Source organism: Stutzerimonas sp. KH-1, from assembly GCF_054483855.1.
Window position 1 is genome coordinate 4337293 of record NZ_CM137011.1, and the last position, 108487, is coordinate 4445779.

Consider the following 108487-nt stretch of genomic DNA (forward strand, 5'->3'; position numbering starts at 1 on the left):
CGATGGCGACCAACAGGTCCATGTTGCCGGCACCAGCGCGCACCGCCTTCCAGCCGGCGACATAGAAGCGCGCGCCGAGAATGAATTGCACCGGCGTGGCGAGCAGGAACTGAATCCATGCCGGCAGCATCCAGTGCTGCCCGAACAGTTCGCCGAACATCGGCAGCACCAGCGGTGCGGCCAGCAGCAGGCCGGCGATCACCGCCCAGCGTTCGCGCTGCAGGCGTCGTTCGGCATCCTGTGCGGGTTGCTGCTGGTCGCCGGCGCTTGCCTGGTAGCCGGCAGCCTCGACTGCCTGGATCAGCACGGCGGGGGCGGGCGTGCCGATCACTTCGACATGCGCGCGTTCGCTGGCCAGGTTCACCGCGGCGCTGCGTACACCGGGCACCTTGAGCAGGGCGCGTTCGACCCGGCCGACGCAGCTGGCGCAGGTCATGCCTTCGATGTTCAGCTCGATGTTCTGCACAGGCACGCCGTAGCCGGCCTTTTCCACGGCCTCGATCAGCGTTGCCACACCAAGGTCATCGCCTTCGATACGCACCTGTTCGTTGGCCAGGTTGACGTTGGCCGCGGCGACGCCCGGCACCTTGAGCAGGGCGCGTTCGACGCGGCCGGCGCAGCTGGCGCAGGTCATACCGCTGACCGGCAGCGTATGGGTGGCGCTGGACATGGCAGTGACTCCTCGGATTGCGATGGCTGCAGGATCGACCTTAACCCTATGGCAAGGTCAACACCATGATCTGCGACAGCTGGGACCTTGACCTTGCCCGGGTGGCAAGCCCGAGAATCGGCGCCTCCACCAGACGAGGAGAACGACGATGCAAGAATTCAAGGTGAGCGGAATGACCTGCAGCCACTGCGAGCGTGCGGTAACCCAGGCCATCCAGACGCTGGACCCGCAGGCACAGGTGCAGGTGGACCTGGCGGCCGGAACGGTGCAGGTCCAGAGCAGCGCCAGCAAGCAGGCGATTCGCCAGGCGATCAGCGAAGAGGGTTATCAGGTGAGCTGATCGCTCAACCGGCAGGCTGGTCGGGATCGTCCGGCCAGTCGCGGACCAGGCCGCGGAACAGCGGGTCGATCAGCGCCCTGGTATCGACCTCGGGGGCGAACAGTTCGGTGTCCCGCGTCCAGTCGGTGAACAGCCCGACCACCAGGGCGTGCAGGGACAGCGCGGCGAGCCGCGGCGTGACGCCGGGACGCAGGCAGGCCGAGGCGTTGCGCAGCAGGTTTTCGCACAGATCGATGAACTGGTTGATGAAGGCGTGGTGACGCTCCTCCGCCTCACGCAATTCATCGGTGAATTCGCATTTGTGCAGCAGGATGGTGAAGATCCGGCGCTTCTGCTCGTTGCTGGCCAGGGTGCTGATGGCCTCGACCGTCAGGTTGCGCAGGGCGATCAGTGCCTGCAGCGGCTGCTGCTGATTGCAGCTGCACAGGCGTTCGGTCATCTGCTCCGGTGGCAGTCGAATCTGGTTGAGCATTTCATGGAACAGGTGCGCCTTGTTCTGGAAGTGCCAGTACACCGCGCCGCGCGTCACACCGGCGTCACGGGCGATCTGGTCGAGGCTGGTGTGGGCCACGCCCTTGTCCAGAAACAGCCGCTCGGCGGAGGCGAGGATGGCGATGCGGGTCTTCTCGGCTTCTTCTTTGGTTCGGCGCATGGGGCAGGTTCGGCAGATAGCGGCTGCTTCGGGCGTCCAGCAGCGTTGGAGGCGGCCAGTGTAACGGCGCATCTCGTCGCGATGCATGTTTACAATCGGCGGTGTATGTAACAGCATCTTGCACGCCGGTGCAAACCCTCGAACGAGGTAACGGTCCACCGAGTGGCCCTCGCGCCTCCTTCTCTTTCCTGCTTGCGAGCTTCTGATGTCTCTGCGGATTCTCCTCATCCTGGGCGCGCTCAGTGCGTTCGGCCCCCTGGCCATCGACATGTACCTTCCGGCCTTTCCCTTGCTGGCGGAGTCCTTCGATACCAGCGTCGACCATGTCCAACTGTCGCTGGCTGCCTATTTCATCGGTCTGGCCATCGGTCAGCTGGTCTATGGCCCGCTGGCCGATCGCTACGGCCGGCGTGGGCCGCTGCTGGTCGGCGTGACCCTGTTTACCCTGGCCTCGCTGGCGAGCGCCTTCGCACCGTCCATGGACTGGCTGATCGGCGTGCGCTTCGTCCAGGCGCTCGGCGGCTGTGCCGGCATGGTGGTGGCGCGTGCCGTGGTGCGCGACCTGTGCGATCCGATGACCAGCGCCAAGGTGTTCTCGCAGCTGATGCTGGTGATGGGCTTGGCGCCGATCCTTGCGCCAGTGGCGGGCGGCGCGTTGCTGGCTACCTTCGGTTGGCCATCGATCTTCATCCTGCTGACGCTGTTCAGCGCAATCTGCCTGGTGGCGGTCACGCTCTGGCTACCGGAAACCTATCCGGCCGGGCTGCCGCGCCAGCCGATGTCCGGTGCGCTGGGACAGTACCTGCGGCTGTTCCGCGATCGCTTCTTCATGGGCCACGTGCTGACCGGCGCGCTGTGCATGGCGGGGATGTTCGCCTACATCACCGGTTCGCCGTTCGTCTTCATCGAGCTGTATGGCGTCAAGCCCGAGCATTTCGGCTGGCTGTTCGGCATCAATGCCGCGGGCTTCATTCTGATGGCGCAGGTGAACGTGCGGCTGGTGCGCTGGCGCGGGCCGGAATTCTGGGTACGGCGCTGGGTGTGGTTCTTCTTCGGCAGTGCGCTGGCGCTGCTGGCGGTAGCGGCGGCGCAGCCCGAATCGCTCTGGCCGTTGCTGATCCCGCTGTTCTGCTGCGTGTCCTGCCTGGGCTGTCTGTTGCCGAACGCCACGGCCTGCGCCATGGCTGACCAGCGTGCCAATGCCGGCAGTGCTTCGGCTCTGCTTGGCAGCCTGCAGTTTGCCATCGCAGCGATTGCCGCTTCGGCGATAGGCGCTTTGCACAACGGCACAGCGGTGCCGCTGGCGGCAATCATGAGCCTGTGCGGGCTGCTGGCGACGCTCGTCGCCTATGGCACGGCGCGCGCCAGCACGGAGTGAAGTATCAGGCGCTCAGTGGCAGGCGATGCGGCGCCTGCAGGCGTCGCTGCAGGGTTTCGACGAAGGCGCGTGCCTCGGCCTCGCTGCGGAAGGTGACGCGCTGGCGGTCCAGGCAGACCTGCCAGGCGCTGTCGGGATAGGGCGTCAGGCGGCGGACGAGAATGTTCATGGCGATCTCCTCGCAAGTTGGCGCCGCTCAGTCTAGGCGCAGCCACGGCCCGCGTGGCGAGCCATGGTGTCGCAGGTCGGCCTTGCGCCGACGAATGGCTCAGTAGGCCAGGCGTGCGTCCAGGCTGTTCTGCGCCAGGCGGCGAGCCTGCGCTTCGGTCATCCCCAGGCTCTCGTGCAGCGCGACGAAATTCTCCGTCACGTAGCCGCCGAAGTAGGCCGGGTCGTCGGAGTTCACCGTGACTTTCACGCCCTGCTCCAGCAGGTCGAGGATGTTGTGCTGGCGCATGTCGGCGAACACCTTGAGCTTGGTGTTGGACAGCGGGCAGACCGTGAGCGGGATCTGCTCCTCGATCAGCCGGGCGATCAGCTTCGGATCTTCCGCGGCGCGCACGCCATGGTCGATGCGGCTGACCTTGAGCAGATCGAGCGCCTGCCAGATGTATTCCGGCGGGCCTTCCTCGCCGGCATGGGCAACGGTGAGCAAGCCTTCGCCACGCGCCTTGTCGAACACGCGCTGAAACTTGCTCGGCGGATGGCCGACCTCGGAGCTGTCGAGGCCGACGGCGAAGAAGGCATTGCGATAGGGCAGCGCCTGTTCCAGGGTCTTGAAGGCTTCTTCTTCCGGCAGATGGCGCAGGAAGCTGAGAATCAGCCCGCTGCTGATGCCCAGCAGCTCACGGCCGTCGGCCAGCGCCGCGCTGATGCCGTTGAGCGCCGCCTCGAACGGCACGCCACGGTCGGTGTGGGTCTGCGGGTCGAAGAAGGGCTCGGTATGTACCACGTTCTGCTCTTCGCACTTCTGCAGGTAGGCCCAGGTCAGGTCGTAGAAGTCCTGCTCGGTGCGCAGCACGTCGGCGCCGGCATAGTAGAGGTCGAGGAATTCCTGCAGGTTGCCGAAGTTGTAGGCGCTGCGCAGCGCCTCGACGTCGTTCCAGGGCAGGGCGATCTTGTTGCGCTCGGCCAGGCGGAACATCAGTTCCGGCTCCAGCGAGCCCTCCAGGTGCAAGTGGAGTTCGGCCTTGGGCAGATTGTTGAGCCAGTCGTGCATCGCGAAATTCTCGTCTTGCGGGTGTGGGGGCATTCTAGCGACGGGTTGTCGCATCCGGATATGGCCATCGGCTGTTTGCCGCGCCTAGCAGGCGTCGATGACAGTGCGATGGAGCCTTCGTTTCATTTGGCGAATATTTGACCAGCGGTCTGCGAGCCAAGCACGGCGCGGCCTGGCAAGGTTGTTCCCAATGTTATCCACACACTTCTCCACGCGAATCGGGCATAACTGGCAGCTGGCAGAACGCGATTGATGGCATTGCGTCATCGCGCGACCGCTCAGTCAAAAAACACTGCAATTCAAGCGTTTAACGTGATAGTGGCGGGTCTGCAAGGCGCTCTGATTAAAAAATGTACAGATTTCTGCAGCCCCCGTGGCAGGCGCTTCGCAGCACGCCATACAAATGTTATCCACAGTTGCTTCCACAGTATTTGTGGGCAACGCAGGCTCTAGTCCGACGTTTCCAGCTGGCTACGACCGCGGGTGATATCAGCAAGCAATCTGCCCAGTGGCTGCAGCTGAGCGGCGGGAAGGGCAATCTCCAGCGTCGCGCCTTCGGCATCGAAATGCTCGGCTTCCAGCAGCGCTTCGAAATCCCCTAGGCGCGCCTTGAGCAGCGCCAGTTCGGCGAAGCGGCAATGACAGCGGCAGCGCGAGCGCGAGACCAGCTCGCTGCGCTCGCCGGCCTGCAGACATTTGGCGGTGGTGCCGCCGTAGGCACGGGCGAGGCCGCCGGTGCCTAGCTTGATGCCACCGAACCAGCGGATCACCACCACCGCAACCCGATCGAAATCCTGCCCTTCTATGGCCGTGAGCATTGGTCTTCCCGCCGTACCGCCGGGCTCGCCGTCATCGCTGAAGCGGTATTGATTGCCGATCTTCCACGCCCAGCAGTTATGCGTAGCGGTCGGATCGCTGACCGCCTGGATGAATGCCTGCGCTTCTTCCGGACTTTGCACAGGTGCGGCCTTGGCCAGGAAACGGCTCTTGCTGATGACTTCCAGCAGTTCGCACGGCGCGGACAGGGTGAAGGGCATGAGAAATGTAGCTTCCGGATAGCGCAACGGGGCGAGCATTGTAGCCGCGTCGGAGTCGTCGCAAAGGCCGGGCGACCATGACCATCCGGCCAACGGGCTGAACTTATGTTGCCGCCTCGGACCCCTAGTTAGTAAGGCGTGGCTCGCGCCTGACGCCAGTGGCACCTACCAGAGCCACTTCCTACCGGCTAGAGAAAAGGAGGAAACACCATGCTCAACTCCAGTTACCAGTCATGCATCCAGGCCTGTTCCAATTGCGCCCTGGTCTGCGAGACCTGCGCGGCCTCCTGCCTGCGCGAGGACGACGTGAAAATGATGGCGCGCTGCATCGAACTCGATCGTGACTGCGCCGACATGTGTGCGATCGCGGCAGTGCTGATGACCCGCGACAGCGCCTATGCCAAAGCGTTCTGCAAGCTCTGTGCGCAGGTCTGCCGCGACTGTGCCGAGGAGTGCGGCAAGCACCAGCATGACCATTGCCAGGCCTGCGCCGAAGCCTGTCGCAAGTGCGCTGAAGAGTGCGAAAAGATGGCGGCCTGATCGGCCGTCGATCTGGAGGGCCGCAGCTGCGGCTGTCGGCCCTTCTGCTTCAGGCCAGCCAGTCCAGCGTCAGGATCAGGCGGCGCTCGGTGCTGGTTGCCTGCGGCGAGCGGTGAATGATCCCGGCGCCTTCGTTACCCAGCCATTTCTCCCCCTTGAACAACGCCACGTCGCCAGCCCCGAGCTGCTCGATGGCGGCCGGGTCTGTCGGTTCGGCTGCCGGATCACCGAGACGCCAACGTGGCATGCCGTCCTCGCGAAGCCATTCGCTACCCGCGCCGGCATAGGTGGTGATCAGCCGCAGCGGTACATGATCGACGTGAAAGCGCGGGCACATGGGCTTGTCCAGCAGCCGCAGGCGCAGGCCGATGCGCCGCGCATCGACCAGACAGCTGAACGCCCGCACCAGCCAGGCCACGTCAGCAACGAAACCGGCATGCCCGGGAACGTCCCGATGGGCTGCCGCCAGGGTTGGCAGCTGCAGCTCGCCGTCGCCGCTCGGTTCGAGGGTCAGCGACTCCGCCAGCGGCTCGCTCAGCGCCAGAAGTGTCTCGGCGAACTCGGCAATATGCAGCGGCAGCTGGCGCTGCCATACGCTGAGGTTGACGCCGTCGTTCAGCGCTTCGCCGAGTATCGCCGGAGAATCGCCCAGCAGCTGGCGTGGCTGTGGACGGATGATCCGCTGCGCCAGCATCAGGCGACCTGCTCGTGCCAGGGGCCGAACGGGTCCGGCAGGCGCAGCCAGCCGTCGACGCCCACGGCCCATTCGCTGTCGTTCAGCAGGCAGGCGTCCAGCTCGCGGCGCAGCCGGTTGAAGTCGATGTTCTGCCCGATGAAGACCAGTTCCTGGCGGCAGTCGCCGAACTCGCCGCGGGACTTGCCGAGGATCGCCGTGCGGCTTTCGCGGTCGCTCGGCCAGGCCGACTCCGGGGTGAAGTGCCACCAGCGCCCGGCGTAGTCGTAGCGCATCAACCCACCGGCCTGCGACCAGCTGCCGGCTTCTTCGGGGCGGGTAGCGAGCCAGAAGAAGCCCTTGGAGCGTAGCAGGCGGCCGTTGCTCCACTCGCGGTTGAGGAAGTTGTAGAAACGCTGCGGATGGAACGGCCGGCGCGCCAGGTAGGCGGTGGAGGCGATGCCGTACTCCTCGGTTTCCGGCACATGCTCACCGCGCATTTCCTTGAGCCAGCCGGGCGCCTGGGCGGCGCGTTCGAAATCGAAACGGCCGGTGTCGAGGATTCGGTCGAGCGGCACCTGCCCCATGCTCATCGGCAGGATCTCGGCGTGGGTATTGAGCCGGCCGAGGATGGCGCTCAGCTCCTCGCGTTCGGCGGCGGAAATCAGGTCGATCTTGCTGATCAGGATGACGTCGGCGAACTCCACCTGTTCGATCAGCAGCTCGGTGACCGAGCGTTCGTCGTCCTCGCCAAGGGTTTCGCCGTGACTGGCCAGGCTCTCGGCCTCGTGGAAGTCGCGCACGAAGTTCACCCCGTCGACCACCGTGACCATGGTGTCCAGCCGTGCCAGATCGGCCAGACTCTGGCCCTGCTCGTCACGGAAGGTGAAGGTTTCGGCCACTGGCAGCGGTTCGGAGATCCCGGTGGACTCGATCAGCAGGTAGTCGAAGCGGCCCTCGCGGGCGAGCTTGCCGACTTCCTCGAGCAGGTCTTCGCGCAACGTGCAGCAGATGCAGCCATTGCTCAGCTCCACCAGCTTCTCTTCGGCGCGATTGAGGCTGACGCCGCGCTGCACCTCGTTGCCGTCGATGTTGATCTCGCTCATGTCGTTGACGATCACAGCCACGCGGCGGCCGTCGCGGTTCTTCAGGATGTGGTTGAGTAGGGTGCTCTTGCCGGCGCCGAGGAAGCCGGACAGGACGGTTACAGGGAGGCGGTTCATGGCGGTCTCTCAGGCGGATCGTTGGTGTTTTTCGCGCTGTTCCTGGCGTTGCTTCGCCTCGATGGACAGCGTGGTGGTGGGGCGCAGCAGCAGGCGCTGCAGGCCGATGGGTTCGCCGGTTTCGGCGCACCAGCCGTACTCGCCGCGGGCGATGGCATCCAGCGCGGCGTCGATCTTGTCGAGCAGCTTTTTCTCCCGCTCCAGCACGCGCAGCTGCCAGTGGCGCTGTTCTTCGGCGCTGCCGACGTCGGCGGGATCGCTGCTCGGCTCCTGTTCGCGCAGCGCCTGGAATTCCTCCTCGATGCGCGCCTGCAAGTCGGCACGCTGGCGTAGCAGCAGGTCGCGGAAGAAGGCCTGTTGGTCGGCGTTCATGTATGCCTCGGCGGGCTGGGCGAGTAGTTCGGCTTCGGTCATGGGCGGGTGTCCGGCAACATCGTACGCATAGTTATAACATAACATTTAGTGTTGCGAGAGCTTATCCAATGAGGTTGAGCGACAGTCGAAGGAGGTGCTGCGAGCGCCGGCGCTGATGTGCGCGAGGGCACTTGCATGCATGGCTGATCACGTCTGTACTGGCTCGCTACCGGCGCCGGCCCGGTTTGTCGGCGTGCCAGTGGAGCGACCCATGAACCCGACTTTCCAGCCTGGTCGAAACATGGCGATGAAGGTGCCCGCCCATGAGTACGCGAGCACCGTTGCCTTCTACCGCGAGACCCTAAGGCTCAAGGAGCTGACGCCTAGCGATGCCGACGGCGAACAGACACCGCGCTTCGCGTTCGGCGACAAGGTGCTCTGGCTCGATCGCGTGGCGGGCATCAGCCAGGCGGAGATCTGGCTGGAGGTGGTGACGGACGATCTGGATGCCGCTGCGGACTTCCTACAGCACCGGCACTGCGCCCGTCGCGATGAAATCGAACCCCTGCCTGACGGATTCCGCGCGTTCTGGATATCCAGCCCGGCCAATATCATTCATCTGATTTCCGAGCAGAAGCTGTCCTGAACGCGCCTCCGACTGCGCAGCGTCACGCCGCCTGCCTGTGCCGATAGCCCTGCGCAACCTGCACCAGCACCACCAGCGTCACGATGGGCAGCAGCCCGATGTTCACCGCCGCCCAGCCCGCCTGCGCGATCAGCGCGCCCGAGGCGAAGGACATGGCTGCAGCGACGCTGCCGTTGCTCAGCTCCATCAGGCCCTGTGCCCGGGCACGTTCGCTCGCGGCGTGGCCCTGGCCCAGCTGGGTGGTGCCGGCGACCAGCATGAGGTTCCAGCCGATGCCGAGCAGGCAGCTGCTGAGCAGGAAGTGCCAGTGGCTGACCCCGAGCAGGGCGACCACTGCGCTGAGGATCAGCAGTCCTCCGCCAAGGCAGGCGACCAGCCGGCAGCCGAAACGATCCACCAGCGGCCCGGCGACGAACGCCGGGAGGAACATGCCGAGCATGTGCCACTGGATGACCTGGCCGCTGGCGTGCAGATCCAGACCTTCGCCATGCATCGCCAGGGGCGTGGCGTTCATCACTAGGATCATCAGGCCGTGTCCGGCGGCGGTGGTCAGCACCGCGGCGCGAATGGTCGGCCGTGCAAGCAGCGCTTGCCAGCTGACCGTCGCCGCATCGGCCCGGGTCGCCGGCATTCCCGAGGTCGCCGGCAGCCCGGCCAAGACCATGAACCCCAGTGCCGCCAGGCTGGCGATCAACAGATAGGTGCCGGCGAAAGGCACGCCAGCGAGATCACGCGCCATATGGCCGAGCGTGGGCGCGATCAGTGCCGCCAGCACGCCACCGCCGATCACGCAGGCCGTGGCGCGACCCTTGAAGGCATCGCTCACCGCTTCCAGTGCGGCGAAGCGGTAATACATCGCCGAGGCCTGATAGGCGCCGATGGGCAGAGCGCCGAGACAGAGCAGGGTGAAGCTGTCGAGCCAGAGCGACAGCGCGCTGATCAGCCCGCCCAGCACGCCGGCCAACGCACCGATGAGAAAGCCGGCGCGGCGACCGCGGCGTTGCATCAGGCCCGCCAGTGGTTGCAGGGCGAGCAGGCCGCCGAGCATCAGCAGGGCCAGCGGCAGGGTGGTGAGACCGGCCGCTGGTGCCAGGCGCAGGCCGACGATGGCGGTGAAGATGATCCCGGTCATTGAGCAGGACCAGAACAGCGCCTGGGCGATGAACAGGCGCAGGACCTGGGGATTGCTGAGCAACAGGTGCATATGGGCGGCTCCTTTAGGGTGGCGAGCGGGCACAGCGCTGCCTGGCCAGATGCCGAGCGGGCTGGGAACGGTGATTGAGGTCGGTTGCGTCAGCCGAAACGCTGGTAGAAGTCCCGCGGGCTGACCGACAGGTGTTTCTGGAAGCTGCGCCGGAGGTTTTCCGGATGGCCGAAACCGGTCAGCCGCGCCACCGTCGCGATCGAGGCCTGGGCGTCGAGCAGCAGATTGCGCGCGGCTTCCAGGCGCACCCGTTCGATGTACTGGCCCGGCCCCATGCCGGTTTCCTGGCTGAACAGGCGGCACAGGGTGCGTGGCGTCATATGCGCCTGGGCGGCTAGCGCCTCGATGGACAGGTCGTCGCCCAGATGCCCGGGAATCCATTCCAGCAGCGCGGCGAGGCGCGCCACGTTGCCGCTCGGCGCCGCCAGCATCGGGCTGAACTGGGTCTGCCCGCCGGGACGGCGCAGGAACATCACCAGCCGCTGGGCGACTGCCAGCGCCAGTGCGCGGCCGAGGTCGGCTTCCACCAGGGCCAACGCCAGGTCGATGCCGGCGGTGACGCCCGCGGAGCTGAACAGGTGCGACGCCTCTGGATCGGTCGGGTCGTAGGTGTGCAACCGATCTCCCTGAACCTCGATGGTCGGGTACTCGCCCAGCGCAGCGAGGTCCGCCCAGTGCGTGGTCGCCTTGCGCCCGTCGAACAGTCCGGCCTCGGCCAGGATCAGCGCGCCGGAACAGACCGAGCCCAGGCGCCGCACCCTGGGTTCGGCGGCCCGCAGCCAGTCGAGCAGCGCTTGGTCGCGCCTTTGCGCATCCACGCCGACGCCACCGGGGATCAGCAGGGTATCCAGCGTGACGGGAGCGCATTCGGCCCAGCTGGCATCCGCCACCAGCTTCAGCCCCGCCGAGGTGGCGACCGGACCGGCCGTGGTGCCCAGCAGCACCAGCCCGTAATGACGGGGCAGACCCTGGCGCTGTCGCTCGACGTTGGCCGAGGCGAACACCTGCATCGGGCCGGTGACGTCCAGGCTCATCACATCCGGGTAGATCAGGCAGGCGACGGTGCGGGTGGCGTCCATGGTGCAGCTCTCAGGGAAGATGCCTGCAGTCTGCTGCCGATGCGTCACTGTCGCAATGACAAGGTTCCCACGGATCTTGCCAATGCATGCCACGGCTTGGTCATCCGCGACCCGCATCGCTGCTGCAGATGGCCTCCGAATGGCTACCTGGGCTTCAGGCGTTGCTCTTGACCCGCGACCGATACTGCCCCGGCGTCATGCCGACGACCGTCTTGAAGTCATGAATGAGGTGCGCCTGGTCGCTGTAACCACAGCTCAATGCGGTATCCAGTAGCGGCTGACCGGTGCGCAGTTGGTTGCGCACCAGCGCCACCCGCTGGATGCGACTGAACTGCTTGGGCGTCATTCCTACCTGGTGGCGGAACAGGCGCTCCAGCTGGCGCTGGCCGAGCGGCACGCTCTGCAGCAGATCGGCCAGGCGGCCCCGGCCTTCGCTGGCGGCGATTCGGTTGAGCAGCTGCTGTACCGGGTTGCGGCGTGCCTGGGTTTCCTCGAGACGGCGGAGCAGTTCGCGTTCGATCAATGCCTGCTGCGCGCCGCGTTCCAGCTCGGCCAGCTGATCGACCAGGTGCGCGAGTCCGAGCCTGGGCCAGTCCGCGTCGTGGAATCCCGTCAGCTCGTCGAGGCCGATCCCGAACATGGCGGCGCCCATGCCGGGCCGAAAACGGACGCCCATCATCCTGACCCGGCCGACCAGCTGCAGGCGCGTGCTGGCCAGCTGCGGCCCGGCGATCAGGGCCCGCCGGCGGCGCTGGGTGCCATCGAAGTTCAGCGGATCGGCGAAGTTAAAGATCACGCCGCTGCCGCCGTCCGGGTGCAGCAGCTGCTCGTCGTAGGCTTGCGAGCCGTCGCCTTCCATCCACCAGAAACGCTGCACGTACGCGGCCAGCGCCGGGCTCGGCGGGTGGGTGACGAAACCCTGAAGACAGGGCAGGCGGGCGTGGAGGGACTCGGTCATGACGGGCCGCTTGCAAGATGTCGAAAATCTACAATAGCGCAGCATGGCGGCTGCGTAGCCTTGGTTGCACATTCAAACCGAGGAGTGACCCCCATGCGCATGAACTACCAGGCCGCCGCCCCCGATGTGATGACCGCGATGATCGGGCTGGAAACCTACCTGGCGCGGCAGAGCCGCCGCGAGGATGGCGTCGACAAACCGCTGATGGAGCTGGTCAAGATCCGTGTTTCGCAGATCAACCAGTGCGCCTACTGCCTCGACATGCACACCAAGGACGCCCGCGCCCTGGGCGAAACCGAGCAGCGCATCTATGCCCTGAGTGCCTGGCGCGAAACCCCGTTCTTTACCGACCGCGAACGCGCCGCGCTGGCTTGGGCCGAGGCCAATACCCTGTTGCCCCAGGGCGTTTCGCAACAGCTGTTCGAGGAGGTGCGCGAGTATTTTTCCGAAGCCCAGCTCGCCAACCTGACCCTGGCCATCGCCACCATCAACGCCTGGAACCGCTTTGGCGTGTCTTTCGCGCCGGTGCCGGGCAGCTATCAGCCCGGTTGAGCCAAGCGTAACCGCCTGGCCTGTTGGCCGGGTGGTTCCGCTTCAGGGTTGCAGTTCCTGATTACCCATGGCGCAGAAGCTCTGCGCCCGCCGTGCCATCGGCAGCGCGCGCAGCTGGGACATGCATTGCGCCTGGCTGGGCGTGCGCACCACACGGAGCTTGGCGTCGTCGTTCACCTGGATCAGGTACGGCTTGTTGTAGCGTGGGCCGTCGTGCCAGCTGCTGAAGCGCTGCTCGCTGTAGGTGCAGTGATAGCGCATATGCCCGGAGAAGCCCTTGATCCGGTCGCGGCGGAAGATGTGATGGTATTGCTGCCAGTCACGCTTGCTCTGGCCGTCGCGCACCGCGTCGAGGCAGCCCTGCAACTCAGTGATATCCGGTTCGTGGAGAAAGATGCTCTGTGCCAGGCTGGAGCCGTCCAGTTGCATCGTCGCCACCAGGTAGACCTGCCGCTCGGCCGCCTGAGCCGGAAGCGCCAGCGACAATCCCAGCGCCAACATCCCTGTTCTGATCACTCGCAGTACTCCTGAGGTCCGCTTATTCGAGCGCCGCACCCTAGCCGAGGTCAAACTGCGGAACAAGCCGATGGGCGAAAGTCACCCCGGGCGCGACCTGAACTCCGGCGGTAGCAGCAGTCAAATCAATGTATTGGGCAGATCATCGCGCGGGGAAATGAAATGTTGCATGCGCCATCGTACTGGTCGGGCGGCTTTGCGGTAAATTGGCCTGCCTTTGGCAACGTAACCACCCTTACATGACCCTCCTGATAGCGTTCGCTGTCTTATCCATCCTCGTTTCATTCATCTGTTCGATCCTTGAAGCTGCCCTGCTTTCGCTGACACCCAGCTTCATCGCGCACCAGAAGACGACCCGTCCGAAGCTGTACGAGCGCCTGAAAGAACTGAAAGACAAGGTCGACCAGCCGCTTGCGGCGATCCTCACGCTGAACACCGTCGCCCACACTGTCGGCGCCACCGGAGTCGGCGCCCAGGTCACCGTGGTCTTTGGCAACGGCTACGTTGGTATCGCCTCGGCTGTCATGACGGTGCTGATCCTGGTGCTCTCGGAAATCCTGCCCAAGACCATCGGAGCCCGTTACTGGCGCACGCTCGCGCCGTACCTGCCGCCGTTGCTGAACGGCATGATCCTGATGCTCAAACCGTTCATCTACCTGTCCGACCTGATCATGCGGGCGGTCGGCGGCAAGGAGCCGGAGCACGACATCCGTCAGGAGATCAAGGCGCTGACGGTACTCGGCCGCGAGAACAAGAGCCTCGACGAGGACGAATTGCGCGTCATCAGGAATATCCTCGACTTGCACGAGATCAAGGTGCGCGACGTGATGACACCGCGCACCGTCTGCGACTACACCGCGCCGGAGACCAGCATCGGTGCGTTCAAGGAACAGGTCGCTAACAGCCAGTTCTCGCGCTACCCGGTGATTGGCGACAACGAGAGCCCGCTGGGTGTGGTGTTCCGCTATGACGCCCTGTCGGCGGCCGACGACGAAGCGCCGGTGTCGACGATCATGAAATCGATGAAAGTCGCACCGGAAATGACCAGCGTGGAAAATCTCATGACCCAGCTGCTGCACGAGCGCCAGCACATGTGCCTGGTCTACGACGAATTCGGCAGCTGGCGCGGCCTGGTGACGCTGGAAGACATCATGGAAACCATCATCGGCCAGCCGATCATGGACGAAACGGACGACATCCCGAACATGCGCCGCTTCGCCAAGCGCCGCTGGGATCATCGCATCAAGCGCGCCCGCGAGAGCTGAGCGGCAATGCGGGGCGGGCCTGCCGCTCCGCAGGTGTCCTCTCGGTGACCGCAGGGCCTGATCGTTCCGAGGCGCACGAAGCGCATCGCATCAACCGTCGGAAGGGGCGGCCTCGTACAGTTCCAGCGGCAAGCCGTCCGGGTCCGCGAAGAAGGTGAACCGGCGGCCGGTGTATTCGTCTGTCCGAATCGGCTCCACCGCAACGCCCTGACGCTCCAACCACGTCTTGCACTGCGCGACGTCATCCACCGCAAAGGCCAGATGCCGCAATCCTTGCGCTTCCGGGCGCGAGGGGCGAGGCGGGGCGTCGGGAAACGAGAACAGCTCGATCTGCCCACCGTCCGGCAAGGCCAGGTCGAGCTTGTAGGACTGTCGCGACTCCCGGTAGTGCTCGGCGACCACCGCAAGGCCCAGCGTCTCGGTATAGAAGCGCTTCGAGACGGCATAGTCGGAGCAGATGATCGCGGCGTGGTGGATGGACAGCAGCATGGGCATTCCAGTGAGCAGAATACGGGTGGACAGCTGGCGTCCGGCTCCGTTTGCTACGCATCAGTGCGGCATCAGTGCGAAGACGCCCCAGCCGAGGTACTCGCGCGTATAAGTGGCGTAGCGCTCCGGCTCCGAGCTGAGCTGGGCGCGGACTTCCTGCGCCAGCTCATCGTCAGGGTTGGCCTCCAGCCAGCGGCGCATGGTGAGCCATTTCGCCGCCTCGTATCGGTCCCAGCCATCCTGGTCCGCCAGGACCATTTCGACCACGTCATAGCCCAGCTGGCGAAAAGACGCGAGAAGTTCGGGGAGCACGAGAAAGTCTGCGACCGCATTGGCCAGGCAGCCCCGGGCGACCTCCTCGGTCGGCGGCAACTGGCGCCAGTAGGGCTCGCCGATCAGGATGATCCCGCCGCTGCGCAGGCTGCGCGCCAGCAGCTCGAGCGTGCCGGCGACACCGCCAGCGATCCAGCTTGCGCCGATACAGGCGGCTACGCTGACCTTCTCGTCCGAGACATGGCCGGCCGCATCGCCATGGATGAACGCGACTCGGTCGGCAACACCCAGCTCCACTGCGCGGAGTGTCGCCTGCTCACTGAACAGCTGGCTCATATCGATGCCTATGCCGACGATGCCGTGATCGCGCGCCCAGGTGCAGAGCATTTCTCCCGAACCGCTGCCTAGATCGAGCACGCGATCCCCCGGCTCTAGCCGCAGGGCCGCACCGAGCGTGGCGAGCTTGTCTGGCGTGATCGGGTTATGGATGCGGTGGGCGCTCTCGGTGATGTTGAAGATCCGTGGGATATCCATGAGTGCAGCCTCCTCGGCGGCAGGGACGACGGCTTACCCATCCAGTGTATCCGTAGCGCTCAGCGGCGCACCCAGCCGAGCACTTACGGGTCCGCTCGCCCGGTGGGGACGGCACTCGATGTAGGCGGATACCGCTCGGCATCCGGGCATTCTGCGTGACTGACCGGCATCTGAACTTGAAGCAGCTCAGCGGATTCTTCGCCTGGCCTTCGCCATTCCATCATTTCGGGACTCGCGGGCAGGGTGCGTGTCGAGTAAAAACGAACGACACGAAACGATCGAAGGCCTGATCCATGCACCGCCACGTCCGCCATATCAGCATCTTCATCGCCCGTGATCCGGGACAGGTATATGCGTTCGCCGCCGACCCGCGCAATCTTCCGCAGTGGGCGGCGGGGCTGGCGCGTTCCGAGGTCACGCAGCAGGGCGATGCATGGGTGGCTGACGCGCCTTTTGGAAAAGTGAGGATTCGCTTCGCACCGCCGAATGCGTTCGGGGTGATGGACCACGAAGTCGAACTGGAGTCGGGTTCGATAGTTCGCAACCCAATGCGGGTCATGCCATGTAGCGGCGGGTGTGAGTTCGTTTTCACGCTGTTCCGCCAGCCGGACATGAGCGATGAGCAATTTGCGATGGACGCTCAGGCGGTGGCGGCGGACCTGCAGCGGCTCAAGAATCTGCTTGAGCAAGCGCGATAAGTTAATTCGGATTTCTCGAATGAACGCCCAGCGCCGTGACCGTCAGCAGAATCAGCGCCATGCCCAGGACCTGCATGGCGGCCAGGCTTTCATCTAGCACCACGACGCTGAAGAGCGAGGCGGTCACCGGTTCGACCATGGCCAGGATGGACGCTGCCGCGGGCGCGGTATGCTTGAGCCCGACGATGTACAAGACGAACGACAGCCCGCCACCGAGTACGCCTAGTGTGACGAACAGCGGCCAGCTCGAGGTGCCCAGCACGGCCAAAGTCTGCTCCGCATCGCTCAGCCCGAGCAATATCGCCACCAGCACCGCGAAGGCGATCACCAGAATCGCCTGAGGGCTGCCATGGGGGGCCGCATACTTGAAGGCGAAGATGAAAACGGCGTACGACACGCCGGAAAGCAGTCCTGCACCCACCGCCAGCAGTGTGATGTCGCCCGCTCCGACGTCGTAGATGCCGGTCAGCAGAATGACGCCAAGCGTCACCAGCGCGATAGCCGTCCACTTGAATGCGCTGGGCCGCTCCAGCCGAAACGCGAACGAGACGAGATAGACGAACACCGGCGCGGAGTACATGAGTGTCGCCGCCACGGCCACGCTGCCCTCGGCGATGCTGAGAAAATAGAACGAGAAATTGCCTGCCACGGCCGCCCCGGCGACTGCCGACCAGAGCCACAGTCGCCCGTTCATTAGACCGCTGCCAGCCGGGCGCAAGGCAAGCCAGAGAAGCACGACTAGCAGCCCGATCGCGCCGCGGGAGAGCGAGACCACGATCGGGCTCCAGCCCTCGGCGGTCAGAACACCGCCGATTCCGCCCGACAGCCCCCAGCACAATGCCGCGAGTACGACGAATAGCCCCCCGACGCTTTGCGTCTTGCCTGATGGGTGTTTCACGTTGGGTCGCGGCGGCTGCTGCGCCATTTGCCCCGCCCGTTATGCCTGCGACGTCGCTGGCCTTTCTTCATGAAGTCACCGCCGCCCGCCTGTTCCGCGCCTCTAGGGGCTGTCGAGCGAAGAACGGCCCACAGCCCTCCCAGCGGCTGTAGTCAAGCTGTCGGGAGGGTTGGGGCGCTGCTGGTCATTGGATGCGTGTCACGCGCCAGACGATGTTGGCCAGATCATCCGCGACGATCAGCGCACCGCTGGGGTCGACGGTCACACCGACCGGGCGGCCGCGGGTCTTGCCGTCCTCGCGGAAGCCGGTCACGAAGTCGATGGGTTCGCCTGCCGGGCGGCCATCGCGGAACGGCACGAAGATCACCTTGTAGCCGGACGGATCTTCACGGTTCCAGCTGCCGTGCTCGCCGACGAACGCGCCTTCGGCGAATTGCTCACCCATGACTTCCGAGGAGAAATCCAGGCCCAGCGCGGCGACGTGGGCGCCCAGTGCGTAGTCCGGCGTGATCGCCTGCTTGACCTTGTCCGGGTCCTGCGGACGCACGCGGTCGTCGACGTTCTGCCCCCAGTAGCTGTAGGGCCAGCCATAGAAGCCGCCTTCCTGCACCGAGGTCAGGTAGTCCGGCACCAGGTTTTCACCCAGTTCGTCGCGCTCGTTGACCACCGACCACAGCTGGTTGGTGCCGGGCAGTATCGCCAGTGCCGTGGGGTTGCGCAGGCCGGTTGCGTAGGGCTTGTAGGCGCCGGTTTCGGTGTTGATCTGCCAGACCATGGCGCGGTCGACCTCGGCTTCCATCCCGCGCTCGGTGATGTTGCTGTTCGAGCCGATGCCGACGTAGAGATACTGGCCATCGGGGCTGATGGTCATCGCCTTGGTCCAGTGGTGGTTGATCTCCGAGGGCAGGTCGATGATCTTCGTCGGTGGGCCGCTGGCTTCGGTCTGGCCGTCCTGGTAGTCGAAGCGCACCAGTGCGTCCTGGTTGGCGACGTACAGCGTGCCGTCGTGGAACGCCAGTCCGTAGGGCGCGTTGAGGTCCTCGGCGAACACCTTTTGCAGCTCGTAGGTGCCGTCGCGGTCGGCGTCGCGCAGGAGCGTCAGGCGATTGCCGCTTTTCACCGAGGTGACGCCTTTGGCCTTGATATAGCCGGCAATCACGTCCTTGGGCTTGAGCTTGGGCGCATTGCCGCCTCGGCCTTCCGCCACGATGATGTCACCGTTGGGTAGCACCAGCGTCTGCCGTGGAATCTGCAGGTCAGTGGCAATGGCGCTGACGCTGTAGCCGTCCGGTACCGTTGGCATCGCATCGTCCCAGGGGGCCGGGTCGGCGATTGTCATGCTCGGCAGCAGCCCGCGCTCGGGCTCCGGCAGTTTGGGGTTGGCGCCGTAGCGGCTGGCAGCGTCCTGTTCGTTGCCACCGCAGGCGCTCAGCAACACGGCGATGGTCAGTACGGAGAGGGCATGGGTGTGCTTCATGCTTCACCTCCGTCGCGCAGATTGGAAAGGCCAACCCATGCGGCGGCGCAGGCCAGCAGGGTGACGATCACCGATAGCACCAGGCCGGTCGGCATGACCGCCCAGGCATCCTTGGCGTGCTGCAGTGCGTTGATGAAACCAAGCACCCAGGCCACGGCGAGCAACAACAGATAAATCAAAGGTCGGCCTGTTCTATGCCTGGCCTTGACCAGATTGGCGATGGCGAACAGCACCGACAGCCCGCAGAACACCAGCGCGCCGGCGATCAGCCACGAGGCGAAGTTGGCCCACTGGATCTCATAGCTGCGGAAGTAGGCGATGTCGCTCAGCAGCGCGCCAAGAAACAGCGGGACGGTCCCGGCCAGCAGCGTCGCATGCAGCGGGCCGGGCACATGGCGGGAAACGCTGTGGGTGGTTTCGGTGGTGCGGTGGGTAATAACGGTCACGAGGCTCTCCTCATCGCTTCGGATCGGACCCGCCCAGCACGATGGTCTGGCTGCCCGGGTCGCTCTGACGGTGCTTAAGAGGGGATCGCATCATTGGCCTGTTAGTTCACCACCAATGGCCGAGCGGGCAACCCGGCGTTCTGGCAGGACGGCGCGAGCAACCGCGCCAAGTGCTGCGGGATGCTTTCGTGGCGTGCTGATCGACGGCGAGCGGTGGCCGGTCAGATCGACGCTTCTTCCTTCCTCGCGCCTGCAAGGGCAACGCCGTTGCGGCCTTCTCGCTTGACGCGATACATGGCCTGATCCGCCGCGCTTAGCAACGCGTCGAAGGTGTTGCCGTGGTCCGGACAAAGCGCAACGCCGATGCTGCAGCCCATCTGCAGTTCGCCGGCATTGGTGGGAATAGGCGCGCTGGTGGCCAGGAGGATGCTCTGCGCGACCGCCGCGGCATCCGCGGAGCCGGCAACGTCCCGAATCAGTAGGATGAACTCATCGCCGCCGTAGCGTGCAGCGGTGTCATACGCGCGCACGGCGTTGCGCAGCCGTTCGGCTATTGCTTGCAGAACCTGGTCGCCGATCTCGTGGCCCAGTCGGTCATTGATCGCCTTGAAGCGGTCCAGATCGAGCACCATCAGCGCGAAAGGCACGCCGTGCCTTCGCCAGTACGCATGCGCCTCGCCGAAGCGGTCAGCCAGCAGGTGGCGATTTGGCAGGCGCGTCAGTATGTCGTGGGTGGCAAGAAAGGTGGAGTGTTCGTATTCGCGCTCGGCCGCTGCGACCGCGCGGAAGTGCCGTATCAGCACTGCTGGCAGGACCACCAGTGCTGCAACGATGATCAGCAGAACGGTCAGCGTTTCGACCGCCAGTACGTCGCTCAGACGCAGCTGCCGCTCGAAAAGCAATGTCGTTGGCTGCGAGCCGCTGTCGATGTGCACGCGCTCTGTCAGACGAGGCAGCAGCAACCGATCAAGCGTACTGGCAGGCTCGGGCTCCGCCGAGAAGAGCCGGCTCGGGGTTTCTGCGCCAGCGTCGAGAAAGGCCTCTATGGCCAGCAGCGGGTCCAGGTTCGCCGAGGGCAAGGCCGGTCGCATGGCATCGGTTCTGACCAGGATCAGCGCAACCATGGTGCTGCCGAAGAAGTTCGGGCCTTCGCTCCGCCGTGGCGGCACGGGGCGGCTGACCGGTTGCAGCAAGATGTAGGCATCGCCGCCTTCGTACATGGTGAATACCGGCGACGCGACCGGCTTCCTGGTTCGCTGACCGCGCGCCAGTGCATGGGATAGATAACCGACTGTTTCCAGGCGAACACCATAGAGGGCACTGGCCTCTAGAAGCTGTGGGTACATGAACAGGACTGGCCACGTTTCTTCCAGCTGCAATGGGTTCGTAGGGGGCTGGTGGGTGAGGCTGGAGAAGTCCTTAAGCTGGAAGTCGGCCCGCCAGCCAAGGCGCAACAGCTCCTCGAACGCATGCTGTTCGTGGCGCGGAACGGCACGGGCCACTTCCAGCATGTAGATCTGCGGATAGGCTGCAACGATGGCTGCCGCGTAGCGGGCAGCGGCAGTTTCGTCTCCCTGGTCGACTGCCTGAAGAAACGCCGAGAACCCCGCCAGTACGGCCTCATTCGTATCTAGCTGGTTGCGTACCGCACCCGTGACGATCTGCACGTGCTGCCTGAAACGGGCGTCCCAGCGCTGGATTTCGGACTGGATAAGGAGCTGCGCAGAGAAACCGACCAGCAACAAGGACAGGAAGATGAATCCCGCAAAGGAGCGCTTGCGTTTGGTCAGCATCGTGCTGTTCTCCCGACGACAGCAGACGGGACAAGTACCAGCGCTGTGTCAGCCTTCCTGGCTTGGCCCCAGCCCTTGCGGCCGGTCAACCGGTCATTGTAGTTCGAAGTCGTGCGTGCCAGTCGGACCGGCCGCACCGCCTGTCAAGCTAGCAAAATGCCATTCTCCGGTCTAGCGCGGCGCCGTCATGCAGGGCATCGCTGAGCTGGTTGGCGTCACTGTGTCGGGGCGAGTTCGCTTGAGCGGCAGGTGATTTCCGCATAGGGCTCGTCCGGTGAGTATTCGCCTGGAACCCGCTCGGTGCGCTGGGTATTTGGCGCGACGGTGAAAACCGGCGACGCCGAGGTATCCGAGCGCGCGTCATTCGGTACATGGAACTCGCAGGTAATCTGCCCGCCGGTACGGTTCATCACCTTCACTGCCCGCACTCCAAGCAGTTCACCTTCAACGCCTTCGGATTTGGCCGGCACGCCCATCGGACTGATCTCCACATCGAGACCGTTGAGGTGGCTGACCACTTCCGGTGGCGGCGTTTGGGCGAAGACCAGCGGGGCGAGGAGTGCCAGGCCGCCGGCGAGGAATGAATGCTTGCTCATGAGAACCTCCACTATCTGCAGCCCTTTAGAAGGGCGTGCCACGGGTCGGTTCGATCGCTGCGTCAGTCAATGGTTGCAAATGATTAAAGGCGTCAAAAAATTGGTTGGCACGATTTATGATGGCTTAAAGCCATGATGTCTATTGCCGCGCCGGTTGTGCCGTGTTGAACTCCAGCCGTGCCAAGGTTGCGTGCGGTCCTTGCGAGGGTGGCTCAAGTGACAAGGTTTCTGTGCATCGCGTTGTTCGCCCTGTCAGGCACGGTATCGGCTTCGGTCGATGTGACGCTCGACCTGAGCGCTGTCGAGCGCGACTGGCTGGCCGACAACCGCTCGGTCAGCATCTGTGTCGATCCGGACTGGCTGCCGTTTGAGATGCTCAACGCCCGTGGTGAGCACGAAGGAATCGCTGCCGACCTGCTGCGTCTCGTGGCGCAACGGGCGGGCCTGCAACTTGATATCGTGGCGACCAGCGACTGGGGCCAATCAGTGGCGTTTTCCCAGGCCGGCCGCTGTCAGCTGCTCAGCTTTCTCAACCAGACGCCTGCGCGTGATGCCTGGCTGATCTTCACCCAGCCGTTGTTCACCGACGCCAATGTGGTGATCGCACGGGAAGACCATCCCTATGTAGCTGACCTGTCCGCCCTTGAAGATGGGACGGTCGCTTTGCCGGTGGGCACGTTCGTCGAGGAAAGCATTCGGCGGGACTTCCCCCAGCTACGCGTCATCGTCACCGACACGGACGCCGAGGCGCTGGCACTGGTGAACGAGCGCAAAGCCGATCTGACCATACGGTCGCTGACCGTGGCTGCCTACACCATGCGCCGCGAGGGCTGGTTCAACCTGAAAATCGCCGGACAGCTGGCGAGTCTCGATAACCAGTTTCGCATCGGTGTGCTGAAGAGCGAACCTGTGCTGCGCGGCATTCTGGACAAGGCGATCGCGACCATTACGCCGTGGGAGCTGAACCAGATCGCCAACCGGCATGCGCCGATTCGCATCGAGTCGGGTACCGACTACCGGCTGGTCGTGCAGATCGTGGTGGTTTTCTCGGTGATGCTGCTGACCAGCCTGTACTGGATCGGGCGGCTACGGAGGCTGAACGAGCAGCTGCAGATCAAATCGCAGACCGATGCTCTCACCGGCTTGGCCAATCGTGCCGAACTCGACCGGCGCTTCGCCAGGGCGCTGGAGCAGGCGCGGCGTTACAACCGGCCGCTGTCGATCGTCATGCTGGATATCGATCACTTCAAGAGCATCAACGACGAGTTCGGTCATCAGACTGGGGACCGCGTTCTCAAGGAATTCGCCGACCTGCTGGTATCTGGTCTGCGCGGCAGTGACGCCGTCGGCCGCTGGGGTGGCGAGGAGTTTCTGCTGCTGTGTCCGGAAACCAATGGTCAGCAGGCGCTGGCGTTCGCCGAGCGCCTCTGTGAACAGTCGCGGACATCCATGTTCAGCACTGGCCGCGGTCAGACCCTCAGCGCCGGGGTTGCCGAGCTAGGGCCGGTGGACACTGCCGATAGCCTGCTACGGCGTGCGGACGCTGCGCTCTACCGCGCCAAGCACGACGGTCGTGATCGCGTCTGCTGGCTGGCGTCGGACGAGTAGCCGGGCCGCTTCGCCGTTCAGTGCTTGCCGGCCTTGCGCAAGCGGACGTAGAGATCCTTGCCGCCGGTGGCGCTGCTGCCGCGTGACTCCAGGTCGAAGCGTTTGGGCTGGCCGGCGATCAGGTCGCTGAGCTTCTTGCAGCCATACAGGCGCGGATCGAAGGCCGGGCGCAGCTTGCTGATGTTCTGCCCGAGCGTGCCGAGCTGAATCCAGTCGTCCTCCTCGGTCAGGTCGTCGAGAATCTTGGCGATGAAGTCCACCGGCACCGCCTGGCATTTGATGGTGTCGCCCTTGTCGCCTGTTTTCGGCGGCTTGCTGCTTTCTTCTACCTGTGCGGCGGCCGCGGCGAGCTTTTCCGTCGACGGCTCGGCAGCGACCTTGGTGGCGTCGGCGCGCAGGATCTCGGTATAGATGAACTTGTCGCACGCCGAGACGAACGGCGAGGGCGTCTTCTGTTCGCCGAAGCCATACACCGTCAGGCCTTCCTCGCGGATGCGTGCGGCCAGGCGGGTGAAGTCGCTGTCGCTGGATACCAGGCAGAAGCCGTCGAAGCGACGGGTGTAGAGCAGGTCCATGGCGTCGATGATCAGCGAACTGTCGGTGGCGTTCTTGCCGGAGGTGTAGGCGAACTGCTGGATCGGCTGGATCGAGTGGTCGAGCAGCACCTTCTTCCAGCTGCCGAGGTTGGGCTTGGTCCAGTCGCCATAGATGCGCTTGACGCTGGCGACGCCGTACTTGGCGATCTCCTCGAACAGGCCTTCGACGATGGCCGCCGGCGCGTTGTCGGCGTCGATCAGGACCGCGAGGTGTTTCTGCTTGTTCGCACTGCTGGGCTTGCTGGCCATGGTTCATCCCTGGGCTGTCGATCGTCCGACCATAACGCCGACCGCCATGCCGTGGCCATAGCGAGGTGCAGCCAACGCTTACCCGCCTCGGTTAGCATGCGCGGCTTTGATCCCATGGATTGCGGTGCATGGAACAGCGAGGCACGCTGAAAAGCTGGAACGACCAGAAGGGCTTCGGCTTCATTCGCCCGGAGCAGGGCGGTGAGGATGTCTTCGCGCATATCTCGGCCGTGCATGGTGAGCGCCGGCCACTGCTCGGCGACCGCGTGCTCTACGTGGCCGGGCGCGACCCTCAGGGCCGCTTGCGCGCCGAGCATCTGCGGCTGGATGCGCCACTGACGCTGGATCAGCCGGCGATTCGGCAGCGCCCGGCCAGTCAGCGGCAGAAGAGCGAGCGACAGGACCGCCCGCGCGCGACGGCGCGTGCCGCCGGCAAGCCTGCGCGGCAGTTGGTCGCCGGCAATATCCAGCAGCTTCCGCTCAAGCTGGTGCTGTTCGCGCTGCTGTGCCTGCTGCCGCTGGCGGGCAGCCTTCTGCGCCTCGGTGCGGTGTTGCCGTTGGCGATCTATGCCCTCGCCAGCCTGCTGACCTTCTTCCTCTACTGGCGCGACAAGCACAGCGCGCTGAAGGATCGCTGGCGCACGCCGGAAACCACGCTGCACTTCTTCGAGCTGGCCGGCGGCTGGCCGGGTGCGCTCGTCGCGCAGCAGGTGTTTCGCCACAAGACACGCAAATTGAGCTATCAGCTGACCTTCTGGCTGATCGTCGTGCTGCACCAGGCGTTCTGGATCGATCTGCTGTTCATCGGCAGCGGTTTCACCCGCGAGCGGCTGGACTGGTTGTTGCGGCTGCTGTGAAACGCGAAAGCCCGGCGAATGCCGGGCTTTCGGGCGAGCATCGCGGCTCAGACTTTTCTGACGAACTCGGACTTCAGCTTCATCGCGCCGATGCCATCGATCTTGCAGTCGATGTCGTGGTCGCCATCGACCAGGCGGATGTTCTTCACCTTGGTGCCGACCTTGACCACCAGCGACGAGCCCTTGACCTTGAGGTCCTTGATCACCGTGACGGTGTCGCCGTCCTGCAGCGTGTTGCCTACCGAGTCCTTGATCACCTTGTCGCTTTCGTTCGCGGCAGCCGCGCTATCGGTCGCAGACCACTCATGGGCGCACTCGGGGCAGACCAGCATCTGGCCGTCTTCGTAGGTGTATTCGGAATTGCATTTGGGGCAGGGTGGCAGCGAGCGCACGGCAGATCCTCAGGGGGCGGGATGCGGAAAGCCGTGCATTGTATAAGGTTTTGTTACAAAGCGGGCGACGTGGCCACCAGGCCGGCCAGGACCACGTCGATTCCGGGATGCAGCTTACTGCACGGCGGCGAGGCGCTCGTTGCCGGCACGCAGCTCACTGTAGCGGTGTTCCAGCTCACGACGGATCTCGCGGCGCTGGTAGGCCTGGGCGAAGCGGCGCTGCTGCTCGGGGGTCTTCGGATTCAGCGGCGGCACCGGCACCGGCTTGCCGTCCTCGCCGAGGGCGACCATGGTGAAGAAGCAGCTGTTGGTGTGACGCACGGTTTTCTCACGGATGTCTTCGGTGATGACCTTGATGCCGATCTCCATCGAGGTGGTGCCGGTGTAGTTGACCGAGGCGAGGAAGGTGACCAGTTCACCGACATGCACTGGCTGGCGGAATACCACCTGATCCACCGAGAGGGTGACGACGTACTGCCCGGCGTAGCGGCTGGCGCAGGCGTAGGCGACCTCGTCGAGGTACTTGAGCAGCGTGCCGCCATGTACGTTGCCGGAAAAATTGGCTTTATCCGGCGTCATCAGCACGGTCATGGTCAGCTCTGCATGTCCATCTAGCATGGGGGTTACGGCTCCTCGGTGGTGAAGGGTTGCTACTTTAGTCGAATGCCTCCTTCCTGTCTGGCGTTTCCAGCAAAACGCTTCATCGATTTTTTCTATCGTCAATGCGGCAAAGGCGCGCACTGCTGTCATTTGGCGGAAAAAGCGCCAGCTACGGCATGAGTGTCCTTTTCTCTGGGCCGGGCCGAAGCGATCTGTGACGTGACGCACGGATGGTGCCGGCGCCTCGCTCAACAGCACTTTTGTTGACCTGTGCCGGGGTCCACTGGCCTGGCGCTTCTTATAGTCGGATGCCCAACGATTCCCTGACTATCTTCAGCAACGGATGCCTCCTCATGCGTACGCTCGCTCTTGCCCTGCTCGCCTGCTTCGTTCCGCTGTCCCATGCCAGCGAGGCGGTCGTCGAGCGCTTCAACTACGTCATGGCCGATGAGCAACGGCGCGAGCAGGCCAGCCTGGCCGGCCAGGAGCGTGCGGTGTTCTGTTCCTACTGCCACGGTGAAACCGGCAACAGCAAGCGCAAGCACATCCCCAATCTGGCTGGGCAGAATCCGCTGTACCTGTTCCATGCCTTCGAGAAGTTCGCCAGCGGCGAGCGCGTCGATTTCGTCATGTCCAAGCTGGCGCAGAACCTCAGCATGGAGGAGCGGGTGAACATCGCGGTGTACTTCAGCCAGCAGAAGGTCAATCCGCCGGAGGGTCCGGTGAATGCTGCGTTGCGCGGAAGCGGTGAGAAGATCTTCCAGACCACCTGCACCGGTTGCCACGGGGCTCATGCCGAAGGCATGGAGACCATGCCGCGGCTGGCGGGGCAGCCTGACGAATACATCCGCAAGGCATTGACGCGCTTCCGCGAGAACGACCCGAGCCGCGCAGGTTCGGTAATGATCGGTGTCGCTGCGCAGCTTTCCGCAGCGGACGTGGAGGCGCTGGCGGCCTACCTGTCGCAGCTGAAGCTGACGCCGGCCGAGGAGATGGCCAACATCAACCGTCTGCGCAAGACCACCGCCGCCGCTCAGTAACGCTGGATCTGCGCCGGCGTGCGGCGCATCAGCACCTCACCGTTGCGCACCGAGAGCAGGGCATGGCCCTGGGTGCGCAGCATCTCGTAATCGTCCGGCGCCGACAGCACCAGCAGGTTCGCCGGACGCCCCACTTCCAGTCCGTAGCGCTCGCCCAGATTCAGAGTGCGCGCGCTGTTGTCGGTGATCAGGTCCAGGCCGCGCTGCAGATCCTCGTAGCCGAGCATGTGGCAGATGTGCAGCCCGGCTTCGAGTATGCGCAGGATGTTGCCGTTGCCCAGCGGGTACCAGGGGTCGACGATGGAATCCTGGCCGAAGCATACGTTCATCCCGGCGCGGTCGATCTCGGCCACGCGGGTCAGGCCGCGGCGCTTGGGGTAGGTGTCGAAGCGGCCCTGCAGGTGGATGCTCTCGGTCGGGCAGGAGACGAAGTTGATCTGCGACAGCTTCAGCAGGCGGAACAGCTTGGAGCAGTAGGCGTTGTCGTAGGAGCCCATTGCCGTGGTGTGGCTGGCGGTGACCCGCTCGCCCATCTCGCGTACCCGCGCCTCTTCGGCGAGCACTTCGAGAAAGCGCGACTGCGGGTCGTCGGTTTCGTCGCAGTGCACGTCCACCAGACAGCCGGTGCGCTCGGCCAGGTCCATGAGGAACTTGATCGAGCTGACGCCCTGGTCGCGGGTGTTCTCGAAGTGCGGAATGCCGCCGACCACATCGGCGCCCATGGCGATCGCCTCGGTCATCAGCTCGCGACCGCCCTTGAACGACTCGATGCCCTCCTGCGGAAAGGCGACGATCTGCAGGTCGATCAGGTGGCGGGTTTCCTCGCGCACTTCGAGCATGGATTTGAGCGCCGACAGCGTCGGATCGGTGACGTCGACATGGGTGCGCACATGCTGGATGCCGTGGTCGACCAGCATGTCGATGGTTTTCTTCGCCCGCGCCTTGGTGTCTTCGTGGGTCACCAGCGCCTTGCGCTCGCCCCAGCGTTCGATGCCTTCGAACAGCGTGCCGCTCATGTTCCAGGCTGGCTCGCCGGCGGTAAGGGTGGCGTCCAGGTGGATGTGCGGTTCGATGAAGGGCGGCACCACCAGATTGCTGGCGGCGTCGATGTCGCCCTCGCTGGCTTCGGCCGGCGCCTGCTGCGCGCTGATGGCGGCGATGCGCGCGCCGTCCAGTTCGATGCGGTACAGGCCGCTGCGGCCGCGCAGCCGGGCGTTGAGGATGTTCATGGTGGCTCCTTGATCAGCGTGCGTCGGTTCGCGTCAGCACCGTGCGCGACAGGGCCAGGCGCTGGCCCTCGTACAGCACAATATAGGCTGCGGCGGCCACCAGTATGCCGACGATGGGCGCCACCCAGGGCGAGAAGTAGGCGCAGGCGGCACCCAGCACATAGGCCGCCAGGCCCAGGCTGTTGTACCTGGGCAGGTGCGCTTCGGCCAGCTTCGGGTACTGTCCGCGATGGCGGTAGAAGTAGTCGGCCATGATCACGCCGCCGATGGGCGGGATGATCGAGCCGAGCAGGATCAGAAAGGGGATCAGCAACTCGTACATGCCGCCGAGCGCCAGCAGCGTGCCGACGAAGGCGCCGCCCAGGGTCACCAGGCGGCGGCGCTCGGTGCGCAGCAGGTTGCAGCCGGCCGCGGCGAAGTTGTAGATGGTGTTGTCCTGGGTGGTCCAGAGGTTGAGAAAGAGCATCACCACCGCGGCCATCGACAGGCCCTGCAGCACCAGCACTTCGACGATGTCCGGCTGCTGGTAGACGATGGCCCCGTAGGCGCCGGCGACGATCATCAGGCCGTTGCCGATGAAGAAGCCGATCAGACTGGCCCATACCGCGACCTTGCTGCTGCGGGCGAAGCGCGTCCAGTTGGTGGCCTGGGTCGCGCCGCTGACGAAGGTGCCGAAGATCATGGTGATGGCCATGCCGAGGGTCAGGCTGTCGCCCGGCTGCACCGCCAGCAGGCCGTCCAGCCCGCCAATGTCACGGGTCGCGGTCCACAGCGAAGCGATCAACAGGATCAGCATCGCCGGCACCGCGATGCGCGAGAGCAGGTCGAGGCCCTTGTAGCCGACGAAGGCGGTCAGGCAGAAGCCGAAGCCGAACAGCACCATCAACGGCATCGTCCAGCTTTCCGGCAACGCCAGCAGGCGCACCAGGACGATGGCCATGGTCGCCGTGCCCCAGGCGTACCAGCCGATCTGGGTGAAGCCGAGCAGGAAGTCGGACAGCCGGCTGCCGACCTCGCCGAAGCAGAAGCGCCCCATCAGCACCGAGTTCAACCCGCTGCGGCAGGCGATCAGCCCGAGCGCGGCGGCATAGAGGCCGAGCAGCAGGTTGCCGATCACCGCGGCCCAGAGCATGGTCTTGAAGTCGAAGGCCAGGCCGATCTTGCCGCCGGCGAACATGGTGGCGGTGAAGAAGGTGAAGCCGAACAGCAGGATGGAGGTGGACCACAGCCCTTTGCGCGCGCCGGCGGGCACTTCGCTCAGGGGGTAGTCGGTATCGACGGGCTGTTTCATGGTGGTTGCTCCGCAAGCGCCGGTTGAATGCGCTGGGAGTGCAGATGCCATGCCATAGCTGACCGATCGGCCAAGCGGGGCTGTCGCGTCGGATGGTGGCGGCGAATGTCTCATCGCGGTGCAGCGGGCTGTCGCCTTGCACCGCCATGGCGCTGGCGCGAAGTTCCTCCATGCCGAGCGACATTTTCTCTATCGCGCTGTTCGGCTTATTCAATTGGGGCATCGTCGGCCCCCCTCTTAGGCTTTCCGACGCGCCATAAGCGCATCAGAAAATCGAAGAGGAATCACCCATGTCCCGTATGACCTTTGGCTCCACGCCAGCGCGCCTTGCGCTGGGCGTCCTTTCCGCGAGCCTCCTTGCGCTGCCTGCCCACGCTGCTCCGCTGACCCGCGACAATGGCGCGCCGGTCGGCAACAACCAGAATTCCCAGACCGCCGGACCCAACGGCCCGACCCTGCTGCAGGACGTGCAGCTGCTGCAGAAGCTGCAGCGTTTCGGTCGCGAGCGCGTCCCCGAGCGCGTCGTGCACGCCCGTGGTACCGGTGCCCATGGCGAGTTCACCGCCACTGAAGACATCTCCGACCTGACCCTGGCCAAGGTCTTCGAGAAGGGCAGCACCACACCGGTGTTCGTGCGCTTCTCCACCGTGGTGCATGGCCTGCACTCGCCGGAAACCCTGCGCGATCCGCGCGGCTTCGCCACCAAGTTCTACACCGCCGATGGCAACTGGGACCTGGTCGGCAACAACTTCCCGACCTTCTTCATCCGCGACGCGGTCAAGTTCCCGGACATGGTCCACTCCTTCAAGCCGGACCCGCGCACCAACCTGGATGACGACAGTCGCCGCTTCGACTTCCTCTCGCACCACCCGGAAGCCACCCGCACCCTGACCCTGCTGTACTCCAACCAGGGCACCCCGGCCAGCTACCGGATGATGGATGGCAACGGTGTGCATGCCTACAAGTTCGTCAACGAGCAGGGTGAAACCCACTATGTGAAGTTCCGCTGGAAGAGCCTGCAGGGCCTGAAGAACCTCGACCCGAAAGAGAACGAGGCGATGCAGGGCAAGGACTACAGCCACCTGTCCCGTGACCTGATCACCGCCATCGACAACGGCGACTATCCCAAGTGGGACCTGATGATCCAGGTGCTCAAGCCGGAGGATTTGGCCAGGTTCGACTTCGATCCGCTGGACGCCACCAAGATCTGGCCTGACGTGCCCGAGCGCAAGATCGGCCAGATGGTGCTGAACAAGAACCCGGACAACATCTTCCAGGAAACCGAGCAGGTCGCCATGGCGCCGGCCAACCTGGTGCCGGGCATCGAGCCGTCCGAGGACCGCCTGCTGCAGGGCCGTCTGTTCTCCTACGCCGACACCCAGATGTATCGCGTCGGTGCCAACGGCATGAGCCTGCCGATCAACCGCCCGAAGGTGCCGGTCAACAACGGCAACCAGGACGGCCAGCTGAACGCCGGCCACACCACCAGCAGCGTCAACTACCAGCCGAGCCGCCGCGAGAACCGTGAGGAAACGCCACGCGCCGTGCTCAGCAAACTGGAGTTGAGCGGCACCACCCAGCAGGCGCCGATCCAGCGTCAGCAGAACTTCAAGCAGGCCGGCGATCTGTATCGCTCGTTCAGCAAGAAGGAGCAGACCGACCTGATCAACACCCTGGGCGGCGAGCTGGCCAAGGCGGACGACGAGGCCAGGCACATCCTGCTGTCGTTCTTCTACAAGGCCGATTCCAACTACGGCGAGGGCCTGACCAAGGTCGCCAAGGCCGACCTCAAGCGGGTCAAGACGCTGGCCGCCGAACTCAAGGACTAAGGTCCCCGGACCGGCGCCCGGCATGCAGTGAGGCTCCTTTGCGCTGCATGGGCGTCGGTTGTTTCGACCCGGGTCGGGCGATGGCCCGGGTCTTTTTTTGTGGAGGCTATATGCAAGGTCTTTTGCTGATGGCAGCGCTGCTGTTGGGCAGCGGGGCCGCCCTGGCCGCCGATGGCCCGCTGACGGATGCTGTGGACACGCCCGAGGCGGTCCGGCAGCAGTTGCGTGACTACTTCTTCAACGCCGCGCGCTTCGGCGATAACGAGGTTCTCGACGAATTCATCCGGGCCGGGTACGACCTGAACAGCGCCGACGACAAGGGCTATACCGCCCTGATTCTGGCGGCCTACAACGGCCATGGCCAGACCGTGGAGCGCCTGCTCGCCGCCGGGGCCGATGCCTGCGCCGAGGACAAGCGCGGCAACACCGCCCTGCTCGGGGCCATCTTCAAGGGTGAGCTCGGCATCGCCAAGCGCCTGCTGGCCACCGAGTGCGATCCCAACCAGCGCAACAACGCCGGGCAGACGCCGGCGATGTACGCCGCGCTGTTCCAGCGCGAGGCATTGCTCCAGGCGCTGCGCGAGCGTGGTGCGGACCTGAATGCGGCGGACCCGTTGGGCAACAGCGTGGAAAGCCTGGCGCGCGGGGAGATCCGCACCCGCTGATCCCTCAGTAGCTCTTGTAGGGCAGGAACTTGCCGGACAGCACCACGTTGACGCGATCGCCCTTGGGGTCGCTCTGGCGCTGGATATCCATGGAGAAGTCGATGGCGCTCATGATGCCGTCACCGAACTCCTCGTGGATCAGTTCCTTGATGGTGGTGCCGTAGACGTTGACCAGCTCGTACCAGCGGTAGATCAGCGGATCGGTCGGCACCGCGGTGGGCAGGGAGCCCTTGTAAGGGACGATCTGCAGCCAGGCGACGGCTTCGTCGGAGAGTTCGAAGAGCTGCCCCAGGGTTTCCGCCTGGGCCTTGTCGAAGGCCATCTGGCCGAGGCAACCGGCGGTGGTCCACTCCTTGGACATACCGATGCTTTCGGCGACATGCGCCCACTTCAGGCCCTTGCGCACCTTGGCGGCGACGATCATCTGGGTGACCTGTTCACGACTGCTGATCATGGCGAATCCTCATCTGGCGAATGCGAGTCAATGGCCGCGCGGGCGCGGCGGGCCTCGGTCGATGCAGGTTCGGTGCCAGGGGGTTCAGTCGTATTCGGCCGCCTCGTGCTCACCGAGCAGGCGGCGCTGGCGCGGTGTGGCGGCGGCCAGCACCTCGGGATTGAAACGAAAGTGCAGGTAGGGCGAGAACTTCTGCGCCACCATGCGCCGGCCATAGTGGATCTGCAGCAGGTAGCGGCTGCGCTCGGCGCTGCGGTTGCGGCTGCCGGCGTGCCAGAGGTCGCTGCGAAACAGCAGCATGTCGCCGGCCTTGCACAGCACGGGCTCGGCCGAGCGGCCGTGCCACTGGGTTTCGCCCGGCTGCGGTTTGCGCCCGGCGCGGTGGCTGCCGGGGATCACCAGCGTCGGGCAGAGGTCGGCGTCGATGTCATCCAGATACAGGTGTGCGGTGCAGATCTGCATCGGCAGTTCGAAGGCGGGATCGGCCAGCAGGCTTTCCGGCAGCTCCATGGCCAGGTAGTCGGCATGCAGCTCGCCGCCAATAAAGCCCGGGCGGCTGCGCCAGGCGGTCTGGCCGATGATATGGCAGTCCGTCCCGAGTGCCGCCTCGGCCAGTTCGATCACCCCTGGCAGATCAAGAAAGCGCAGCCAGAACGGCGAGCGATTGAAGACGCACTTGTAGTGGTCGTCGACCAGGCCCTGGTAATCCCAGTGGATGGGTTCGAGGCCATCGATGGCTTCGCGCAGCGCCGCGATGCCCGCGGGATCGAGTACGGCAGGCAGCAGCACGAAGCCCTGCTGATGCAGGGCGGCGAGCTGTTGCCGAATGGTGACGGAGTCGGTCATGGCGTCGGCCGGATAGAGCGCCAGACTCCAGCATAGGCAGCTCGGCCGCCCGTTGAAAGCCGGTTGAAAGCTTGCGGCGCTACTGTGCCGGCGCTGCTGCGGCAGCCAGTCGCGTGGTCACGAGCCGCGCCTCTGCTCTCTCGCTCCGGCGCACCCGGCGGCGTCGCCAGAAGCGGCGTCACCGGCGCGCACCTTCACATCGTTCAGGCCTGCACCACCCGTGCAATGGCCCTGGCCAGATCGTCCAGGCGCTCGGCATCCAGCCCGGCGACGTTGGCGCGACCGCTTTCCACCAGATACACCGAATCTTCGGCGCGCAGCCGGCGTACCTGCTCGGCGGTCAGGCCGGTATAGGAGAACATCCCCCGCTGCCGGGCGATGTGGGCGAAGCGCTCGGCCAGTCCATAGGGCGTCAGCGCCTCGACCAGCCCCTGACGCAGGCTGGCGATGCGCCGGCGCATGCGCTCCACCTCGTCCTGCCAGATCTGCCGCAGCGGCTCGTCGGCCAGGATCGTCGCCACCACCGCGGCGCCGTGGGCCGGTGGCGTCGACCAGAGGTTGCGGGCCAGCGACGCGAGCTGGCTGCGCACGTCGAGCAGGCGCTCGGCATCGCTGGTGACGGCGATCAGCGCGCCGGTGCGTTCGCGGTAGAGGCCGAAGTTCTTCGAGCAGGAGCTGGTGATGAGCATCTCCGGCAGCGTTTCGGCGAACAGCCGTACCGCCCAGGCGTCCTCTTCCAGTCCGTCGCCGAAGCCCTGGTAGGCGAAGTCGAACAGCGGCAGCAATTCGCGTGCGCGCACCACGTCCAGTACCCGCAGCCAATCGTCGTGACTCAGGTCGAAGCCGGTGGGGTTGTGGCAGCAGGCGTGCAGCAGCACCACGTCGCCAGGCGGCACCTGTTGCAGCGTGGCGAGCATGCCGTCGACATCGAGGCGGTTGTCGGCGCCGACGTAGGGGTAGTGCTGCACGCGCAGGCCGGCGGCGGCGAAAAGGGTTTCGTGGATCGGCCAGGTGGGATCGCTCAGCCAGATGCTGCGCCCGGGCAGGCATTTGGCGATGAACTCGCCGGCCAGGCGCAGCGCGCCGGTGCCGCCCGGCGCCTGGGTGCAGCCGGCACGCTGCTCGCCGAGGGCAATGGCGCGGCTGCCGAGCACCTGACGCTGCAAGAGGGCACCGAACTGGGCGTCGCCGTGGCCGCCGATGTAGCTCTTGGTCTGCTCACTGTCCACCAGGCGCTGCTCGGCCAGCTTCACCGCGCGCGGGATCGGCGTCAGGCCCTGGGCGTCCTTATAGACGCCGACGCCCAGGTCGAGCTTGGCCGGGTTGGTGTCGGCGCGATACAGGTCCATCAGGCCGAGGATCGGGTCGCCGGGCACGCGGGGAATCTGGCCGAAGTGCATTACTTGCGGCCCTCCGCGCTGGCGGCGAGCTGGTCGGTGCGGGCGGCCATGATGAAGTCGTTGCGGTGCAGGCCGCGCATCTCGTGGCTCCACCAAGTGACGGTGACCTTGCCCCACTCGGTGAGCAGGGCGGGATGGTGGCCGACTTCCTCGGCAATGGCGCCGACTGCGTTGGTAAAGGCCAGGGCGTGGCGGAAGTTGCGGAACAGGAAGACACGTTCCAGCTCCATGTGGTCGCCGCGCACTTCGATGTTCCAGTCGGGGATTTCGCGGATCAGCTCGGCCAGTTCTTCATCGGACACCTTGGGTGCATCGGCGCGGCAGGCTTCGCATTGGGCTTGGGCGAGGGCGGTCATGGTGTAGGTCCCTTTCTTGATGATCGAAGTCGTTTTTGAAGGTTGAAGCTTAGGCAAGATGGCGGGCTGACGCCCACCCTGTCGAACGGATGACGGCCGTGGTGAGCCTTAGCCCACCACGAGCGCCGCACAGGGCCGAATCATGCCGCCTTCGGCGGAAACTTCGGCTGGTGCAGGCCCATGCGCATGGCCTCGCGCACCATCGCCATGATGTCCTGCTGGGCGAGGTCGAACAGCTGCTTGAGGTCCGGCAGGACGAAGTACAGCGGCTGCAGGATGTCGATGCGATAGGGCGTGCGCATCGCCTCCAGCGGGTCGAACGGCTGGTGCTCGGGTTCGGCGGACAGGCTGTAGAGCGTTTCCTTCGGCGAGGAAAGGATGCCGCCGCCATAGATGCGCCGGCCGGCGGGCGTATCCACCAGGCCGAACTCGACGGTCATCCAGTACAGGCGGGCGAGGAACACCCGCTCCTCCTTGCTGGCCTCGAGGCCGAGCTGGCCGTAAGTGTGGGTGAATTCGGCGAACCAGGGGTTGGTCAGCAGCGGGCAGTGACCGAAGATCTCGTGAAAGATGTCCGGCTCCTGCAGGTAGTCCAGCTCTTCCGGGGTGCGGATAAAGGTCGCGACGGGAAAACGCTTGCTCGCCAGCAGTTCGAAAAAGCGTTGGAAGGGGATCAGCGCCGGTACGCGCTCCACTTGCCATCCCGTGGTGGCGGCCAGCACGCGGTTGATCTCGCCGAGCTGCGGGATGCGCTCGTGGGGCAGGGCGAGCTGGTCGAGGCCGTCGAGGTATTCCTGGCAGGCGCGCCCGTCGAGCAGTTTCAGCTGACGCTCGACCAGCGTCTGCCACACCGCGTGCTCGGCGTCGGGGTAATGAATATGCCCCTGCGCGTCCGGTTCGCGGGCTACGTAGTGGGTGGTCTTCATCGCTTCTCCTGGGCCGCTTGGGCATCTTGTTGTTGCCCTCATTCGAACGCGAAGGCGTGCCGCAGGGGAGAGGCGCTGTGGCGCAATGTCGCATGTGCGCGGTATTGCGCTGTAAGAAATACATGACAGAGAGGTCGGCAGCCGGATCGGCGGCGTTGCCAATCGAGCAAACTGTCAAATAATCTTGACGATAATTTGCGCTGCACTGCAGCGCCCGGCCCCACAACAAGACAACAGGGCTCCGCCATGCGTATCAAGATTCTCTGCCAGAACCGTGTCGGCATTCTGCGCGACATGCTCAACCTGCTGGTGGACTACGGCATCAACGTGGCCCGCGGCGAAGTGGGCGGCGAGCAGGCCAATGCCGTCTACCTGCACTGCCCCAACCTGATGAACCTGCAGTTGCAGGCGCTACGGCCGAAGATCGAGGCGCTGCCCGGCGTGTTCGAGCTGCGCAAGGTCAGCCTGATGCCCAGCGAGCGGCATTCCCTAGAGCTCAATGCACTACTCGGCGCGCTGGAATTCCCCGTCCTCTCCATCGACATGAGCGGTGCCATCGTTGCCGCCAACCGTGCCGCTGCGCAGCTGCTCGGCGTGCGCGTCGACGAGGTCCCGGGCATGAGCCTGTCGCGCTACGCCGAGGACTTCGACCTGCCGGAACTGGTGCGCGCCAACAAGGCGCGGATCAACGGGCTGCGGGTGAAAATCAAGGGCGATGTGTTTCTCGCCGACATCGCCCCGCTGCAATCCGAACACGACGACAGCGAGGCGCTGGCCGGCGCGGTGCTGACCCTGCATCGCGCCGACCGGGTCGGTGAACGCATCTACCAGGTGCGCAAGCAGGAGCTGCGCGGCTTCGACAGCATCTTCCAGAGCTCGAAAGTGATGGCCGCGGTGGTGCGCGAGGCGCGGCGCATGGCACCGCTGGATGCGCCGCTGCTGATCGAGGGCGAGACCGGCACCGGCAAGGAACTGCTGGCGCGCGCCTGTCACCTGTCGAGCCCGCGTGGGCAGTCACCCTTCATGGCGCTCAACTGCGCCGGCCTGCCGGAGTCGATGGCCGAGACCGAGCTGTTCGGCTACGGCCCCGGCGCCTTCGAAGGCGCGCGGCCGGAAGGCAAGCTCGGCCTGCTGGAGCTGACCGCCGGCGGTACGCTGTTTCTCGATGGCGTCGGCGAGATGAGCCCGCGGCTGCAGGCCAAGCTGCTGCGCTTCCTGCAGGACGGCGGCTTTCGTCGGGTCGGCAGCGACGAGGAGGTCTATCTCGATGTGCGGGTGATCTGCGCGACGCAGGTCGATCTGTCCGAGCTCTGCGCCAGCGGGCAGTTTCGTCAGGACCTGTATCACCGGCTCAACGTGTTGTCGCTGCACATTCCGCCGCTGCGCGATTGCCTCGACGGGCTGCAGCCGTTGGCGCTGCACTTCATCGATCAGGCTAGCCGGCAGATCGGCTGTGCGCTGCCGACGCTCTCGCCGCAGGCGCTGGAGCGCCTGGCCGGCTATCACTGGCCGGGCAACGTGCGGCAGCTGGAGAACACTCTGTTCCAGGCGGTTTCGCTGTGCGAGGGCGGCGTCATCAAGCCCGAGCACATCCGTCTGCCGGGCTACGGCGCGGCGCAGCCACTGGGTGATTTTTCGCTGGAGGGCGACCTGGCCAGCATCGTCGGGCGCTTCGAGAAGGCCGTGCTGGAGGGACTGTACAAGCAGTTTCCGAGCAGCCGTCAGCTGGGCAAGCGCCTTGGCGTGTCGCATACCACCATCGCCAACAAGCTGCGCGAGCATGGCGTGGGCAAGACGGAAAACTGAGCGCAGGCCGGGAGGAGCGCTCCGGTTCAGCACTCGATGATGTTTACCGCCAATCCGCCGCGAGCGGTTTCCTTGTATTTGCTTTTCATATCGGCGCCGGTCTGGCGCATGGTGCGGATCACCTTGTCCAGCGAGACGAAGTGCCGACCATCACCACGCAAGGCCATGCGCGCCGCGTTGATCGCCTTCACCGCGCCCATGGCGTTGCGTTCGATGCAGGGCACCTGGACCAGCCCGCCGGCCGGATCGCAGGTCAGCCCGAGGTTGTGCTCCATGCCGATCTCGGCGGCGTTCTCGACCTGCTGCGGGGTGCCGCCGAGCACTTCGCACAGCGCGCCGGCACCCATGGAGCAGGCCACGCCTACCTCTCCCTGGCAGCCGACTTCGGCCCCGGAAATCGAGGCATTCTCCTTGTAGAGGATTCCGATCGCAGCGGCGGTGAGCAGGAAGCGCACCACGCCGTCCTCGTCTGCGCCCGGGACGAAGCGCATGTAGTAATGCAGCAGCGCCGGAATGATGCCTGCCGCGCCATTGGTCGGCGCGGTGACCACGCGGCCGCCGCTGGCATTCTCCTCGTTGACCGCCAGCGCATAGAGGTCGACCCAGTCGAGGACATTGAGCGCGTCGCGCAGGTTGGCCTCGGGATGCTCGCTGAGCTGGCGGTAAAGCCCGGCAGCGCGGCGGCGCACCTTGAGCCCGCCGGGCATCACGCCTTCGGTGCGGCAACCGGCATCGACGCAATCCTGCATGACCTGCCAGATGCGCAGCAGTCCGTCGCGGGTCTCTGCTTCCGGCCGCCAGGCGGCTTCGTTGGCCAGCATCAGCTGGCTGATGCTCATGTCTTGCGCGGCACAGTGATCGAGCAGTTCAGCCGCGCTGTGAAAGGGGTACGCCAGCGCGGTGGCATCCTCGACGATGCGGTCGCTGCCGGCGGCCTGCTCGTCGACGACGAAGCCGCCGCCCACCGAGTAGTACTCGCGGCTGCGCAGCTGCAGTCCGGCGGCGTCGAAGGCGCGGAACACCATGCCGTTGGGATGGAACGGCAGCGGCCTGCGAATGAAGGCGAGCTGAGCCTTGCTGTCGAAGGGAATCGGATGCCGGCCGAGCAGCTGCAGTTCGCCACGCTCGCGGATCGTCGCGAGGCGGGCCGGGATGCTGTCGGTATCCACCGATTCGGGCTGCTCGCCCTCCAGTCCGAGCAGCACGGCCTTGTCACTGCCGTGGCCCTTGCCGGTAGCGCCGAGCGAGCCGTACAGCTCGACCCTGAGGCTGGCAGTGGCGGCCAGCAGTTCGTCGCGCTGCAACCCGTCGGCGAAGCGCCATGCGGCGCGCATGGGGCCGACGGTGTGCGAGCTGGACGGGCCGATGCCGATCTTGAACAGGTCGAAGACGCTGAGGGACATGGGGTGCTCCGAGGCAGGGCTTGTATCAGCCTAGACCGTTCCGCGGTCGACAAGGTTGATCGCGATCGGTCTGGCTCGCTGCTCATCGGCAGGCGTTGTGCCTGCCGGCGATGACCGTTGCGCCGCTCACCGCGAGCCGCCCCAGGGGTTGGCCTCCAGGCTATTGTGCACGGCGGTCGCGGCCTGGGCAGCCTGGCCGATGGCGACACTGATCTGCTTCAGCCCCGGGGTCACGTCGCCGATCGCGTAGAGGCCGCGCAGCGAGGTCTGCAGGTGCGCGTCTACCTGCAGGGCGCCGCATTCATCGCAGTCGATGCCGAGCTGGATGGCGAGCTCGGAGCGAAAGCGGGCGCCCAGGCTGGGATAGATGATGTCGAAGTGATGCCGCTCGCCGCGGCAAGTCAGCAATTCGATGCCGGTTGTGCAGAGATGCAGCGATTCGACGCGGTCACTGATCACCTGGATGGCGTAGTGCTCGGCGAGCGCGATGGCCTGGTCGCAGGCGTCCTGCTCGCCATGCACGACCACGGTGACCCGGTCGGTGAAGGTGCGCAGGAAGACCGCATGGGAAATGGCATTCTCCGCTTCGCCGTAGACCGCGACGTTATGGCCATCCACTTCGTAGCCATCGCATATCGCACAGAGCCTCAGCTTGCCATCGGCGATGGCGTCTTCGGCGCCCGGCATGTCCGGCAGGGTGTCTTCGATACCGGTGGCAAGAATGATGCGCCGTGCCGTGCAGGTGGTCGCACCGAAGCGGACGCTGAAACCCTCGGCACCGGGTTCGATATGTTCGATGCGGCCATGTTCGAGTTGTGCACCATAACCGCTGGCCTGTTCACGCAGCCTGATCAGCAGGTCGTTGCCGGAGATACCCGGCGGAAAGCCCGGATAGTTGCGCGAGCGTGGGATCCAGGACGCCCGGCTCGAACCGGCATCCACCACCAGGCAGCTGCGGCGAAAACGCGCCAGGTACAGCGCGGCGGTCAGTCCTGCAGGGCCGCCGCCGACGATCAGGCAGTCGTAGCCGACGGCAGTGGGCGCAGGGGATGTGCTGGTCATGGCAACGGGCGTCGAGGTCTGGGACATGTCTGTTATGAAGAGCAACCAGGTCGTGAAGTTCGCCGGAATCGATGGCCGGCCACGGCAACGGCTGAAATGCAGTGAGGGCAGATCCGACAAAACCAGCGCCGATCGTGTCAGCGGCTTGCATGGTGCGGTGCGATATGGCTGCGAAACGTCGGTCTCCCGTAGCGATCTAGCGTGAAACAGTTGGCAAAAGGACATCGCATGATGGCGTCGTGCTTGTAGCGCTCTGGCGGATGCCGAACACTTCGCATCGCTGCCGCAGGCGACAGAGGACGTTTGCGATGCAGCCGATTCCAATAAAGGCAGCCGCCGGCGAACAGCGCCCGGAATGAGCTGCCCCTCCGCTCGATGGGGCTGGTGCACGCGCACCGCTTTGTGTCCCGAACACATCATGGTACGACCCGGCGGTGCTCACGAGGCGCCGGCCGGGCACTTGCATTTGGGGGTTACATGTTCAGGTCTTGCTTGGCTGCACTGGGTGCGGCGTTGTTCCTAATGGCTGCGCCGGCGATGGCCGCCGAAGAGGGTCCGATTGTCATCAAGTTCGCCCACGTGGTTGCGGACGACACGCCGAAGGGCAAAGGGGCGCTGCTGCTCAAGCAGTTGGTCGAGGAGCGCATGGCGGGCAAGATCAAAGTCGAGGTCTATCCGAACTCGACCCTGGTCGGGGACGCCGAAGAGATGCAAGCGCTGTTCGACAACAAGGTGCAGCTGCTGGCGCCGTCGATGTCCAAGTTCGCGCCGTACACCAAGAAACTGCAGGTGTTCGACCTGCCGTTCCTGTTCGATGACGCCGAGGCACTGCAGCGCTTCCAGAAGCGTGAAGCCGCACGCCAGTTGCTGCACTCGATGGCCGAGCACGGGGTGTACGGGCTTGCCTATTGGAACAACGGCTTGAAGCAGTTATCGGCTACCGCACCTCTGCGCAAGCCGAGCGATGCCGCAGGGCTGAAGTTTCGTATTCAGCCGTCGCCGGTGCTTGAGGCGCAGTTCGCCGCGGTTGGCGCCCAGTCCGTCGTGCTGCCCTTCGCCAAGGTCTATGAGTCGCTCAAGGGCGGTGTCGTGCAGGGCGCGGAGAACCCCTGGTCGAACATCCTCAGCCAGAACATGCACAGCGTTCAGCCCTATATCACCGAGAGCAACCATGGCGTGCTCGACTACATGCTGATCACCAACAACGAGTTCTGGCTGAGCATGCCGTTCGCCGTGCGTTCGGAGCTGGAGGGGATCATTCTCGAGGTGACCCAGGCGGTGAACCGCGAGGCTGCTGCGGTCAATCGCCGTGATCGCGAGCGAATCCTTGCCAGCGGCAGCAGCCAGCTGATCACCCTGACGCCGGACGAGCGTCAGGCCTGGCGCGAGCAGATGTTGCCGGTGTGGAAGTCCTACGAAGCGGATATCGGCGCCGACCTGATCCGCGCCGCCATGACGGTCAACCGTCGTCGTTGATCGTTCCGCCCAGCTCCCCGGCCAGGCAGGCCGGCGAGCTGGGGCGCCCCAGTCGCTGCATTTCATCCTCCAGCCATTCGGCCAACACCTGGGCATTGTTCTGCTGTTCGTCTCGTGCGGCGTAGAGCAGCGTCAGTGGGTCGCGTTCAGCCATCGCCAGCAGCGGCCACCAATGGTCGGGGCGGGCTGCCAGCTCCTTCTGGTAACGCCGACGGAACTCCGCATAGTCCAGCGTGCCGCCCTTGAACGCCTGGCGTAGCGCGGTCGAAGGCGCGATGTCCGGCAGCCATGCCGCCAGCGCCAGGCTGTCCTTGCGACAGCCCCTGGGCCAAAGCCGGTCGACCAGCACACGTTGGCCATCGGTCTCGCTTGCTGGCTCATATACGCGTCTGCAGCGAATCATCGAAAGGGTCTCCGCAGCCTGATCCGTCAAGCATAGGTAAAAAATACGGGTTGCTCAGGGTATAAAAAACTGTTTTATGGGTTATTAAAACCTAAGCCTTGCAGGTTAAAAATACCCTTAATTCTTTATCCCTTTGATTTTATATGCATTAAATGTCGGCACGCTTTGTGTAGAGAAGATGGGGTGGCAAAACCTATATCCGACAGGAGCGTGACATGAAAAAGGTAATGGTGGTGGTGGCGACCGTGGCAGTTCTGGGCAGCAGCCTGGTCAGGGCGGACGAGATTCTCGAAGTGCATCAGGACCGTGCTGTTGGTGGTGGTTTCGGTGGGCTCAGCGGTTTCATGCTCGGGGCGGCGGCGGGCGGCCCGATCGGTGCGCTGGTTGGCGGCGGCGTCGGTTACCTGCTGGGGCAAGGCGCACAGCAGGCGGCGGGGCTGGAGCAAACGCGCTATGTGGTCCGGCGTGAGGACGGCAGCGTCGCCCGCATCCGTACCTCCGATGACCGCTTCCTGCGCGGACAGCATATCGAGCGCGACGGCAGTCGGATCACCGCCTCGGCAGAATGATCGCCGGCGGGTAGTGCGTGGCGCGCTGTTTGCGGGATGATCGGGGCTGACATCCCCAGAGGAGGCACAGATGAGTTATTCCGTTCTGCACGTGGTGCACCTGCTGGCCGCGATCTTCTTCATCGGTACGCTGTTCTTTGAAGTGATGATTCTCGGCCGTATCCGCGAGCAGGTCGGCGAGCAGACGATGCCGCTGGTCGAGCGCGCCGTCGGTGCGCGTTCGCGGGTGGTGCTGCACTGGGTCGTGCTGTTCGTCTACGGGGCGGGCATCGGCCTGGGCTGGTATCACCGCGAAGCGCTGGCCGACCCGCTGGCCAGCAGCTTCGCCACCTTGCTGACGTTCAAGATCGTGCTGGCGATCGGCGTGTTCTTCACCTTCGGCCTGGTCGCCATCCTGCTGCGCAAGGGGCGCATGACGCCGGCCCGCTATCGGGCGATCCACTGGGCCATCTTTGTGCAGATGATCGGCATCGTGCTGTTGGCCAAGGGCATGTTCTACGTGCATTGGTGAGGCTGCGCTGCATACCCAGTTTCGTCGGTTGCGGTGATGACCACGGTCAATTCTATTGAGGCTTCGTTGCATGTTTATCGGGCCTGATTCAGTCATCGCAGCCTCGTTGCTTTAGCGGCTGCGGGAACTAAGGTGGCTGCATCGTTTCCCGATCAGCAGAGGTTGCCCATGGATTTTGCCTACAGCCCACGTGTCGAGGCGCTGCGTCAGCAACTGCGCGCCTTCATGGACCAGTACATCGTGCCGCGAATAGGCGCCTGGCATGCCGAGGTAGCGGCCGGACAGTATCCCGTCTCCTTCATGGACGACCTCAAGGCGCTGGCGCGTTCGGAAGGGCTGTGGAACCTGTTCCTGCCGTCGCTCGGCGAGGATGAGCCGGGGATGGGCCTGAGCAATCTCGAATACGCGCCGCTGGCGGAGATCATGGGGCGCGTGCACTGGGCCTCGGAGGTGTTCAACTGCAACGCGCCGGATACCGGCAACATGGAGCTGCTGCACATGTTCGCCACGCCCGAGCAGCGCGAGCGCTGGCTCAAGCCGCTATTGGAGGGCGAAATCCGCTCGGCCTTCGCCATGACCGAGCCGGACGTGCCGTCCTCCGATGCGACCAACATCCAGACGCTGATTCGCCGCGACGGCGACGACTACGTGATCAACGGCCGCAAGTGGTTCATCACCAACGCCTCGCATCCCAACTGCAAGCTGTTGATCGTCATGGGCAAGACCGACCCGGACGCCGAGACCCATCAGCAGCAGAGCATGATCCTGGTGCCGTTCGACACGCCCGGTGTCGAGCTGGTGCGCAACATTCCGGTGATGAACCACATCGCCCCGGAAGGCCACAGTGAACTGCTGCTGAAGAACGTGCGGGTGCCGGCGAGCAACCTGCTGGGCAGGGAAGGAGACGGTTTCATGATGGCCCAGGCGCGTCTGGGGCCAGGGCGCATCCACCACTGCATGCGCTCGATCGGCATGGCCGAGCTGGCCCTGGAGCTGATGGTCGAGCGCTGCCAGGAACGCAAGGCGTTCGGCAAGTACCTGCAGCAGTATTCCAACATCGGCGACTGGATCGCCGAGTCGCGCATCGAGATCGAGCAGGCGCGGCTGCTGGTACTCAAGACCGCCTGGATGATCGACGAGGTCGGCGCCAAGGCCGCGCGCAAGGAGATTTCCATGATCAAGGCGTTGGTGCCGCGTATGCACACCAACGTCGTCGACCGCGCCATCCAGGTCTACGGCGCGATGGGCCTGACGCCGGACACGCCGCTGGCCGACATGTGGACCGGCGGCCGCGCCCTGCGCTTCGCCGACGGCCCGGATCAGGTGCATCTGCGCAGCATCGCGAAAATGGAAATCAAGGCCAGTGAAGCCAGTCGCGGCGCGACGGCGGCCTATCTCACCCCACCCGGCCGTCACTGAGCGTGCCGCTTCTGCCGGCCGTATCACCACTGCGGTGTGCGGCCAGCCGCTTCTTTGATGCTTTTACCCGCCGTTTCGCTCGCATTCTGGGGTGGCTGGCCTAGGCTGGTCATCAAAGCTTCGTAGGTTGCGTTCATGTTGTTTATTGACATGGGACAACGAAAGTGACGGCCGACCACGTCCTTGATTGCAGTCAAGGGGCGCCGACAGAGCGCTCCCCTACCATGCGAGCCACTTCAAGTAGTGCAAGCAGGTGATTTCGATGGCTTCCCGCGAGTTCTGGTCGCTGCCCGGTGCGCTGAGCGCCTGGGTCACGGGCCTTTTCATCGCCCTTGTTCTGGCAGTCTGCGCCGTGCCGGTGCAGGCCCGCGAGTACCCGGCCGAACAGCAGCGCCTGGAGAAATTCTTCCCCGGTGCCAGCGTTTCGGCGGCCGAGGGCGATTACCAGGTCCGCACGATCACCAAGGGAGACGAGGTCCTCGGTTATGCCTTCCAGTCCATCAACGTGGTGGACATCCCCGCCTACTCCGGCAAATCGATCAACATGCAGGTGCTGCTCGATCCCCAGGGCGTGATCGTCGATGCCTACGTGCTCGAGCACCATGAACCGATCCTGCTGATCGGCATCCCCGAAGAAGAGCTGCACGCCTTCAATGCCAAGTACCAGGGCATCCACGTTGACCAGCGCGTCGTGGTCGGCCGTTCGCGGGACGAGAATGCGGTCACCATCGATGCGGTCACCGGGGCCACCGTCACGGTGATGGTGGTCAACGAGATCGTCATGCGCGCGGCGCATGACGTCGCGGTGTCGCTGGGGCTGGTGGAGAGCAAGGCGGGCGTCGCGCAGAAGCCGGCCACCGTTCGCGCGGATTATTACGAGCCGGCAACCTGGAGCGACCTGACCGGCAACGGCGCAATCCGCCGCCTGCACCTGACCAAGGGCGAGATCGACGAGGCGTTCAAGGGCACCGAGGGCGAAGGCATCGACGAGGCGGCGGCAGATGAGGTGCAGGACACTTTCATCGACCTCTACGCCACGCACCTGAACCCACCGACCATCGGTCGCGCCCTGCTCGGCGACGCGCACTACCGCACGCTGATGGACGAGCTCAAGCCAGGCGAGCATGCGGTCGCGGTGATGGGCAGCGGTGAGTACTCGTTCAAGGGCTCGGGTTATGTCCGCGGCGGCATTTTCGATCGGGTCCAGTTGCGCCAGTTCGGCAATGTGATCAGCTTCCGCGACATGGACTTCCAGCGGCTGGACGACGTCTATGCCGAGGGCATGCCCGACTTCAGGGAAATGGCGATCTTCATCGTCCGCGAGCATGCGGCGTTCGATCCCGGTTCACCCTGGACGCTGGAGCTGCTGGTGCGCCGCCAGACCGGCCCGATCAGCGGCATGTTCACCAGCTTCGAGCTGCCCTACCAGATGCCCGAGCAGTACATCGAGCGTCCGCAGCCGACCGCCGAGGAGCTGGCCGCCATCGAAGAGGCCAACCGGCCGATGTGGGTCAACATCTGGTACCAGAAGTCATTCCAGATTGGCGTGATCCTCGCGGCGCTGGGCCTGCTGACGGTCATCCTGTTCCTGCAGGACAAGTTCACTCAGCGGCCGCGGTTCCTGCACTGGCTGCGTCGCGGCTACCTGGTGTTCACCGTGGTGTTCATCGGTTGGTACGCGCTGGGGCAGCTGTCGGTGGTCAACGTGCTGACCTTCGTCCACGCGCTGTTCCAGGATTTCCGCTGGGAGCTGTTCCTCTCCGATCCGGTGATCTTCATCATCTGGACCTTCACCGCCGCCAGCATCCTGCTCTGGGGCCGTGGCGTGTTCTGCGGCTGGCTGTGCCCCTTCGGCGCGCTGCAGGAGCTGATCAACGAAGCCGCACGCAAGCTGAAGATTCCGCAGTACGAGCTGCCCTTCGCCGTGCATGAGCGGCTCTGGGCGATCAAGTACATCGTCCTGCTGGTGCTGTTCGGCATCTCCCTCGAGTCGATGATGATGGCCGAGAAGGCCGCCGAGGTTGAGCCGTTCAAGACCGCCATCACCCTCAAGTTCGACCGCCAGTGGTGGTTCGTCGCCTACGCGGTGTTCCTGCTGGTCATCAACATCTTCACCCGCAAGGTGTACTGCCGCTACGTCTGCCCGCTGGGGGCGGCGCTGTCGATCAGCAGCAAGGTGCGCCTGTTCGACTGGCTCAAGCGGCGCCCCGAATGCGGCAGCCCCTGCCAGCTGTGCGCCAAGGAATGCGAGATCCAGGCCATCCACCCGGATGGGCACATCAACCACAACGAGTGCCATTACTGCCTGGACTGCCAGATGACCTACCACAACGAAGACAAGTGCCCGCCGCTGATTCTGAAGAACAAGCGCGCCAAGCGCGGCAAGAAGGCACCGGCCGACCCGTCGCTGATTCCCGTAGTGCAAGTGGTGGAACCCTGAGCCGTCGCCGCAGGCGAGGCGCTCGATCGATGTGTTTGAAGCAGTGTCCCAAAGGAGCAAAACCCCATGAGTGACAAGAGCAAGAACAATCCCGAGGTGCTGGAGAAGGGCGGCATGAGCCGTCGTGGCTTCCTCGGCGCCAGCGCGGTGACTGGCGCGGCCGTTGCGGCCACGGCCTTCGGCGGCGCGGTGATGAGCCGCGAGTCCTGGGCCGCAGCGGTCAAGGACGCGCGGCAGAACATTCACGTCGCGCCGGGCGAACTGGACGACTACTACGGCTTCTGGAGCGGCGGCCACCAGGGCGAGGTGCGTGTGCTGGGCATTCCGTCGATGCGTGAGCTGATGCGCATCCCGGTATTCAACGTCGACTCGGCCACCGGCTGGGGCCTGACCAACGAGAGCAAGGCGGTGCTGGGTGATAGCGCCAAGTTCCTCAACGGTGACTGCCACCACCCGCACATCTCGATGAAGGACGGCAAGTACGACGGCAAGTACGTATTCATCAACGACAAGGCCAACACCCGTGTCGCGCGTATCCGCCTGGATATCATGAAGTGCGACAAGATCCTGACCGTGCCGAACTGCCAGGCGATCCACGGCCTGCGCCTGCAGAAGGTGCCGTATACCAAGTACGTATACGCCAACGCCGAGTTCGTCATTCCGCACCCGAACGACGGCAAGGTGTTCGATCTGCAGGATGAAAACAGCTACACCATGTACAACGTCATCGACGCTGAAAAGATGGAGATGGCCTTCCAGATCATCGTCGACGGCAACCTCGATAACACCGACGCCGACTACACCGGCCGCTTCACCGCTGCCACCTGCTACAACTCGGAAAAGGCCTACGACCTCGGCGGCATGATGCGCAACGAGCGTGACTGGGTCGTGGTGTTCGACATCGAGGCAGCCGAGAAGGCGGTCAAGGCTGGCAAGTTCATCACCCTCGGCGACTCCAAGGTGCCGGTGCTCGATGGCCGCAAGAAAGGCGACAAGGACAGCGAATTCACTCGTTACATTCCGGTACCGAAGAACCCGCACGGCTGCAACACCTCCTCCGATGGCAAGTACTTCATCGCCAACGGCAAGCTGTCGCCGACCGTGTCGATGATCGAGATCGCCAAGCTGCCCGACCTGTTCGCCGGCAAGCTGAAGGACCCGCGCGACACCATCGCTGCGGAAGTGGAACTGGGCCTCGGCCCGCTGCACACCACCTTCGACGGTCGCGGCAACGCGTACACCACGCTGTTCATCGACAGCCAGGTGGTCAAGTGGAACATGGCCGACGCGGTCCGCGCCTACAAGGGTGAGAAGGTCAACTACATCAAGCAGAAGCTGGATGTGCACTATCAGCCGGGCCACATCCATGCCTCGCTGTGCGAGACCAGCGAAGCCGACGGCAAGTGGCTGGTGGCGCTGTGCAAGTTCGGCAAGGACCGCTTCCTGCCGACCGGCCCGCTGCATCCGGAAAACGACCAGCTGATCGACATCTCCGGCGACGAGATGAAGCTGGTGCATGACGGCCCCACCTTTGCCGAGCCGCACGACTGCGTCATGGCCCGTCGTGACCAGATCAAGACCAAGAAGATCTGGGACCGCAACGACCCGTTCTTCGCCGGCACCGTGGAAATGGCGAAGAAGGACGGTATCAACCTCGACACCGACAACAAGGTCATCCGCGACGGCAACAAGGTGCGCGTGTACATGACGTCCATGGCGCCGGCATACGGTGTTCAGGAGTTCACCGTCAAGCAGGGCGACGAAGTCACCGTGACCATCACCAACATCGACCAGATCGAAGACGTGTCCCACGGCTTCGTCATGGTCAACCATGGTGTGAGCATGGAGATCAGCCCGCAGCAGACCTCTTCCATCACCTTTGTCGCTGACAAGCCGGGGCTGCACTGGTACTACTGCAGCTGGTTCTGTCACGCGCTGCACATGGAAATGGTCGGCCGCATGATGGTCGAGCCCGCCTAAGCGGCTCCAGCCATCGCCCGTTTGCGGTCGGGCGATGGCGTCGCAATCCGCGAAGGGTTTCGGCATGCTGCCGCGACCCTTCCGGCAACCGCCGTTCGCCTGCAAGCTGAAGAAGGTCAAAACGCAGTGTTCAAAGCTCAGGCTGGTTTTTTCTCGCGATACCCCACAGCAGTCATGCTGCTGCTTCTATTCAGTGGTGCGGCTCAGGCGGCACCGCAATCGATTACCACCCTGCCGCTGCAGCCCGACGGTGAGAACCGCTGGCGCCTGCCTGCCGGGGAATATCAGGGGCAGTTCACCATCGAGCAACCCATGCAGCTGCGTTGCGAGCCGGGTGCGACCATCCAGTCGCAAGGGCAGGGCAGCAGCCTGGTCATCAGCGCGCCCGACGTGCTCGTCGACGGCTGCACGCTGCGCGACTGGGGCTCCGACCTCACGGCCATGGATTCGGCGGTGTTCGTCCTGCCAGCCGCGCCGCGGGCGCTGATCCGGAACAACCGCATGCAGGGGCCGGGCTTCGGCGTGTTCGTCGATGGCGCCGCCGACGTGCAGGTGATCGGCAACGAGATCGTCGGCGAGGTGGACATTCGCTCGCAGGACCGCGGCAACGGCATTCACCTGTTCGCCGTGAACGGTGCACGCATCGTCGGCAATCGGGTACGTGACGTCCGCGATGGCATCTATATCGACACCTCCAACGGCAACCACCTGGAGGCCAACGTCCTCGAGGATCTGCGCTATGGCGTGCATTACATGTTCGCCAACGACAACAGCGTGATCAACAACGTCACCCGCCGTACCCGTACCGGCTACGCGCTGATGCAGAGCCGCAAGCTGATCGTCACGGGCAACCGCTCCGAGCAGGATCAGAACTACGGCATCCTGATGAACTACATCACCTACTCGACCATCACCGGCAACTTCGTCAGCGAGGTGCAGCGTGGCGATACCGGTGGCGACAGCATGATCAGCGGCGGCGAAGGCAAGGCGCTGTTCATCTACAACTCGCTGTTCAACACCATCGAGAACAACCACTTCGAGAAGAGCTCGCTGGGCATCCACCTGACCGCCGGCTCCGAAGACAACCGCATTTCCGGCAACGCCTTCGTCGGCAACCAGCAGCAGGTCAAGTACGTGGCGACCCGCACCCAGGAATGGTCGGTGGACGGCCGTGGCAACTACTGGAGCGATTACCTGGGCTGGGACCGCAATGACGACGGCCTGGGCGATGTCGCCTACGAACCCAACGACAACGTCGATCGCCTGCTCTGGCTCTACCCGCAGGTGCGCCTGCTGATGAACAGCCCGAGCATCGAGGTGCTGCGCTGGGTGCAGCGTGCCTTCCCGGTGGTCAAGTCGCCGGGCGTGCAGGACAGCCATCCGCTGATGAAGCTGCCCACTGAAGAACTCCTAACCGAAAAGCAGGAACCAACGTCATGAACGCCGTCGAGATCCAGGGCGTAAGCCAGCGTTACGGCAGCATGACCGTGCTGCACGATCTGAACCTGAACCTCGGTGAGGGCGAGGTGCTGGGGCTGTTCGGCCATAACGGCGCGGGCAAGACCACCAGCATGAAGCTGATTCTCGGCCTGCTCTCGCCGAGCGCGGGCCAGGTGAAAGTGCTCGGCCGCGCGCCGAACGATCCGCAGGTGCGCCGCCAGCTCGGCTATCTGCCGGAGAACGTGACCTTCTATCCGCAGTTGAGCGGCCGCGAAACCCTGCGCCACTTCGCTCGCCTCAAGGGCGCGGCGCTTGGCCAGGTGGACGAGCTGCTCGAGCAGGTCGGCCTGGCGCATGCCGCCGACCGCCGGGTGAAGACCTATTCCAAGGGTATGCGCCAGCGCCTCGGCCTGGCTCAGGCGCTGCTCGGCGAACCGAAGTTGCTGCTGCTCGACGAGCCGACCGTGGGCCTAGATCCGATCGCCACCCAGGATCTCTACCAGCTGATCGACCGCCTGCGTCAGCGCGGCACCAGCATCATCCTCTGCTCCCACGTGCTGCCGGGCGTCGAGGCGCATATCAACCGCGCGGCGATCCTCGCCAAGGGTCGCTTACAGGCGGTCGGCAGCCTGTCGCAACTGCGTGCCGAGGCCGGGCTGCCGGTGCGCATCCGCGCCAGCGGCATCAGCGAGCGCGACAGTTGGCTGCAGCGCTGGACCGATGCCGGGCACAGCGCCCGCGGCCTCAGCGAGACGAGTCTGGAAGTGGTTGCCATCAATGGCCACAAGCTGGTGCTGCTGCGCCAGCTGCTCGGCGAGAGCGAGCCGGAGGACATCGAGATCCACCAGCCGTCGCTGGAAGACCTCTACCGCTATTACATGGAGCGCGCCGGTGACGTACGCGCCCAGGAGGGTCGCCCATGAACCAGGTCTGGAACATCGCCCGCAAGGAACTCAGCGACGGCCTGCGCAACCGCTGGCTGCTCGCCATCAGTCTGCTCTTCGCCGTGCTCGCGGTGGGCATCGCCTGGCTCGGCGCTGCGGCGTCCGGCCAGCTCGGCTTCACCTCGATTCCGGCGACCATCGCCAGCCTGGCCAGTCTGGCCACCTTTCTGATGCCGCTGATCGCATTGCTCTTGGCCTACGACGCCATCGTCGGCGAGGACGAGGGCGGCACGCTGATGCTGCTGCTGACCTATCCGCTGGGGCGCGGGCAGATTCTGCTCGGCAAGTTCGTCGGCCACGGGCTGATCCTCGCCCTGGCGGTGCTGATCGGCTTCGGCTGCGCGGCGCTGGCCATTGCCGTGCTGGTCGAGGGCGTCGAACTCGGCATGCTGTTCTGGGCGTTCGGCCGCTTCATGATCTCCTCGACGCTGCTCGGCTGGGTATTCCTCGCCTTGGCCTACGTGCTCAGCGGCAAGGTCAACGAGAAGTCCAGTGCCGCCGGGCTGGCGCTCGGCGTGTGGTTTCTCTTCGTGCTGGTGTTCGACCTGGTGCTGCTCGCGCTGCTGGTGCTCAGCGAAGGCAAGTTCAATCCCGAACTGCTGCCCTGGCTGCTGTTGCTCAACCCCACCGACATCTACCGGCTGATCAACCTGTCCGGCTTCGAGGGCAGCGGCAGCACCATGGGCGTGCTCTCGCTCGGTGCCGACCTGCCAGTGCCGGGCGCGGTGCTCTGGCTCTGTTTGCTGGCCTGGGTCGGCGTTTCGCTGTTGCTGGCCTACGGCATCTTCCGCCGTCGGCTGGCCTGAACTCATGAATCAAAAAGGAAATCCCTCTATGAACGCACTGCATCGCATCGGCGCCGGAACCTTCCTCGCTCTGCTGCTTGCTGTCGGCCTGGCCGGCTGCGGCGAGAAGGAAGAGGTCGAGCAGGCGCTGGACCCGGTGGCCTTCCACGACAGCGACGAATGCCATGTCTGCGGCATGATCATCAGCGACTTCCCCGGGCCCAAGGGCCAGGCGGTGGAGAAGGGTGGGGTGAAGAAGTTCTGTTCCACCGCCGAGATGCTCGGCTGGTGGTTGCAGCCGGAAAACCGCCTGCTCGACGCCAAGCTGTACGTGCACGACATGGGCCGCAGCGTTTGGGAAAAACCGGATGACGGTCACCTGATCGACGCAACCAGCGCCTACTATGTGGTCGGCACGTCGCTCAAGGGGGCCATGGGGGCATCGTTGGCGACCTTCGCCGACGAGCAGGTGGCCAAGCGTCTGGCCGAGGAACACGGTGGCCGCGTGCTGCGTTTCGATCAGATCGATCAGGCGCTGCTGCAGGAAGCGGCGAGCATGCAGCATGGCGGCATGCACGAGCACATGCCGGCCGATCGACACAATGCACACGCAGGTCACTGAGCCGCGATCAATTCCGCTACATCCGAGGTAAGCACAATGATGGGTATCAGCGTCTGGCAACTTCTGATCATTCTTCTGATCGTCGTCATGCTGTTCGGCACCAAGCGCCTGCGCGGTCTGGGCTCCGACCTGGGCAGCGCGATCAGCGGTTTTCGCAAGTCGGTGAGCGACGGTGAAACGACCGCGAGCAGTGAGACGGTGAAGCAGGAACTCAAGTAAGCGCGTCTGCCTCCTGCGGCGCCGGTTCACGTGCCGGTCGCCGCTCCGAGACCTGCCGGCGCCTGTCCGCGCTTGCAGGTCAGCTTCGCATCTCCGCGCGGCAGTATGGCCGCCTTGCACCTCAACGGTGCATCTTCGAGCGGGTCTTCGGCGCCGCACGTCACTTTTCCGCCGCCTCGGAAAAAAGCTGATCGCAATCAAGTCTGCCGAGCGCTCCTACCCTGTAGAAAGTAACCTTGGCTCCCGCTTTCTGGAGCGCTCATCTGCCTGTTGCGCCCATGACTGTGCGCTGCGGGACATGGCAATACTGGAGGCCTTCCGTGCAAGTTATCGACCGGCGAAAAGCCCTGAGTATCCCGCCTATCTGGCGGCTCGCGTTTCGCCCCTTCTTTCTCGCCGGCAGCGTCTATGCGCTGCTGGCAATCCCGCTCTGGGTCGCCGCCTGGACCGGGCTCTGGCCGGGCTTTCAGCCCACCGGCGGCTGGCTCGCCTGGCACCGTCACGAAATGCTGTTCGGCTTCGCCATGGCGATCGTCGCCGGCTTCCTGCTGACCGCGGTACAGACCTGGACCGGGCAGACCGCGCCCTCCGGCAACCGTCTGATGGGGCTGGCGCTGCTCTGGCTGGCGGCACGCCTGGGCTGGTTGTTCGGCCTGCCCGCCGAGTGGCTGGCCCCGCTGGATTTGCTGTTCCTGCTGGCCCTGGCCTGGGTGATGGCGCGCATGCTCTGGGCCGTGCGGCAGAAGCGCAACTACCCGATCGTGGTGGTGCTGAGCCTGATGTTCGGTGCCGACCTGCTGGTGCTGAGCGGCCTGCTGCAAGGCAGCGATGCCCTGCAGCGCCAGGGCGTGCTGGCCGGCCTCTGGCTGGTGGCCGCATTGATGGCGCTGATCGGCGGGCGGGTAATTCCGTTCTTCACCCAGCGCGGGCTGGGCAAGGTCGAGGCGCTCAAGCCCTGGGTATGGCTGGATGTCGCCCTGCTGGTGGGCACCGGTGTGATCGCCCTGTTGCATGCAGTCGGCATCGCCATGCAGCCGCACCCTGTGCTGGGCCTGTTGTTCGCGGCTATCGGCGCCGGCCATCTGCTGCGTCTGGCGCGCTGGTATGACAAGGGCATCTGGAAGGTCGGCCTGCTCTGGTCGTTGCACCTGGCGATGCTCTGGCTGGTGGTCGCGGCGTTCGGCCTGGCGCTCTGGCATTTCGGTCTGCTGGCGCAGTCCAGCCCGTCGCTGCATGCGCTGAGCGTCGGTTCGATGAGTGGCTTGATCCTGGCCATGATCGCCCGGGTGACGCTCGGCCACACCGGTCGGCCGCTGCAGTTACCGGCGGGCATTATCGGGGCCTTCGTGCTGTTCAACCTCGGTACGGCAGCGCGGGTATTCCTCTCGGTCATCTGGCCGGTCGGCGGGCTGTGGCTGGCGGCGGCCTGCTGGGCACTGGCCTTCGCGCTCTACGTCTGGCGCTACGCGCCGATGCTGGTCGCGCCCCGTGTGGATGGACACCCGGGCTAACAGCGCAAGTCGCAATCGGCAGGTGCCGTCGCACCTGCCACACCTAACCAGCTTGAAAACCGCTGCCTCTGGCGAGGCGGCCTGTGACTCGACACGTGTCGAGCTCGGAGATGATGAATGAAAAGCGAGTTTCAGGATCGTCTTGCGGTCGTGACCGGTGCCAGCTCCGGAATCGGCCTGGCACTGTGTGCTGCCCTGTTGCAGCGGGGAGCCCAAGTGCTGGCGATGTCGCGCAGCCTGGGTGGTCTCGAGGCGCTGTTGGCGACGCATCCGGAGCAGCTGCAATGGCTGCGTGGCGATGTCACTTCGGCCGAAGACCTGGCCGAGCTGGGCCGGCGCGCGGCCCAGCTCGGCCCCGTGCATTATCTGGTGCCCAATGCGGGCATCGCCGAGCTGGCCGATGGCCTCGACATGGCGGCCTTCGACCGGCAGTGGGCAGTCAATGGCGCCGGTGCGCTGAACACCCTCGCGGTCATGCGTAACGAGCTGGCCAAGCCGGCTTCGGTGGTGTTCGTCGGCACCTTTCTGATCCGTTCGACCTTCCCCGGCCTGGCCGCCTACATCGCCAGCAAGGCGGCGTTGGCGGCGCAGGCGCGTACGCTGGCGGTGGAGTTCGCGCCGCTGGATGTACGCATCAACATGGTCTCGCCAGGGCCGACCGCTACCGCCATCTGGGGCACGCTGGGACTGACCGACGACCAGCTCGAAGGCGTTGCCGATGGCGTTACCAAGCGCCTGCTGCCGGGGCATTTCCTCGAGTCCGCGGCGGTCGCCAACGTCATCCTGTTCCAGCTCTCGCAAGGCGCGCGCGGCGTGTTCGGTCAGGACTGGGTGGTGGATAACGGCTACACCATCAGCTGAGGGATACCCGCATGTGGTTCAAGTGGAAGCGCAGCGCGGTACGCCTGGAGCAGGAATTGCGCGCGTTGCAGTCCAGTCACGCCGAGCAGTCGGCGCGCGTCGCAGCGCTGGAACAGCAGCTGCAGGTAGCAGAAGCCGCCAGCCAGCAACGCCAGCGACAGCTCGACTATTACCGCGGCGTGTCGGAAAAGCTGATTCGCTTCAGCACCTCGGTGGCCCATCTCGGCGAGTCGTTCGAGTTCCTCACCGGGCAGTTGGGCGATAACAAGGCCCGTGCCGGCGAGGTCGCCGCCGCGGCGCTGAGCAACCAGAAGCATTTCGGCGAGCTGCAGGGCAAGGCCGCCGAGATGGAGGGCGGCCTTGGCCTGGCCTCGCGCAAGGTCGATACCCTTGCCGAGCGCTCGCAGGAGATCAACGGCATCGTCGATCTCATCAGCGGCATCGCCAGCCAGACCAATCTGCTGGCGCTGAATGCCGCGATCGAGGCGGCGCGGGCCGGCGAAGCCGGGCGTGGTTTCGCGGTTGTCGCCGGGGAGATTCGCAGCCTGGCGGAAAAGACCGCGCTGGCGACCGATGACATCGTGCGCAAGATTGGCGAAGTGCAGGCCGAAATCCGCAACGTGCATGACTATATCCAGCTGCAGGGCAGCCACGCCAAGGGCTTCAGCCGAACCACCGAGGTCGCGGTCGAGGCGATGCGTACGCTCTACCAGCTGGCCGGGACGATGCGCGCCAGCAGCGCCGCGTCTTCCTTCCGTGCCGGCATCGAGCTGGCCAATCTCGACGAGCTGTCACTGAAGTTCGTGGTGTACAACCACCTGCTGAGCGACCAGGCACAGCCAATTCCACAGCTGCCGAGCGAACGCGACTGTCGTTTCGGCCGCTGGTACTACGGCGAGGGCAACCGCGATATCCAGGCGCTGGACTGCTTCCGGCAGATCGAGCGGCCGCACACGGCGGTGCATGCCCAAGGGCAGGCGGCGCTGGATGCATTTGCTCAGGACGCCCTGGAAACCGCGCTGCGCCACCTGGGCCAGATGGAGGACGCCAACCTGGAGGTGATGCGTATCGTCACCGCGGTGGTCGATCAGTACGAGCGAGGGACGAGCCACGCGGCTTGATGCTGCAGGCTGCGGTTTCTGCCTCATGGCGGGCTTAGTGCAAGAATATTGCGCTTATCGATCAATACTATTCGTTAGATAACATTTAACTCGCCGCAGACAATGCGCACGCATTCCGTCTGCGCGGCATTCCGTCGCGCTCGATATGAACCGATCCCAGGAGGAACGGCGAGCGGATGCGGCGTGCCGGCCCGTCGACCATTGCCAGCGCTGCGCTGGCAGATCTCGATGTTCGTTCCCTGGGCGCCCGCGTCGGCCGCCTGGCAAGCATGAGCGAACTGCACAACAGTCCCGAACCGATTGCCTACAACTACCACGTGGTGCGCCAGTTCACCCTGATGACGCTGGTCTGGGGTGTGCTCGGCATGGGCCTCGGCGTCTTCATCGCCGCTCAGCTGGTCTGGCCGCAGCTGAACTTCGATCTGCCCTGGACCAGCTTCGGCCGGCTGCGACCGATCCACACCAATCTGGTGATCTTCGCCTTCGGTGGCGGCGCGCTGTTCGCCTCGTCCTTCTACATCGTCCAGCGCACCAGCCATGCCCGGCTGATTTCCGATCGGCTGGCGGCGCTGGTGTTCTGGGGCTGGCAGGCAGCCTGCGTGGCAATGCCGATCAGCTACGCGCTGGGCTACACCACGTCCAAGGAATACGCCGAGATGGAGTGGCCGATCGCGCTCTGGGTGACGCTGATCTGGGTGCTCTACGCCTATCTGTTCTTCGGCACCATCGCCCGCCGGCGCATCCGTCACATCTATGTCGGCAACTGGTTCTTCGGCGCCTTCATCATCGTTACCGGCATGGTGCACATCATCAACCATGCCCTGGTCCCGGTAGGGCCGCTCAAGTCCTACTCGCTGTATTCGGGCGCCACCGATGCGATGGTGCAGTGGTGGTACGGGCACAGCGTGGTGGGCTTCATTCTCTCGGTCGGCTTTCTCGGGATGATGTATTACTTCGTGCCCAAACAGGCGGGGCGGCCGATCTACTCGTATCGCCTTTCCATCGTGCACTTCTGGGCGATCATCTCGATCTACATCTGGGCCGGCCCACATCACCTGCACTACACCGCACTGCCGGACTGGGCGCAGAGCCTGGGCATGGTGATGTCGATCATCCTGCTGGCGCCGAGCTGGGGCGGCATGATCAACGGCATGATGACCCTCTCCGGTGCCTGGCATAAGCTGCGCACCGACCCGATCCTGCGCTTTCTGGTGGTCTCGCTGGCGTTCTACGGCATGTCCACCTTCGAAGGGCCGATGATGGCGATCAAGACGGTCAACGCACTGTCGCACTACACCGACTGGACCATCGGCCACGTACACGCCGGGGCGCTGGGCTGGGTGGCGATGATCTCCATCGGCTCGCTGTACCACCTGATACCGCGGCTGTGGGGGGGCGAGCAGATGCACAGCATCGGGCTGATCAACGCGCACTTCTGGCTGGCCACCATCGGCACGGTGCTCTACATCGCCTCGATGTGGGTCAACGGCATCACCCAGGGCTTGATGTGGCGCGCAGTCAACGAAGACGGCACGCTGACCTACTCTTTCATCGAGGCGCTGGAAGCCAGCCATCCCGGCTACATCGTGCGCATGGCCGGCGGCGGCATTTTCGCCTGCGGCATGCTGCTGATGGCATTGAACACCTGGCTGACCGTGCGCCACGCGCGGCGCGCCCCGGCCCGGGACGCAGAGCTGACCGCTGTGACCGCTTGATTTCCACTCGCTACCCTTGTAGCTCCTGAGGGTCCAGGGACGGACCTTTTTTACCCGGCTACGCTCCCATAGCCGGTGCTTCGTCTGACAAGAGCCTCCATGCAAGACAATCTGATCGACTGGTTCAAATCCTTCGTTCCCGCTCCCCTGAATGCGGCTCCCCGACACTGGCTGCGCGCCGCCATCGGCGTCGCCCTGGTCATGCCACTGGTGTTTCTCAGCGACCGCTGGCTGGTCGGCACCGGGCTGGCGCTGCAAGTGATCGCGCCGGTTGGCGCCTCCGCCGTGCTGGTGTTCGTCGCTTCGTCGAGTCCTTTCGCGCAGCCCTGGTCTGTCATCGGTGGCAACCTTTTCGCCGCGCTGATCGGCGTCTCCCTGGGGCTCAGTGGCCTGCCCAGCGTGCTCGCCGCGACGCTGGCCGGCGCGGCGACGCTGCTGTGTCTCTTTGCGCTACGCTGCCTGCATCCGCCGAGCATCGCGCTGGCACTGGTGGCCGCAGTGGGTGGCCCCGACCTGCACCAGTTGCACTTCGGCCTGCTCTGGCCAGTGATGTTCAACTCGCTGCTGCTGGTGACCTTCGCGCTGCTGTTCAACAACCTCACGGGTAATCCCTACCCCAAGGCGCGCTTGCCGCGCGAAAACGAGCACCACACCCGGGATCCTCGCCCAGGCGAGCGAATGAGCTTTGTCCAGGATGACGTCGACCGGGCGCTGGCCGAATTCGGCGAGTACGTCGACATCACCCGCGACGACCTCGCCCGGCTGATCAAACAGACCGAGAAGCACGCCCTGCGCCGCAGCATGGGCGAGATCACCGCGGCGCACGTGATGTCGCGCGATCTCTACTGGCACACCCCGGATACCTTCATCGAACAGGCCTGGCAGACGCTGCAGCAGCATCGCCTGCGCTCGTTGCCGGTGGTCGAGGGCGATGACCATCGGCTGGTCGGCATCGTCACCCAGGTGGATCTGCTCAAGCACTTCCATCCACGCCCGGGGCGGCTCAGCTTCGGCCAGCTGAACTTCCTGCGCGGCACCAAGCTGCGCGCGATCATGAGTTCGCCAGTGGTTTCGGTGACGGCCGATACGCACATGGTCGAGCTGGTCTACCTACTCTCCGACCGGGGCCTGCATTGCCTGCCGGTGGTGGACGCGCAGCAGCGGCTGATCGGCATGATCACCCAGACCGACCTGATCGCCGCGCTGTACCGCAACTGGCTCAAGCAGCTGCCGGACTGACCCGCGCCGGTCAGATTTCGTAGTACCAGCGCGACCAGTCGTAGTCGTCGAGAGCGAGCTCGCGCAGCAGCTCGATGGCTTTGCCCAGCGCCGGCGACTCACTGGCGCGGGCACGTACCAGATAGACCGGGTAGGAAAACTCCGGTGCCTGCTCCACTCGCTTGAGAATGCCTTCTTCCAGGTAGCGCTGGACCACGCGGGTGCGGAAGTAGCCGCGCCCGCCGCATTGCACCAGATACTGCAGCGCCAGCGGGCCGAGGCTGAACGAAAGCGTGGCGCGGGTGCATTCGGGCAGCGCCTGGTTGTGCTGCTTGCGAAATGCCGGGCCCCAGTCGACATACAGGTACGGATCGGGATTGGCCGTCTGCACCACCTGGATGAGCTTCTCCTCCAGCAGCTGCTCGACCTGCAGGCCCGGCCAGTACTCCGGCTGGTGCACCAGCGCGGCGTCGAGCACACCCAGATCCAGCTTCTTCTGCAGCTCCTCGCCGCTGGCGATCTCCAGCCGCACCGCATGGCCCGGCAGCCCCTGGCGCAGGCGTTGCACCCAGGCCAGCATCAGCGGGTTGCACAGGCTCACCTCGGAGCCCAGGGTCAGCAGCTTGCCGCTGCCCTGCGACAGCGGCAGGTCGCGGCGCGCGGCTTCCCAGGTCTGCACCAGCTGGTTGGCGTAGGCGACGAAGCGTTCGCCGTCATGAGTCAGCCGAGCGCCGGCACGGTTGCGCACGAACATGCGGCAACCGAGCTGGCTTTCGAGGTTATGCACCCGCGCGGTGACGGCCGTCTGGGTGATGTGCAGGCGTTCGGCGGTGGCGATGAAGCTGCCGCTGCGAATGATCTCGAGAAAGGTGCGGGCGAGATCGATGTCCATGGTCGAGCCTTGCAAGCCGGGTGGGCTGGCGATTGTAGCAACCGTGCCGGCATCCGGTGGCGCACGGCGCCAGCCGGGCTCAGGAGCAGCTGCCGGTGTGCGTGCGCGCTACGGTGACGCGGCCCGTGACCGAAAGCGTCAGCGCGCGCTCCTGACCACCGAGCGGCGAGGCACGGCAGATGGTCAGCGAGAGCGGCGTGGCGCCGAAGCCGCTGGGAAGGAAGGTCAGTTCGCGAACCGTCGAGGCGAGCAGATAGCCATCCTTCGCCGCCGGGTAGCTGCGGATCACCGTACTGCCGGCGCGCATTACCCAGCCCTGTTCCCAGCCTGCGGCGTCGTCGCAGTTGCTGCCGTCACTGGAGGTGCATAGCGTGATCGGCGTGTTGCGCTTCATCGCCTCGCTCCGGGCCAGCCGGGCGCTGGCCGCGAACTCGGTGGTGTAGGTGCGCAGCCTGCTGTTAAGCACCATGTTGTCGTAGCCCGGCACGGCGATCGCAGCCAGCACGGCCAGCACGCCGAGTGCCACCATCAGTTCGATCAGGGTGAACGCGGCCTGGCGAACACCCGCGGTGGCCTGCGGCCGAACGCGATACGGCATTTGGCGCTCCTACTGCTCGATATTCCAGAACACCCGCGAGGTCGGCTGCATGACCGATGCGGGATTGATCGGCGGGCTACCCTGCAGCGGCGAGGACGGGTCGGCACCGATGACGAACGGCACGGTGGTGACACCGTCGTCCAGGGTCACCATGCCGGCGACTGGCGAAGGAGGTAGGCCATCGCCGACCACGTCGTGATAGACGCCCTGGCCGGTCAGGTAGTTGACGGTATAGACGCGGGTCTCGCCGAGCCCGGAGCAGACGTTGGCCGACGGCACTCTCGGCTGATGGGTGCTGAAGGTCACATCGCCGAATACCGTGATCGCCGAGGTGACCACCTGCTCGGTGCTGTCGAGCTGCAGGTACCACCCCTTCTTCTGGCCGAGGCTGGTGGTGGTTGGTGCGCTCTGGGTGGTGATGCCCAGCAGCGAGTTCAGGCAGAGCAGGTTCGCGCCACAGTTGAGGCCTTCGCTGGCAAGCCAGCCGGTGTCGTTCGGACGATCACGCAGCATGAAGAAGTAGTTGGTGGTGGCCGCGGCGTCGTCGTAGTCGAGCAGCGGTTTCTCCCGATCACCGGAGCCGAGCAGCAGGACGAAATCGGCGCCATCGGCGACCACGTCCGGGGCGAACATGAACTTGCGATTGGCGGTGCAGGTCCCCGCCGTGCTGCAGCCGAGGGCTGCGATGCGGGTGATGCTCCAGTTTTCCGGCGCTGCTGCGCCCATGGTGATGCGGTAGACGTTGCCGCCCAGATCGGCGAGATAGCCATATAGCGCCAGACCGGCGCTGTTACGCACCAGCGTCACGTCGGAAACGACGCTGCGCTGGGTGTCGAAGGTCTTGAGCAGGGCGCCGCTGTCGGCGTCCAGCACATAGACCTTGTTGCCCTTGGTCGTACTGCTGCAGGCATGTGGATCGGCGTCCTCGCAGGTGTCGTAGCCGCCGCCCATGATCAGCATGGGCGCAGTGCCAGCCCCGTAGCCGCTCGCCTTGAGCAGCTTCGGTGGCGCCCAGGTTTGACCGATGCCGGCGAAGCCCTCGCTGCAGTTGCTGTCGCTGACTGTGCCACTGCTGGTGAAGTTGCTCGGGCAGCCGCGTTTCCACTTCAGTGCCGGCGCGGTCGGGTCAGTTACGTTGAAGGCGTACAGGGCGCGTCCGCCACGACGCATGGTGGCGTAGATCCAGGCGCTGGAGCCGTCCTGGTGGGCCACCACTGGGCCGTCCATGCCGTAGTCCTTGGGCTTGGGCGTGGTGGTTCCGCTGAAGCCAGGGAAGCTGATCGGAATGCTGTTGCCGTACAGCCGTTTGATCTTGCCGTAGAACTCCGGGGGCATGAACGACCAGAGCTCGCTGCCGGCCGCCTGGGTGCCGTATGCGCTGGTGCGGTTGCCGACCACCGCACGCAGCACGCCATCGTTGCCGCCGTAGAAGGTGACGATATCTGGACTGCCGGCGCTGCCGTAGTTGATTGCCACGGGGCGCGAATGCACCACGTCGCCATGCACCGAGGGGCGCATCTCGTTGAGGTTGCCGTCGCCGTCCTCGTCCTGCAGATCCTTGCCACGCGCCCAGTCGATCAGCGCGGTGCGCTCGGCATCATCGGCGGCGCCGAGTTGCGTTGCGGTGATCGCCGAATTGGCGGTGGAGAAGTTGGTGAGCGAGGTGCAGGCGCCGGCTGCACAGGTGAGCATGTTGCGCGTGCTGGAAGCCCGCAGCAGATAGCCCTGACCTCCCTTTTCGACGATGTTGCCATCCGGGGTGTTGGAGCCCGACGAATCCGCCCCGGTCAGGCAGCTGCCGCGGGCGCTGAAGCTCCAGTAGTTGTCGGCGGCGGCCGGCGTCCAGAAGCTGCGCGCGCATTCGGTGATGAAGCCGGTATTGGCGTTGATGGCGCTGACACCGTCGGCATCGAGCAGACGCAGGTCGGCGCCGATGTAGCCCAGCTTGTACTGCTTGAGATTGCCGTGCCAACGCGGAAATCCATCCGCGTCCGGACGGAACATGCCGATGAACACCTGGTTCAGATAGGTGCCCTGGGCGTTCACGCTGACCGGCAGACTCACCGAGGCGAACACACTGTTGGTTGCCTGCACCTCGGAGAAGATTGCATTCAATGCATCGACGATCTGGGTGCCGCTGCTGGTAACGTCGAAGTACTTGCCATCGCTCGCGCGCGCCATGCTCTGCAGCAGCGCAGTCCAGCCGAGCCCCTGGCGGTTGGTGCCGCGGTTGATGTCGATGGTGTAGGTGGTGATCTGCTGGGCGCTTTTCTTCATGAAGCGCGCCCACTCGTCGGCGACGTTGTCCTGCGAGTCGCTGGGGGTGATCGGGATGGCCGTGGTGGAGCCGCCGAGACCGGCCAGCGCGGTGGTCGCCTGAACGATATCGGAGCTGTTGTCCTGCGCCGGGCCGTTGCTGATGTAGATCACGTAGTTCTTGCCGCAGCCGGAGACGATGGGCGAGCGGTAGCTGGTAGCGCCTTTGCTCGCCAGGGCGTTGTTCGGCAAGGCGTAGATGGCATCGGAGGCGGTCGACACGCCGCGGTTGCCGGCAAAGTCGGTCTTGGCCTTGTCGTTACCCGCGTGCGGGGTGGCGCCGGCGAAATACAGGTACGCCTCTTCCATCGCCTTGCTGACCTTGCCGCCGTTGGACTTGTCGCCGAGCTTGTCGAAGCTGGTAACCAGATTCGCCATGGCCGTCTTGTTGGCGGCATCCATCGGCCGCAGGGCCGCGCGCACGTATGCGCCGTCCGGTCCCGAGTTTCCACCGCCGGTCTCGGTGAACATCATGATGCCCAAACGGAACTTGTCCTCCGGCAGGGCGCTGACCACCGAGCGCAGGGCGGCTATCTCGTTGGCGAATGCGTCGTTCCAGTTCGCGGTGTTGTCGAGGATGATCAGCACGTTCGGCGCGCCGGCCGAATCGCTCGGCACGCCGACGAACAGGTCGATATCTTCGGCGTTCGCCGCTTGCGCCAGGCTGACGCTTAGCACCAGCAACATCCGGCTCAGATAGGTTTTCATGCGCTTACCTCGTGAGGCCGACTTCAGGGGCACAGCTGATTCTTGCGGGCGTCGGAAAGCAGCAACCGGATACCGGAACGCACCCTGACCGCTGCGCCAGTGCTGGGGTCTTGAACGCTGGCGAGCAGTTCCCATTCGGTGTTCCAGGTCGAGCTGGACATGCCTTCGAGGGTCAGGCTGCTGGGCGCGACGGCCGTAGCAAGGCTGACCCTGATGCACTGCGGCTGCGCCACGCCGACCTCGTAGTCGTCACTGCCGTCCCGGTTGATGTCGATACCGATAGACTGGGCCGTTGGCGTGGTGCTCGCCATGGACTGGATAACCTGTTCAAGGGCGTTGTCCGCCGCGGCCAATGCCTCGTTGCGCCATTGCTGGTTGCCGACCACGTCCAGGTTGACCCGGCTCAGGGTGAAGGACGACGTCACCAGTACGGTCAGCAGAAGCAGCATGATCAGCGCGGTGATCAGGGCGAAGCCCTGTTGGTGGCGGTGCTTCATGGTGTCTCCCGGCGGGCCGATACGTTGGTCAGACGCACGGTGGTGGAGTAGACGTGACGCTGGAAGGCATCGTTGTATGGGCCGAAGGTCTCGCCACCGACGACGTAGGTCTTGTCTGACTGGTAGCCCGGGGTGGGCTCCAGATTGCGCACCAGCAGATGAACCTCGATCACCACGGTATTGGTCAGGTCCGCCAGGTTGCAGGGGGTACTGGAGGTACAGGTGGTGTCCGGCGCGCCATCGCCGCGGTTGGTCGGCGAGTTGCGGTTCAGCGCACTGGCCCACTGCACGGGCTGGCTGTAGTCGACTGCCGCACCGGTATCGCTGAGGTTGTCGACACCGAAGACGAAGCGCATGGCTTCGATTCCCTCGACCATGGCGACGGCATCCCGCTGGACGAGCGCGCCACCTGCCAGATCGAAGCTGGACTGCATCAACGTAGGGATGCCGTCGCCGGCGCTCACCGCATAGTCGCGCACGTAGTACGCCGTGTTGAGGAAGCGGCGCTTATCGGCCGGGGTCGTGCAGTTGCGCTTGTGCAGAGTGAAGCCGCTGGTATCGAAAACGTAGCGCGGCTCACCTTCGCAGTACGAGGTCTGCCAGTAGAGCTTGCCGTTGCTATCGGCCTCGCAGTTCGCCGCGCCGGTCACGCAATTAGCCACATGGCGCACCAGCAGCACGTCGCTGCCCGCGCGGGGCGAAGGCATCATGCCGGTGCAGTCGCTCGGCACGGCGGCGTAGAGCTGCACCGGCACGCCGAGCAGGCGGGTCTTGTATGGCTCGTCCCAGGCCGAATAAGGCGCGCAGGGTGTCGGGAGCACCGTGGGATAGTCGGCTGGTGCCGAGGTGGCGGTCAGGTCGTCGAAATCCGGCAGGTAGCCATCGAGGAAGCCGGCATGCATGAGGTCGTCGCGCAGCAGACGAATCGCCAGGCGACCGTGCTCCATCTGGCTGTTGGTCTTGGCCAGCTCGCTGTTGCTGCGGCTCATGTTGAGGTACAGGGTCAGGGTGGCGGCGCTGAGAATCAGGGCGAGGGTCATCGCCACCATCAGTTCGATCAGGCCGAAGCCAGCGCTGACGGTACGGCCGCGGCTAGCACTGACTCGTCTCATAGCGGCGCCACCCGCACCAACGTGGTGACGACCCGGCGGCAGCGGTCGCCACTGCACTGACTGCCGCTGGTGCCGTCGAAAGCATCCTTGCCACAGGCGACGCTGGAAGGCGGCGCTGTCAGCGGCAGCAGGCCCTGCCAGGCGACCGTCAGCAGATACTGATTGTTGCCCAGAGCTTCGACACAGCCGCGCCCGCCGATGAGTCCGCCGGCCAGGCCGCTACTGGTGCTTTCGCTAGCGCCTTGCAGCGCAGCGCACCAGGCGGCGGTATCGCGCTGTTGCTGGGTTGCGCTGGAGGTAGGGCAGGTCATGCCTGCACCTAATGGGCTGGACGTACCGGTCACGTAACTGGCCGCTGCGGTGCGATTGGCCGTCATGCGCGCGGCGAGGTCATCAAGAAGCAGCAATGCTTGCGAGCGCTGGTAGGTTTCCATCTCCGATTGCTGCAAGCGCGCCTGCAGTGCCATCACGCCGAGCAGGCCGACGGCAAGGATCACCAGGGTGACCAGCACTTCGATCAGGCTCACGCCGGCCTGGCGGCGGTCTGCGTCAGGCACTCATTCACCACTTGTCGCTGGGCGTCTTGACGCCCTCGTGGTTGAGGGTCAGATCGCCGTCGATGGCCTGGCTGCCGAGAGCCGTGAAGGTGATGAGAAACGATGGCACCGTTCCGCTGCCCACGGTCACGGCGAAGCTGTAGTGCGGGCTCACTTCAGTGGAAAGAGCGAAGCCGCTGGCAGTCAGAGCCGCGGTATCTGCGTAGCTGCGGTTGGCCAGAAGGAACTGCTGCTGGCGATTGGCGATCTCCAACATCTGCGCCTGGGCGGCGGTACGGTTGCTGCGGATGACGTACTGGCGATAGTTCGGCAGCGCAATGGCGGCGAGGATGCCGATGATGACCACGACGATCATGACTTCGATCAGGGTGAAACCACGCGCCTTATACCGAGCCACATTACTTCTCCAAGTGAGGCCGATCACATCGGGAGCGCGAACTCCCCGTCATTACGAGTCGACGAACTATGTCGAATCAGTAATGGCACACAAATATTATTGTGACATCACGGTCAAAGATAGACCGAGCGGTCACAAAGGCCGATATTTTGTGTCGCAGTTCAAAGTTTGGCTGGGGTCGGAGGCGGCTTTTTCGGCCGTGAACGCTGCCGTCAAGCAACGCTCACGCGGGCTGGAAGGGTGCTAGTGCGAGGTGCCTTCGGCGAACTCGATCTTGTTGCCGACGTTGTACTTGCCGGAGGGCTTGTTCATCGGGATGCGTTTGACCTCCTCCAGGGTGTTGGCGTCGTAGACGAGCAGTGCGCCGTCGGTGTCCCAGACGCTGAGCAGGGCGTAGCGGCCGTCGTTGGTGAATTCGACGTGGGCGGCGTTCTTGCCCGGCATCGGGCGCAGGGTGTGAGCGACTTCCAGGGTCTGTTTATCGATCAGGTGCACGGCGTCGTTGTTCGGGCCGAAGAATACGTCGGTCCAGGCGTAGGGCGAGTTGGCCTGGCTGCGCATGAAGAAGCCCGGGCCTTCGGTGGGGATCTCCTTGATCAGCTTCCAGGTTTGCAGATCGAGCACCGAGATCAGCCCCTTGCTGACGTTGGGCGTGGCGAACACCCACTTGCCGTCGCGCTTCCAGTAGATGCCCGAGCCCAGGTGCGGCATGCCCGGCAGCGGGATGTCGGTGACCGCCTTGCCGGTGTCCAGATCGATCACCTGGCCGCCGTGGGCCTTGCGCGAGGTGGCCAGCAGGTGGCGGTAGTCAGGGGTGAAGGAGAAGTCGTCGAGGAAGTCGGCGGCCTCGATGCGCCGCGGTTCGAAGGTCGGCTCGCCGGCGTAGGAGAGCTCCCAGGCCTCTTTCACGTCTTTCAGCGCGACCACGAAGCTGTCGCGCGGTGGTGCGGTGTACACGGCGCTGACCCGCGACGGCGTGCCATCCTGGCCGACCGCGGGGATGTGCTTGACCAGCGACAGGTCGCGCGCATCGAGCAGCACCAGATTGCCCGGCAGGTAGTTGCCCACCAGCACCCAGCGGCCGTCGTTGCTCACTGCCAGGTTGCGCGTGTTCAGCCCGGCGCGGACCTCGGCGATCATGCTCAGGTTGTGCAAGTCGTAGACGCTGACCCAGCCGTCGCGGGAGGCAAAGTAGACGAAGCGGCCATCCGGCGAGAACTTCGGCCCGCCATGCAGGGCGAAGTGCGACTGGAAGTTCGCCAATTCCTCGAAACGATCGCCGTCCAGCACGCGGACGTGGTGATTGCCGGCTTCCACCACGACGAACAGGTTGAGCGGGTCGGCGTCGTGCTGCGGGGTGGTCGGCAGAGTGGCGAGGTCCTTGAGAATGCGGTGGCTGGCGCGGATGTCGGCGTCGTTCCAGGTCGGCGGCACGGCTGAGGGCTGATAGAGGTAATCGACCAGGCCGGCGATCTGCGCTTCGTTCAGCACCTGCGAATAGGCGGCCATCTGGCTTGCCGGGCGGCCGTCACGGATCACCGCTTGGGCTTCGGCCGGCTTGATGCGGCTGAGGCTCTCCGGCAGCAGCGCCGGCCCGGCGCCGCCGAGGCGGTTGACGCCGTGACAGCTCTGGCAATGCGTTTGGTAGAGCGCCTGGGCGTCCGTCGGCGAGGGGGCCGCGACGGCCATGTCGAGGGCGACGAAGGTGGCGGCCGGCAACGCCGCCGCCAGCAGCAGGGCAGGAATCAGTTGCATGAGGCCTCCGCAATCTTGATCGGATCACCTTGCAGATGTGCCGGGTGCTGAACCTGACGATCTGCGAACAGGCCCACCACCCGACCGATCACGGTCAGGGTCGGCGGGGTGAGATGCTGCTGGTCGGCCATGCTCGGCAGCTGGCGCAGCGTGCAGCGCACCACCTGCTGGTTCTCGCGGGTGCCGTTGCCGATCAGCGCGGCGGGGGTATCCACCGGCAGGCCGGCGGCGATCAGGTTGCGCGAGATCTCGCCGAGGCTGGCCAGGCCCATGTAGAACACCAGGGTCTGGCCGCCCTGTGCCAGAGCTTCCCACGGCAGGTGCAGTTCGCCGTTGCTCTGCAGGTGGCCGGTGATGAACTGGCAGGAATGCGCCAGGTCGCGATGGGTCAGCGGGATGCCGGCGTAGGCGCTGCAACCGGCCGCGGCGGTGATGCCTGGCACCACCTGGCAGTCGATGCCGCGCTGCAGAAGGAATTCGAGCTCCTCGGCGCCGCGACCGAAGATGAACGGGTCGCCGCCCTTGAGTCGTACCACGCGCTTGTTCTGCAGGGCCAGGTCGGCCAGCAGCTGGTTGATCTCCGGTTGCGGCAGGCTGTGGTAGCCGCTGGTCTTGCCGACGTAATGGCGACTGCAGGCGGTAGGCAGCAGGGCCATCAGGCTGTCGCTGACCAGGCGGTCGTAGACCACCGCGTCGGCCTGCTGTAGCAGGCTCCAGGCGCGCAAGGTGAGCAGCCCGGGATCGCCCGGACCGGCACCGACCAGAGCGACCTCGCCCGGGGCGAACGCCGCGCTCAGCGAGGCGGGAAGTGTGAGTGGCTGGTCCATGCGGTGCTCCTGAATTCTCATCGGGCTTACGGAGTGCGTTGCTGCGGCGCTTGGTCGGCCGCTTGATCGGTCAGATGGCGATGCTGGGAATGCGCTCGACGGCGGGCAGGCCGATCTCCTCGTCGGAGAGGTAGCAACCCGGGTCCTCGGCCCAGAGATCGCCCTGCGCCCACGCGCGGGTGCGGGTGTTGCCGTTGCAGATCGACAGCCAGCGGCACTCGGCACAACGGCCGCCCACCGCACGCGGATGCTGGCGCAGCTCCTGCAGCAGCGGCACCGGTTCGTTCAGCCAGATGTCGCTGAAGCGCTGCCGGCGCACGTTGCCGACGGTGTGCTGCCACCAGTAGGTGTCCGGGTGCACGTCGCCGATGTTGTCGATGTTGGCGATGCCGCTGCCCGAGGCGTTGCCACCCCAGGCGCGCAGCATGCCTTCCAGGCGCTCGCGATGTTCCGGCAGGCGCTCCTCGACCCATTGCAGCAGCAGGACCGCGTCGGCGTCGTTGTTGCCGCTGACAAAGTCGGTCTCGCGGCCGTGCTGGACGTCGTCCCAGGCCTGCTCGAAGAGCTGGCGCATGGCGTCGCGGGTCATCTGGTGATGGGCGTCGGCCTTGCGGCTGCGCTTGCCGCGGCCGCTGTAGTTGAGGTGCGAGAGGTAGAACTTCTGCACGTCGTGTTCGCGCATCAGCGCCAGCAGGGCCGGCAGCTGCGGGTAATTGTTCTGCGTCAGGGTGGTGCGCAGGCCGACGCGGATGTCGCGCTGGCGGCACAGGTCGATGGCATGCATGGACGCGGCGAAGCTGCCCTTGAGCTGGCGCCACTCGTCGTGCACCGCCTCCAGACCGTCGATGCTGATGCCGACGTAGTCGAACTGCGCGGCGGCGATACGTTCGATGTTGCTCTCGTCGATCAGCGTGCCGTTGGTCGACAGCGCAACGAAGAAGCCCTTGTCGCGAGCGTAATCGGCCAGCTGGAAGATGTCGGCCCGCAGCAGCGGCTCGCCGCCGGAGAGGATCAGCACGCGCACACCGGCTTCGTGCAGATCGTCGATCACCTTCAGCGCCTCGACGGTATCCAGCTCGTCGCGGAACTCGCTGTCGGCGGAGGTGGCGTAGCAGTGCTTGCAGGTCAGGTTGCAACGGCGCAGCAGGTTCCAGATCACCACGGGCGGGCGCGTGCCGCTGACGCTGCGGGCACCGAGCACCTTGGTGGCCGGCCGGGCCAGGGCGCGCAGGTAATGGCTGATTCTCAACATGGTCGGCTCCGCTTCGGCAGCGTGTTACACCGGGCGCGCCGTCTCGCGCGTCCAACTCTTGAGTGGCAGGATCACCGAGCGAGATAGGGCTGACCTTGATCAGAAACAATAAAAGTTGCAGGGCTATTGGTGCCGGGCGGGTAGGCCGTACCGCTGGTCAGAGCAGCGTCAGCAGCACGCCGAGCGCCATCAGCAACGGCCAGCCGAGCAGCAGCAGGCGCCAGGCCGGCGGGGCATGGCGCAGTTCCATGAAGCCATCTGTGATTAGCCAGGCCTTGCCGAATGCGGCCAGCAGAACGCCTGCTGTCAGTGCCAGGGTGGCGCCGGCACTGCCGAGCACGACGGTGGAGACCGAAAGCGCGGCCAGGCCGAGCCAGCAGGCGACCAGCAACTTGGAAGCGGACATGACGACCTCGTCAGTTCAGCACGTAGACCAGTGGGAACAGCAGCACCCAGACCAGATCCACCATGTGCCAGTAGAGCACCCCGGATTCCAGCCCGCTGTGCGCGTCCGTGCGGTAGGCACGGCGCCGGCAACGCTCGGCGAGCCAGCCGAGAATCACCATGCCCAGCAGTACGTGGAGGAAATGAAAGCCGGTGAGAATCCAGTACAGGGTGAAGAAGGTGTTGTGCTCCATCCCCAGGCCGAGCCCGGACAGGTGGCCATACTCGTTGAGCTTGAGCACCACGTAGACGCACGCCGAGGCCAGCGCTGCGAGCAGCAGCAACGCCGCACGACCCTGCCGCGCCTGACGGACCTGTTCCACCGCCAGCGCGGCGAGCAGGCCGGAGGTCAACAGGCTCAGCGTCAGCGCCAGGCCGATGGAGCTGTCCAGTGCCGCGCGGCTTTCGCCGAACAGCTGCGGGTTGAACATCTGGGTGACCGCGAACGCCAGGATGAGGATGGCGAACACCGTCAGCTCGGCGAGGATGAAGAACCACATCGCCAGGTCACCCGGCAGGCGCCGGGACGGCTGGGCGACGCGTTCAGCCGAAGTGGACATCGACCACATCCATCAGCGCGGCAACGGTCTGCGGATCATCTGACAGCGGCTCGGCGAGACAGGCCAGGCAGGCCTGCCGCGGCGTCATGCCGGAGCGGATCATGCGTGCGGTGAAGATCAGCAGGCGGGTCGAGGCGACTTCCTCCAGATCGTGCTGCTCCAGCCGACGCAGTGCCTGGCCAAGCTTGACCACCTGGGCGGCGAGCGCGGCATCGACCTGTGCCTCGTTGGCGACGATGCGCTCTTCCTCGGCGGCTGGCGGATAGTCGAAGCGCATCGCCACGAAGCGCTGGCGGGTGCTGGGCTTCATGCCCTTGAGCAGGTTCTGGTAACCGGGGTTGTAGGACACCACCAGCATGAAGCCCGGCGGCGCCTTCAGCGCCTCGCCGGTGCGCTCGATGAACAGTTCGCGGCGGTCGTCCGCCAGCGGGTGCAGCACCACGGCGGTGTCCTGGCGCGCCTCGACCACCTCGTCCAGGTAGCAGATGCCGCCTTCGCGCACCGCGCGGGTCAGCGGTCCGTCCTGCCACCAGGTGCCCTGGGCACCGATCAGATGGCGGCCGACCAGGTCGGCGGCGGAGAGGTCGTCATGACAGGCCACGGTGTACAGCGGCAGGTTCAGCCGGTGCGCCATGTGCTGCACGAAGCGCGTCTTGCCGCAGCCGGTCGGGCCCTTGATCAGCACCGGCATGCCGTGCTGCCAGGCCTGCTGGAACAACTGCTCCTCGTTGCCCAGTGGTTGATAGAACGGGGCATCCGGTGTGCCAGCGGCGGTTGGGATCTCGAGCGCATTCACAGGCAATACCTCACGGCAGCGGTTGGTTATCTCGATCGCCACGCTACCGATGCGGGTCCGGCCGCTCAAGCAGCCTGCCGGCAAAGCTTGATTGCGATCAAGCCCGCTGCGGATGCGTGGCGGAGCGAGACCCAGCGCAAGGTTTGTCCGCGACAAGGCGTCACGCTCAGGGGGTGAGGAGGGATCTCTTGATTGTCGTCAAGCGGACCCGCAAAGCCGCTCTCATAGGATGCCCGTGCATCAACAACAACTGGATCTGCCGTACCGCCGTCACCTGAGCAGGAAGCGCATCCCGCGTTTCCAGAGGAGAAACAGCATGAAAAAACCACTACTGGCTGGATTCGTCGCCGGCTTCTCGTTACTCGCTCTGGGCATTGCTCAGGCACAGAACAATCCGGAAGACAAAGCCGAGGCTGCCTACAAGGGGCAAGCGTCGGCAGTCGATCCGGCCAGTGCACAGGTCGTGCATTCACCGGGCGCACCGGACCTCACCTCCGCCGAGTTCGAGCACGCCAAGGAAATCTATTTCCAGCGCTGCGCCGGCTGCCATGGCGTGCTGCGCAAGGGCGCGACCGGCAAGCCGCTGACCCCGGACATCACCCAGGAGCGTGGTCAGGCCTATCTGGAAGCGCTGATCACCTATGGCTCGCCTGCCGGGATGCCGAACTGGGGTACATCCAACGCGCTGACCAAGGATCAGATCACGCTGATGGCCAAGTACATTCAGCACACGCCGCCGACGCCGCCGGAGTGGGGCATGGCTGAGATGAAGAACTCCTGGAACGTGCTGGTCAAGCCGGAGGACCGGCCGAAGAAGCAGATGAACAAGCTGAACTTGCCGAACCTGTTCTCCGTTACCCTGCGTGACGACGGCAAGATCGCCCTCGTCGACGGCGACAGCAAGAAGATCGTCAAGACCATCGACACCGGTTACGCGGTGCACATCTCGCGCATGTCCGCTTCCGGTCGTTACCTGCTGGTCATCGGGCGCGACGCCAAGATCGACATGATCGACCTGTGGGGCAAGGAGCCGGTCAAGGTCGCCGAAATCAAGGTCGGCATCGAGGCCCGTTCGGTGGAGACCTCGAAGTTCAAGGGTTACGAGGACAAGTACGTGATCGCCGGCGACTACTGGCCGCCGCAGTACACCATCATGGATGGAGAGACCCTGGAGCCGCTGCAGATCGTGTCCACCCGCGGCATGACCGTCGGTACCCAGGAATACCACCCCGAGCCCCGCGTCGCGGCGATCATTGCCTCCCACGAGCATCCTGAGTTCATCGTCAACGTCAAGGAAACCGGCAAGGTCCTGCTGGTCAACTACGAAGACATCAACAACCTGACCACCACCATGATCGGCACCGCACCGTTCCTGCATGACGGCGGCTGGGACGTCAGCCACCGCTACTTCATGACGGCGGCGAACAACTCCAACAAGGTCGCGGTGATCGACTCGAAAGAGCGCAAGATGGCCGCCCTGGTCGATGTCGGCAAAATCCCGCACCCAGGCCGTGGCGCCAACTTCGTGCATCCGAAGTTCGGACCGGTATGGGCCACCAGTCACCTGGGCGACGAGACCATCTCGCTGATCGGCACCGATCCGCAGAAGCATCCCGAAAACGCCTGGAAAGTGGTCGATACCCTGAAAGGGCAGGGTGGCGGCTCGCTGTTCATCAAGACCCATCCGAAGTCCAAGCACCTTTACCTGGACACCACCTTCCACCCGGATGCCAAGATCAGCCAGTCGGCTGCGGTGTTCGACATCAACAACCTGGCGGCCGGCTACAAGGTGCTGCCGATCGGCGAGTGGGCCGGCCTGAAGGAAGGTGCCAAGCGCGTGGTGCAGCCTGAGTACAACGAGGCGGGCGACGAGGTCTGGTTCTCGGTCTGGAATGGCCAGGAGGAGGAGTCGGCAATCGTCGTGGTCGATGACAAGACCCTAGAACTCAAAACAGTGATCAAGGACAAAAGGTTGATTACCCCAACCGGTAAATTTAACGTCCACAACACTCAGTACGACGTTTACTGAGTCCACCTGGGGGCGGGCCTCAAGATCCGCCCCCGATTAGCCTTGAGGAAGTACTCATGAAGAAAGTTCTGCTCCCGTTGCTCGCCATCGGCGGCGCGCTGGCTCTGCAGCCGGCGTTAGCGCAAGACGGTGAGGCGCTGTTCAAGAGCAAGCCGTGCGCGGCCTGCCACAGCATCGACGCCAAGCTGGTAGGCCCGGCGTTCAAGGAAGTCGCCGCCAAGTACGCAGGGCAGGACGGCGCAGCCGATCTGCTGGCCGGCCACATCAAGAACGGCAGCCAGGGCGTCTGGGGTCCGATCCCCATGCCGCCAAACCCTGTTACCGAAGAAGAAGCCAAGATCCTCGCCGAGTGGGTTCTTAGTCAGAAGTAAGCTGCACCGGAGGACGCCATGACAGTTGCCCGACACGCCGTAACACGTCTGGGGCTGACCCTGGCGTCCTTCCTCCTGATTCCCGTCGCGCTGGCCGCTGCTCCTTCGGCAGAACGCCAGGCCCAGCTCGACAACCTGCTCCTGCAGGATTGCGGCTCCTGCCATGGCCTGCGCATGACCGGTGGGCTCGGCCCGCCACTGACGCGCGCGGCACTGGCCGACAAACCCCGTGAAAGCCTGATCGCCACCGTCACCCACGGGCGGCCCGGCACCGCCATGCCCGGCTGGAAGGCGCTGCTCGACGAGCAGGACATCGCCTGGCTGGTCGACCAACTCCTGCAAGGATATCCAAAGCCATGATTCGCCCGATCCTGCTGTTCGCGGCTGCCGCCATGCTCAGTGCCTGTGCGCAACAACCCCTGCGCGGTACCGGTGACCTCGGCGTGGTGGTCGAGCGCGCCACCGGCAGCCTGCAGATCATCGAGAGCAGCAACCAGAGCCAGCTGGCGCGCGTCGAAGGGCTGGGCGATCTGTCCCATGCCTCGGTGGTCTTCTCCCGTGATCAGCGTTACGCCTATGTGTTCGGGCGCGACGGTGGGCTGACCAAGGTCGACCTGCTGCGCCAGCGCATCGACCGCCGTGTGGTTCAGGGAGGCAACAGCATCGGCGGGGCGATCAGCCAGGATGGCCGGCTGATCGCGGTGGGCAACTACGAGCCGGGCGGCGTCAAGGTATTCGATGCCGAGACCCTTGAGCTGGTCGCCGACATTCCGGCCACGCCGCTGGCCGATGGCAGCCGCAATTCGCGGGTGGTCGGCGTGCTCGACGCCCCTGGCCGACGCTTCATCTACAGCCTGTTCGACACCAACGAGACCTGGCTGCTGGATTTCAGCCAGGGCGATACACCGACCGTCACGCGTTTCGAGAACGTCGGCAAGCAGCCCTACGATGCGCTGCTGACCCCTGATGGCCGCTACTACATCGCCGGCCTGTTCGGCGAGGACGGCATGGCCAAGATCGACCTCTGGCACACCGTCCGTGGTGTCGAGCGGATCATCGACGGTTACGGCCGTGGTCAGGAAAAACTGCCGGTCTACAAGATGCCCCACCTGGAGGGCTGGACGGTGGCCGGCGACCAGACCTTCGTCCCCGCCATCGGCCAGCATCGGGTGCTGGTGATGGATTCGAAGAGCTGGAAGCAGACCGACGCCATCGATGTCGCCGGCCAGCCGGTTTTCGTCATGGCGCGGCCGGATGCGCGGCAGATCTGGGTCAACTTCGCGCACCCGGACAACGGCAAGGTGCAGGTGATCGACAGCGAAACCCACGAGATCATCGCCACCCTGGAGCCCGGTCCGGCCGTGCTGCATATGGAATTCACTGCCCGTGGCGACCAGCTCTGGCTGTCGGTGCGCGACGGCAACGAGGTCCAGGTCTGGGACCCCTACAGCCTGAAGCTGATCAAGCGCCTGCCGGCACAGAGCCCGAGCGGCATCTTCTTCAGCAGCCGCGCTCACGAGACGGGGTTGTGACATGCACATCGACGCTCTCAGTCGCCGCCTGATCGACCGTTTTCAGCACGGCATGCCGCTGTGTGCCGAACCCTACCGCGCCATGGCCGAGGAACTCGGCTGCAGCGAGGACGAGGTGCTGGCCCGCCTCGAACAGCTGCAGGCCGCCGGCGGGCTTTCGCGCGTCGGCCCGGTGTTCGAACACAGCCGAGCCGGCGCCAGCACCCTGGTGGCGCTGGCCGTGCCCGAAGCGCGGCTGGAGCAGGTGGCGGCCCGCATCAATGCCTTCCCCGAGGTCAATCACAACTATCTGCGCGAGCATCGCTACAACCTCTGGTTCGTGCTGACCGGGCCGGACCGTGCGCACATCGACCGAGTGCTCGCCGAGATCGAAGCCGACACCGGACTGGTGCCCCTGGACCTGCCGATGCTCAACGCGTTTCGCATCGATCTGGGCTTTCCCTTGGGAGAACCGTCATGAACGACTGCCTAAACGATTTGCAGGCGATGCAGCTGCGCCGCCTGCTCGAGGCCGGCCTGCCACTGGCGGCAAGGCCCTACCAGCGCCTTGCCGAGCAGATCGGCTGCAGCGAGCGACAGGTGCTCGAACAGGTCGAACAGTGGCAGGAGGCCGGGCTGTTCCGCCGCGTTGGGCTGGTGCTGAAACACCGGGCGCTGGGGTTTCGCGCCAATGCCATGCTGGTGATGGATATTCCCGACGAGCTGGTCGACGCGATCGGCCGCCGCCTGGGCCAGGCTGCCGGGGTCAATCTCTGTTACCAGCGGCCACGGCGCCTGCCACAGTGGCCCTACAACCTGTTCTGCATGGTTCACGGTCGCGAGCGTGAACAGGTCTGCGGACTGATCGAGCGGCTGCTGGCCGAGCACGGTCTGAGCGATGTGCCGCACCAGTTGCTGTTCAGCACGCGGGCCTTCAAACAGTGTGGCGGACGTTTCGCGCCGCCATTGCCGGACGTCGCCAATGGATGACTTCGATCGACTGCTGATCAATCGCCTGCAACACGGCTTGCCGCTGGTCCGCCAGCCATGGGAAGCGCTGGCTACGGAGTTGGGCAGCAGCTCCGAGACGTTGCGGCAGCGGGTCCAGGCATTGCTCGAGGACGGCACCCTGACCCGCTTCGGCCCGATGTTCGATGTCGAGCGCCTCGGTGGCGCCTTCACCCTGGCCGCGCTGGCGGTACCGGAGGCGCGCTTCGACGAGGTTGCCGCGCAGCTCGAGGCGATGCCCGAGGTCGCCCACAACTACCGCCGTGAGCACCAGTGGAACATGTGGTTCGTGCTCGGTTGCGAGACGCCTGCGGGTGTCACCGAAGCCATCGCCCGCATCGAGGCGCAGACCGGCCTGACGGTGCTCAACCTGCCGAAGGAGAAAACCTATCATGTCGGTTTGCACTTCCCGGTCTGACGAAGCGCTGGTGCGTCGGTTGGTCGAGCTGACCGAGGCCGGACTGCCGCTGGTGGCCGACCCCTGGGCCTGGCTCGCTGACGAGCTGGGGCTCGAGGTGGACGACACGCTGGCGCTGCTGCAGCGCCTGCAGGCCGAAGGGGCGATTCGGCGGATCGCCGCGGTGCCCAACCACTACCGCCTGGGTTACCGGCACAACGGCATGACCGTGTGGGATGTCGACGATGCCGAGATCGACCGTCTGGGCGCGCTGATCGGTGCCCAGCCCTTCGTCAGCCACTGCTATCGACGGCCACGCCGCGAGGGTTGGCCTTACAACCTGTTCGCCATGGTGCACGGGCGTGATGCCAGCGACATCGAGGCCTACCGCAACCAGATTCGCGCGCTGCTCGGCAGTGCCTGTCACGCGAACGAGATGCTGGTGTCCAGTCGCATCCTGAAGAAGACCGGCCTGCGCCTGGCCGCTCAGCGCCGCGCCTGAGCCCCCGTCGGCGCTGCCGTTCGCCCTCGCCGGCAGCGCCGGCCAGCGGGTGCACAAGCCCGTTGCACAGCGGCCCGATGCCCGGCGGGCGCGCCTGAAAAGCGCTGGAACCCTTGCCCCGCAAGGGCTTGCGACCTCCCTTCGATCCCCCTGGAAAGCCTGACTGTTGCGTTCGGGTTTTTCTTGATTGCCATCAAGCAGGTTTCGATAGCCCCCTTCTTAAACTGGCCACGCCAAGCCATGAGGAGGCGACCATGTCCGAGACCTTCACCAAAGGGATGGCCAGGAATATTTACTTCGGAGGAAGCGTGTTCTTCTTCCTGGTATTCCTCGGCCTTACCTACCACACAGAGCAGACTTTCCCCGAACGAACCAATGCATCGGAGATGACCGAGGCGGTGGTTCGCGGCAAGGCGGTCTGGGAAAACAACAACTGCATCGGCTGCCACAGCCTGCTGGGTGAAGGCGCCTACTTCGCGCCGGAGCTGGGCAACGTGTTCGTCCGCCGGGGTGGTGAGGAGGCCTTCAAGCCCTTCCTGCACGCCTGGATGAAGGCTCAGCCACTCGGCGCCCCCGGCCGCCGCGCGATGCCGCAATTCAATCTGACCGAGCAGCAAGTTGACGATATGGCGGAGTTCCTCAAGTGGACTTCGAAGATCGACACCAACAACTGGCCGCCAAACAAGGAAGGTTGAGTGATGAACGTCTTTGTTTCCGAATTCACTGGAGGGGCCACGAGATGAGCATTCTCAACCCGCATCTCAAATTCCAATCGCAGGCCGTCGCCAAACCCTACTTCGTGTTTGCGCTGATGCTGTTCGTCGGTCAGATCCTGTTCGGTCTGATCATGGGTCTGCAGTACGTGGTGGGTGACTTCCTGTTCCCGCTGCTGCCGTTCAACGTGGCGCGGATGGTTCACACCAACCTGCTGATCGTCTGGCTGCTGTTCGGCTTCATGGGCGCGGCCTACTACCTCATTCCCGAGGAAGCGGACCGCGAACTGCACAGTCCGAAACTGGCCATCATCCTGTTCTGGGTGTTCGCCGCGGCCGGCGTGCTGACCATTCTCGGTTACCTGTTCGTGCCCTATGCGGGCCTGGCGGAAATGACCAAGAACGAGCTGCTGCCGACCATGGGCCGTGAGTTCCTCGAGCAGCCGACGATCACCAAGATCGGCATCGTGGTGGTCGCCCTGGGCTTCCTCTACAACATCGGCATGACCATGCTCAAGGGTCGCAAGACCGTGGTCAGCACGGTGATGATGACCGGTCTGATCGGCCTCGCGGTGTTCTTCCTGTTCTCCTTCTACAACCCCGAGAACCTGGCGCGCGACAAGTACTACTGGTGGTTCGTCGTGCACCTGTGGGTGGAAGGCGTGTGGGAACTGATCATGGGTTCGATGCTCGCCTTCGTCCTGATCAAGATCACCGGCGTTGACCGCGAAGTGGTCGAGAAGTGGCTCTACGTGATCATCGCCATGGCCTTGATCACCGGCATCATCGGCACCGGCCACCACTTCTTCTGGATCGGCGCACCGACCGTGTGGCTGTGGCTGGGCTCGATCTTCTCCGCTCTGGAACCGCTGCCGTTCTTCGCCATGGTGCTGTTCGCCCTGAACATGGTGAACCGTCGCCGCCGCGAGCATCCGAACAAGGCCGCCTCGCTGTGGGCCATCGGCACCACCGTGACTGCCTTCCTCGGCGCAGGTGTATGGGGCTTCCTGCACACCCTGGCTCCGGTGAACTACTACACCCACGGCTCGCAGATCACTGCCGCGCACGGTCACCTGGCCTTCTACGGCGCCTACGCGATGATCGTCATGACCATGATCAGCTACGCGATGCCGCGTCTGCGTGGCCTGGGTGAAGCGCCGGATGCACGGGCGCAGCGCATCGAGGTCTGGGGCTTCTGGCTGATGACCCTGTCGATGGTCGCCATCACCCTGTTCCTCACCGCCGCTGGCGTGGTGCAGGTCTGGCTGCAGCGGATCCCTGCCGATGGTGCCGCCATGTCCTTCATGGCAACCGCCGACCAGCTGGCCATCTTCTTCTGGCTGCGTCTGGTGGCCGGGGTGATCTTCTTGATCGGTCTGGTCTGCTACCTGTACAGCTTCCGCCAGCGCGGTCGGGTACCGGTCGCAGCAGCGGCAGCCGCCGCGGCCTGAGACGGTTCGCAATGAGCATCGACGGCCCGGCTGGTATTAGCGGGCCGTTTTGCGTTTCAACTGCCAGCACGGAGTAACCCGCCATGGCCTTTACCATCGAAGTGGAAGAGTGGGTCGGTAGTGTCTGGCACCGCTTCATCACCCGTCGCGCCAGCCCGGATTTCCCGGAAGCACGGGTCGATCTCGAGAGCATGCAGCGTCCGCTGTCGCTGCTGTTCCGCGCTATGGGTGGCGCCAGCGGGGTCGGCGTCGAAGCCGCCAGCGCGCGTGATCTGCTGCTCAGGCGCAACCTGCTGCAACAGGTCGCCGGGACCTGCAAGCAACTGCCGGTGGCTTGGTGCGACGCCAGCAATCTGCGGCTGCCGCAGAGCCTGGCGGTCTACCCGGAAGTCTCGCTGAATCAGGACCTGTATCGCTGGCTGGCGCTGCTCGCCGCGCAGGCTGGGCAGATGCGACACTGGGCGCGCGACAACCAGCGCTGGACCCAGGCCATCCTCGAGCAGTTTCCGGCCATGCGCGCGCGTTACCGGCGGCTGGTCGAGGCCCATCTGCAGCTGCGCCCGGACCCGAGCCAGCTGCCCAAGGCCGAGGCTGCATTGGAAAGCGCGTTGTGCCAGGCCCTGCGCGAGCCGGGCAGCGTCAGCCAGTTCCCGCGCAGCGAGCGCGCGCCTTGGCCGCTGCCGCTGTGGCTGTATCCGGCGGACAACCTAGGCGAGCCCCAGGCCGCCCAGCGCGCTGAGGAAGGCGAGGGCAATCTGGAAACCCCGCCCGGCGGCGAGTCGCGCCAGCGCAAGCGGGCTCGGCGGGTCGAGGAAAGCTCGAGCAAGGGTGGCCTGCTGCTGTTCCGTCTGGAGAACCTGTTCAGCTGGTCCGAACACATCGAGCTGGACCGCTGCGGCGACGACACCGAGGACCTGGACGCGGCCCGTGTCGCCGAGGATCTCGACGAACTGGCGCTGTCGCGTCAGCGCATGCGGCAGGGCGGCGGGCTCAAGCTGGATCTGGACCTGCCGGCCGCGGACTTCGACGATGTGCCGCTGGGCGAGGGCATCAAGTTGCCCGAGTGGGATTATCGCAAGCAGCGTCTGCAGAAGGATTTCGTCAACCTGCAGCTGATGCTGCCGCGCGGCTCGGAAGCCAAGCCGTTGCCGCTGCACCTGTCGCCGCTGGCGCGGCGCCTGCGTCGGCAGTTCGAACATCTGCGCAACGACCGCCAGTGGCTGCGCCAGCAACCCCAGGGTTCCGAGCTGGACATGCAGGCCTGGCTCGACTTCCACGTCGAGCGGCAGAACGGCCAGTGCGCCGAGCGTGGTCTGTTCATGGAGCAGCGGCAGAACCGCCGCGACCTGGCCTGCCTGCTGCTGGCCGACCTGTCGATGTCCACCGATGCGCACCTGGACAACGAGCACCGGGTGATCGATGTGGTCACCGACAGCCTGCTGCTGTTCGGCGAGGCGCTGTCGGCGGTGGGCGATCCCTTTGCGCTGTACGGCTTCTCCTCGCTGCGCCGCCAGCAGGTGCGCATGCAGGAGCTGAAGAGCTTCCGCCAGCCCTACGGCGACGAGACCCGCGGCCGTATCCAGGCGCTCAAGCCCGGCTATTACACGCGCATGGGCGCGGCCATTCGCCAGGCCACCGAACTGCTCGGCGCCTGCAAGCAGCGGCGTAAGCTGTTGCTGCTGGTGACCGACGGCAAACCGAACGATCTGGATCTGTACGAAGGCCGCTACGGTGTCGAGGACACCCGCCAGGCGGTGATGGAGGCACGCAAGCAGGGCCTGCTGCCGTTCTGCATCACCATCGACCGCGAGGCCGGCGATTACCTGCCGTACATGTTCGGCGCCAACGGCTACACCCTGATCAAGGAGCCGCAGCAGCTGCCGTTCCGCCTGCCGCAGCTGTACAAGCAGCTGACCCAGCCGTAGGCGGGCAATGGCGGATATCGCGGTGTGCTACAGCCGCCGCGGTTCTGTATTGCAGGACGGTAGGGTGGATGTAGCTTTTCACGTCCACCGAGCAGCCGCTCGGTGGATGGCCATTCCGTGAAATCGGTGAGGCGCGATCCATCCTGCGACCGACGGGGTTCGTTGGCCGGGCGGCTGGCGTGGCATGTAGGGTGGGTGGCGCTGTTCACGCCCGCGGCGCACCTTCGTACGGATCGGTTAAGCGTGATTCGCCCTGGCGATCAGAACAGATAGCGCGGCAGCCAGACGATCATCACCGCGCAGAAGATGCTGAGGGCTATGCAGAACCAGAGGAAGCGCCGTTGGCGGCGTTCCGGGGCGCTGTCGGCGTGCTCCGGCAGGGGCATGCCGCAGTTGCTGCATTCGGCTTCCCCCGGCGGATTGTCTTGCTGGCAGTACAGGCACTTGGGCATATGGTGCTCCTCCTCGCCAGCAAAGCCTGACACGCGGCCCGCGCCGCCGACTTTGATGGCGATCAACTCACTCGAACTGCTCGAGCCGCTGGCGATCGAGGATGGCGATCTGCCGACCTTCCTGGGTGATGATGCCCTCGTCGATCAGGCGCCGGATGATTCGCGAAAAGGTCTCCGGCTGGATCGACAGGTGCCCGGCCACCAGCTGCTTGGCCATCGGCAGTTCGAAGCTGTTGCTGTCGTCCTTGACCCGTGCCAGTTGCGTCAGCAGATAGCGCACCACGCGGTGCGTGGCGTTCTTCAGCGACAGGGTCTCGATCTCGTTGATGCGCTGGTGCAGGCGCACGCAGAGCTTGCCGAGCAGGGCGAAGGTCAGCCGCTGGTTGGCCTCCAGCAGACGCATGTAGGCCGCGTTGGAGAAGCGGTAGACCTGCGACGGGCAGACCGCCTGGGCCGAGGCCACGTAGTTGGGGGTGTCCATCAGCATCATGGCTTCGGCGAAGGTCTGGCGGTTGCCGATGACCTCGAAGACCTTCTCCTGGCCGTCCGGCGTCAGGCGGTAGACCTTCACTGCGCCGGAGATGACGAAATAGAAGTTGTGCGCCGGCTCGCCCTGATGGAACAGGTTGTCGCCCTTGTCCAGGTTGAGCAGCTGGCTGGAGTTGAGCAGTTCTTCCATCTGCTCTTCGTTGAGCGGTTCGAACAGGTGATGGCTGCGGAGAATCTGGTGGTGTACGCGGTGAAGCACCATGCAAGGCGTCCTGTTTCAGTGGAACGATTACTACAACGTCGGCCTCAGCCTAGCGCATGTGGTGTCGGTGGCGCATGTCGGACGTTGACCAACGTCAAGGTTCGGCGTGCGAGTGAACGCCGCCGCCCGGTGCGATCAATACAGGCGGGCGACGAAACCGTCACGCCAGAGCGGCGCGGCGAACAGCTGCGGGTAGCGCTCCAGTGCGTCGACCAGGCGCTGCAGGCCCAGCTCGCGCTGGTCGGCTTCGGACAGCGCCTCGGCGCCGCGGAGCAGATCGATCAGCAAACCGTGCAGCGCGGCATCCGCGGCTTCCGGCAGCTTGCAGTTGGCGACGAGGTAGCTGGTCGCCGCCTCGATGTCGCGCTGTAGCTCGGCGGCCGCCTGGTCACCGATCGATTCGCCCGGGGCATCCGGCAGGCTACGCTGGACCGCTTGGTGAATGCGCGTCATACCCTCGCGCAGGGCCTCGTCAGTGCTCCAGCGGACACCCGGCCGGGGCTCGATCACTGCCGCTTGGTCATGCTGGCCATGATCGTGGGCCATTGCCGCCTGGGCGGTGCCGGCCACCATGCTGAGGGCGAAGCCGCTGGCCATGGCGACCATGGAGGCCATGGCCACACCCCAGGCGAGCGGTTGCAGGTACTGTTTCATGGCTGTGTCACCCCGATGCGTTGAGCCTCATCCGCGTTGGCGGTGAGCGGCGCTTCGGCGTTGCGGAACAGCACGTTGTTTTCGAGGTGGATGTGCTGCATCAGATCGTCACGCAGCTCCTCCAGCCCGCGATAAAGCGCTCGCCAGGTGTTGCAGGCGTTGCCCGGTGGGGTGATGTCGTTGGTCAGCAGCGCCAGTCGTTGCAACGCGTTGCCGTGTTCCTGATGCTCGTAGCGCATCACCGAAATCGGCCCCTGGGCCTGTGGAAAGCCCATGCCGCGCTGCAGCATCGGGAAGAGGATCTGTTCTTCCTTGAGCATGTGGCTTTCCAGTTCCTGTTGCATGTTCCACAGGTGCTCGGCCAGGCCGTTGGGGCAGCCCGGCTTGCTGCCGTGGACCTGCTCGACGCGGCTGGCCAGGCGGATCAGCTCGGGCAACTGGTCGCGGTGGCGCTCGTGGAAGCGCGCGAGGATGTATTCGATCAGCTGCCCCGCGGGCATGCTGCGCCAGTCCCTGTCTTCGGCGTCGGGTTCCAGGGCGAGCAACGCATCGGCGATATGTTGCGGATCGGCTTCGATGCGCTGGGCAGCCTCGCGCAGCGACAGATCACCGCCGCAGCAGAAATCCAGGCGGTACTGGCGGAACACGCGGGTGGCGCCTGGCACTGAACAGGCGAGATTGCCGAGGGTCTGGTCGAGTAGGTCGGTCATGGCAGCGATCCTGATGCGTCCTGATAAACATGCACGGGTCATCGCAACAGGCGTGCCAGATGCCGGGCCGGCGCCAGCGGGCGTTTTGGCGCGGCCGCTGGTGAAATCTACCCGGAGTGGTTATGGTGTTCAAAACCCGGAGGGTAACTGGAACCATGATGGCTGACGCACTGCTTGCCGACCTGACCACCGAGCTGCCCAACGCCGTGCGCTTGCAACGCCTCGTGCATACCTTGCAGCAGCATTTCAATTGCGGCGCGGTGGTGCTGTTGCGCCTGGACGAGGACAGCCTGCGTCCGCTGGCCGCGGTCGGGCTGGTGCAGGAAGCGCTCGGCCGGCGCTTCGTCGTCGCCCAGCATCCGCGGTTGGCCGCGATCCTCTCGCAACGCGAGCCGACCTGGTTCGAGCCAAACAGCCGCCTGCCCGATCCTTACGACGGGTTGCTCGACGCGCACGTCGGCGAGCCCTTGCCGGTGCACGACTGCATGGGCGTCAGCCTTTACGTCGAAGGCAAGCTCTGGGGCGCGCTGACCCTCGATGCGCTGCACGCCGGCACCTTCGGCGACGACGCCCGCTGCGACCTGCAGCGCTATACGTTGATCATCGAAGCCGCCGTGCGGGTCACCCGCCTGGAGCACGAGAACCGCGGCCTGCGTCTGGCCCGCAGTGATGTGCTGGAGTCGTCGCAGGATCACGGCGAAGGCGAAATTCTCGGTCAGAGCGACGCGATTCGCGAGCTGTTGCGCGAGTTGCAGGTAGTCGCCGATTCCGAGCTGCCGGTGCTGCTGCTGGGCGAAACCGGGGTCGGCAAGGAGCTGTTCGCGCGCTGGCTGCATCGCCATTCGCGGCGACGCAACAAGCCGCTGGTGCATGTGAATTGCGCGGCGCTGCCGGAATCACTGGCCGAAAGCGAGTTGTTCGGCCACGTCAAAGGCGCCTTCTCCGGCGCCACTACCGATCGTCCGGGTCGTTTCGATGCAGCCAACGGCGGCACGCTGCTGCTCGACGAGGTCGGCGAGCTGCCGCTGACGGTGCAGGCCAAGCTGCTGCGTACCCTGCAGAACGGCGAGATCCAGCGCCTCGGTGCAGACAAGCCGCGCCAGGTGGACGTGCGCATCATCGCCGCGACCAACCGCAACCTGCGCGACAGCGTGCGTGACGGGCATTTCCGTGCCGATCTCTATCACCGGCTGTCGGTCTATCCGGCGCCGATCCCGCCATTGCGCGAGCGTGGTAACGACGTGCTGATCCTCGCCGGGCACTTCCTTGAACTCAACCGTGCGCGCCTGGGACTACGCAGCATGCGGCTGTCGCCAGCGGCCGAGCGGGCGCTGCTGGCTTATTCCTGGCCGGGCAACGTGCGCGAACTGGAGCATGTGGTCAGTCGCGCGGCCCTGCGCCTGCTCAGCCGCGGCGCCTCGCGCAGCGAAATTCTCACCCTGGAGCCCGACTTGCTGGATCTGGACAGCCACGCCGCGGGCACGGAAGCGCCGGCGTTGGCCGAGCAGCCGGTGGCGGTCGACGAGATACTGTCGCTGCGCCAGACGGTGGATGCAGCGCAGCGCCGGGCCATCGTCTGCGCCCTGGAAGCCTCCGCCGAAAACTGGGCGCAGGCGGCGCGACTGCTGGATGTCGACCCGAGCAACCTGCACAAACTGGCGCGGCGGCTGAAGCTGAAGTAGCGCCTGTCGGGCGGCCAGAGTCGTCGTCGGCGCGCCATGGTCTAACCTCACAGCACAACCTCGAGGAGATGCCAATGGCCCTGGACCAGAACGAATTCGAAGCGCTGCTGAACGAGGCGCAAGCCTTTGCCGAGCGCGCCGCCAGCGAGAACAATCCGCTGCATTACCGCGACGCGTTCGCTGCCAGTCTCAAGGCCATGCGCCTGCTCGGCGAGGAATCCGGCGCCTGGCGGCAGATGGTGGCGCGGGCGACCGAGGAATTCGAGGGTGACGAGGGCATCTGACAGCGACTGCCTGCGCTTGGCACCCACCGCGATGCAGGTCGATCCGCTGCATTTCGTCGCATTGGCCACGTCCGAGCAATCTTGACCCCTATCAATGCTGGCCACTGGTCAGCTGCCTAGACTGCCGGCTGTTTTCCGTTCAGCCGAACGACCGCCGCGCCGCCTGTGCGTGGCGCGCATGTACCCGAATGTCTAGGAGTTGTCATGCACCTGGTCTGCCCGGCAGGAAGCCTGCCCGCGCTCAAGGCCGCCGTCCAGCAGGGCGCCGATGCCATTTATGTCGGTTTTCGCGACGACACCAACGCCCGCCATTTCGCCGGCCTCAATCTCGATGAAAAGCAGCTCGACAAGGGCCTGCAGCTGATCCGTGAAAAGGGCCGGCAGCTATACATTGCCGTCAACACCTATGCCCAGCCGGACGGCTGGAATCGCTGGCAGCGCGCCGTCGACCAGGCCGCCGACATGGGCGTCGATGCGCTGATCGCCGCCGACCCCGGCGTGCTCGGCTATGCCAGCAAGCGCCATCCCAAGCTCAAGCTGCACCTGTCGGTACAGGGCTCGGCGACCAATGCCGCGGCGCTGGGCTTCTATCAGCAGCGCTACGGCATCAGCCGTGCGGTGCTGCCGCGGGTGCTTTCGCTCAAGCAGGTCAAGCAGGTCGCGGCGAGCAGCCCGGTGCCCATCGAGGTGTTCGCCTTCGGCAGCCTGTGCATCATGGCCGAGGGGCGTTGCCACCTGTCTTCTTATCTCACCGGCGAGTCGCCGAACCTCTGTGGCGTCTGCTCGCCGGCCAAGGCGGTGCGCTGGAGCGAGGAGCCGGAAGGGCTGACCTCGCGCCTGAACAACGTGCTCATCGACCGCTACGCCGAAGGCGAATCGGCCGGTTACCCGACGCTGTGCAAGGGCCGCTTCATGGTCAACGGCCAGCGCTTCCATGCGCTGGAGGAACCGACCAGCCTGAACACCCTGGACCTGATCCCGGAACTCTCCGCCATCGGCGTCACCGCGATGAAGATCGAAGGTCGTCAGCGCAGCCCGGCCTATGTCGAGCAGGTCACCCGGGTCTGGCGCGCCGCGCTGGACAGCTACCTTAAGGCGCCGCAGCGCTACGCGGTCGAACCCGGCTGGCGGCAGGTGCTGGATGGCCTTTCCGAAGGCTCGCAGACCACCCTGGGTGCCTACCACCGCGCCTGGCAATGAACGAGGAGCCACGCATGAAACTCTCTCTCGGCCCGGTGCTGTTCTACTGGGATCGCCAGCAGACGCTGGATTTCTACGCAAACATGGCGGAGCAGCCGCTGGACGTGATCTATCTCGGCGAAACGGTCTGCTCCAAGCGCCGCGCCATGATGCTCGACGACTGGCTGGGGCTGGCCCGCGACCTGGCCGAGGCCTCCTCGGCTCAATTGGTCCTGTCCGGTCTGACACTGGTCGAGGCGGCTTCAGAACTGTCCAGCCTGCGCCGCCTGTGCGACAACGGCGAGCTGCTGGTCGAAGCCAACGACATGGGCGCGGTGCAGCTGATGTCCGAGCGCAAGTTGCCCTTCGTCGGCGGCCCGGCGCTCAACCTCTACAACGGCCATGCCCTGGCCGAGCTGGTGGCCAGCGGCATGAGCCGCTGGGTGCCGCCGGTGGAAGCCTCCGGCAAGCTGATCAAGAGCGCCCGCGCGCAACTGCAGGAGCTGGGCGTGGCGCTGCCGGAAATCGAAATCTTCGCCTACGGGCACTTGCCGCTGGCCTATTCGGCGCGTTGCTTCACCGCGCGTGCCGAGAACCGCCCCAAGGACGACTGCCAGTTCTGCTGCCAGAACTATCCCGAGGGCATCCCGCTGCTCAGCCAGGAGGGCGAGGCGCTGTTCACCATCAACGGTATCCAGACCATGTCCGCCGCGGTCAGCAACCTGCTTGCCGACTACGCGGGCCTGGTCGACAGCGGCGCCGACCTGCTGCGCCTGAGCCCGCGGGCCGCCGGCATGGAAGAGGTGATTGGCGCCTTCGATACGGTGCGCAAGGGTGCGCTGCCGCCGCTGGCGGTGGATGGTTGCAATGGTTATTGGCATGGCCAGCCGGGCATGCTGCGTGCCGAGGAGGCCGGTTTATGCTGAAGCCGCGAGCCCATCTGGTGAATCTCGGTGGCCGCCTGCTGCCGCTGGCGGCGAAGACGCCATTCCTGCTCCAGCGCCTGGCGCTGGAGCGTAGCCTCAATCAGGTATTCGCCGAAGCTCTGGATGATGGTGCGTTCGACGTGCTCGATGGCCACTGGATGAAGCTCGAGGTCGCCGACCTCGGACTCGCCTGGTGCCTGACCTGCGAGCGCGGCAAGCTGCGCATCGCCGCACAGGCGCCGGTAGAGGTGAGCATCCGCGGCAACTGGCGCGAGTTTCTGTTGCTGGCCAGCCGTCAGGAAGACCCGGACACCCTGTTCTTCCGCCGCCGGTTGGTCATCGAGGGGGACACCGAGCTGGGCCTGGCGATCAAGAACCTGATCGACAGCCTCGACCCCGACACCCTGCCGAGCTGGCTGTGGAAGCTGCTGCAGGGCGCGGGAGAGGAGGTGGCCGCGGCCAATCGGGCGCAGGCCGCCAACGCCTGAGCGAGGGAGCGCTGAGCGCGCCGGTGACTATCCCGGTGCGCTATTGGCGTCGCTCCGCGTAGCAGGCCAACCCCTGCGGAATCTCATCCCGCGCGCAGCTGCATCCGGTCGCTGGCGATGATGTCCTTCATGTCTTCCAACAGCGCCATGATCTCTTCCTCGCTGCAGTCTTCCCGGTAGCGCTTGCGCAGGCCGTAGCTGCTAAGGGTGATGTGCACGTCGGGCGTCACGCCGTGCTGCGCCAGGCAGGCACGCGCGCAATGCATCGGACAGCCGTCGATGGCCAGGATCGGCCGGCCGGAATTGGCCTTTTTCACCAGCGCCGCGACACGACCACCGACGCCGGCTATGCAGGACATTTCCGCGAGTCCGGCGCGATCGAGTCGTACCGCCAGGGTGTTGGCCAGCTGGGCGACGTTCGAGCATCCCGAGCAGGAGTAGACCAGCGGCAGGGGCGTGGTGACAGTCATGGCATGTTCCCGGCAGCGTCTTGACGCTGGCCATTTTCCAAGCCGAATGCCTGGCTGGCTTTGACAGCAATCAAGAACGCTGAGGCGCTCTGTCGCAGGTCATTCGTCATAGGCCGCCAGCTTGCGGTGGTCGAGGATCTCGATGCGTCGGCGCTGGACGGAGATGGTCCCGGCGTCGATCAGGCGATGCAGGATGCGCGAAAAGGTTTCGGGCTGGATGCCCAGCTTCGAAGCGATCAACCGCTTCGGCACGTCGAGCATCACCACGCCGCTGTCGTCCTGCTGCGACTGGGCGAGAAAGCGCACCACCCGATGACTGGCGTTGGCCAGGGTGAGGGTGTCGATCTCGGTCATGCGCTGGTGCAGGCGGATGCTCAGGGTGGCGAGGATGTCGAGGCAGATATCCGGCTGCTGCTCGAGAATGCGCCGGTAGTGCGGCCCGTTCAGGCTGGCCACCAGGCTGGCCTTGAGCGCCGTGGCGCTGACCGGATAGCTGGGCGTGCCCTTGAACAGCAGCGCTTCGGCGAAGGACTCACCGGCGCGCATCACTTCCACCAGCTTCTCCTGGCCGTCGCAGACCACTCGATGCAGCTTGATCTGGCCGCTGAAGAGGAAATAGAAGCGGTCAGCCCTGTCGCCCTGATGAAACAGCGAGGCACCGGTCGGCAGGCGCTTCAGGTTGGCCGAGGCGCAGACTTCCTGCAGCGCGGCATCCGGCAACCGGCTGAACAGATGATGGCGGCGCAATTCGGCGATCAGCGAATGTTCGGTGAGCATGTGTCCTCCCCCGGACGAACCGGGTTTACCAGGCTGCATCCTATGAGGCGGCACGCGGAGAGTTCCTTGACGCTGGACAAGTCTGCCGGCCATGGCGATGCGACCGCTCGGCAATCGCTTGAGCTGGCTTGACGATGGTCAATTCGGTAACAGGGTTCCGCCTCTAAAGTCGCACCATATTGTGTTTCAAGTCAGAAACAACACTACATATGGTATGGAGGCGTGGATGCCCAGGCAGGCAGAAGTGACAAAACCGGTTTCATTGCGCAAGCGCGACGGCCGCCTGGCGGCGTTCGACATGGCGAAGATCGAGCGTGCGATCGCGGCCGCCGGCGCGGCCACGGGCGAATTCGGTGCGTCGGAGGCTCATGCCCTGGCCGAGGCGGTCTGCCTGCAGCTGGCCCATCGCACGGCGGTGGAGGTGGAGCAGGTACAGGATGGTGTCGAGCGCACGCTGATGGCTGCCGGCCACTTCGACACGGCGCGCGCCTACATCGTCTACCGCGAGCGCCACGCGCGGCTGCGCCGCGATCGCAAGGCGGTGGTGGACGTCGCGGCCTCGATGAACGAATACCTCTCGCGCGAAGACTGGCGCGTACGGGCCAACGCCAACCAGGGCTATTCACTGGGTGGGTTGATCCTCAACGTGTCGGGCAAGGTCACCGCCAACTACTGGCTGGACGAGGTCTACAGCCCGGAGATCGGCACGGCGCACCGCGAAGGCGATCTGCATATCCACGACCTGGACATGCTCGCCGGCTACTGCGCCGGCTGGTCGCTGCGCACGCTGCTTACCGAGGGCTTCAACGGCATTCCCGGGCGAGTCGAGGCGGGCCCGCCGAAGCACCTGTCCAGCGCCCTGGGGCAGATGGTCAACTTCCTCGGGACGCTGCAGAACGAGTGGGCCGGCGCCCAGGCGTTCAGCAGCTTCGATACCTATCTCGCGCCCTTCGTGCGCAAGGACCAGCTTGGTTTCGATGAGGTGCGCCAGGCGATCCAGGAGTTCATCTACAACCTCAACGTGCCGTCGCGCTGGGGCACGCAAACGCCGTTCACCAACCTGACCTTCGACTGGGTCTGCCCGGAAGACCTGCGCGAGCAGATCCCCTACATCGGCGGCGAGGAAATGCCCTTCGCCTACGGCGAGCTGCAGGCCGAGATGGAGCTGATCAACCGCGCCTACATCGAAGTCATGCAGGCCGGTGACGGCCTCGGCCGCGTGTTCACCTTCCCGATCCCGACCTACAACATCACCCACGATTTTCCCTGGGACAGCGACAACGCCGAGCGCCTGTTCGAGATGACCGCGCGCTACGGGCTGCCGTACTTCCAGAACTTCCTCAACTCGGACATGCAGCCCAACCAGGTGCGTTCCATGTGCTGCCGCCTGCAGCTGGACGTGCGCGAGCTGCTCAAGCGTGGCGGCGGATTGTTCGGCTCGGCCGAGCAAACCGGTTCGCTGGGCGTCGTGACGATCAACTGCGCGCGGCTGGGTTACCTCTACCGAGGCGACAAGGCGGCCCTGCTGGCGCAGCTGGATCGCCTGCTGGAGATGGCGCGGCAGAGCCTGGAGGTCAAGCGCAAGGTCATCCAGCAGCATATGGATGCCGGGCTCTACCCTTACACCAAGCGTTACCTCGGCACCCTGCGCAATCACTTCTCAACCATCGGCGTGAACGGCCTGCACGAGATGCTGCGCAACTTCACCGATGACGCCGAGGGGCTGCACAGCGAAGCCGGCCGCGCGCTGGCGCTCGAGGTGCTCGATCACGTGCGGGCGCGGCTGGTGCAGTTTCAGGAAGACACCGGGCACCTGTACAACCTCGAGGCGACGCCGGCCGAGGGCACCACCTATCGTTTCGCCAAGGAAGACCGCAAGCGTTTTCCGGACATCCTCCAGGCGGGTACGGCCGAGGCGCCGTACTACACCAACTCGTCGCAGCTGCCGGTCGGCTTCACCGACGACCCGTTCGAGGCCCTGGCGCTGCAGGACGAACTGCAGTGCAAGTACACCGGCGGCACCGTGCTGCACCTCTATATGGCCGAGCAGATTTCCTCGGCCGAGGCCTGCAAGAAGCTGGTACGCAATGCGCTGTCGCGCTTCCGCCTGCCCTACCTGACGGTGACGCCGACCTTCTCGATCTGCCCGGTGCACGGCTATCTCGCCGGCGAGCACGAGTTCTGCCCGAAATGCGATGAGGCGCTGCTGCAGCAGGCCGAAGCGGCCCGGGCCGTCTGAGCTGCGACCCCTTGCCCCGCAGCTCCGCACCGTGCGGCGCTGCATACTCACACCCCAGCAAGTAAGGAGAAGCAACATGAGCCAAGCCAGCCAACTGCCCCAGGACCAGCGCCAGCGTTGCGAAGTCTGGACCCGCGTGATGGGCTATCACCGCCCGGTAGCCGCCTTCAATCCTGGCAAGCAGTCCGAGCACCGCGAGCGTCTGCATTTCACTGAAGCCGCGGCGCGGTGACCGCAGCACTTCGCGTCGGGGGGCTGGTCCCCCTGACCACGCTGGATTTTCCCGACCATCTGGCCTGCGTGCTGTTCTGCCAGGGCTGCGGCTGGCGCTGTCGTTACTGCCACAACCCGCAGCTGATTCCCGCCTGTGGCAACGAGGAAAAGCCCTGGTCGGAGATTCTGGCGTTCCTCGAGCAGCGCGTCGGCCTGCTCGAGGCGGTGGTGTTCAGCGGCGGCGAGCCCACCCTGCAGAGCGCGCTGCCCGAGGCCATCGCCCAGGTGCGGGCGCTGGGCTACAAGGTCGGCCTGCACAGCGCCGGCATCAAGCCGAAGCTGTTCGCTAACATTCTGCCACTGGTGGACTGGGTCGGTTTCGACGTCAAGGCGCTACCCGAACAGAGCACGGCGATCACCGGCGTGGATGGCAGCGGCAAGGCCAACTGGAAGAGTCTCGAGCATCTACTTGAAAGTGGCGTCGAGCATGAATGCCGGACCACCGTGCACTGGCAGCTGTTCGATGCCGATAGCCTTTGGGACATGGCCCAGCGCCTGCGCCGGCTGGGTGTCGAACGCTTCGCCGTGCAATGCGTGCGCACCGCGAGAATGCTCGACGACGGCCTCGCCGAGAGCCGCGCACCCTACGACCAGCAGCGCTTGTGGGAGCGCATGGATCGGCTGTTCCCGTCATTCGTGTTGCGCGGTTAGTCGCAGGCGTTCCCTGCACCCCCTGGTCGTGCATGCGGTGCGGAAGGGAGCGCAGGCGCTCCTACCGTGATGGCCCTCCACGCTCTGTAGGGTGGGCTTCAGCCCACCTAGAACAGGCGACTCACCAGCCCCAGAACTGCAACCACCAGCCGTAGCCGACCAGCGCACAGCCGGCGTTGACGCAGGCGAATGCCAGTAGCCGGCGTAGGCCGTTGCCGCCGTGCCGGCTGATGACGTTCCAGGCCAGGTACAGACTCCAAGCCACGGCGCCGATGAGCAGCGCGGCGCGTGCCGGCTGCGCCCAGGCCAGCAGGAAGCCCTCGTAGCGCAGCAGCTTGACCGTGGTCGCCGAGAGGCCGAGAAACAGCCCGGCGCCACCCAGCGGTACCAGCGCCAACGCCAGGTGCTGGAACACATTGTCGCCGCGGCGCATGACGCGTACAGCCGCACGCAGCAGGAGCCACAGCGCACCGCCGATCAGCAGCGAGGCACCGAAGATGTAGGTGAGGATCACGGCGCCATCGAGCCAGGTGAAGGCGTCGTTGGCCTGCGGATAATGGGTCAGCAGCCACCAGGGCGCGTTGGCTTCCAGCGGCCAGAAGATGTCGCGATCCACCAGCCATTCCGCCGCGGCCTGCTTGAGGTCGATGAACCAGGGGCTGACGGTCCACTGGAACGCGCCCATGGCCAGGCCGATCATGCCGAACAGCAGCAGGGTGCTGTCCCAGTGCTCGCCTTGCCGCTGGCCGCCGACGATGAGAATTTCCGCGTTCGGCGAACGGGCGCTCAGCTGCACTGCGCCACGCTGTCCGCTGCAGCGGCCGCAGGCATGGCAATCGGCGTTGCCCTGCATGCGGCGAATGTCGATCAGCGGGGCGCAGTTAGGTGTCGGCAGGTGCGGTTCGCGATTCTCCAGCCAGCGCTGTTCGTCGACCTTGTAATGCACCGGCGCCAGCCGGGCGAGCAGGGCGAACACGCCGCTGACCGGGCACAGATGGCGGCACCAGACCCGCTTGCCGCGACCGTAGAGAAAGCCCACCAGCATCGCCGCGACGGTGGAACCACCGAGAATCAGCAGTGCCGCCTGGGCGTAGTCGTAGACGCTGATCAGCTGGCCATAGACGGTGGTGAGGATGAAGGCGATGGTCGGCCAGCCGCTCCAGCGCACCCAGCGCGGCGTGCGCTTGTTCAGCCCACGCCAGCTGATCCATTCGCTGAGCGAACCTTCGGGGCAGAGCACACCGCACCACAGGCGGCCAAAGAAGATCATCGACAGCAGCACGAAGGGCCACCACAGGCCCCAGAAGATGAACTGCGCCAGTACCGTCAGGTTGTCGAGCATGCCGGCCTGGGCCGGCGGCAGGTCGAGAAAGGCCGGAATCACCAGCAGCGTCAGGTAGAACCCCACCACCAACCATTGCAGCGTGCGGATGGCCTTCGCATGCTGGCGCAGCAGATCACCGAGTCGCGCCAGCCACGGCGCCTGGGTGATCATGCCGGCCTCGCAGCGAGCTGCACCTGCGCCCGCGGTTTGAGCCAGGCCCATGCGGCGAGCCAGTACAGGGCAAGTGTCACCACCGCGGCCAGTGACGGCATGGCGCGGTAGCCGGTGAGGCCGGCCAGTGTGCCGCCCAGCGCGCCGCCGTCATCCAGCAGGGCCGAGGTATCCCAGAGCGGATCGCCGAACACGGTGTAGAGCACTTCCGGTACATCCATGCCCATCAGCTGGCCGCTGAAGCGGTCCAGTGCGGCCATCAGCAGGGCGCCACCGAGCAGCAGCAACATCACCTCGCTGACCTGGAAGAAACGCCGCCAGCTGAAGTAGCGGCTGCCAGCCTGCAACGCGGCATAACTAAGCAGGGCGAGGACAAAGCCCAGGACTCCGCCGATGACGAAGCCGGTGAGATCCTGGCCCTGCTGCTGGTTGCCGATGCCGTAGAGGAACACCACCGTCTCGCTGCCTTCGCGCCCGACGGCGAGCATGGCCAGCACCAGCAGGCCGAAGCCGCTGCCCTGGCTGAGCTTGTCCGCCGCGCTGTTCTGCAGGCTGGTCTTCAGCGTGCGACCGTGCTGATGCATCCAGCCGACCATGTGCAGGATCAGCAGACTGGCTACCAGCAGCATCGCGCACTGGAACCATTCGCCACCGCTGCCGGCCAGCCAGTCGCCGGCGCGCAGCACGCCCCAGCCCAGCGCGACGGCCAGGCCGAGCCCGGCAGCAACGCCGGCCCAGAGCATGCGCAGGGCGTTGCCGGCGCCCGGTTGCTGGCGTAGCCAGGCATGCAGGATGCCGATGACCAGCAGGGCCTCGACGCTTTCGCGCCAGACGATGAACATGGATTGGCCCATGGATGTGCTCCTTAACTACTTGGCGACGATCTCGCCCTCGGGAAGATCCATATGGAATTCGTCGAAGAACGGATAGCGGCCCGGCTTCAACGGGTGGATCACGACGAAGGAGGTCACGCCCGGTGACAGCACCTTCTCGACGCGCAGCGGCGTGCTCTCGAACTCGGTCGGCCCGTTGCCGGCGTTGTGCACGATGATCTTGAAGCGCTGACGGGCCGGCACCTCCAGGGTCGCCGGCTCGAAGTGGCCGTCACGGATGGTCAGCTCGTAGGTCGGCAGCGCGGCCTGCACCGGGCCCGCAAGCCCGGCCAGCAGGGGCAGCGCGCCGAGCAGCGAACGCCCGGCGCGGTCCATCAGTAGCCCCCTTTCTTGCCGATGCCGGCGTAGGTGAACTCGTAGTTCAGCTCGCAGCCTTCGAACCAGGGCGCGACGCCGGTTTCCTTGTCGGTGTGGCGACCGAACATGTTGTGCCCCGAGCCTGGCGGCAGGATCTTGTAGGTCAGCTGGTACTTGCCGGGGCCGAGCAGCTTGACGTTGTCTCCATAATGCGGCCCGTCGTTGGCGACCATCGGGTGGAAGTCGCCTTCGACCACTTCGTCGGAACCCTTCTTGCGCAGCGTGTAGTGAATGCTCAGGTAGGGCACGAAGCTGCCTTCCTGCCAGCCGTTGCGGTTGTCTTCGGTGGCGCTGATGTCGGCCTCGAGATGCACGTCGGACTCGGCGGCGGCGCGCATCATGCCCGGCGGGTCCATTTCGACCGGCTGCAGGTACACCGCGCCGACCTCCATGCCACCGCAGTGCTGCGGTTCGCCGATGGGGTATTCCTTCGCCTGGGCGAGCGGGGTGAGCAGCAGGGACGTGATGGCGAGTGTGGCGGGGATGCGCATTGGGAAAGCCTCCGGAAAAGCAGAAAAGGACGGAGTGAAGATTGCATCTGCGCTTCCGAATGATAATGATTCGCGTCAATTTCCCAAGAAATATTTTGTTACCGGTAGCCGTATGCAAGCCCGTATGCGGTTGCAGACCGCTCTCCGCGGGCGTCGGCGGACTGCTGCGACCGGTCGTCACAGGGGCGTCGTAGCACTGGTCCCTGCCGTGTCGAAGCCCTGGCGGCGCGAACCGTCGCCGGGGGAATCCTCTAAGATGGTGCACCTTTCGTTTCCGGGGACTTCATGCAACCGCCCGTAGCTCTCGATGCCCGCACCGCGCGAATCCTGCCGTGGCTGGTGGCCATCGCCTTCTTCATGCAGACGCTGGACGGCACCATTCTCAATACCGCGCTGCCGGCCATGGCCCGCGACCTGGCCGAGAACCCTTTGCGCATGCAGGGTGTGGTGATCGCCTACATGCTCACGGTGGCGTTGCTGATTCCGGCATCGGGCTGGATCGCCGATCGTTTCGGCAGTCGGCGGATCTTCGTCGCAGCCATCGTGCTGTTTTCCCTGGGCTCGCTGCTTTGCGCGCTGTCCACCAGCTTCAACCAGCTCGTCGCATCCCGCGTGCTGCAGGCGTTGGGCGGCGCGCTGATGCTGCCGGTCGGGCGGCTGGTGGTGCTGCGGGCGTTTCCACGCAGTGAATTCGTGCGAATCATGGCCTTCATTGCGTTGCCGGGGCTGGTCGGGCCATTGCTCGGGCCGACCCTGGGCGGCTGGCTGGTGGAGTACGCCTCCTGGCACTGGATCTTCCTGATCAATCTGCCGGTGGGCGTGATCGGCTGTATCGCCGCGTTGCGCTTTATGCCGGACCTCAAGGGGCCGGAGCGGGTGCGTTTCGATACCCTGGGTTTCGTGCTGTTCGGTGTCGCGATGGTGCTGATCACCATTGCCCTGGAAGGGCTCGGTGAGATGCACATGCCGCATGCGCGGGTGACGCTGCTGCTGTTCGGCGGTGCCGCCTGCATGGCTGCCTACTGGCTGCGTGCCGGGCGCATCGAGGCGCCACTGTTCAGCCCCAAGCTGTTCCATACTCGCAGCTTCGCGGTCGGCATCTTCGGCAACCTGTTCGCGCGCCTGGGCGGCGGCGCTCTGCCATTCCTGGTACCGCTGCTGCTACAGGTGGCGTTGGGCTATTCGCCGGCGCAGGCGGGCATGAGCATGATCCCGCTGGCGCTCGGCGCGATGGCGGTGAAATCCCTGGCCAAGCCGATCATCGACCGCCTCGGATATCGTCGCCTGCTGATCGGCAACACCTTGCTGCTCGGCTGCCTGATCGCCAGCCTGGCGACCATCGGCACGCAGACGCCGACCTGGCTGCTGCTGGTGCATCTCGGGCTGATCGGCATGGTCAACTCCATGCAGTTCACCGCAATGAACACCGTCACCCTGATCGGTCTCAGCCATGCCGACGCCAGCAGCGGCAACAGCCTGCTGTCGGTGGTGGTGCAACTGTCGATGAGCCTTGGTGTCGCCACCGCCGGCGCGCTGCTCGGCGGCTTCACCGTGGAGGGTGCGGCGGACAGCGAGGTGCTGCACGCCTTCCAGCTGACCTTCCTCTGCGTGGGTGCCATGGCCATGCTCGCGGCCGCGCTGTTCCTGCAGCTGGAGCCCCGCGACCCCGGCCACGACGATGACTCGCGGCGCGCGGTTGACGTGGGCGAATAGGTCCGCCCGTTTGCGCTGATATGTAAGGTTTCAGGTCATGTCGTTCGGCTTTCTCATCACGCCTCAAGCGCGGGCTTGATCGCGATGGCCATTGCGCCGCCGCGAACCCGCTGCATTTGTTTACCTGTTCAAGTAAACATTATCGACCTGTCGTATAAGGCTACATATCGTTGCAGCTCTGGACTGGCATTCTGCCGTTATGGAAGGAGCGAAGGAATGAACGGGATGAGCCTGGCCTGGCTGCTGATCGGAGGATCGCTGTGCAGCGTGATGGTGCTGCTGGTTCTGCTATGGCTGCTGTGGCTGGAACGCAAGAGCCAACGCTGCGAGCTGACGGTGTTGCGTGAACTGCTCGACGGCTTAGGGCAGGTGATCGTGCGGCTGGAGAAGGACAAGGCCGAGCTGACATCGGGGTTGCGCGCGGAAAAGGCCCACGTCGCCCAGTTGTGTCGGCAGATCGAGCTGCTGCGGCGCTGAATTTGTTGTTTGTACGAACATATTGCTTCGAATGGCTGGTGTGTGCGGCTATGATGCGCTCCTATTTGTTATAAAAACTACAATCTTGGAGGTTCCATGCATCCCCGGGTCGTCGAAGTCACCGAGCGCCTGATCGAGCGCAGCCGTCCGACGCGCGAGGTCTATCTCGCCATGATTCGTGCCGCCGCGAGCGCCGGGCCGGCCCGCAACGCGGCGCAGTGCGCAAACTTCGCCCATGGTGTCGCCGGTTGTGGCGCCCAGGACAAGCAGCGCCTGCGGCTGCCTGATGCGGCCAACGTCGCCATCGTCACCGCCTACAACGACATGCTCTCGGCGCACCAACCCTACGAGGACTACCCCGAGCGCCTGCGCCAGGCGCTGCGCGAGATCGGCTCGGTGGGCCAGGTGGCCGGTGGCGTGCCGGCGATGTGTGATGGCGTAACCCAGGGCGAGCCGGGCATGGAGCTGGCCATTGCCAGCCGCGAGGTGATCGCCATGAGCACGGCGGTGGCGCTGTCGCACAACCTGTTCGACGCCGCGCTGCTGCTCGGCATCTGCGACAAGATCGTTCCTGGCCTGCTGATCGGTGCGCTGCGCTTCGGTCATCTGCCGGCGCTGTTCGTGCCGGCCGGGCCGATGCCCTCCGGCCTGGCCAACAAGGACAAGGCCGCGGTGCGCCAGCGTTACGCCGAAGGCAAGGCTGGCCGCGACGAGCTGCTCGCTGCCGAGATGCAGGCCTATCACAGCCCCGGCACCTGCACCTTCTACGGCACCGCCAACACCAATCAGATGCTGATGGAAGTGATGGGCCTGCACCTGCCGGGCTCGTCCTTCGTCAATCCGGGTACGCCGCTGCGCGATGCGCTGACCATCGAGGCGGCGCGCCAGGTCACGCGGCTCACGCCTCAGGGGGGCTGCCACACGCCCCTCGGCGAGCTGGTCGACGAGCGCGTGCTGGTCAACGCCGTGGTCGCGCTGCATGCCACCGGCGGCTCGACCAACCACACCCTGCACATGCCGGCCATCGCTCAGGCGGCGGGCATTCAGCTGACCTGGCAGGACATGGCCGACCTCTCCGAGGTGGTGCCGACGCTGGCCCGCGTCTATCCCAATGGCTCGGCGGACATCAATCACTTTCATGCCGCTGGCGGTGTCGCGCTGCTGGTGCGCGAGCTGCTCGACGCCGGCCTGCTGCACGACGATGTGCATACCGTGATGGGGCGAGGCCTGCATCGCTATACCCAGGAGCCCTTCCTCGAGGATGGTCGGCTGACCTGGCGTGAAGGGGCTGCGCAAAGCCTTGACGACAGCATCCTGCGCCCCGTCGCGCGACCGTTCTCCGCCGAGGGCGGATTGCGACTGATGAGCGGCAACCTTGGGCGCGGCGTGATGAAGGTGTCCGCCGTGGCGCCGGAGCATCGCGTCGTGGAGGCGCCGGCGCGGATCTTCTCCGATCAGCTGGAGCTGGTGGAGGCGTTCAAGGCCGGCGAGCTGGAGCGTGATTTCGTCGCCGTGGTGCGTTTCCAGGGGCCGCGCGCCAATGGCATGCCCGAATTGCACAAGCTGACGCCCTATATCGGCGTGCTGCAGGATCGTGGCTTCAAGGTCGCGCTGGTCACCGACGGGCGCATGTCCGGTGCGTCGGGCAAGGTGCCGGCGGCGATCCATGTCTGCCCGGAAGCGATCGATGGCGGGCCGCTGGCGCGGCTGCGCGATGGTGATCTGTTGCGCGTCGACGGTCAGGGCGGCGTGCTCGAGGTGCTGGTGGATGCCGCCGAGCTGGCCGATCGCTTGCCGGTAGCGGCGCCGGCGGCGGGCGTACAAGGTTGTGGCCGCGAGCTGTTCGGCTTCATGCGGGCGGCGTTCAGCTCCGCCGAACAGGGCGCCAGTGTGTTCACCGCCGGGCTGGAGGTGCTGCGATGAGGCTGGCGCTGGTCGGTGATATCGGTGGCACCAACGCGCGCTTCGCGCTGTGGCGGGACTCGCGGCTGGAGTCGGTGCGGGTACTGGCGACAGCGGATTTCGTCACGCCCGAAACGGCGGTTGAGTATTACCTGGCATCTCTCGGGTTGGCGCCGGGCAGCGTCGAGGCGGCCTGTCTGGCCTGCGCCGGGCCGGTCAAGGGCGAGCAGTTCACCTTCACCAACAATCACTGGCGGCTGACGCGCCGCGACTTCTGTGGCGCCCTGCAGTTGGACGAGCTGCTGCTGATCAATGACTTCGCCGCGATGGCGCTGGGCATGACGCGGGTAGGCGAAGCGGGGCGGCGCATGATCTGTGCTGGCGCGGCCGAGGTGGACGCGCCAGCGCTGGTCATTGGGCCGGGTACCGGGCTTGGCGTCGCCGCACTGATGCCCTTGGGCGGTGGCAACTGGCGTGCGTTGCCGGGGGAGGGCGGGCACGTCGATCTGCCCGTGGCGGATGCGCACGAGGCGGCGCTGTGGCAGATGCTGTTTGCGCAGCTTGGCCATGTGCGTGCCGAAGACGTGCTCAGCGGCGGTGGCCTGTTGCTGCTCTACCGGGCGGTCTGTGCCCTGGCCGGTTTGTCGCCGCGACTGGCGTCGCCGGCTGAAGTCACCGCGGCCGCGCTCGCGGGCGATCATGTGGCGGTGGCGACCCTGGAGCAGTTCTGCGTGTGGCTCGGCCGGGTTGCCGGCAACAACGTGCTCACGCTCGGTGCGCGCGGCGGGGTGTATATCGTCGGTGGTGTCGTGCCGCGTTTCGCCGATTTCTTCGCGGCCAGTGGTTTTGCTCACGGCTTTACCAGCAAGGGCTGCATGAGCGGCTATCTTGGCGATGTGCCGGTGTGGCTGGTGACTGCTGAGTTTCCGGGGCTGGAGGGCGCCGGGGTGGCGCTGGAGCAGGCGCTGGCGCGCTGATCCGGCGCTTTCCGGTGTGTGATGGCGGGATATTGTTAAAGCAACATCTCCGCCGGCGCGGTTGCTCTAGCTCGGCTCTTCATCCGCCGGATAGCGGCTCGCGTTGAGGCTTTCCTTCACCTTGCGCAGGTGCGGCTGGAAATCCACGCCGCGGCGCAGGGTCATGCCGGTGGCGAGCACGTCGAGCACGGTGAGCTGGATGATGCGCGAGGTCATCGGCATGTAGATGTCGGTGTCCTCGGGCAGCGGAATGTTCAGGCTCAGCGTGCTGGCCTGCGCCAGTGGCGAGCCGGCGGCGGTCAGGCCGAGTACTGAGGCGCCGTTCTGGCGGGCGATGCGCGCCACCTCCACGAGCTCGCGGGTGCGCCCGGTGTAGGAAATGATCACGAACAGCTCGCCCGTGTGCGCCACCGAGGCCAGCATGCGCTGCATCAGCACGTCCGAATGCGCGGTGACCGCCAGGTTGAAGCGGAAGAACTTGTGCTGCGCATCCAGCGCCACCGAGGCCGAGGCGCCGAGGCCGAAGAAGTGGATCTGCCTGGCCTGGATCATCAGGTCCACGGCGCGGCTGACCAGTTGCGGATCGAGGCTCTGGCAGGCGCTGTCCAGCGAGGCGATGGCCGAGCCGAAGATCTTGCGCGTGTACTCCGCCGGGCCGTCGTCGGGTTCCACTGCCTGACTGACGTAGGCGGCGCCGCTGGCCAGGCTCTGCGCCAGCTGCATCTTCAGTTCCGGGTAGCCGCTGACGCCGAACGAGCGACAGAAGCGATTCACTGTCGGCTCGCTGACCTGCGCGGTCTGCGCCAGGGTGGCGATGCTGAAGCGGGTGGCCTGCTGCGGGTTGCGCAGGATCACCTCGGCGACCTTGCGCTCGGCCTTGTTGAGGTCTTCGATGCGGCGCTGGATCTGCTCGAGCAGGTTGTGTACGCGGTCCATGTCGGTCCTGATGCGGCTTGCCAAAGGGGTTGCCTATCCTACTGAGGGCGCTGCGGAGCGGCCACAGGTATCTAAATTTGCGGTAAATGTTGTTTTTATTACTACATTGAACTTGAATAGCAGGGCGTCGCCGTGTATTCATAGTGCAGTTTTAGTAGAAGAACAAACATCATGACGCCATTATCTGTCGAACCCTGCACCCTGGCGCTGTTCGGCGCCCTCGGTGATCTGGCCCTGCGCAAGCTGTTTCCCGCGCTCTATCAGCTCGATCGCGCCGGCCTGCTGCCAACCGAAACGCGCCTGCTCGCGCTCGCTCGTGAGAGCGGCGAGGCGGCGAGCCATCTGGCGATGATCGAAGAACATCTGCGTCGCCACGTCGGCGAGCGCGAACTCGACGAAGCCGTGCTGCAGCGCTTCATCGCGCGCCTGGACTACCTGAGCATGGATTTCCGCCGCGCCGAGGATTTCGCTGCGCTGGCGGACAAGGCCGGCAACGCGGAAAGCATCGTCGCCTTCTTCGCCACCCCGGCTTCCGTCTACGGCGCGATCTGCGCCGGGCTGGCCGAGGCGGGGCTGGCCGAGCGCACCCGCGTGGTGCTGGAAAAGCCCATCGGTCATGACCTGGAATCTTCCCGCGAAGTGAACGACGCGGTGGCGCGCTTCTTCCCGGAAGACCGCACCTATCGCATCGATCATTACCTGGGCAAGGACACGGTGCAGAACCTCATCGCCCTGCGCTTTGCCAACAGCTTGTTCGAGACGCAGTGGAACCAGAACCACATTTCCCATGTGGAGATCACTGTCGCCGAAACCGTCGGCATCGAGGGCCGCTGGGGCTACTTCGACCAGGCCGGCCAGCTGCGCGACATGATCCAGAACCACCTGCTGCAGCTACTCTGCCTGATCGCCATGGACCCGCCCAGCGATCTCTCGGCCGACAGCATCCGCGACGAGAAGGTCAAGGTGCTCAAGGCGCTGGCGCCCATCGCGCCGGAGCATCTTGGTCAGCAGCTGGTGCGCGGCCAGTACGTCGCCGGCAGCATCCTTGGGCGTCAGGTGCCGGGCTATCTGGAGGAGGAAAACTCCAACACCCAGAGCGACACCGAGACCTTCGTTGCCCTGCGGGCCGAGATCTGCAACTGGCGCTGGGCGGGTGTGCCCTTCTATCTGCGGACCGGCAAGCGCATGCCGCAGAAGCTGTCGCAGATCGTCATCCACTTCAAGGCGCCGCCGCATTACATCTTCGCCCCCGAGCAGCGCCAGCTGATCGGCAACAAGCTGATCATCCGCCTGCAGCCGCAGGAGGGCATCTCGCTGCTGGTGATGACCAAGGACCAGGGCCTGGACAAGGGCATGCAGCTGCGCAGCGGCCCGCTGCAGCTGAACTTCTCGGAAACCTACAAGAGCCCGCGCATCCCCGACGCCTACGAGCGTCTGCTGCTGGAGGTGATGAAGGGCAACCAGAACCTCTTCGTGCGCAAGGACGAAATCGAATACGCCTGGAAGTGGTGCGACCAGCTGATCGACGGCTGGCAGCGCGTCGGCGCCCCGCCCAAACCTTATGCAGCAGGCAGCTGGGGACCGGCTGCCTCGATTGCCCTGATCAGCCGTGATGGCAGGAGTTGGTATGACGATCTCTAATCTCGATCTGCCCGTGCAGACCCTCGGTTTCAGCCTCGGCAACGCCGACCAGCTGGCCGGCGAACTGGCGCTGACCGTGAGCAACGCCCTGCGCGGTGCGATCGCCGAGCGCGGTGCGGCGACCCTGGTGGTGTCCGGCGGCCGCAGCCCGATCGCCTTCTTCGAGCGCCTGGCACAGCAGGAACTGGATTGGGCCAATGTCACCGTCAGCCTCGCCGACGAGCGCTGGGTGCCGGTCAGCCATCCCGACAGCAACGAAGGTCTGCTGCGTCGCCACCTGCTGCAGGGCCCGGCCGCCGCGGCGCGCCTGGTCGGCCTGTACCAGAGCGCGGCGAGCCTGGAAGAGGCCGCCGACCGCGCCCATGCCGCGTTGGCCGAACTGCCGCCGATCGACGTGCTGGTGCTGGGCATGGGCGAGGACGGCCACACCGCCTCGCTGTTTCCCGATAGCCCGAATCTGCAGCAGGCGCTCGACCCGCGTGGTACGCGGCGCTGCCTGCCCATGCGGGCACCGAGCGTGCCGCGCCAGCGTTTGAGCATGAGCCTGTCGTTGCTGGCCAGCGCCCGGCTGACCCTGCTCGCCCTGCACGGCCCGGGCAAGCTGGCCACGCTCAACCAGGCCCTGGCTGGCGAGCCCTACGAAGCGATGCCGATTCGCGCCTTCCTCGCCCGTCCCCTCGAAATCTACTGGTGCCCCTGAGGCCGCAAGGAATCTTCCATGACATCTATCCAAACCAGCGCCGACGCCATGAACGACAAGATCGCCCTGATCGACAAGTGGTGCAGCGCTGCGCGCATCCTGCCGGTGATCACCATCGAGCGTGAGGCGGACATCCTGCCGTTGGCCGACGCCCTGGCTGCCGGTGGCCTGCGCGTGCTGGAAATCACCCTGCGTTCGGCGCTGGGCCTGGGCGCCATTCGCCTGCTGCGCGAGCAGCGCCCGGAGCTGATCGTCGGCGCCGGCACCGTGCTCGACGCCAACATGCTCGAGCAGGCCGAGGCCGCCGGTGCACAGTTCATCGTCTCGCCCGGCAGCACGCCGGCGTTGCTCGAAGCCGCGTTGCAGGGCCCGCTGCCGCTGCTGCCAGGCGTGGCCAGCGCTTCGGAAATCATGCTCGGCTACGCCATGGGCTATCGCCGCTTCAAGCTGTTCCCCGCCGAGATCTGTGGCGGCGTGGCAGCGCTGAAGGCGCTGGGCGGGCCGTTCGGTGACATCCGTTTCTGCCCGACCGGCGGCGTCAATGCGCGCAATGCGCGGGATTACCTCAGCCTGGCCAACGTGATGTGCGTCGGCGGCACCTGGATGGTCGACGCCAAGGCCGTGCGTGCCGGCGACTGGGCCGCCATCGAAAGCGCCACGCGCCAGGCCCTGCAGGCGCTGGACAGCGCGCCGGCGGCCGAACTGCCGCGCGACTTCGACCTGCGCGCCGAGCGCGCCGAACAGCGCGAGCTGTAATCGTCCCAGCCCCTCGCGGCGGGCCAAGGCCCGCCGCATCTTCCCCATCTTCTCGCTACCTGGAGGTTGCATGAGCAACGCGCGCCCGCTTTCCGAGCTTTTCCCCCGTCTGGATGAGATTCCCGAAGCCTATCGTCCGGACGCACCCGTCGAGCAGCGCGACTATCTGGTCGATGGCGAATTGATGCACTGGGACGGCCCGCTGGCGGAAGTTCGCAGCCCGGTTTTCCTGCGTGAGACCGATGGCAGCGAGCGTCAGGTGGTGCTCGGCAGCACGCCGCTGCTGGATGCCGACGCCGCGCTGCGCGCGCTGGATGCCGCCGTTGCCGCCTATGACTACGGTCGCGGTGCCTGGCCGACCATGCGCGTGGCCGAGCGTATCGCCCATGTCGAGAGCTTTCTGGCGCGCATGCGCGAACAGCGCGAGGCAGTGGTCAAGCTGCTGATGTGGGAGATCGGCAAGAACCTCAAGGATTCGGAGAAGGAATTCGACCGCACCTGCGATTACATCGTCGACACCATCCATGCGCTGAAGGAACTGGACCGCAGCTCCAGCCGCTTCGAGCTGGAGCAGGGCACCCTCGGGCAGATCCGCCGTGTGCCCATGGGTGTGGCGCTGTGCATGGGGCCGTACAACTATCCGCTGAACGAAACCTTCACCACGCTGATCCCGGCGCTGATCATGGGCAACACCGTGGTATTCAAACCGGCCAAGTTCGGCGTACTGCTGATCCGCCCGCTGCTCGAAGCCTTTCGCGACAGCTTCCCGGCCGGGGTCATCAACGTCATCTACGGTCGAGGTCGCGAGACGGTCAGCGCGCTGATGGCCAGCGGCAAGATCGACGTGTTCGCCTTTATCGGCACGCACAAGGGCGCCGCCGACCTGAAGAAACTGCATCCGCGTCCGCACCGCCTGCGCGCCGCGCTGGGGCTGGATGCGAAGAACCCGGGCATCGTCCTGCCGCAGGTCGATCTCGACAATGCCGTGGAAGAGGCGGTGACCGGCGCGCTGTCGTTCAACGGCCAGCGCTGCACCGCGCTGAAGATCCTCTTCGTGCATGAGGCGGTGCTCGATGGTTTCCTCGAACGCTTCGCTGCGCGGGTCAACGCGCTCAAGGCGGGCATGCCCTGGGAGCCGGGCGTGGCGCTGACGCCGCTGCCGGAGCCGGGCAAGACCGATTACCTGCATGCGGTGCTGGAAGACGCCGTGGCCAAGGGCGCGCGGGTGATCAACGCCGGCGGCGGCGAGTCGCACCAGACCTTTTTCCAGCCGGCAGTGCTGAGCCCGGTGGATTCGTCCATGCGTGTCTATCACGAAGAGCAGTTCGGTCCGCTGGTGCCGGTGGTTCCGTATCGCGAGCTGCAGGAGGTGATCGACTACGTCACCGCCTCCGACTACGGCCAGCAGCTGTCGATCTTCGGCAACGACCCGGCGCAGGTAGGCCGGCTGGTGGATGCTTTCGTCAACCAGGTCGGGCGCATCAACATCAACGCCCAGTGCCAGCGCGGACCGGACAGCTATCCGTTCAACGGTCGCAAGAATTCCGCCGAGGGCACGCTGTCGGTACATGACGCCCTGCGCGTGTTCTCCATCCGTACCCTGGTGGCGACGCGCTTCAACGAGGCCAACAAGGAGCTGGTCGACCGGATCATCCGTGACCGCCAGTCGAGCTTCCTGACCACCGACTACATCTTCTGACGGAGCGCCACGATGGCCGCACCCGTGCTCGCCCAGCCGCTGTTGCTGGGCATGATGCGCCTGCTGGAATACCCCGAGCTGGGCGAACCTCAAGCGCTGCTTGGCTTTATCGAACGCTGTGTCGAGCGCGGGCTGAACGGCTTCGACCATGCCGACATCTATGCCGGCGGGCAATGCGAGGCGCACTTCGGTGCGGCTCTGCGCCAGGCACCGGGATTGCGCCAGCGGCTGCAGATCATCGGCAAGGCCGATATCGTGCCGGCGGAGCAGGACTGCTCGCGCTGGCGGGTCAAGCACTACGACTCCAGTGCCCGCTACCTGCGCCGGGCGGTGGACGACAGCCTGGCGCGACTGGGCGTGGAACGACTCGATGGTTTCCTGCTGCATCGCCCGGACCCGCTGCTGCAGGTCGACGAGGTGGCCGACACGCTGAACGACCTGATCGCCAGCGGCAAGGTCGGCTGGGTCGGGCTGTCCAACGCCGGCATCCTGCATTGCCAGGTACTGGCCCAGTGCGTGCCGCTGCGCTGCAACCAGATCGAGCTGTCACTGCAGGCCCAGCACTGGGTATGGGATGGCAGCCTGCATGCGTTGCAGGCTGCCGGTCTGCAGGTGCTGGCATGGTCGCCCATGGGCGGTGGACGCTTCGGCGATCGGCTGTGTAGCGCACTCGATGAAGTCGCCGCCGACCGGGGCGCCACGGCCAATCAGGTGGCGCTGGCCTGGCTGCGGCAGCTGCCCGGCCGGCCGTTACCGATCCTCGGCAGCCTGCGCTGGGAGCGGATCGAGGAGGCGCTGCTGGGCGCCGAGCTGGAGCTGGACCGTCCCGCCTGGTTCTACCTGAGCGAAGCGGCCCGCGGGCATGAGGTGGCCTGAGGCAGTGGGCGTCTGTCCGCTATCCAAGGTGGAAAATGCTTCGCAGTTTTCCACCCTACGCGGGACT

113 protein-coding genes (1 of these 113 cut by a window edge) are annotated in these 108487 nt (G+C 65.2%); 57 read left to right on the forward strand and 56 right to left on the reverse strand.

Annotated elements, in window-relative coordinates; genetic code table 11:
* Positions 1–670, reverse strand: partial view of a heavy metal translocating P-type ATPase gene (locus tag ACX1DW_RS20650; RefSeq protein ID WP_458992293.1) — the 5' portion only. 1709 nt of this gene lie to the left of the window's left edge; 670 of the gene's 2379 nt are visible here — the first part of the coding sequence; the start codon lies at positions 668–670; its stop codon lies off the left edge, out of view.
* A gap of 148 nt (positions 671–818) precedes the next feature.
* Here ACX1DW_RS20650 and ACX1DW_RS20655 point away from each other — a divergent pair, with 148 nt between their 5' ends.
* Positions 819–1010, forward strand: coding sequence for a heavy-metal-associated domain-containing protein (locus ACX1DW_RS20655; protein ID WP_458992294.1), 192 nt, complete (start codon positions 819–821; stop codon positions 1008–1010).
* A 4-nt stretch (positions 1011–1014) separates the two neighbouring features.
* Here ACX1DW_RS20655 and ACX1DW_RS20660 read toward each other — a convergent pair whose 3' ends face one another.
* Positions 1015–1662, reverse strand: a complete 648-nt coding sequence (locus tag ACX1DW_RS20660; protein WP_267931215.1) for a TetR family transcriptional regulator — start codon at positions 1660–1662, stop codon at positions 1015–1017.
* A gap of 205 nt (positions 1663–1867) precedes the next feature.
* Here ACX1DW_RS20660 and ACX1DW_RS20665 point away from each other — a divergent pair, with 205 nt between their 5' ends.
* Positions 1868–3040, forward strand: coding sequence for a Bcr/CflA family multidrug efflux MFS transporter (locus ACX1DW_RS20665; RefSeq protein ID WP_125867000.1), 1173 nt, complete (start codon positions 1868–1870; stop codon positions 3038–3040).
* Positions 3041–3044: 4 nt separating this feature from the next.
* Here ACX1DW_RS20665 and ACX1DW_RS20670 read toward each other — a convergent pair whose 3' ends face one another.
* From ACX1DW_RS20670 to ACX1DW_RS20680, 3 genes are all read right to left on the reverse strand, one after another.
* Positions 3045–3209 (reverse strand): hypothetical protein, encoded by a 165-nt coding sequence (locus ACX1DW_RS20670; RefSeq protein ID WP_166082458.1) that lies wholly within the window; start codon positions 3207–3209, stop codon positions 3045–3047.
* Between the two features lie 99 nt (positions 3210–3308).
* Positions 3309–4259, reverse strand: a complete 951-nt coding sequence (locus ACX1DW_RS20675; protein ID WP_011914630.1) for an adenosine deaminase — start codon at positions 4257–4259, stop codon at positions 3309–3311.
* Between the two features lie 449 nt (positions 4260–4708).
* Positions 4709–5296: an IMPACT family protein gene (locus ACX1DW_RS20680; protein WP_458993423.1), complete on the reverse strand. Its 588-nt coding sequence runs from the start codon at positions 5294–5296 to the stop codon at positions 4709–4711.
* A 210-nt stretch (positions 5297–5506) separates the two neighbouring features.
* Here ACX1DW_RS20680 and ACX1DW_RS20685 point away from each other — a divergent pair, with 210 nt between their 5' ends.
* Positions 5507–5836: a four-helix bundle copper-binding protein gene (locus ACX1DW_RS20685; RefSeq protein ID WP_014597733.1), complete on the forward strand. Its 330-nt coding sequence runs from the start codon at positions 5507–5509 to the stop codon at positions 5834–5836.
* Between the two features lie 49 nt (positions 5837–5885).
* Here the strand turns inward: ACX1DW_RS20685 and ACX1DW_RS20690 are convergent, their stop codons facing one another.
* The 3 genes from ACX1DW_RS20690 to dksA are packed head-to-tail and all read right to left on the reverse strand — an operon-like array spanning position 5886 to position 8146.
* A complete protein-coding gene (locus ACX1DW_RS20690) occupies positions 5886–6530 on the reverse strand; it encodes a DUF1826 domain-containing protein (RefSeq protein ID WP_458992295.1) in 645 nt (214 codons plus the stop codon).
* Positions 6530–7732, reverse strand: a complete 1203-nt coding sequence (gene zigA / locus ACX1DW_RS20695; protein WP_458992296.1) for a zinc metallochaperone GTPase ZigA — start codon at positions 7730–7732, stop codon at positions 6530–6532. The genes ACX1DW_RS20690 and zigA overlap by 1 nt, the downstream gene beginning before the upstream one ends.
* A gap of 9 nt (positions 7733–7741) precedes the next feature.
* Positions 7742–8146, reverse strand: a complete 405-nt coding sequence (gene dksA, locus ACX1DW_RS20700) for an RNA polymerase-binding protein DksA (RefSeq protein WP_133455626.1) — start codon at positions 8144–8146, stop codon at positions 7742–7744.
* Between the two features lie 211 nt (positions 8147–8357).
* On the opposite strand from dksA, the gene ACX1DW_RS20705 reads away from it, so the two are divergent.
* Entirely contained in the window at positions 8358–8732 is a 375-nt protein-coding gene (locus tag ACX1DW_RS20705; RefSeq protein WP_152481753.1) for a VOC family protein, read from the forward strand.
* A gap of 22 nt (positions 8733–8754) precedes the next feature.
* Here ACX1DW_RS20705 and ACX1DW_RS20710 read toward each other — a convergent pair whose 3' ends face one another.
* The 3 genes from ACX1DW_RS20710 to ACX1DW_RS20720 all read right to left on the reverse strand — a co-directional run bounded on the left by ACX1DW_RS20710 (position 8755) and on the right by ACX1DW_RS20720 (position 11973).
* Entirely contained in the window at positions 8755–9936 is a 1182-nt protein-coding gene (locus ACX1DW_RS20710; RefSeq protein ID WP_458992297.1) for an MFS transporter, read from the reverse strand.
* 89 nt (positions 9937–10025) lie between these two features.
* Complete coding sequence (locus tag ACX1DW_RS20715) at positions 10026–11015, reverse strand: GlxA family transcriptional regulator (RefSeq protein WP_133455629.1); 990 nt, start codon at positions 11013–11015, stop codon at positions 10026–10028.
* Positions 11016–11169: 154 nt separating this feature from the next.
* Positions 11170–11973: a helix-turn-helix transcriptional regulator gene (locus ACX1DW_RS20720; protein WP_208216747.1), complete on the reverse strand. Its 804-nt coding sequence runs from the start codon at positions 11971–11973 to the stop codon at positions 11170–11172.
* A 93-nt stretch (positions 11974–12066) separates the two neighbouring features.
* Between ACX1DW_RS20720 and ACX1DW_RS20725 the strand changes: the two genes are divergently transcribed.
* Entirely contained in the window at positions 12067–12525 is a 459-nt protein-coding gene (locus ACX1DW_RS20725) for a carboxymuconolactone decarboxylase family protein (protein ID WP_102838653.1), read from the forward strand.
* Positions 12526–12567: 42 nt separating this feature from the next.
* Here ACX1DW_RS20725 and ACX1DW_RS20730 read toward each other — a convergent pair whose 3' ends face one another.
* The gene (locus tag ACX1DW_RS20730) at positions 12568–13026 is read right to left on the reverse strand and encodes a hypothetical protein (protein ID WP_270054516.1); all 459 of its coding nucleotides are present in this window, start codon (positions 13024–13026) and stop codon (positions 12568–12570) included.
* A gap of 254 nt (positions 13027–13280) precedes the next feature.
* On the opposite strand from ACX1DW_RS20730, the gene ACX1DW_RS20735 reads away from it, so the two are divergent.
* Positions 13281–14306 (forward strand): CNNM domain-containing protein, encoded by a 1026-nt coding sequence (locus ACX1DW_RS20735; protein WP_133455631.1) that lies wholly within the window; start codon positions 13281–13283, stop codon positions 14304–14306.
* Positions 14307–14396: 90 nt separating this feature from the next.
* Here ACX1DW_RS20735 and gloA2 read toward each other — a convergent pair whose 3' ends face one another.
* A complete protein-coding gene (gene gloA2 / locus ACX1DW_RS20740; protein WP_133455632.1) occupies positions 14397–14795 on the reverse strand; it encodes an SMU1112c/YaeR family gloxylase I-like metalloprotein in 399 nt (132 codons plus the stop codon).
* A gap of 60 nt (positions 14796–14855) precedes the next feature.
* Positions 14856–15602, reverse strand: a complete 747-nt coding sequence (locus tag ACX1DW_RS20745; protein ID WP_458992298.1) for an SAM-dependent methyltransferase — start codon at positions 15600–15602, stop codon at positions 14856–14858.
* 293 nt (positions 15603–15895) lie between these two features.
* Between ACX1DW_RS20745 and ACX1DW_RS20750 the strand changes: the two genes are divergently transcribed.
* Complete coding sequence (locus ACX1DW_RS20750) at positions 15896–16300, forward strand: SRPBCC family protein (protein ID WP_458992299.1); 405 nt, start codon at positions 15896–15898, stop codon at positions 16298–16300.
* Between the two features lies 1 nt (position 16301).
* Here the strand turns inward: ACX1DW_RS20750 and ACX1DW_RS20755 are convergent, their stop codons facing one another.
* The 5 genes from ACX1DW_RS20755 to ACX1DW_RS20775 form a co-directional block, all read right to left on the reverse strand.
* On the reverse strand, positions 16302–17225 hold the full coding sequence (locus tag ACX1DW_RS20755; RefSeq protein ID WP_458992300.1) for a DMT family transporter: 924 nt from the start codon (positions 17223–17225) through the stop codon (positions 16302–16304).
* A 157-nt stretch (positions 17226–17382) separates the two neighbouring features.
* A complete protein-coding gene (locus ACX1DW_RS20760) occupies positions 17383–18675 on the reverse strand; it encodes a PQQ-dependent sugar dehydrogenase (RefSeq protein ID WP_458992301.1) in 1293 nt (430 codons plus the stop codon).
* Complete coding sequence (locus tag ACX1DW_RS20765) at positions 18672–19121, reverse strand: DUF2231 domain-containing protein (protein WP_102838646.1); 450 nt, start codon at positions 19119–19121, stop codon at positions 18672–18674. Before ACX1DW_RS20765 ends, ACX1DW_RS20760 begins: the two co-directional genes overlap by 4 nt.
* A 221-nt stretch (positions 19122–19342) precedes the next feature.
* Complete coding sequence (locus tag ACX1DW_RS20770) at positions 19343–20914, reverse strand: diguanylate cyclase domain-containing protein (protein ID WP_458992302.1); 1572 nt, start codon at positions 20912–20914, stop codon at positions 19343–19345.
* 215 nt (positions 20915–21129) lie between these two features.
* The gene (locus tag ACX1DW_RS20775) at positions 21130–21510 is read right to left on the reverse strand and encodes a hypothetical protein (protein ID WP_133455638.1); all 381 of its coding nucleotides are present in this window, start codon (positions 21508–21510) and stop codon (positions 21130–21132) included.
* Positions 21511–21726: 216 nt separating this feature from the next.
* Here ACX1DW_RS20775 and ACX1DW_RS20780 point away from each other — a divergent pair, with 216 nt between their 5' ends.
* Positions 21727–23118, forward strand: coding sequence for a diguanylate cyclase (locus tag ACX1DW_RS20780; protein WP_166082461.1), 1392 nt, complete (start codon positions 21727–21729; stop codon positions 23116–23118).
* Positions 23119–23135: 17 nt separating this feature from the next.
* Here the strand turns inward: ACX1DW_RS20780 and ACX1DW_RS20785 are convergent, their stop codons facing one another.
* Entirely contained in the window at positions 23136–23963 is an 828-nt protein-coding gene (locus tag ACX1DW_RS20785; protein ID WP_133455639.1) for an NYN domain-containing protein, read from the reverse strand.
* Positions 23964–24091: 128 nt separating this feature from the next.
* Between ACX1DW_RS20785 and ACX1DW_RS20790 the strand changes: the two genes are divergently transcribed.
* Positions 24092–24820: a DUF1294 domain-containing protein gene (locus ACX1DW_RS20790; RefSeq protein WP_458992303.1), complete on the forward strand. Its 729-nt coding sequence runs from the start codon at positions 24092–24094 to the stop codon at positions 24818–24820.
* 47 nt (positions 24821–24867) lie between these two features.
* Here the strand turns inward: ACX1DW_RS20790 and ACX1DW_RS20795 are convergent, their stop codons facing one another.
* Both ACX1DW_RS20795 and ACX1DW_RS20800 read right to left on the reverse strand, forming a co-directional pair.
* Positions 24868–25212 carry a zinc ribbon domain-containing protein YjdM gene (locus ACX1DW_RS20795; RefSeq protein ID WP_458992304.1) on the reverse strand — a complete coding sequence of 115 codons (345 nt, stop codon included), beginning with the start codon at positions 25210–25212 and terminating at the stop codon, positions 24868–24870.
* A gap of 114 nt (positions 25213–25326) precedes the next feature.
* Positions 25327–25830, reverse strand: coding sequence for an acyl-CoA thioesterase (locus tag ACX1DW_RS20800; protein ID WP_458992305.1), 504 nt, complete (start codon positions 25828–25830; stop codon positions 25327–25329).
* A 335-nt stretch (positions 25831–26165) separates the two neighbouring features.
* Between ACX1DW_RS20800 and ACX1DW_RS20805 the strand changes: the two genes are divergently transcribed.
* Positions 26166–26852 carry a c-type cytochrome gene (locus ACX1DW_RS20805; RefSeq protein WP_458992306.1) on the forward strand — a complete coding sequence of 229 codons (687 nt, stop codon included), beginning with the start codon at positions 26166–26168 and terminating at the stop codon, positions 26850–26852.
* Here ACX1DW_RS20805 and codA read toward each other — a convergent pair.
* Together codA and codB are read right to left on the reverse strand one after the other, a co-directional pair.
* The gene (gene codA / locus ACX1DW_RS20810) at positions 26846–28081 is read right to left on the reverse strand and encodes a cytosine deaminase (RefSeq protein WP_169917590.1); all 1236 of its coding nucleotides are present in this window, start codon (positions 28079–28081) and stop codon (positions 26846–26848) included. The two genes, ACX1DW_RS20805 and codA, sit on opposite strands and share 7 nt — an antisense overlap.
* Before the next feature lie 13 nt (positions 28082–28094).
* Complete coding sequence (gene codB, locus ACX1DW_RS20815) at positions 28095–29372, reverse strand: cytosine permease (protein ID WP_458992307.1); 1278 nt, start codon at positions 29370–29372, stop codon at positions 28095–28097.
* A 290-nt stretch (positions 29373–29662) separates the two neighbouring features.
* On the opposite strand from codB, the gene ACX1DW_RS20820 reads away from it, so the two are divergent.
* Together ACX1DW_RS20820 and ACX1DW_RS20825 are read left to right on the forward strand one after the other, a co-directional pair.
* Positions 29663–31201: a catalase gene (locus ACX1DW_RS20820; protein ID WP_458992308.1), complete on the forward strand. Its 1539-nt coding sequence runs from the start codon at positions 29663–29665 to the stop codon at positions 31199–31201.
* A 110-nt stretch (positions 31202–31311) separates the two neighbouring features.
* Positions 31312–31866 (forward strand): ankyrin repeat domain-containing protein, encoded by a 555-nt coding sequence (locus tag ACX1DW_RS20825; protein ID WP_253749811.1) that lies wholly within the window; start codon positions 31312–31314, stop codon positions 31864–31866.
* 4 nt (positions 31867–31870) lie between these two features.
* Here the strand turns inward: ACX1DW_RS20825 and cynS are convergent, their stop codons facing one another.
* The 5 genes from cynS to phhA form a co-directional block, all read right to left on the reverse strand.
* A complete protein-coding gene (gene cynS / locus ACX1DW_RS20830; RefSeq protein WP_011914589.1) occupies positions 31871–32320 on the reverse strand; it encodes a cyanase in 450 nt (149 codons plus the stop codon).
* 84 nt (positions 32321–32404) lie between these two features.
* A complete protein-coding gene (locus ACX1DW_RS20835; RefSeq protein WP_125882445.1) occupies positions 32405–33166 on the reverse strand; it encodes a phytanoyl-CoA dioxygenase family protein in 762 nt (253 codons plus the stop codon).
* Positions 33167–33369: 203 nt separating this feature from the next.
* Positions 33370–34566 (reverse strand): amino acid aminotransferase, encoded by a 1197-nt coding sequence (locus tag ACX1DW_RS20840; protein ID WP_458992309.1) that lies wholly within the window; start codon positions 34564–34566, stop codon positions 33370–33372.
* The gene (locus ACX1DW_RS20845) at positions 34566–34922 is read right to left on the reverse strand and encodes a 4a-hydroxytetrahydrobiopterin dehydratase (protein ID WP_011914586.1); all 357 of its coding nucleotides are present in this window, start codon (positions 34920–34922) and stop codon (positions 34566–34568) included. The genes ACX1DW_RS20840 and ACX1DW_RS20845 overlap by 1 nt, the downstream gene beginning before the upstream one ends.
* A gap of 140 nt (positions 34923–35062) precedes the next feature.
* Entirely contained in the window at positions 35063–35848 is a 786-nt protein-coding gene (gene phhA, locus ACX1DW_RS20850; protein ID WP_013984010.1) for a phenylalanine 4-monooxygenase, read from the reverse strand.
* Between the two features lie 246 nt (positions 35849–36094).
* Between phhA and ACX1DW_RS20855 the strand changes: the two genes are divergently transcribed.
* Positions 36095–37654, forward strand: a complete 1560-nt coding sequence (locus tag ACX1DW_RS20855) for a sigma-54-dependent transcriptional regulator (protein ID WP_458992310.1) — start codon at positions 36095–36097, stop codon at positions 37652–37654.
* Between the two features lie 26 nt (positions 37655–37680).
* Here the strand turns inward: ACX1DW_RS20855 and ACX1DW_RS20860 are convergent, their stop codons facing one another.
* Entirely contained in the window at positions 37681–39057 is a 1377-nt protein-coding gene (locus ACX1DW_RS20860; RefSeq protein ID WP_458992311.1) for an L-serine ammonia-lyase, read from the reverse strand.
* A 126-nt stretch (positions 39058–39183) separates the two neighbouring features.
* Positions 39184–40119 carry an NAD(P)/FAD-dependent oxidoreductase gene (locus tag ACX1DW_RS20865; protein ID WP_110775937.1) on the reverse strand — a complete coding sequence of 312 codons (936 nt, stop codon included), beginning with the start codon at positions 40117–40119 and terminating at the stop codon, positions 39184–39186.
* Between the two features lie 477 nt (positions 40120–40596).
* Here ACX1DW_RS20865 and ACX1DW_RS20870 point away from each other — a divergent pair, with 477 nt between their 5' ends.
* On the forward strand, positions 40597–41595 hold the full coding sequence (locus ACX1DW_RS20870; protein WP_256359731.1) for a TRAP transporter substrate-binding protein: 999 nt from the start codon (positions 40597–40599) through the stop codon (positions 41593–41595).
* Here the strand turns inward: ACX1DW_RS20870 and ACX1DW_RS20875 are convergent.
* Complete coding sequence (locus ACX1DW_RS20875; RefSeq protein WP_110775938.1) at positions 41579–41998, reverse strand: DUF488 domain-containing protein; 420 nt, start codon at positions 41996–41998, stop codon at positions 41579–41581. The two genes, ACX1DW_RS20870 and ACX1DW_RS20875, sit on opposite strands and share 17 nt — an antisense overlap.
* A gap of 215 nt (positions 41999–42213) precedes the next feature.
* Here ACX1DW_RS20875 and ACX1DW_RS20880 point away from each other — a divergent pair, with 215 nt between their 5' ends.
* The 15 genes from ACX1DW_RS20880 to ACX1DW_RS20950 all read left to right on the forward strand — a co-directional run bounded on the left by ACX1DW_RS20880 (position 42214) and on the right by ACX1DW_RS20950 (position 59374).
* Positions 42214–42567, forward strand: coding sequence for a hypothetical protein (locus ACX1DW_RS20880; RefSeq protein WP_110775939.1), 354 nt, complete (start codon positions 42214–42216; stop codon positions 42565–42567).
* Positions 42568–42637: 70 nt separating this feature from the next.
* Positions 42638–43078, forward strand: coding sequence for a CopD family copper resistance protein (locus ACX1DW_RS20885; protein ID WP_110775940.1), 441 nt, complete (start codon positions 42638–42640; stop codon positions 43076–43078).
* Positions 43079–43246: 168 nt separating this feature from the next.
* Positions 43247–44497, forward strand: a complete 1251-nt coding sequence (locus ACX1DW_RS20890) for an acyl-CoA dehydrogenase family protein (protein ID WP_110775941.1) — start codon at positions 43247–43249, stop codon at positions 44495–44497.
* 262 nt (positions 44498–44759) lie between these two features.
* Entirely contained in the window at positions 44760–46937 is a 2178-nt protein-coding gene (gene nosR, locus ACX1DW_RS20895) for a transcriptional regulator NosR (protein ID WP_110775942.1), read from the forward strand.
* A gap of 66 nt (positions 46938–47003) precedes the next feature.
* Positions 47004–48917, forward strand: a complete 1914-nt coding sequence (nosZ, locus tag ACX1DW_RS20900; RefSeq protein ID WP_063542040.1) for a TAT-dependent nitrous-oxide reductase — start codon at positions 47004–47006, stop codon at positions 48915–48917.
* 126 nt (positions 48918–49043) lie between these two features.
* Positions 49044–50357: a nitrous oxide reductase family maturation protein NosD gene (locus ACX1DW_RS20905; protein ID WP_458992312.1), complete on the forward strand. Its 1314-nt coding sequence runs from the start codon at positions 49044–49046 to the stop codon at positions 50355–50357.
* Positions 50354–51280: an ABC transporter ATP-binding protein gene (locus ACX1DW_RS20910; protein ID WP_458992313.1), complete on the forward strand. Its 927-nt coding sequence runs from the start codon at positions 50354–50356 to the stop codon at positions 51278–51280. Before ACX1DW_RS20905 ends, ACX1DW_RS20910 begins: the two co-directional genes overlap by 4 nt.
* A complete protein-coding gene (locus tag ACX1DW_RS20915) occupies positions 51277–52107 on the forward strand; it encodes an ABC transporter permease (RefSeq protein WP_458992314.1) in 831 nt (276 codons plus the stop codon). Before ACX1DW_RS20910 ends, ACX1DW_RS20915 begins: the two co-directional genes overlap by 4 nt.
* 28 nt (positions 52108–52135) lie before the next feature.
* Positions 52136–52708: a nitrous oxide reductase accessory protein NosL gene (locus ACX1DW_RS20920; RefSeq protein WP_458992315.1), complete on the forward strand. Its 573-nt coding sequence runs from the start codon at positions 52136–52138 to the stop codon at positions 52706–52708.
* A 36-nt stretch (positions 52709–52744) separates the two neighbouring features.
* Positions 52745–52927, forward strand: a complete 183-nt coding sequence (tatA, locus tag ACX1DW_RS20925; RefSeq protein ID WP_014597691.1) for a twin-arginine translocase TatA/TatE family subunit — start codon at positions 52745–52747, stop codon at positions 52925–52927.
* Positions 52928–53247: 320 nt separating this feature from the next.
* Complete coding sequence (locus ACX1DW_RS20930; RefSeq protein WP_458992316.1) at positions 53248–54438, forward strand: NnrS family protein; 1191 nt, start codon at positions 53248–53250, stop codon at positions 54436–54438.
* 117 nt (positions 54439–54555) lie between these two features.
* Positions 54556–55299, forward strand: coding sequence for an SDR family NAD(P)-dependent oxidoreductase (locus tag ACX1DW_RS20935; RefSeq protein WP_013983992.1), 744 nt, complete (start codon positions 54556–54558; stop codon positions 55297–55299).
* A gap of 11 nt (positions 55300–55310) precedes the next feature.
* On the forward strand, positions 55311–56420 hold the full coding sequence (locus ACX1DW_RS20940; RefSeq protein WP_458992317.1) for a methyl-accepting chemotaxis protein: 1110 nt from the start codon (positions 55311–55313) through the stop codon (positions 56418–56420).
* A 269-nt stretch (positions 56421–56689) separates the two neighbouring features.
* Complete coding sequence (gene ccoN / locus ACX1DW_RS20945) at positions 56690–58135, forward strand: cytochrome-c oxidase, cbb3-type subunit I (RefSeq protein WP_458993424.1); 1446 nt, start codon at positions 56690–56692, stop codon at positions 58133–58135.
* A gap of 99 nt (positions 58136–58234) precedes the next feature.
* Positions 58235–59374 (forward strand): HPP family protein, encoded by a 1140-nt coding sequence (locus tag ACX1DW_RS20950; RefSeq protein ID WP_110775950.1) that lies wholly within the window; start codon positions 58235–58237, stop codon positions 59372–59374.
* A 10-nt stretch (positions 59375–59384) separates the two neighbouring features.
* Here the strand turns inward: ACX1DW_RS20950 and ACX1DW_RS20955 are convergent, their stop codons facing one another.
* The 13 genes from ACX1DW_RS20955 to ACX1DW_RS21015 all read right to left on the reverse strand — a co-directional run bounded on the left by ACX1DW_RS20955 (position 59385) and on the right by ACX1DW_RS21015 (position 72064).
* Positions 59385–60245, reverse strand: coding sequence for a LysR family transcriptional regulator (locus ACX1DW_RS20955; protein WP_458992318.1), 861 nt, complete (start codon positions 60243–60245; stop codon positions 59385–59387).
* A 79-nt stretch (positions 60246–60324) separates the two neighbouring features.
* Positions 60325–60843 carry a GspH/FimT family pseudopilin gene (locus ACX1DW_RS20960; RefSeq protein WP_458992319.1) on the reverse strand — a complete coding sequence of 173 codons (519 nt, stop codon included), beginning with the start codon at positions 60841–60843 and terminating at the stop codon, positions 60325–60327.
* A 9-nt stretch (positions 60844–60852) separates the two neighbouring features.
* Complete coding sequence (locus ACX1DW_RS20965) at positions 60853–63867, reverse strand: pilus assembly protein (protein ID WP_458992320.1); 3015 nt, start codon at positions 63865–63867, stop codon at positions 60853–60855.
* A gap of 23 nt (positions 63868–63890) precedes the next feature.
* Positions 63891–64364 (reverse strand): PilX N-terminal domain-containing pilus assembly protein, encoded by a 474-nt coding sequence (locus ACX1DW_RS20970; RefSeq protein ID WP_063542077.1) that lies wholly within the window; start codon positions 64362–64364, stop codon positions 63891–63893.
* Positions 64361–65476 carry a PilW family protein gene (locus tag ACX1DW_RS20975; RefSeq protein ID WP_458992321.1) on the reverse strand — a complete coding sequence of 372 codons (1116 nt, stop codon included), beginning with the start codon at positions 65474–65476 and terminating at the stop codon, positions 64361–64363. The genes ACX1DW_RS20970 and ACX1DW_RS20975 overlap by 4 nt, the downstream gene beginning before the upstream one ends.
* Positions 65473–66033 (reverse strand): type IV pilus modification protein PilV, encoded by a 561-nt coding sequence (gene pilV / locus ACX1DW_RS20980; RefSeq protein ID WP_231098841.1) that lies wholly within the window; start codon positions 66031–66033, stop codon positions 65473–65475. The genes ACX1DW_RS20975 and pilV overlap by 4 nt, the downstream gene beginning before the upstream one ends.
* A 4-nt stretch (positions 66034–66037) precedes the next feature.
* A complete protein-coding gene (locus tag ACX1DW_RS20985) occupies positions 66038–66430 on the reverse strand; it encodes a type IV pilin protein (RefSeq protein WP_458992322.1) in 393 nt (130 codons plus the stop codon).
* Between the two features lie 243 nt (positions 66431–66673).
* Complete coding sequence (locus ACX1DW_RS20990) at positions 66674–68185, reverse strand: cytochrome D1 domain-containing protein (protein WP_458992323.1); 1512 nt, start codon at positions 68183–68185, stop codon at positions 66674–66676.
* Positions 68176–69012: a uroporphyrinogen-III C-methyltransferase gene (gene cobA, locus ACX1DW_RS20995; RefSeq protein ID WP_458992324.1), complete on the reverse strand. Its 837-nt coding sequence runs from the start codon at positions 69010–69012 to the stop codon at positions 68176–68178. Before cobA ends, ACX1DW_RS20990 begins: the two co-directional genes overlap by 10 nt.
* 70 nt (positions 69013–69082) lie before the next feature.
* Positions 69083–70264, reverse strand: a complete 1182-nt coding sequence (nirJ, locus tag ACX1DW_RS21000) for a heme d1 biosynthesis radical SAM protein NirJ (protein ID WP_110775954.1) — start codon at positions 70262–70264, stop codon at positions 69083–69085.
* Positions 70265–70421: 157 nt separating this feature from the next.
* Positions 70422–70670 carry a cytochrome C oxidase subunit IV family protein gene (locus ACX1DW_RS21005; RefSeq protein WP_049340502.1) on the reverse strand — a complete coding sequence of 83 codons (249 nt, stop codon included), beginning with the start codon at positions 70668–70670 and terminating at the stop codon, positions 70422–70424.
* Positions 70671–70680: 10 nt separating this feature from the next.
* Positions 70681–71268, reverse strand: a complete 588-nt coding sequence (locus ACX1DW_RS21010; protein WP_049340505.1) for a cytochrome c oxidase subunit 3 — start codon at positions 71266–71268, stop codon at positions 70681–70683.
* Positions 71252–72064, reverse strand: a complete 813-nt coding sequence (locus ACX1DW_RS21015; RefSeq protein WP_041771999.1) for a CbbQ/NirQ/NorQ/GpvN family protein — start codon at positions 72062–72064, stop codon at positions 71252–71254. The genes ACX1DW_RS21010 and ACX1DW_RS21015 overlap by 17 nt, the downstream gene beginning before the upstream one ends.
* 316 nt (positions 72065–72380) lie before the next feature.
* Between ACX1DW_RS21015 and ACX1DW_RS21020 the strand changes: the two genes are divergently transcribed.
* The 11 genes from ACX1DW_RS21020 to ACX1DW_RS21070 all read left to right on the forward strand — a co-directional run bounded on the left by ACX1DW_RS21020 (position 72381) and on the right by ACX1DW_RS21070 (position 81971).
* On the forward strand, positions 72381–74093 hold the full coding sequence (locus ACX1DW_RS21020) for a nitrite reductase (protein WP_110775955.1): 1713 nt from the start codon (positions 72381–72383) through the stop codon (positions 74091–74093).
* A gap of 56 nt (positions 74094–74149) precedes the next feature.
* A complete protein-coding gene (locus ACX1DW_RS21025; RefSeq protein ID WP_110775956.1) occupies positions 74150–74464 on the forward strand; it encodes a c-type cytochrome in 315 nt (104 codons plus the stop codon).
* An 18-nt stretch (positions 74465–74482) separates the two neighbouring features.
* Positions 74483–74824, forward strand: a complete 342-nt coding sequence (locus tag ACX1DW_RS21030; RefSeq protein WP_102838618.1) for a c-type cytochrome — start codon at positions 74483–74485, stop codon at positions 74822–74824.
* Positions 74821–75996 carry a cytochrome D1 domain-containing protein gene (locus tag ACX1DW_RS21035; RefSeq protein WP_102838617.1) on the forward strand — a complete coding sequence of 392 codons (1176 nt, stop codon included), beginning with the start codon at positions 74821–74823 and terminating at the stop codon, positions 75994–75996. The genes ACX1DW_RS21030 and ACX1DW_RS21035 overlap by 4 nt, the downstream gene beginning before the upstream one ends.
* A gap of 1 nt (position 75997) precedes the next feature.
* On the forward strand, positions 75998–76456 hold the full coding sequence (locus ACX1DW_RS21040) for an AsnC family transcriptional regulator (protein ID WP_110775957.1): 459 nt from the start codon (positions 75998–76000) through the stop codon (positions 76454–76456).
* Positions 76453–76965, forward strand: coding sequence for a siroheme decarboxylase subunit beta (gene ahbB / locus ACX1DW_RS21045; protein ID WP_110775958.1), 513 nt, complete (start codon positions 76453–76455; stop codon positions 76963–76965). Before ACX1DW_RS21040 ends, ahbB (ACX1DW_RS21045) begins: the two co-directional genes overlap by 4 nt.
* Complete coding sequence (locus ACX1DW_RS21050; RefSeq protein ID WP_003293325.1) at positions 76958–77401, forward strand: Lrp/AsnC family transcriptional regulator; 444 nt, start codon at positions 76958–76960, stop codon at positions 77399–77401. The genes ahbB (ACX1DW_RS21045) and ACX1DW_RS21050 overlap by 8 nt, the downstream gene beginning before the upstream one ends.
* Positions 77376–77882: a siroheme decarboxylase subunit beta gene (ahbB, locus tag ACX1DW_RS21055; protein ID WP_110775959.1), complete on the forward strand. Its 507-nt coding sequence runs from the start codon at positions 77376–77378 to the stop codon at positions 77880–77882. The genes ACX1DW_RS21050 and ahbB (ACX1DW_RS21055) overlap by 26 nt, the downstream gene beginning before the upstream one ends.
* Positions 77883–78136: 254 nt before the next feature.
* Entirely contained in the window at positions 78137–78577 is a 441-nt protein-coding gene (locus ACX1DW_RS21060) for a c-type cytochrome (protein WP_011914545.1), read from the forward strand.
* 44 nt (positions 78578–78621) lie between these two features.
* Entirely contained in the window at positions 78622–80046 is a 1425-nt protein-coding gene (locus tag ACX1DW_RS21065) for a cbb3-type cytochrome c oxidase subunit I (protein WP_003293321.1), read from the forward strand.
* 83 nt (positions 80047–80129) lie between these two features.
* Positions 80130–81971 (forward strand): nitric oxide reductase activation protein NorD, encoded by a 1842-nt coding sequence (locus ACX1DW_RS21070; protein ID WP_208216715.1) that lies wholly within the window; start codon positions 80130–80132, stop codon positions 81969–81971.
* A 260-nt stretch (positions 81972–82231) separates the two neighbouring features.
* On the opposite strand, the gene ACX1DW_RS21075 is transcribed toward ACX1DW_RS21070, so the two are convergent.
* From ACX1DW_RS21075 to ytfE, 4 genes are all read right to left on the reverse strand, one after another.
* A complete protein-coding gene (locus ACX1DW_RS21075) occupies positions 82232–82423 on the reverse strand; it encodes a DnrP protein (protein WP_095460801.1) in 192 nt (63 codons plus the stop codon).
* Between the two features lie 67 nt (positions 82424–82490).
* Positions 82491–83174 carry a Crp/Fnr family transcriptional regulator gene (locus ACX1DW_RS21080; RefSeq protein ID WP_045633844.1) on the reverse strand — a complete coding sequence of 228 codons (684 nt, stop codon included), beginning with the start codon at positions 83172–83174 and terminating at the stop codon, positions 82491–82493.
* A gap of 135 nt (positions 83175–83309) precedes the next feature.
* Entirely contained in the window at positions 83310–83828 is a 519-nt protein-coding gene (locus tag ACX1DW_RS21085) for a hypothetical protein (protein ID WP_053527701.1), read from the reverse strand.
* Entirely contained in the window at positions 83825–84538 is a 714-nt protein-coding gene (gene ytfE, locus ACX1DW_RS21090) for an iron-sulfur cluster repair protein YtfE (RefSeq protein WP_110775961.1), read from the reverse strand. The genes ACX1DW_RS21085 and ytfE overlap by 4 nt, the downstream gene beginning before the upstream one ends.
* Before the next feature lie 155 nt (positions 84539–84693).
* Between ytfE and norR the strand changes: the two genes are divergently transcribed.
* The 5 genes from norR (at position 84694) to ubiT (ending at position 89097) form a co-directional block, all read left to right on the forward strand.
* Positions 84694–86220: a nitric oxide reductase transcriptional regulator NorR gene (gene norR / locus ACX1DW_RS21095; protein ID WP_110775962.1), complete on the forward strand. Its 1527-nt coding sequence runs from the start codon at positions 84694–84696 to the stop codon at positions 86218–86220.
* Between the two features lie 74 nt (positions 86221–86294).
* On the forward strand, positions 86295–86504 hold the full coding sequence (locus ACX1DW_RS21100; protein ID WP_013983970.1) for a hypothetical protein: 210 nt from the start codon (positions 86295–86297) through the stop codon (positions 86502–86504).
* A gap of 204 nt (positions 86505–86708) precedes the next feature.
* Positions 86709–87704 carry a ubiquinone anaerobic biosynthesis protein UbiU gene (gene ubiU / locus ACX1DW_RS21105; protein ID WP_063542104.1) on the forward strand — a complete coding sequence of 332 codons (996 nt, stop codon included), beginning with the start codon at positions 86709–86711 and terminating at the stop codon, positions 87702–87704.
* A 14-nt stretch (positions 87705–87718) separates the two neighbouring features.
* A complete protein-coding gene (locus tag ACX1DW_RS21110) occupies positions 87719–88609 on the forward strand; it encodes a U32 family peptidase (protein ID WP_013983969.1) in 891 nt (296 codons plus the stop codon).
* On the forward strand, positions 88603–89097 hold the full coding sequence (gene ubiT / locus ACX1DW_RS21115; protein WP_110775963.1) for a ubiquinone anaerobic biosynthesis accessory factor UbiT: 495 nt from the start codon (positions 88603–88605) through the stop codon (positions 89095–89097). The genes ACX1DW_RS21110 and ubiT overlap by 7 nt, the downstream gene beginning before the upstream one ends.
* Before the next feature lie 83 nt (positions 89098–89180).
* Here ubiT and ACX1DW_RS21120 read toward each other — a convergent pair whose 3' ends face one another.
* Together ACX1DW_RS21120 and ACX1DW_RS21125 are read right to left on the reverse strand one after the other, a co-directional pair.
* Positions 89181–89567, reverse strand: a complete 387-nt coding sequence (locus ACX1DW_RS21120) for a putative zinc-binding protein (protein WP_110775964.1) — start codon at positions 89565–89567, stop codon at positions 89181–89183.
* Between the two features lie 99 nt (positions 89568–89666).
* Entirely contained in the window at positions 89667–90344 is a 678-nt protein-coding gene (locus tag ACX1DW_RS21125; protein ID WP_110775965.1) for a Crp/Fnr family transcriptional regulator, read from the reverse strand.
* Between the two features lie 226 nt (positions 90345–90570).
* Between ACX1DW_RS21125 and ACX1DW_RS21130 the strand changes: the two genes are divergently transcribed.
* The 3 genes from ACX1DW_RS21130 to ACX1DW_RS21140 all read left to right on the forward strand — a co-directional run bounded on the left by ACX1DW_RS21130 (position 90571) and on the right by ACX1DW_RS21140 (position 93507).
* Positions 90571–92583 carry a ribonucleoside triphosphate reductase gene (locus ACX1DW_RS21130; RefSeq protein ID WP_458992325.1) on the forward strand — a complete coding sequence of 671 codons (2013 nt, stop codon included), beginning with the start codon at positions 90571–90573 and terminating at the stop codon, positions 92581–92583.
* Positions 92584–92659: 76 nt separating this feature from the next.
* Entirely contained in the window at positions 92660–92815 is a 156-nt protein-coding gene (nrdD, locus tag ACX1DW_RS21135) for an anaerobic ribonucleoside-triphosphate reductase (protein ID WP_003287967.1), read from the forward strand.
* Positions 92812–93507 carry an anaerobic ribonucleoside-triphosphate reductase activating protein gene (locus tag ACX1DW_RS21140; protein WP_458992326.1) on the forward strand — a complete coding sequence of 232 codons (696 nt, stop codon included), beginning with the start codon at positions 92812–92814 and terminating at the stop codon, positions 93505–93507. Before nrdD ends, ACX1DW_RS21140 begins: the two co-directional genes overlap by 4 nt.
* A 121-nt stretch (positions 93508–93628) precedes the next feature.
* Here the strand turns inward: ACX1DW_RS21140 and ACX1DW_RS21145 are convergent, their stop codons facing one another.
* The 4 genes from ACX1DW_RS21145 to ACX1DW_RS21160 are packed head-to-tail and all read right to left on the reverse strand — an operon-like array spanning position 93629 to position 96743.
* Positions 93629–95002, reverse strand: coding sequence for a 4Fe-4S binding protein (locus ACX1DW_RS21145; RefSeq protein WP_458992327.1), 1374 nt, complete (start codon positions 95000–95002; stop codon positions 93629–93631).
* A complete protein-coding gene (locus tag ACX1DW_RS21150) occupies positions 94999–95856 on the reverse strand; it encodes an FTR1 family iron permease (RefSeq protein ID WP_458992328.1) in 858 nt (285 codons plus the stop codon). Before ACX1DW_RS21150 ends, ACX1DW_RS21145 begins: the two co-directional genes overlap by 4 nt.
* Positions 95857–95871: 15 nt before the next feature.
* Positions 95872–96210 carry a cupredoxin domain-containing protein gene (locus ACX1DW_RS21155; RefSeq protein ID WP_458992329.1) on the reverse strand — a complete coding sequence of 113 codons (339 nt, stop codon included), beginning with the start codon at positions 96208–96210 and terminating at the stop codon, positions 95872–95874.
* Positions 96210–96743: an iron transporter gene (locus tag ACX1DW_RS21160; RefSeq protein ID WP_200597723.1), complete on the reverse strand. Its 534-nt coding sequence runs from the start codon at positions 96741–96743 to the stop codon at positions 96210–96212. Before ACX1DW_RS21160 ends, ACX1DW_RS21155 begins: the two co-directional genes overlap by 1 nt.
* Positions 96744–97028: 285 nt before the next feature.
* Between ACX1DW_RS21160 and mdtD the strand changes: the two genes are divergently transcribed.
* The 4 genes from mdtD to ACX1DW_RS21180 all read left to right on the forward strand — a co-directional run bounded on the left by mdtD (position 97029) and on the right by ACX1DW_RS21180 (position 101812).
* Positions 97029–98456, forward strand: coding sequence for a multidrug transporter subunit MdtD (gene mdtD, locus ACX1DW_RS21165; protein WP_110775971.1), 1428 nt, complete (start codon positions 97029–97031; stop codon positions 98454–98456).
* Positions 98457–98672: 216 nt separating this feature from the next.
* Complete coding sequence (locus tag ACX1DW_RS21170; RefSeq protein ID WP_063542127.1) at positions 98673–98933, forward strand: hypothetical protein; 261 nt, start codon at positions 98673–98675, stop codon at positions 98931–98933.
* A 96-nt stretch (positions 98934–99029) separates the two neighbouring features.
* On the forward strand, positions 99030–100856 hold the full coding sequence (gene edd / locus ACX1DW_RS21175; RefSeq protein ID WP_458992330.1) for a phosphogluconate dehydratase: 1827 nt from the start codon (positions 99030–99032) through the stop codon (positions 100854–100856).
* Positions 100853–101812 (forward strand): glucokinase, encoded by a 960-nt coding sequence (locus ACX1DW_RS21180; protein WP_458992331.1) that lies wholly within the window; start codon positions 100853–100855, stop codon positions 101810–101812. The genes edd and ACX1DW_RS21180 overlap by 4 nt, the downstream gene beginning before the upstream one ends.
* 66 nt (positions 101813–101878) lie before the next feature.
* Here ACX1DW_RS21180 and ACX1DW_RS21185 read toward each other — a convergent pair whose 3' ends face one another.
* The gene (locus ACX1DW_RS21185; RefSeq protein ID WP_014820929.1) at positions 101879–102748 is read right to left on the reverse strand and encodes a MurR/RpiR family transcriptional regulator; all 870 of its coding nucleotides are present in this window, start codon (positions 102746–102748) and stop codon (positions 101879–101881) included.
* A gap of 171 nt (positions 102749–102919) precedes the next feature.
* Here ACX1DW_RS21185 and zwf point away from each other — a divergent pair, with 171 nt between their 5' ends.
* The 5 genes from zwf to ACX1DW_RS21210 all read left to right on the forward strand — a co-directional run bounded on the left by zwf (position 102920) and on the right by ACX1DW_RS21210 (position 108420).
* Entirely contained in the window at positions 102920–104389 is a 1470-nt protein-coding gene (zwf, locus tag ACX1DW_RS21190) for a glucose-6-phosphate dehydrogenase (protein WP_106157688.1), read from the forward strand.
* On the forward strand, positions 104376–105089 hold the full coding sequence (pgl, locus tag ACX1DW_RS21195; RefSeq protein ID WP_458992332.1) for a 6-phosphogluconolactonase: 714 nt from the start codon (positions 104376–104378) through the stop codon (positions 105087–105089). Before zwf ends, pgl begins: the two co-directional genes overlap by 14 nt.
* Positions 105090–105107: 18 nt before the next feature.
* Positions 105108–105845 carry a bifunctional 4-hydroxy-2-oxoglutarate aldolase/2-dehydro-3-deoxy-phosphogluconate aldolase gene (locus ACX1DW_RS21200; protein WP_122098087.1) on the forward strand — a complete coding sequence of 246 codons (738 nt, stop codon included), beginning with the start codon at positions 105108–105110 and terminating at the stop codon, positions 105843–105845.
* Between the two features lie 70 nt (positions 105846–105915).
* Positions 105916–107544: an NADP-dependent glyceraldehyde-3-phosphate dehydrogenase gene (locus tag ACX1DW_RS21205; protein WP_458992333.1), complete on the forward strand. Its 1629-nt coding sequence runs from the start codon at positions 105916–105918 to the stop codon at positions 107542–107544.
* Between the two features lie 12 nt (positions 107545–107556).
* Positions 107557–108420 (forward strand): aldo/keto reductase, encoded by an 864-nt coding sequence (locus tag ACX1DW_RS21210; protein WP_458992334.1) that lies wholly within the window; start codon positions 107557–107559, stop codon positions 108418–108420.
* Positions 108421–108487: the final 67 nt, after the last annotated feature.

What these genes read in the sequence shown, in the direction of transcription:
- ACX1DW_RS20860 (WP_458992311.1), bottom strand. Translation starts at nt 39,057, where the DNA reads ATGTCCCTCAGCGTCTTCGACCTGTTCAAGATCGGCATCGGCCCGTCC.
- ACX1DW_RS21030 (WP_102838618.1), top strand. Translation starts at nt 74,483, where the DNA reads ATGACAGTTGCCCGACACGCCGTAACACGTCTGGGGCTGACCCTGGCG.
- ACX1DW_RS20820 (WP_458992308.1), top strand. Translation starts at nt 29,663, where the DNA reads ATGTCCCGTATGACCTTTGGCTCCACGCCAGCGCGCCTTGCGCTGGGC.
- nirJ (WP_110775954.1), bottom strand. Translation starts at nt 70,264, where the DNA reads ATGTTGAGAATCAGCCATTACCTGCGCGCCCTGGCCCGGCCGGCCACC.
- ACX1DW_RS21070 (WP_208216715.1), top strand. Translation starts at nt 80,130, where the DNA reads ATGGCCTTTACCATCGAAGTGGAAGAGTGGGTCGGTAGTGTCTGGCAC.
- ACX1DW_RS20670 (WP_166082458.1), bottom strand. Translation starts at nt 3,209, where the DNA reads ATGAACATTCTCGTCCGCCGCCTGACGCCCTATCCCGACAGCGCCTGG.
- ACX1DW_RS20940 (WP_458992317.1), top strand. Translation starts at nt 55,311, where the DNA reads ATGTGGTTCAAGTGGAAGCGCAGCGCGGTACGCCTGGAGCAGGAATTG.
- ACX1DW_RS20825 (WP_253749811.1), top strand. Translation starts at nt 31,312, where the DNA reads ATGCAAGGTCTTTTGCTGATGGCAGCGCTGCTGTTGGGCAGCGGGGCC.
- ACX1DW_RS21150 (WP_458992328.1), bottom strand. Translation starts at nt 95,856, where the DNA reads ATGGGCCAATCCATGTTCATCGTCTGGCGCGAAAGCGTCGAGGCCCTG.
- ACX1DW_RS20750 (WP_458992299.1), top strand. Translation starts at nt 15,896, where the DNA reads ATGCACCGCCACGTCCGCCATATCAGCATCTTCATCGCCCGTGATCCG.
- ACX1DW_RS20915 (WP_458992314.1), top strand. Translation starts at nt 51,277, where the DNA reads ATGAACCAGGTCTGGAACATCGCCCGCAAGGAACTCAGCGACGGCCTG.
- mdtD (WP_110775971.1), top strand. Translation starts at nt 97,029, where the DNA reads ATGCAACCGCCCGTAGCTCTCGATGCCCGCACCGCGCGAATCCTGCCG.
- ACX1DW_RS20870 (WP_256359731.1), top strand. Translation starts at nt 40,597, where the DNA reads ATGTTCAGGTCTTGCTTGGCTGCACTGGGTGCGGCGTTGTTCCTAATG.
- ubiU (WP_063542104.1), top strand. Translation starts at nt 86,709, where the DNA reads ATGCACCTGGTCTGCCCGGCAGGAAGCCTGCCCGCGCTCAAGGCCGCC.
- ACX1DW_RS21080 (WP_045633844.1), bottom strand. Translation starts at nt 83,174, where the DNA reads ATGGTGCTTCACCGCGTACACCACCAGATTCTCCGCAGCCATCACCTG.
- ACX1DW_RS20845 (WP_011914586.1), bottom strand. Translation starts at nt 34,922, where the DNA reads ATGACCGCCCTCGCCCAAGCCCAATGCGAAGCCTGCCGCGCCGATGCA.
- ACX1DW_RS21050 (WP_003293325.1), top strand. Translation starts at nt 76,958, where the DNA reads ATGGATGACTTCGATCGACTGCTGATCAATCGCCTGCAACACGGCTTG.
- ACX1DW_RS20755 (WP_458992300.1), bottom strand. Translation starts at nt 17,225, where the DNA reads ATGGCGCAGCAGCCGCCGCGACCCAACGTGAAACACCCATCAGGCAAG.
- ACX1DW_RS20835 (WP_125882445.1), bottom strand. Translation starts at nt 33,166, where the DNA reads ATGACCGACTCCGTCACCATTCGGCAACAGCTCGCCGCCCTGCATCAG.
- ACX1DW_RS21075 (WP_095460801.1), bottom strand. Translation starts at nt 82,423, where the DNA reads ATGCCCAAGTGCCTGTACTGCCAGCAAGACAATCCGCCGGGGGAAGCC.
- ACX1DW_RS20745 (WP_458992298.1), bottom strand. Translation starts at nt 15,602, where the DNA reads ATGGATATCCCACGGATCTTCAACATCACCGAGAGCGCCCACCGCATC.
- ACX1DW_RS20955 (WP_458992318.1), bottom strand. Translation starts at nt 60,245, where the DNA reads ATGGACATCGATCTCGCCCGCACCTTTCTCGAGATCATTCGCAGCGGC.
- ACX1DW_RS21035 (WP_102838617.1), top strand. Translation starts at nt 74,821, where the DNA reads ATGATTCGCCCGATCCTGCTGTTCGCGGCTGCCGCCATGCTCAGTGCC.
- ACX1DW_RS20840 (WP_458992309.1), bottom strand. Translation starts at nt 34,566, where the DNA reads ATGCACTTCGGCCAGATTCCCCGCGTGCCCGGCGACCCGATCCTCGGC.
- ACX1DW_RS20975 (WP_458992321.1), bottom strand. Translation starts at nt 65,476, where the DNA reads ATGAGACGAGTCAGTGCTAGCCGCGGCCGTACCGTCAGCGCTGGCTTC.
- ACX1DW_RS20960 (WP_458992319.1), bottom strand. Translation starts at nt 60,843, where the DNA reads ATGCCGTATCGCGTTCGGCCGCAGGCCACCGCGGGTGTTCGCCAGGCC.
- ACX1DW_RS21160 (WP_200597723.1), bottom strand. Translation starts at nt 96,743, where the DNA reads ATGCGCATCCCCGCCACACTCGCCATCACGTCCCTGCTGCTCACCCCG.
- ACX1DW_RS21085 (WP_053527701.1), bottom strand. Translation starts at nt 83,828, where the DNA reads ATGAAACAGTACCTGCAACCGCTCGCCTGGGGTGTGGCCATGGCCTCC.
- ACX1DW_RS20890 (WP_110775941.1), top strand. Translation starts at nt 43,247, where the DNA reads ATGGATTTTGCCTACAGCCCACGTGTCGAGGCGCTGCGTCAGCAACTG.
- ahbB (WP_110775959.1), top strand. Translation starts at nt 77,376, where the DNA reads ATGTCGGTTTGCACTTCCCGGTCTGACGAAGCGCTGGTGCGTCGGTTG.
- ahbB (WP_110775958.1), top strand. Translation starts at nt 76,453, where the DNA reads ATGAACGACTGCCTAAACGATTTGCAGGCGATGCAGCTGCGCCGCCTG.
- zigA (WP_458992296.1), bottom strand. Translation starts at nt 7,732, where the DNA reads ATGAACCGCCTCCCTGTAACCGTCCTGTCCGGCTTCCTCGGCGCCGGC.
- ACX1DW_RS20950 (WP_110775950.1), top strand. Translation starts at nt 58,235, where the DNA reads ATGCAAGACAATCTGATCGACTGGTTCAAATCCTTCGTTCCCGCTCCC.
- ACX1DW_RS21110 (WP_013983969.1), top strand. Translation starts at nt 87,719, where the DNA reads ATGAAACTCTCTCTCGGCCCGGTGCTGTTCTACTGGGATCGCCAGCAG.
- cynS (WP_011914589.1), bottom strand. Translation starts at nt 32,320, where the DNA reads ATGATCAGCAGTCGTGAACAGGTCACCCAGATGATCGTCGCCGCCAAG.
- ACX1DW_RS21125 (WP_110775965.1), bottom strand. Translation starts at nt 90,344, where the DNA reads ATGCTCACCGAACATTCGCTGATCGCCGAATTGCGCCGCCATCATCTG.
- ACX1DW_RS20715 (WP_133455629.1), bottom strand. Translation starts at nt 11,015, where the DNA reads ATGGACGCCACCCGCACCGTCGCCTGCCTGATCTACCCGGATGTGATG.
- ACX1DW_RS21025 (WP_110775956.1), top strand. Translation starts at nt 74,150, where the DNA reads ATGAAGAAAGTTCTGCTCCCGTTGCTCGCCATCGGCGGCGCGCTGGCT.
- edd (WP_458992330.1), top strand. Translation starts at nt 99,030, where the DNA reads ATGCATCCCCGGGTCGTCGAAGTCACCGAGCGCCTGATCGAGCGCAGC.
- ACX1DW_RS21020 (WP_110775955.1), top strand. Translation starts at nt 72,381, where the DNA reads ATGAAAAAACCACTACTGGCTGGATTCGTCGCCGGCTTCTCGTTACTC.
- ACX1DW_RS20665 (WP_125867000.1), top strand. Translation starts at nt 1,868, where the DNA reads ATGTCTCTGCGGATTCTCCTCATCCTGGGCGCGCTCAGTGCGTTCGGC.
- ACX1DW_RS21210 (WP_458992334.1), top strand. Translation starts at nt 107,557, where the DNA reads ATGGCCGCACCCGTGCTCGCCCAGCCGCTGTTGCTGGGCATGATGCGC.
- ACX1DW_RS20710 (WP_458992297.1), bottom strand. Translation starts at nt 9,936, where the DNA reads ATGCACCTGTTGCTCAGCAATCCCCAGGTCCTGCGCCTGTTCATCGCC.
- ACX1DW_RS20720 (WP_208216747.1), bottom strand. Translation starts at nt 11,973, where the DNA reads ATGACCGAGTCCCTCCACGCCCGCCTGCCCTGTCTTCAGGGTTTCGTC.
- ACX1DW_RS20705 (WP_152481753.1), top strand. Translation starts at nt 8,358, where the DNA reads ATGAACCCGACTTTCCAGCCTGGTCGAAACATGGCGATGAAGGTGCCC.
- ACX1DW_RS20880 (WP_110775939.1), top strand. Translation starts at nt 42,214, where the DNA reads ATGAAAAAGGTAATGGTGGTGGTGGCGACCGTGGCAGTTCTGGGCAGC.
- dksA (WP_133455626.1), bottom strand. Translation starts at nt 8,146, where the DNA reads ATGACCGAAGCCGAACTACTCGCCCAGCCCGCCGAGGCATACATGAAC.
- ACX1DW_RS21170 (WP_063542127.1), top strand. Translation starts at nt 98,673, where the DNA reads ATGAACGGGATGAGCCTGGCCTGGCTGCTGATCGGAGGATCGCTGTGC.
- ACX1DW_RS20965 (WP_458992320.1), bottom strand. Translation starts at nt 63,867, where the DNA reads ATGAAAACCTATCTGAGCCGGATGTTGCTGGTGCTAAGCGTCAGCCTG.
- ACX1DW_RS20855 (WP_458992310.1), top strand. Translation starts at nt 36,095, where the DNA reads ATGCGTATCAAGATTCTCTGCCAGAACCGTGTCGGCATTCTGCGCGAC.
- ACX1DW_RS20690 (WP_458992295.1), bottom strand. Translation starts at nt 6,530, where the DNA reads ATGCTGGCGCAGCGGATCATCCGTCCACAGCCACGCCAGCTGCTGGGC.
- codA (WP_169917590.1), bottom strand. Translation starts at nt 28,081, where the DNA reads ATGAACATCCTCAACGCCCGGCTGCGCGGCCGCAGCGGCCTGTACCGC.
- ACX1DW_RS21130 (WP_458992325.1), top strand. Translation starts at nt 90,571, where the DNA reads ATGCCCAGGCAGGCAGAAGTGACAAAACCGGTTTCATTGCGCAAGCGC.
- ACX1DW_RS21060 (WP_011914545.1), top strand. Translation starts at nt 78,137, where the DNA reads ATGTCCGAGACCTTCACCAAAGGGATGGCCAGGAATATTTACTTCGGA.
- ACX1DW_RS20910 (WP_458992313.1), top strand. Translation starts at nt 50,354, where the DNA reads ATGAACGCCGTCGAGATCCAGGGCGTAAGCCAGCGTTACGGCAGCATG.
- ACX1DW_RS20785 (WP_133455639.1), bottom strand. Translation starts at nt 23,963, where the DNA reads ATGGCCAGCAAGCCCAGCAGTGCGAACAAGCAGAAACACCTCGCGGTC.
- ubiT (WP_110775963.1), top strand. Translation starts at nt 88,603, where the DNA reads ATGCTGAAGCCGCGAGCCCATCTGGTGAATCTCGGTGGCCGCCTGCTG.
- ACX1DW_RS21065 (WP_003293321.1), top strand. Translation starts at nt 78,622, where the DNA reads ATGAGCATTCTCAACCCGCATCTCAAATTCCAATCGCAGGCCGTCGCC.
- ACX1DW_RS20655 (WP_458992294.1), top strand. Translation starts at nt 819, where the DNA reads ATGCAAGAATTCAAGGTGAGCGGAATGACCTGCAGCCACTGCGAGCGT.
- ACX1DW_RS20805 (WP_458992306.1), top strand. Translation starts at nt 26,166, where the DNA reads ATGCGTACGCTCGCTCTTGCCCTGCTCGCCTGCTTCGTTCCGCTGTCC.
- ACX1DW_RS20775 (WP_133455638.1), bottom strand. Translation starts at nt 21,510, where the DNA reads ATGAGCAAGCATTCATTCCTCGCCGGCGGCCTGGCACTCCTCGCCCCG.
- ACX1DW_RS21005 (WP_049340502.1), bottom strand. Translation starts at nt 70,670, where the DNA reads ATGTCCGCTTCCAAGTTGCTGGTCGCCTGCTGGCTCGGCCTGGCCGCG.
- pgl (WP_458992332.1), top strand. Translation starts at nt 104,376, where the DNA reads ATGACGATCTCTAATCTCGATCTGCCCGTGCAGACCCTCGGTTTCAGC.
- ACX1DW_RS20935 (WP_013983992.1), top strand. Translation starts at nt 54,556, where the DNA reads ATGAAAAGCGAGTTTCAGGATCGTCTTGCGGTCGTGACCGGTGCCAGC.
- ACX1DW_RS20970 (WP_063542077.1), bottom strand. Translation starts at nt 64,364, where the DNA reads ATGAAGCACCGCCACCAACAGGGCTTCGCCCTGATCACCGCGCTGATC.
- ACX1DW_RS20865 (WP_110775937.1), bottom strand. Translation starts at nt 40,119, where the DNA reads ATGACCAGCACATCCCCTGCGCCCACTGCCGTCGGCTACGACTGCCTG.
- ACX1DW_RS20800 (WP_458992305.1), bottom strand. Translation starts at nt 25,830, where the DNA reads ATGCTAGATGGACATGCAGAGCTGACCATGACCGTGCTGATGACGCCG.
- ACX1DW_RS21185 (WP_014820929.1), bottom strand. Translation starts at nt 102,748, where the DNA reads ATGGACCGCGTACACAACCTGCTCGAGCAGATCCAGCGCCGCATCGAA.
- nrdD (WP_003287967.1), top strand. Translation starts at nt 92,660, where the DNA reads ATGAGCCAAGCCAGCCAACTGCCCCAGGACCAGCGCCAGCGTTGCGAA.
- ACX1DW_RS21145 (WP_458992327.1), bottom strand. Translation starts at nt 95,002, where the DNA reads ATGATCACCCAGGCGCCGTGGCTGGCGCGACTCGGTGATCTGCTGCGC.
- ACX1DW_RS20730 (WP_270054516.1), bottom strand. Translation starts at nt 13,026, where the DNA reads ATGTTGGCGCTGGGATTGTCGCTGGCGCTTCCGGCTCAGGCGGCCGAG.
- ACX1DW_RS21120 (WP_110775964.1), bottom strand. Translation starts at nt 89,567, where the DNA reads ATGACTGTCACCACGCCCCTGCCGCTGGTCTACTCCTGCTCGGGATGC.
- ytfE (WP_110775961.1), bottom strand. Translation starts at nt 84,538, where the DNA reads ATGACCGACCTACTCGACCAGACCCTCGGCAATCTCGCCTGTTCAGTG.
- ACX1DW_RS21155 (WP_458992329.1), bottom strand. Translation starts at nt 96,210, where the DNA reads ATGGACCGCGCCGGGCGTTCGCTGCTCGGCGCGCTGCCCCTGCTGGCC.
- ACX1DW_RS20685 (WP_014597733.1), top strand. Translation starts at nt 5,507, where the DNA reads ATGCTCAACTCCAGTTACCAGTCATGCATCCAGGCCTGTTCCAATTGC.
- ACX1DW_RS20770 (WP_458992302.1), bottom strand. Translation starts at nt 20,914, where the DNA reads ATGCTGACCAAACGCAAGCGCTCCTTTGCGGGATTCATCTTCCTGTCC.
- ACX1DW_RS20725 (WP_102838653.1), top strand. Translation starts at nt 12,067, where the DNA reads ATGCGCATGAACTACCAGGCCGCCGCCCCCGATGTGATGACCGCGATG.
- nosZ (WP_063542040.1), top strand. Translation starts at nt 47,004, where the DNA reads ATGAGTGACAAGAGCAAGAACAATCCCGAGGTGCTGGAGAAGGGCGGC.
- ACX1DW_RS21040 (WP_110775957.1), top strand. Translation starts at nt 75,998, where the DNA reads ATGCACATCGACGCTCTCAGTCGCCGCCTGATCGACCGTTTTCAGCAC.
- ACX1DW_RS20735 (WP_133455631.1), top strand. Translation starts at nt 13,281, where the DNA reads ATGACCCTCCTGATAGCGTTCGCTGTCTTATCCATCCTCGTTTCATTC.
- ACX1DW_RS20990 (WP_458992323.1), bottom strand. Translation starts at nt 68,185, where the DNA reads ATGCAACTGATTCCTGCCCTGCTGCTGGCGGCGGCGTTGCCGGCCGCC.
- norR (WP_110775962.1), top strand. Translation starts at nt 84,694, where the DNA reads ATGATGGCTGACGCACTGCTTGCCGACCTGACCACCGAGCTGCCCAAC.
- tatA (WP_014597691.1), top strand. Translation starts at nt 52,745, where the DNA reads ATGATGGGTATCAGCGTCTGGCAACTTCTGATCATTCTTCTGATCGTC.
- ccoN (WP_458993424.1), top strand. Translation starts at nt 56,690, where the DNA reads ATGAGCGAACTGCACAACAGTCCCGAACCGATTGCCTACAACTACCAC.
- ACX1DW_RS20885 (WP_110775940.1), top strand. Translation starts at nt 42,638, where the DNA reads ATGAGTTATTCCGTTCTGCACGTGGTGCACCTGCTGGCCGCGATCTTC.
- cobA (WP_458992324.1), bottom strand. Translation starts at nt 69,012, where the DNA reads ATGGACCAGCCACTCACACTTCCCGCCTCGCTGAGCGCGGCGTTCGCC.
- ACX1DW_RS20790 (WP_458992303.1), top strand. Translation starts at nt 24,092, where the DNA reads ATGGAACAGCGAGGCACGCTGAAAAGCTGGAACGACCAGAAGGGCTTC.
- ACX1DW_RS21205 (WP_458992333.1), top strand. Translation starts at nt 105,916, where the DNA reads ATGAGCAACGCGCGCCCGCTTTCCGAGCTTTTCCCCCGTCTGGATGAG.
- phhA (WP_013984010.1), bottom strand. Translation starts at nt 35,848, where the DNA reads ATGAAGACCACCCACTACGTAGCCCGCGAACCGGACGCGCAGGGGCAT.
- ACX1DW_RS20875 (WP_110775938.1), bottom strand. Translation starts at nt 41,998, where the DNA reads ATGATTCGCTGCAGACGCGTATATGAGCCAGCAAGCGAGACCGATGGC.
- ACX1DW_RS21100 (WP_013983970.1), top strand. Translation starts at nt 86,295, where the DNA reads ATGGCCCTGGACCAGAACGAATTCGAAGCGCTGCTGAACGAGGCGCAA.
- ACX1DW_RS20680 (WP_458993423.1), bottom strand. Translation starts at nt 5,296, where the DNA reads ATGCCCTTCACCCTGTCCGCGCCGTGCGAACTGCTGGAAGTCATCAGC.
- nosR (WP_110775942.1), top strand. Translation starts at nt 44,760, where the DNA reads ATGGCTTCCCGCGAGTTCTGGTCGCTGCCCGGTGCGCTGAGCGCCTGG.
- ACX1DW_RS21180 (WP_458992331.1), top strand. Translation starts at nt 100,853, where the DNA reads ATGAGGCTGGCGCTGGTCGGTGATATCGGTGGCACCAACGCGCGCTTC.
- ACX1DW_RS21010 (WP_049340505.1), bottom strand. Translation starts at nt 71,268, where the DNA reads ATGTCCACTTCGGCTGAACGCGTCGCCCAGCCGTCCCGGCGCCTGCCG.
- ACX1DW_RS20920 (WP_458992315.1), top strand. Translation starts at nt 52,136, where the DNA reads ATGAACGCACTGCATCGCATCGGCGCCGGAACCTTCCTCGCTCTGCTG.
- zwf (WP_106157688.1), top strand. Translation starts at nt 102,920, where the DNA reads ATGACGCCATTATCTGTCGAACCCTGCACCCTGGCGCTGTTCGGCGCC.
- codB (WP_458992307.1), bottom strand. Translation starts at nt 29,372, where the DNA reads ATGAAACAGCCCGTCGATACCGACTACCCCCTGAGCGAAGTGCCCGCC.
- ACX1DW_RS20760 (WP_458992301.1), bottom strand. Translation starts at nt 18,675, where the DNA reads ATGAAGCACACCCATGCCCTCTCCGTACTGACCATCGCCGTGTTGCTG.
- ACX1DW_RS21200 (WP_122098087.1), top strand. Translation starts at nt 105,108, where the DNA reads ATGACATCTATCCAAACCAGCGCCGACGCCATGAACGACAAGATCGCC.
- ACX1DW_RS20675 (WP_011914630.1), bottom strand. Translation starts at nt 4,259, where the DNA reads ATGCACGACTGGCTCAACAATCTGCCCAAGGCCGAACTCCACTTGCAC.
- ACX1DW_RS20660 (WP_267931215.1), bottom strand. Translation starts at nt 1,662, where the DNA reads ATGCGCCGAACCAAAGAAGAAGCCGAGAAGACCCGCATCGCCATCCTC.
- gloA2 (WP_133455632.1), bottom strand. Translation starts at nt 14,795, where the DNA reads ATGCTGCTGTCCATCCACCACGCCGCGATCATCTGCTCCGACTATGCC.